Source organism: Paenibacillus sp. FSL L8-0436, from assembly GCF_038593025.1.
GTDB lineage: Bacteria > Bacillota > Bacilli > Paenibacillales > Paenibacillaceae > Paenibacillus_AQ.
Genome location: NZ_CP151955.1, coordinates 6,910,665 through 7,026,007 on the forward strand (window position 1 = coordinate 6,910,665; position 115,343 = coordinate 7,026,007).

The following is a 115,343-nucleotide window of genomic DNA, read 5'->3' on the forward strand; positions in this document are numbered from 1 at the left end:
GGGGCAGAACAGTGACCTTAGAAAGTTATCTTTATATTGTACTTGATCCTGGGGCGTTTGTGTGCAACTGGCGAAGAATAATTATTCTTCCCTGCAAGGCTAGAAGCGGCCCGATTTAAAAATCGAGAAGAGCAGCCACAGAATCATCAGCAGCGCAATCACTGAGCCAATCTCCACCGTTGGAAAATCCCACAGCAGCGAGGGCTCGCCACGCAGCGATGAACCGATAATCAGTCCGGCCATAATAATGCTGAAGGCCAGCAGTACAATGCTGAAGGAGAGGCGATTGCCGACACGGCTGAACTTATGCTCTAAATTTTTCAGTTCGGGCAGCCCGACCTCTACCTTAAGCTTACCTCTGCTGATTAGCGCCGACAGCTGCCGGGCCTGAGAGGGAAGCTCGACCAGACTTTCCGCCAGATCGGCGACGCCCCCGATAAGCTTACGCCGCATACGGCTGCCGCTGAAACGCTGCTTCACCAGCTGCCTGCCGAAAGGCTCGGCCATCTGCACAATGCTAAAGGAAGGGTCAAGGTTGGCAACAACCCCCTCCAGCGTCAGCATCGTTTTGCCCAGCATTGCCAGATCCGGCGGAATGACCAGCCGGTGCTTGCGGGCGATACCGAACAGATCGTTCAGCGCCTTGCCGATGCTGATCTGATGGAACGGGACATCATAATAGGACTCCCGGAGCCGGTCCATATCATCATGAAGTGCCGCACGGTCAGCTTCTTCGGGAATTACTCCCAACCGCAGAATTGCCCGCACCATAGAATCGGTATTTCTGCGCATTAGCGCGATGACGAGTGCAGACAGACTGTCCTTCATCTCCTCACTGAGCCGCCCGACCATGCCAAAATCAATCAGCGCCAGCTTGTTGTTATCCAGCAGCATCACATTGCCCGGATGGGGATCGGCATGAAAGAAGCCGTGGATAAAGATTTGATCCAGCATCATCTCCACAAGCTGCTGGGCTACAGTTTTTAGCTTGACGCCCCGCTCCAGAAGCTCATCCCGGTGGTTGAGTGTAATGCCCTCCACATATTCCATCGTCAGCACACGTGCCGAGCTGTAGTCCCAATAGATTGCCGGAATATATACTTTATCATGTGCCGTCTGCTGGCTGGCAATACGCTCGGCGTTGCGGCCTTCCTGGCCGTAGTCCAATTCAGCCAGCAGCGCCCGGGAGAACTCCTCCACCATCCGGATCAGCCCGTATTGCTTCGCCCAGTCCAATCTTCTTTCGGCAAGCGCGCTTAGGTCCTGAAGAATTTCCAAATCACGGGTCATGGTCCGCATGACACCGGGACGCTGTATCTTAACCGCAACCTGCTTGCCTCCATGCAGTACAGCACGGTGCACTTGGCCAATCGAAGCCGCAGCAAGCGGTGTATTCTCGAAATATTCGAAGGTTTCATCCAGATGCTGGTCAAGCTCCTGCTCAACAATATTGCGTGCAGTTTCCGCTGAGAATGGCGGCACGCTGTCCTGAAGCTTCACCAGTTCCTGAATGATTGAATCAGGCAGCAGATCGGAACGGGTACTGGCCAGCTGGCCCAATTTGACAAAGGTTGGCCCCAAATCCTCCAGTACCTGGCGAATCCGTTCCCCGAGTGTAAGGCTTGCGTGAGTCTCCTGTGTTAACATCCGGCGCGGAAGGGAAAGGATATGGTAGAGACCCAGTTCCTCCACCATATAACCGAAGCCATGGCGCATAAGCGCCATGGCAATGGTCCGGTACCGTCCGGCATGTCTGATGCGTACAGCCATTTATTCCGTACGCGTTTCCGGCAGAGCTTCCTTCTGGGCAGAGGCACCCTCCAGCTCAGCCACACGGCTCTCCAAAACGGCAATTCGAGTTTCCAGTGCGGCGATATCGCTTTGCACGGGAACTTTAAGATCCTTCAGCACACGCTGAACCTGCTCCTGTACGGCATTCTTGAAGACTCCGCGCTCCTCATCGCCCCGCTCCACGAGCCGGTCGACAAGCGCTTTGGATTCCGAGGGCGCAAGCTCTCCCCGTTTTACCAGCTCCTCAACTACCTTTTCCACCTTTTCCTTGCTGACAATGGTGAGGCCCACTCCTAAAGAGATTGCTTTTTTGAACAAATCACTCATAGTACTTTCCCCCCCAAAGATTCCAGTTATGGATAAAGTATACCCCTTGTCGGAGCATTTCACAAAGGAAGCAGCCGCAAGGGGTATCATTTTATTGCAAATTCAAATTATCTGGGAATACGTGCCGCCCAGGTTGCGGCCCGCAGAATCAATTCACGGACCGCCGGATGCCGGAACGAAGGCTCATGATGTCCGGGCATAATATAGACAACCCGTCCCAGTCCATAGCTGTGGCACCAGGCTGCCGGCAATCTTTCGCCCTCATATTCATACTCCAGCAGAATGGTCTTCTCGGTAAAGGGATCGAATTCAAACCGGTATGGCTCTTCATCGAGCTGGAAGTCTTCCATTCCCTCTGTAATATCATGCTCCATCACTTTGAAGTTCAGCGGAGCATAGGGCGGATGTCCGGTGAATCTGCCGCCGATCAGGTGGGCCAGTTCATAGCGCTTGGCCAGGGAAACCCCCGTATGCAGCACGATCAGGCCTCCCCCTCCGCTCACATAGCTGAGCAGACCCGCTGTCTGCTGGGGGGAAACCGTTTCGTTCCATAGTTCATTATAGGCGATGCATAAATCGTAACCAGCCAGATGCTCGCTGAGCAGCAGCTTTTTATTCTCCGAGCACTGAACGATCAGCAGATCATTCAGAATCTCGCTGATTTGTTTGTCTACACCCTGCAGCGGATGGAACCGGGGATGTGTGTAATCGCCCAACAGCAAACATTTTCTCTTGTCCATAGGTATCCTCCTCCTTGTCTCTATCTTGGATTATGGCACGTTGCTATTATTCTAAGTAAAAGTGCAGCGGATGTCCATTACCGGCAGGTTAAATGTCTGTGACCGGAGCCTTGCTTCAGGCTAGTTCAGGACTGCGGTTGCTACGCAATTTCTCACAAGTGGAGACGGCTTCGCCGTCCTCAAAAGGACGGTATCCGTTTCAGCGAGAAATAGAAGGACAATTTATAGCGTGAAGCCTATAAATTCTTATCTTTTAAAAAAACAAATCCCGCCCACGAGCGGAGCAGGATAACCGTCTTGCAGATCCCCCGCAGAAAATCGCAGCGGAACCCGGCTGAAAAATCAGCGGTTTGCCGCGACATACCGCCCAAGCTCAACGAACATGCTGCCCATCCGTTCATGCTCCGGCATCACAATCCGCTTGACGCCTTCCTCCTTCAGGGACTCAGAGGTAATCTTGCCCACGGAAACCGCCAGAACTTTAGTCTCAAAGGCTTGCACCAGTTCCCCAAGCTTGCCTTGTTCCCGGGCGTACCCTGCCAGGAAGCGGAATTGCGGTCCGCTCGTAAATGCTACGGCATCCACCAATCCCTCCGTGATTTCTGCCAGCAGCCTGGCAAGCGAACCCGGATCGGGCGGGGTGTGAAGGTATGGCTGCACTTCGCGGACAATAGCTCCGGCTTCCGTAAGCCAGGCAACGAGACGGGGGGAGCGATCGCCATGCAGCTGCAGCACGACCTCCTTGCCCCGCAAGTCCCAATCCGCAAGCCCGCGGATCAGTCCTGTAGTGCTGCCATCGTCATCGCGCACCTCCGGCACCAGTCCCCGCTTCTTCAGGGCGTTCACCGTTTTATAGCCCCGGGCAGCAATCGGAGAGGACGAGAGGACCTCCTGAAACCGTTCGGCAAGTCCTATTTCCCCGGCCATTTCGAACAGTGCATCAAGCCCCATGCCTGTAGTCAGAATCGCCAGATCCGGCGGATGCTGGGTCCAGGCTACGAGCGCTTCACGAAGAGCCTCTCCGTCAAGAAATACCGTGCCCTGGGCAGGCCGATGCAGCGCCGTCCCCCCCATATTCTGTACCAGTTTGGCCATTTCCTCCGATTTTCGCGGACCGGCAAGGGCTACGGTAATCCCCTTTAACTGCTCTGCCATAAATATTCCCCCTAGTTAGCCCTGCATTATTGCTTATCAGTATACTTGCAAAGCCCGGGAAAAGAAAAGTAGCGTAATCAAATCCGTAATCAGGAATTTTCCGCTCCCTTCTGAAGATCCGCTTCCTGCGGAACAGGAGTTTCAAAGGAAACCTGCTGCCCCGGGTGAAGCTTGAAGCGGCCTGCCAGCTTCTGCAGCTCTCCGGCAAGCTGGCTTAAGCCAGCCGTGGAAGAGGCGATTTCTTCAACGGAAGCAAGCTGCTCCTGTGCAGCAGCTGAAATCGTCTCCGTATTGCCTGCAGCCTCCTTGGAAATGCCCTGCAGCTCCCCGATTGCCTTTTCCATACTGGCTGCTTCTGCCGACAGCGTGTGTACGGCTCCGCCCATCGCTTCAATTTTCTCTGCTGCGCCTTTGACCGCCCTGCGGATCCGCGATAAGGAACGGCCTGTAGTATCTACTGCCAGGATGCCTGCCGACACCTTCTCTTTGGCATCCTCCATCGTCACTGTGGCCTGCTGCATTTCCCCGTTGATGGAGGAAATCTGCTCCGAGATCATCCGCGCCGATTTCTCTGATTCCTCGGCCAGCTTGCGGACCTCCGAAGCGACAACGGCAAAGCCGCGCCCCTGCTCGCCCGCTCTGGCTGCTTCAATGGAAGCATTCAGGGCCAGCAGATTGGTCTGTCTCGCAATACCTGTGATCACACCGACAATGCCCTGAATTTGTCCGGTGCGCTCATTCAGCTTGTCAATCATGTTGCCAAGCTCCTCCACCGTCTCATGAATTCCGTTAATTTTGTCAACCACACTGATGACTGAATCATTTCCCTCGGCTGCGGACAGCGAGGTCTTGTCCATCATGGCTGACACCTGCTCCATGAACCCGGAAATATGCTGGACTTCATGGGTTGTTGCCACGGCGCTCTCCAGCCCTTTTTGCACACTGCCTACCTGCCGTTCTGTGCCTGCCGCGACTTCCTGAATCGCTTCCGTCACATGCCTGATCGCTGTAGTCGACTGCTCAGCCCCGCTTGTCAGCTCTTTGGCCGAAGCGGACAGATTACCCGTCATCTGCTGAACACCGAGAATCATGCCGCGCAAATCAGCCACCATTGTGCGGAAGTTGTCAGCCAATAGGCCAATTTCGTCCCTGCGGAACACCCCGATATCTTCAGACAGGTCGCCTTTCGCTATAGCCGCTGTAGCTTTGCGCAGACGGATCAGCGGCCGCACGATGGAGGACACATTGAAATAGATCAATATGAGCGCGAGCAATACAGAAACAGCTATCACTAGAACTACTTTATCACGGATGTCAGCTGTAGCATCAGCAACCTCTTGCTTGCTGATGGTGCCCCCGATTTTCCAGCCGGTAAGCTCATTGTCTATGAACGTCAGCTTTCTGGCAGTATCCTTATAGACATAATCAAAGGAGCCGGCTTTTCCCTCAAACATCTGCTTCACAAAATCCAGCGAGGATTCCTCAGCTATCGTCTCAGTGGGATGAACCAGAAACTTCTTGCTGCTGTCCAGAATCATTATGTATCCTTCCTTGCCCAGCTTAATGTTCGTAAGATCAGCCAGGGCGGACAAGTTCAGGTCGAGCCCTATGACTCCGCTGCCATCCGCAAGCACTCCCGAAATGGCGATGGCCGTTTCATTATTTGCCGTTTTAAAAGCCGGGGAGATTACCGTCCCCTTCCCTTGCTTCAGCGCATTCACATAAAAGTTCTCCTTGCGCGGGTCATAGCCGTCCGGCTGCTGGTCATCGGAAGCATGAACAGACTTTGCCCCGCTGGTTCCGACGTAAATATCCAGAATATCGGGATGCAGCGCGGCATATTCCTGCAATCTGGCTTTTACATCAGCCGCACTTTCCCCTCCAGCCTCCCCATTCACTGACCCGGAGGAAATTTGCCCGGCAAAATAGCTAACCGCGTCGATTTTGGACTGAATGTTCGCATTAATGATCTCGTTGGCCGCCATCACACTTTCTGTGGCGTTATTCATCAGCTGGTCCTCCACCTTATGACTGGCCGATTGGTAGGTCTGCCAGCCGATGATAAGGCTGGGAGCGAGAAGTACAAGCAGATATGTAAGAATAAGCTTCATGCGGATGGTTAAGCGGGTGCTTTTATTCATGGGTGAAATCCATCTCTCCTTCTTATTATGTCTTAAGTATGATTATTTATGGCATATATAGATTGAACTTATAATTCTTCTATTTTGGGATTGGCCGTGACTACAGAGAATGTTTGGACTTCCGGCCGCTGTCGCTCCTCCAGTTCCAAACTTCCCCTCCGCCACTTTTCCCTATATGTAATTCTCAAGTTCAATCTATATAGGTATATAATTATATACCGGGTATGGAATCCCTCTTTTATTCTGAAATTTCCATGAATTTAAAGACTTCCTTAATAAATTTGCTGATAAACAGCAAAAAGACCGTTTATTTGAAAACGGTCTTTTATTATATATCTATTCATAGTCAGACCCCTCGCCAGGGGTTTAGGTCCTTCTTAAACTAATTCACAACTTTGTTCCTGCAAGCCGGGCATACTCCACCGAATACGACATGGGCATGTGAAATGGAGTATCCGGTATCCTTAGCCACCGTATCCATCCACTCCTGGGGCACATGGCTCATTACCTCATCCACCGCACCGCACACCTCGCAAATAATATGCTGGTGATCGTCCATACGCGCATCATATCTGCTGGCTGCTTCGCCAAGCTTCAACTCGCGGATCATTTCTTTATCGGTAAGATAACGCAGTGAATTGTACACGGTGCCATAGGCCAGGTTATGTCCCTGTTCTACCAGCCGGTTCATCACTTCTGCTGCGGTAGGATGATCATGTGACTGGCGGACGATATCATAAACGGCTTGACGCTGGGAGGTCAAATTCAGGTTCCTCATCTTCATCATCCTCTAACTTATTTTTAGATCAAGTATAAGTCTTGATTGTTCCAGCGTCAATCTAATCGTCTGCCTATGTATTCAACTTATTTTGGCACTAGGTCCCCAATTTCATGCACCTGGACCTTTGATGAGTTTCTTTTGGCGGGACTGTGGTAATAAATGAGATGAATATTGTCCGATGGAGGGATGTTAAGATGAGTTCAACGCACGATGTATCGCAGGGTCTTCCGCAATTTCCGCAATCGTTATGGAGAGACAGCACCGACCTGCCTTCGTTTCCGAAGCTAGCGGAAGATCTAGTTACAGATGTCGCAATTGTCGGGGCCGGTATTACCGGCATTACTGCAGGTTATTTGCTGGCAAACGCAGGGTATAAAGTCACTTTGCTGGAGGCGGGGGAAATTTTTGGCGGCACCACTGGATTCACAAGCGCCAAAATTTCCGCCCAGCACGGGATGATCTACGATGATTTGCTGAAGCATTTCGGGGAAGAACAGGCCAAGCTCTATTTCCAGTCGAACAGTGAGGCAATGGAATGGATTATCGCCACTGCAGAGGAACTGGACCTGTCCTGCGGAATAACACGTGAAGACGCCTTACTCTATGCCGATAACAGCGATGATAAGACGCTCAAACAACTGGAGGCGGAGTTTAAAGCTTACGAAAAGCTGGGACTCCCCGGGCAATGGCTGGACAACGTCTCCTTGCCGCTGATGGCCGGAGGTGCCATCAAGCTGCCGGGACAGGCCCGCTTCCACCCGCTTCAATACCTGCAAGGCTTGCTCCAGGTGATTCTGGACAAGGGCGGAACTGTCTATGAGCACACGATGATTGGAGAAAAGGTAGACAAGGACAACGGTCTCACGCTTTACACTGAAGGAGAGCAGCTAAAAATTAAGTGCCGTCATGCTATCTCGGCCTCCCACTTCCCTTTCTATGACGGCGGAGCCCTCTACTTCTCGCGCCTGCATGCAGAACGTTCCTACTGTCTGGCGATTCAGCCGGAAACCGATTATGAGGGCGGCATGTATTTGAGCGCCGGAGAACCTACACGCTCTCTGCGCGCCGTCGAATGGGGCGACCGGAGGCTGGTCATTGTCGGCGGAGAGAATCACAAGACAGGCCAGGGCATCTGCACCTTCGGCCATTATGAGAGTCTGGAGCTGTTCGCAGGTGAACTGTTGGGCATCAAGACCATTCCGTACCGCTGGTCAACGCAGGACCTCATTACCCTGGACAGAGTGCCTTATATCGGCAAGGTTTCCGGGGAGGAGGAAATCTATATTGCCACCGGCTATGGCAAATGGGGCATGACCAGCGGAACGCTGGCCGCACGTATGATCACGGATCAGATTCTGCGCAAGCCTAATCCCTACAGTGAACTCTATGATCCCTCGCGCTTTAAAGCCAACCCATCCATCAAAAATTTCATCGTGCAGAATACCAATGTCGCCAAGGAGCTGGTTGCCGGCAAGGTGGAGATTGTCCATAAGAAAACCCGTGATCTGGAGCCTGATGAAGGCGCTGTTGTCTTTCATGACGGCAAACGTGTCGGGGCCTACCGTGACACGGGAGGTAAGCTGCATCTGGTAGACAGAACCTGCACCCATATGGGCTGCGAGTGTGAATGGAATGATGGAGAACGCTCCTGGGACTGTCCTTGCCACGGCTCGCGTTTCTCCTATGAGGGAGCTGTACTGGAGGGTCCCGCTACGGTGCCGCTGACGAAGCTGGAAGCGGAAACGAATTAAAGCTATGACAGCTCCAAGTGGCTCCGGCGTGATTGTCCGCCCACGCTCAGGTATAATAGGAGCTGAATATTTTTATTATCAATAAATTCAGAGGGAGCGTGACGGCAGGTATGGATTTGAGAGGAAAAAGCATTGTGATTACGGGTGCCGGCAAAGGGATCGGCAAAGCCTTGGCCATGGCACTGGCGAAAGAAGGCGCTAATCTGGGCCTAATCTCCAGAACTTCAGGTGATCTGGAGGCACTGAAATCGGCTTTGACGGAGGTTTATGACGTGAAGGTCAGCATCGCTGTAGCCGATATCGCTGTCCGCGAAGAAGCGGAGCGGGCGGTTGTTGCGCTTCAGAATGATCTCGGCACCTTCGATGCCCTGATTAACAACGCCGGAATTGCCAAATTCGGCACCTTCCTGGAAATGGACCCGGCAGATTGGGAGCGCCACATGCAGATCAATCTGTTCGGCACCTATTATGTAACCCGGGCAGCACTGCCGGCAATGATTGAACGCAACGGCGGAAATATCATCAATATTTCCTCTACAGCAGGTGAGCGCGGCTTCGCTACCGGCTCGGCCTACTGCGCCTCCAAATTCGCCCTGATGGGCATGACGGAAGCGCTGGCCCAAGAAGTGCGCAAGCATAATATCCGCGTAGTGGCCCTGACACCAAGCACCGTCAATACCGGGCTTGCCGAGAATGCCGGTCTGAAGATCGGCGATGAGGACCGGATGATGCAGCCGGAGGATGTGGCTGAGCTGACCTTGGCAGCCCTGAAGCTGCCGGACCGCGTCTTCTTGAAGACTGCGGGAATCTGGACTACCAATCCACAATAAATTGCAGAGTCTTTCGAGGGAGGAATCAGCATGCTGGTAGTAACAAACACCATTAAGGTTAAGGAAGGGCATGGAGAAACCCTTGCCCAGCGTTTTGGCGGAGCGGGCGGCGTGCAGGATATGCCCGGCTTTGTACGTATGGAGGTATGGCACAGCGCAGCTAAAGAGGGCGTGGAAGAGCTGAAAATCTGTACCGTGTGGGAGAACGAAGAGGCCTTTAAAGGGTGGACTGCCAGTCCTTCCTTCCGCGAATCGCACCGTGGGGCAGGCGGAAATGAAGCCATCCTGGGCGCGTCGCTTGATAAGTACGAGCTGCTGATCAGCCGTACACCGGGAGAATAATACGGTAGAGGGGAGCAGGTCCCGTACTGCTCATTCGTCTGCGCTAGGACGTGTCAATTCCGTCCGGCTGCAGTAAATCACTGCAAATAAAACAGGGACGCCCACTAAGCCTCATGGCTTAACGGGGCGTCCCTGCTTATTATCTGCCTGTAGCAAGCTCTGGCTTAATGCTCATCAACTGCCGGCAATGCCTTTTCCAGCTCCTGATGTTTGCCGGGCCAGAACGACCAGCGGCCCAGCAGCACTGTGATTGCCGGCACCAGAAACGGCCGGACGATGAAGGTATCCAGCAGCACGCCGATCGCGGTAATGATCCCGAACTGCACCAGCACCTGTATCGGCAGGCTCGCGAGTACGGCAAAGGTTCCGGCCAGAATGAGTCCGGCGGACGTAATCACCGATCCAGTCTCGTTCACACCCTCGGCGACGGCCTGCTTCAGCGGCATCCGCTTGCGCTTTTTCCAAATGTTCGAAATCATAAAAATGTTATAGTCCTCTCCCAGTGCCACCAGGAAGACGAAGGAATACAGCGGAATCGCGCCCTGAATGGCATCTGCACCCAGCAGGTAATGAATAATAATCCACCCTAAACCAAGGGCCGAGAAAAAGGACAGAATGACTGTAGCCACCAAATAAACGGTTGCCACTACAGAACGCAAGTAGATCAGCAGCAGCAAAGTAATCAACCCGATGACTACCGGTATAATCAAATCAGTATCCCGTTCACCCAGCTCTTTCGTATCATGCTGGGTTGCCGTCTGCCCGCTAACCCATACCTTGTCGCCGGGTTCGGCCACTCCTACATCAATCAGTGCCTGCTCCGCAGTATCCTGAAGCGCCGGTATGTGGCTCATCGCCTCCAGGGAATACGGGTTATTCTTAAATTCAATATCATAACCGAGAATATTCTTATTGACCGCACCTTGCTGGGGGTCCGATACAACATCCACGTATGAAAGGCCGCCCAGGATCACCTTAAGATCTTCACCGTCCGCTTTGCCCTCGGTATCTATCATCAGCTTGGCGGGAGCCAGCTCCCCGGGGGAGAACTGATTGCCTATCAGGTCAAAACCTTCGCGCGACTCCATATCCTCCGGAAAGGACGATAGGATATCATAAGTGAACTTGATGCCCCCGGAGAAGGAAGCCAGCACACCCAGAAGCACTACGGTTACTCCTACAATCGCCCAAGGACGGGAAACGACAAAGCTGCCTATTCCTTTGTTACGGGCAGGTTTTGGCTGCGGAGCCGGCTTGCCTTTGGCTCTGGCCCGCTCCGCCTCCATCAGCGGAGTGCGTGGAACAAACGGGAAGAATGAAGTCCGCCCGAAGATGGCCAGCAGCGCCGGCACCAGGGTCAGACTGGCGATGCCCATAATAAGAATGGAGACGCTGAAAGGAACCGCAAAGCGGTGGTACGCTCCATATTTCGCCAGCAGCAGCGCGAACAGTGCCAGCACTACTGTAAATCCGCTCATTGCAATAGCACCCGAGGAATGGGTGATTGCGCTCAGCAGTGCACGGCCCTTGCTCTCCTCCACCTTCAGCATCTGACGGAACCGGGAGATCAGGAACAGGCAGTAATCTGTGCCTGCGCCGAACAGCAGCACGGTCATGATTGAGATAGCCTGTGAATCCACTGTAATCCAGCCCTCCTGGGCCATCTTCCCAATCACCGGACTGGTAACCCCATAAGCAAATCCTACCGCCACGAGCGGAATCAAAGCCAGAATCGGCGAACGGTAAATCAGCAGCAGGAACACCAGCACAAGAATTACGGTCGCGATGAGCAAGGAAACGTCCGCATCCTTGAACAGCCCTGTCGCATCAATGGAGATGCCCACAGGACCGGAAACCCGCAGGCTCAACTCCCTGCTGTCCACCTTGGCCGCAGCAGGATCACCGCCGGTTTCCGCAGAGATCAATTCCTTCATTTGCGTTACGGCCTCACCGAGCTGTTCACTGTCTGCGGACTTGTCGAAGAGCACCGGTGTGACCAGTGTGCTGCGGTCCTCAGACAGGGAAGCCTGCAGCGCCTGCGGCGGCAGCTGTCCCAGCGGAGGAACATAGTTCTGGTGCGGCAACGGCTGCTGCTCAAGCTTGCCGTATACAGCAATAATATGTATCAAATCCTCATCGGACAGCCCGCCCTCCTTATGCCATACAAGAAGTGCCGGTACGCCGCTCCCTGCTGGAAACTCCTGTTCCGCAACCGCCGCCGCCCGGACCGACTGCGAATCATCAGGCAGATTCTGCGCATTATTCACTACCTGTGAGTTTACAGAAGGCCAAAGAAGTGTAAGAGCACCCACAATTACGATCCAGACCGCAAGCGTTATCCACTTTGTTTTACGGCCAGCCACCCATTTTCCGTAGCCTGACATTCCCTTCATCCTCTCTTCAACCCCGGCTTTCCTAAAAAAATGAGCCGCGGGTCATTTCATTAACCTTATCATATATACCCTAAAATTTTTAATCAAATCTTTTTTTATATTTTATTCTTTGCCATAAGCTATTCCCTTCATGCAAAACACCCCTCTGCTCACAGCGATAGTAGTCTGCTGTAGACAGAGGGGTGATATTCGATGGATAAATTCAGATGATGTTTGCTGCTTCTGCTTGCGGTTTAGCCCACATCCGGCAAATCGTCACCGGAAAATTGGCTGTTATACAGGTCGGCATAGAATCCGCCTTGCTCCAGCAGCTCCACATGGGTGCCTTTTTCAATAACGCTGCCTTGGTTCATCACCAGGATCAGATCTGCGTCACGAATCGTTGACAGGCGATGCGCAATTACAAAGCTTGTTCTGCCGTTCATCAGCGTATTCATCGCCTTCTGAATCTGCACTTCCGTCCGTGTATCGACACTGCTGGTCGCTTCATCAAGAATCAGGATCGAAGGATCGGCCAGAATTGCCCGGGCAATAGTCAGCAGCTGCTTCTGCCCCTGCGAGATATTCGAGGCTTCTTCGTTCAGGATTGTGTCGTAGCCAAGCGGAAGCGTGCGGATAAAGTGATCAGCATGCGCCGCCTTGGCCGCACGCACCACATCCGCCTCTGTTGCACCTTCGCGGCCGTAAGCAATGTTGTCGCGGATCGTCCCGTTAAAGAGCCAGGTATCCTGCAGCACCATACCAAATTTGCTGCGCAGCTCGCTGCGCTTCATGTCGGTGATGTTGACGCCGTCAATGACAATCTCGCCGCCGCTGATCTCATAGAAGCGCATCAGCAGGTTGATCAACGTGGTTTTGCCGGCACCGGTTGGTCCTACAATCGCTATGGTCTGACCGGGGCTGACTTCAATGTTCATATCTTCAATCAGAATAGCATCCTCTTTGTAGCCGAATTTCACATGACGGAATTCAACTGAGCCTTCTTCGGCAACTGCAGCATGCTTAGCCTGAGCAGCAGTAACTTCCGGAATTTCCTCTTCTTCATCCAGCAGCTCGAACACGCGCTCTGCGGAAGCTATGGTGGATTGAATGATGTTGGCGATATTGGCCGTTTGTGTAATTGGCATGGTGAACTGGCGGGAATACTGGATAAACGCCTGAATATCCCCGACCTCAATCGTTTTCTTGGTCACGAAGATCCCGCCGACCACACAGACCAGCACATATCCCAAGTTGCCAATGAACATCATCAGCGGCATAATGATCCCGGAGATAAATTGGGAGCGCCAGCCGGAATTGTACAGATCGTCATTAATACTATTGAACTCTTTAAGCGATTGCTTCTCGCGGCCAAAGGCCTTAATAATACGGTGACCCGTGTACATTTCCTCTACATGGCCGTTCAGCTCACCCAGTGATTTCTGCTGGCCAATGAAGTATCTTTGCGAACGCTTGGAGATCGCAATAATCACGACAAAGCTTAGCGGCAGGGTGATAACTGTAATTAAGGTCAGCCATGGGCTGATGGTGAGCATCATGATAATGACACCAATGATAGTTACGATGGACGTGATCAGCTGAGTTAAGCTCTGCTGCAGCGTCGTACTGATATTGTCTACGTCATTGGTCGCACGGCTAAGAATTTCCCCATGCGTCCGGGAGTCGAAATATTTCAGCGGCAGACGCTCCAGCTTGTTGTTGATCTGCTCGCGCATATCGAAAACAACTTTCTGGGCCACGCCGGCCATTACATACTGCTGCACATAGCTGAACAAGGAGCTGAACAGGTACAGACCCGCCAGGATAAGCAGAATTTTATTCACATAATCAAAATCAATCGCAGCTCCCGGAACACCTTTCAGTATGCCGTATGCGCCCTCGAACAGCTTGGTTGTCGCCTTCCCCATCACCTTCGGGCTGAAAATACTGAATACGGTACTGGCGATAGCCATAATAAATACAATCAGCAATTGTATCTGCCGCGGACGCAGGTAGCGGATCAGCCGTTTGAGCGTACCTTTAAAATCCTTGGCCTTCTCCACCGGCAGGCTCATTCCGGGCGGTCCGCCGGGTCCACCGCCATGTCCCCGCGGAGGTTTGGGCATTTTGGTTCCTTTATTCGCTTCACTCATGCTATTTCCTCCTCTGACAACTGCGAGGATACGATCTCGCGGTACACTTCGCTGTTCTCCATCAGTTCACGATGGTTGCCGATGCCGGCAATCACGCCGTCATCCAGCACAATAATCCGGTCAGCATCCATAACCGTGCTGACCCGCTGGGCAACGATCAGAACCGTTGATTCCGTTGTTTCGTCTTTGAGCGCGGCGCGCAGCTTGGCATCGGTCTTGAAATCAAGCGCCGAGAAACTGTCGTCGAACAGGTACACTTCCGGTCTTCTTACCAGTGCACGGGCAATCGACAGCCGCTGCTTCTGGCCGCCGGACACGTTGTTCCCGCCCTGGGCAATTTCGGAGTTGAAGCCTTCCTTCATTGCAGAGACGAAATCATAGGCCTGTGCTACCTTGGCCGCATGAATGATCTCCTCATCCGTAGCATCTTCTTTACCGTAGCGGATATTCTCGTTGATCGTGCCGGAGAACAACACCGCCTTCTGCGGAATATATCCGATCTTGCTCCGCAGCTCTTCCTGCGTCATCTCGCGCACATCTACGCCATCCACACGCACGGCGCCTTCAATGGCGTCATAGAATCTCGGGATCAGGCTCAGCAGGGTCGATTTACCCGAGCCTGTACCGCCGATGATCGCTGTAATCTCACCGGGCCGCGCGCTGAAGCTGATTCCGGACAGCGCAGGCTGTTCCGCACCGGGATAGGAGAAGGAAACATTGTCAAATTCAACAAACCCATGCATAACATCCCGGCCATCCTTCTTCGTTACTGCAGCCGTGTTCTGAAGCTCGGACGCCGTAGGATCTGTAATCTCAGGCTGCATATCCAGTACTTCATTGATACGCAGTGCGGAGGCAGAGGCCCGGGGAATAAGCACGAACATCATCGACACCATGATTAAGGAGAACATTATCTGCATTGCATATTGAATAAATGCCATCAATGAACCTACCTGCAGATCGCCATCGCCAATCCGGATTCCGCCGTAATACAGAATGGCAATCATCGAAAAGTTCATCACGAGCATCATAATCGGCATCAGGCCGGCCATCACCTTGTTGACTTTGATTGCCGTTTCTGTAAGATCCTTATTCGCTTCAGTAAATCTTCTGTTCTCATGATCAATCCGGTTAAAGGAACGAATGACACGGATACCGGTCAAATGCTCACGCAGCACGCGGTTTAATTTGTCCAGCTTGACCTGAATCGCCTTGAACAGCGGCAGGCCCTTCATTCCGATGAAGAATATCGCTCCTACAAGCACAGGAATCACGACTACAAAAATAAGGGAAAGCTTGGCATCTTCCGATACCGCCATGATAATCCCGCCGATCATCATCATCGGAGCGCCGACCATCATGCGCAGCATCATAGTAAGTACGGTTTGTACTTGTGTAATATCATTAGTAGTACGCGTAATCAGCGAGGCAGTACCCAGCTTGTCGAATTCATGCAGCGTAAAGTTCTCCACATGATTGAACATCCGCGAGCGGACATTTTTACCGAATCCGGCAGCAACCTTTGCCGATAAATAACTGGCAACGATGGAGCATATGGCTCCTCCGCCCGCCACCAGCAGCATAAATCCGCCGATTTTCCAGATATAATTACGGTCGCCCTGCACGATCCCTTTATCCACGATATCGGACATCAGCGTAGGGAGGTACAAGTCGCCCAGAGACTGCAGAAAGATAAGGATTAACACAGCGGCGACAGCCAGCTTAAAAGGGCTCAGGTTTTTTAATAGTTTAATCAAGTTTCTCATCTCCGTTCATTTGTAGCAGGTCTAGATTAGGCGGCGGGTTATCTTCTACGAATGTGTGGACCTTCAGCAGAAGGTCTGCCAGATGGTTGCACTCTTCTTCGCCCAAATATTCCGCCAGTTTGTTCAGCGATGCATCCATATGATGTTTGGCTTTGCGTGTGATTACCTTCCCCTGCTCCGTCAGCTTAATACGGACAACTCTCCGGTCGGAGGGATCAGCCACCCTGAGAACCATGTCTTTGGCTTCAAGACTGTTGATCAGCTGGGTAACGGTTGGCGGCATCAGCCCCAGGAATCGGCTCAGTTCCGAAACCTTAAGTCCTTCATCCAGGGAATGGGACCGCTTGGCAAGACATATCAATAAAGTCATCTCACTTGGCTTGTGGCCTTCCACAGTGTGCTGCCAATGAACTTTTCGCAGCTGCCGCAATGCGGCAAACAGCCTGTGCGCGACTGGATTTTCTTCATGGTTTATCCCAATGTTATTCACTCCTGTCGGTAGTTAGGTTTACTAATAATTAAATACTATATTAATTAGGCTACCTAATTATATTTTCAGCGTAATTGTTTGTCAAACATTGAAGGCGTTATCAATTATTACGGAATGAAGAACATCAGCGCTGCAACTGCTGCGAAACCAAAACTCCCCCGCCTGAAGGCGGAGGAGGAATATTCATAGTATAGGATTTGTAAGATGAGGCAACTGTACAATACCGGATTGCTGATCAACGTTTACTGCGGTTTCATTATTTTTCCTTAACTCTTGTATGAGTTCTCTATACTTCTTCTGCTGGTCATCGGTAGCGTAATCTCTGCTTGTCTCGAATAAAGTTACACAATCAATCAAGTCCTTCGCACTGTTCAGCTCAACAGCGAGCGTGAGACACTGCAGAATGTTGTCCACTCCAGACATATACCGTTCCCGGTCTATATGGTAGATAGCCAGCTGATAGCTGAGCCTGTATACACGGTCAATATTCATCGGGTCCTGATACAGCACACAATGAGCCATCTCCACTGAAAACTGTTCCAGCACATCGTCTACAGCGAATCCGAACCGGTTAGCCGCCTCTATAATAATGACCAGGCCAGGCAGAATCTCCCCGGGATGTTCCACCAGAAAAGCTGTATATGCCGGCAGTACTGCGTAATTGCCCACCAGCATTTCCAGGGTAAAGCTGTTCGCTATGGCAAATAAACGAAAGGCTTCAACCTCAGACCGGCCCTCATCATCAAGAAATTGAAACCAGCTTAAATCAGCATAGCCGGCGGTATATTTCTTGGCTTCCTCATATCTGCCCTGTTTCGTAAGCGAGGTCGCCTTCAGCAAATAGCCATGGGCATAATAAAAAACAAGCGAGCGCTCCAGTTTCAATTCTTCACCCCGCCTGCCTGCCTTCTTCTGCAGCTGTTCCCGGTACATCGCACTGGCCAGTGCCCTCAGTTCATCGGCATACTTCTCCATTTCTTTGTACTTATGCAGGGTATAGGTGACCTGAGCCAGCTTCAGCAGACCATCTAGCTGCAGATTCTCGGGAAGGCGTCCGCGGAACGGTTCAAAGGTGATCATTGCCCGCAGCTTCTCCTCCCAATTCACAACGGATATCAGCGATTTGAAAATACGGTACTGACTGATCGCCAGCCGTTCGGAGTAACTCTCTTGTTCATTGTCCACTACAATTTTATAAAAAACAGTCGCCTCCTGCATCTTGCCGGCGGTGAACAGTTTCTCGGCTACTGAATAGACAATATCGAGCGGTTTGGGGTATTCCATCATTCTGCTTAACACTTCATCAATACAATGCTGCTTGCCGGTTTCGGCGCAGCGAATTAAAAAAGGCTCCACCCTGCGGCGCGAGACCTTCTCTTCACTAAAGCATTCATCCACATAAAGCGAATATAAACATCCTTCCGGAAGTCCGAAGGCTCGGTTGAACGCATCCAGCTGCCTCAAAGAAATCGGCTTAGGCGGATTGCCATGAAGAATGGCACTGAGACTGCCGCGGTTCAGGCCGGAAACTTTCGCGAACGAGGCTAGATTATGACCCGAGCGGGACAGATTGTCCTCAATTTCAGAGCGTAATGTTGTCAGTTTCGTCTCCACTCGGCACCTCCCCGGTCATGTTGAAATAGTGCTGCTATTAATTGACATTATAGGTGAAGCCTGTGGAAAGCACAACAAAATGGCCCCGCAACGCGGGACCTTTCCTTTCAGCGGGCAGCTGATTATTTATGAAATTACTGTTCCAACAACTTCAGAAAAAAAGCAGCAGGCTCTTCTGTCAGCACCTATCCGGTTGTTAGAAGCCGGGTGGAACTACTGCTGCAGTGCTGCCTTGCTTCTTACCCTTTGGCTCTTGGTAACTTTGCCGAAAGCGGAAGCTGCATTATTGCGGCTGCGCAGGCCTTCCATCATTTGCTTCTGAGCCATTACAATGTAGCCGTCCAGACGCTGGCTGAGCTCAACGACCGTATGGTCGCTCAGACTGCGCTCCTGCGCCACCTCCAGCAATTGACTTCTAAGGCTCTCTATAGTTAAAAACAACTCGTCTTCTCTGTAATCTCTTCTATGATCCTCGTGGGAAGCCTGGTATAAGTTCACGATCAGTCACCTGCTCTCTATCAACTTCTACCTTATCATAATTCATGATGCCAAAAAACATATTTTGAAAAAAAAGAAAAATATGTCGAACATATTACATTTGTAAATTTTCATTCATTCCTCTGAATCGACATTCCCGGAGGACTGTAACGCTGGCCAAGGACTCCCATGGCAAAAGTTATCCATTCCCGTGCGGCAAAGGACAAATACCGGTCTCTGCGCCAGATCATCCCCAGCTGCCAGGGAATAACAGGCTCTGTTAAAGGAATCACAGAAATTCTGGATCGGTCCATGTCACGGCAGATGGTCTCCGGCAGCAGTGCGATGCCCATCCCGGCAGCCACCATCCGGCTAATCAGGTCCCACTGTGAACTCTCATATACAACTCTGGGCTGAAATCCGGCTTTTACGCATTCTGTTATGATCCGGTCATGCAGGGCAAAATCCTCGCGAAACAGCACAAACTCCTCCTCCGCCAGTTCCTTCAGAGGAACACTGTCTGTACCGGTCAGCCGGTGCCCGATCGGCACCAGAAGCTCCAGTTTCTCCTCTACAAAAGTAAAGCAATGAAACTTTGCCGTATCCACGGGCAGCACAATCGCTCCGATATCAAGCAGCCCCGTTTCCACATCATCCTCCACTTTTTTGGCTCCGTCCTCATGCAGCCGGATGGTAACCTCGGGATACCGCCGGTGAAATTCTCCGATGACGGCCGGGAAGAAGCTGGCACCCACCATGGGCGGCAGGCCGATGCGGATATGCCCGCGCTTCAGGTTGCGCAGGCTGTCCAGCTCGGAGGAGAGGCTGGCGAATGACTCCACTATATTTTGCGCCTTGGAGAGCAGAATCTCCCCTGCATCTGTCAGCCTTATGCTCTTGCCTTCACGGTAAAAGAGGTCCGCACCCAGCTCATTCTCAAGGTTGCGGATCATTTTGCTGATCGTGGGCTGTGAGATATAGAGCGACTCCGCCGCTCTGGAAAAGCTGTTCAACCTGGCCGCCTGGACAAAGTACTGTAATTGGCGGATATCCATCGCTTATCGCCTCCCATGCATAGACAAAAGGAATGTCATTCATTCGATCTATTCATTTTACCTATGAAAATAATTGATGTAAACTTTCATTATCATGAAAGGAGCGAAGCCTTATGAAAAAGTTATCCCTAGGCTTGCTGCAGGTAGCCGGACTTACAATATTCTCAATGCTTATCAATACATTGACTCCACTACTTCATATACCTATTCCCGGAAGCATTATCGGGATGATCCTCTTGTTCCTGCTCTTGGAATCCGGCGTCATCCGCCTGAACTGGGTGGAAGTCGGTGCCTCTTGGCTGCTTGCCGAGCTGTTGCTGTTCTTTATCCCTTCCGCTATCGGAGTGATGAAATATTCGAGTCTGCTTGAAGCAGACGGCCTTCAAGTGCTGGCGGTTGTGATTGTCGGCACATTTGCGGTAATGGCCGGTTCGGGCCTGCTTACGGGAGCCATCTATAAAGTGAAGGAGCGTAAAAGCTGATGATTACAGGACTGCTGCTGCTAGGTCTCACCATTGCTGTGTATCTCATCTCCAAACGTATTTATGCCTCCAGCACCAAGATGTATGCTTCTCCGCTCATCATAACACCTTTGGCGATTATCCTCTTTCTGCTATTGATGGGCATCCCTTATGAATCTTACAATGCGGGAGGCAAATGGCTTACAGATCTGCTGCAGCCGGCGACCATCGCCTTTGCAATCCCACTCCATAAAAACTTCAAAGTACTCAAAAAACACGCCGCCGAAATTGCGGCGGGCGTGTTCTCGGGTACAGTAATTGCAGTGCTCTCCTCGATGCTGCTGGCAAAGTGGCTGCATTTAAGCGGGGAACTGGCGACCAGCCTGGTGCCCCGTTCGGTGACGACACCGATTGCCATGAGCATCTCGCAAAGCATTGGCGGCGTCCCGAGCATTACGGCTGTTTTCGTAATTCTCACCGGCGTGCTGGGAACATTGATGGGGCCAACCGTACTCCGCCTCTTCCGCATTGACAACGAAATTGCACGCGGTGTATCGCTGGGAACCGCCGCACACGGCACAGGGACATCCAAAGCCTTTGAGCTGAGCTCCCTGACCGGTACCATCTCCAGTATCTCGATGATTCTGACGGCGCTGTTCTCGATCGGACTTGCACCGGCACTTCTCGCGGTATTCCTCCACTAGGCCGACCCGGCTTGGGCCAAAGACCTGCCGATCATTCAACCGATCCGGCAGGTTTCTTTTTACTTAAAGCCAGAAGCGGCTATTCCTAAAGCTTCACCGGCAGGCCGCGCTGAGCCGACTCATATGCCGCGCAGGTTACTTTCAGCGTTTTGTAGCCATCCTCATAATCGCTGAGAATCCGCGAGCGGTCTCCGGTCCGCACCGCATGCAGGAAAGCTTCGGTCTCCACGGCGTAAGGATTGCCTGCATTAACGAATTCCTTGCTGTCGCCGCTGCGCACCTCCAGCAGACGTTCCGGATTCCAGTCCAGCAGCCCGTTGTCATTGTAGAAGCTGAGTCCGACACGGCCAACCTCGCCCGGCAGCACACAGGTATTGGAAATATTCGCAACCACGCCGTTTGCCAGCTTCAGCGACACTGTGCCCACATCGGCTACCGTTACATTCTCGTGCTGCTCATGCATGATCCGGTTGCCGAACATACCGTATACTTCTGTCACCTCACCGGCCAGATAACGCAGCAGATCGACGATATGGGTCGTCTGTTCCGTGAATTGTCCGCCGGATTGTTCCTGGTTGCGCCACCAGGCTACGCCGGGCATCCCTCCCATCCATTGTCCGACAATCATACCTACCTTATCTCCACTCAGGGATTGTTTCAGCCGCGTTATGTTCTCCTGATAACGGAAATGATAGCCAACCGAGGTCAGCAAATTATGTTCTTTAATATCCTGCAGCAGACTTGCCGGAATTTCCGTGCTTGACCCCAGCGGTTTCTCGATAAAGAAAGGAATCTCTCTCTTAATCAGCGCCCGCTCTATTGCTCCATGCGATTGTGGAGGCACACAAATGTACACGGCATCCAGCTTATGGGCTTCCAGCATCTCTGTCATTTCACCATAACCCTCCGCTCCATACGGACGGGCCATATCTTCACCCTTCTGCTTGCTGCTGCCGCAGATGGCTTTCAGCGACACATCCTCCATGCCTGTGAGCAAATCGGCATGCATCTTGGAGAACCAGCCTGTTCCTACGATTCCGATATTAAGTGTCATTTAATTCCCTCCTGTAGCGCTCTAGTCAAGAGCATCTTTTCATAGAAGTACAATTAGATTATAAGCGTTTAAGCCAGTACAAGGTAGTTTCTCCATTCCCCGGGGAGCAGCTGCTGGTATGGATATTGCAGGAACCGGTCATCTGCGAGCACAATGCTTCCGCTGTCATTCTCGCTGCGGATCAGCCTGCCCCCGGCCTGCAGCACCTTGCACATGCCGGGATAGACATAGGCGTAATCAAAACCGTTCTTGCCCCGGGACTGGAAATATTCACGCAGCAGATTACGTTCAAGCCCTACCTGCGGCAAGCCTACCCCTACAACCATCACACCGTTCAGGCGGTCACCGGGCAAATCCACACCTTCCGAGAATATCCCCCCCAGCACGGCGAAGCCAAGCAGCGTTTCCGGGTTATCCGGGCGAAAGGAGGAGAGGAATTGCTCCCGCTCGGGTTCACTCATGCCGCTGCTCTGCACCAGCGTGGGGACCTCCGGATATTTGTCCGCGAATATCTCATAAACATTCTGCAAATAGACATACGAAGGAAAGAACACCAGATAGTTGCCTTTCCGGGAGACCAATCCTTTCAGTGCATCACTCAGCGGAAGCAGAGAATCCGCCCGGTCGCGGTAACGGGTGGAGACTGGCAGCACAGACACCTGCCACTGCTCCTTATGAAAGGGAGAGGGCACACTCAGGCTGTAGTCTTCCTCGCCCGCGCCGATCATGTCTCTGTAAAAGGAAAGCGGCGACAGCGTAGCCGAAAAGAAGATCTGGCTGCGGTAGCTCTTGCCCATTTGCTGCAGCAAAAAGGAGGGGTCCAGATTGAACAGCTTCAGCACCACATCCCCGCGCTGGACTTCCGCATAGGTGACATACCGTTCATCATAGGTTTTGAAGGTGCGCAGCATCCCCTGCACTGCATAATACGTATCCAAAAGCCCGCCTTCACCGTCTTCTCCCCCCTCCTGTACAACCAGCGAGATAGGCGAAGGGCTGAGCAGCTCAAGCTCCGCTTCTGCGGCAAAACTCTCCAGCAGGGCAGGCAGCTCCTCAGGGTACATCGTCCATTCACCTGCCCCTTCTTCACTGCAGCGTTTGCGCAGGGCAATGAAAAAAGCATTCACCGCTTTGGCGGCAACGCCAAGTGAGCGGTTGACGGTCTTGTACTGCCGCTGCAGCGAAAGGAACGGAGCCTTCGCCAGACTTGCCGAGTACATCTCCCTCCCCCGGTCCACCAGATTATGTGCCTCATCCACCAGCAGCACCGTCTTCTTCTTCCGTTCCTCCGGCAGCCGCTTTAAGCTGATACGGGGATCATAAATATAATTGTAATCACATATAACAGCATCACAGGCATAGGCGGCATCCAGCGAAAATTCAAACGGGCATACCTGATGTCTCTTGGCATACCTGGCAATGACGTCCTGTGTCATTAGCGTCTCATGCTCCAGCATGTCCAGCAGCGCGTTATTGATCCGGTCATAATATCCGTCGGCAAAGGGACAGAAGTCCTTGGTGCACAGCCCCTCATCACGAAAACAGGCTTTCTCCTTTGCCGTAAGCGTAATAGCATGCACATGAAGCCCGCCTTTCAGCAGCATGGCTATTGCCTCCTGCGCGGCGAACCGGTTAACCGTCTTAGCGGTCAAATAGAACAGCCCGGCTGCCTTGCCTTCTCCCAATGCTTTGAGCGCAGGAAAGAGGGTAGACATCGTTTTGCCGATGCCGGTCGGGGCCTGAGCGAACAGATTGACGCCCTCCGTGACTGATTTATAGACCGCGGCTGCAAAATGCCGCTGTCCCTGCCGGTATTCGGCAAAGGGAAACGACAGCCCGCGGATGCTGGCTTCCTTCTGCGCCTCATGCCTAACCATCAGCTGGGCATAAGGGGCATACTTCGCTACCGTATCAACGGCAAAGGTAATCAGCTCTTCTTTGGACAACTGCCTGTAGAGGCTACGCTGCTCTTCACCGCCCCGCCGGACATAGGTAAGCTTGACCTCAATAGAAGTAAGCTCCTGTGCTAGACATATCATATAGGCGTACATGTATGCCTGCGCCCAGTGCACCTCCCGGCCTTCGAAAGCAGGGTCGAGCGGACCGGCAGTTGATTTGATCTCTTCGACCGTTACACTTCCGTCCTCCCCGGTGAGCAGGCCGTCGCAGCGTCCGTCGATCATAAATATAAGGCCTTCATGGGCAATTTCTGTCTTCAGGTAGACTTCTTTACGGTCTCCCTCCTTATACTGCTTCTGAATGTGCTGATGAATACGCGTACCCTCCACCATCGCTGCTCCACTGCGGAATCCCGGCTCCAGACTGCCGCTGCTAAAGACATATTCCACGAGGGATCTCACTGAAAGAACTATTTCCGCATATTCCATGTATGCCCACCCCCATTATTTCCTGAGCCCCTTTTTAGCATCGGTGGCCGTTTTCGTCCCTTTTCCATGATATAAACTGATCTGAGTGCTATAATCTCGGCTTCATTCCTGCGCATACCGCTTTACGCGGTCCATGGTGGTTATACGACGATTCTGATTTTTGACATTCCTCCACCAGCACTGCATAATAAGTTCTATTAATATGGAATTCTTTTGTCTATACGCTGCGTCCTCCTAGCCGGGAAACGGCGTTTCATCTTGCAGAAAGAAGGCGAAGCTGTGTCATCCCTTACTATTAAACGATGGTTGGTTAAGCCATTTGTATTCTTCACTATCATCTTCATTCTCAAAAGCTGTCTGGCTTGGGGTGTAATCTTTGGAGATTTATTGCCTTGGAAAACAATATTAACCGAAATTCCTTTTGTCTGGGCGCTTTTTTGCCTAATTGAGCGTTTTGCCTCCAAACGGAAGCTTGGTTATTATATGACCGTCAATCTGCTCGTTACCGCGATCTTTTTCGCCGCTATTATGTACTTTAAATATTACGGAGTTATTGTCACTTACCATGCGGCAGAGCAGGTGAACCAAGTCACTGCTGTCCGCAACAGCGTATTTTCACTGATGGACCCGTACTATCTGCTGATATTTGCTGACATCATCATCCTGGGCATCTATTTCTTCTTTAATAAGAAGGGCCGGACGTATAAAAAGGATAATATTAACCGCTGTGACCACCGCCGCAACGGCAAGCTTTCCTTCAGTGTGCTGTTCGCCGTTTCCTTCGCACTCTGCTTGTTCAATATACTGCCCAATAAGGCCAGTATGAATGAGATCAAGAAAGCGCAGGAGATGGGTATCCTCAATTATGAGGCTTATACTATTTTTGCTCAAGATAAAACCGAGCTTGTGAACGCCAGTGAGATTACGCAGGATGCTATCAACAAGCTGAAGGGAATTGATCCCGCAGCTGTCTCCCCGCTTCAGGGTGCTGCCAAAGGCAAGAACCTGATCATCATTCAGCTTGAGTCCTTCCAGAGCTTTCTGATGGGGCTAAAAGTGGACGGTCTGGAAATTACGCCGAACCTGAACCGTTTAATGGATGACAGCCTTTATTTCCCTAACTTCTACCAGATGGTGGGGCAGGGAAATACCTCGGATGCGGAGTTCGTTGTTAACTCTTCTTACTATATTCCGCCGCAAGGTGCGGCTACGATGGCATATGTCGACAAGGATCTGCCAAGTCTGCCGAAATTGCTGCAGGCCAACGGGTATCAGACAGCCACCTTCCATACGAATGATGTGGAATTCTGGAACCGCGGTGAGCTCTATAGTTCACTGGGCTGGGAGCAATATTACGACCATAAGTTCTTCGGCGATGAAGATACCTTCTTCTTCGGTTCTTCCGACGAAGTGCTCTACCGCCGGTCTGCCGAGAAGCTGAAAGAAATGGATGACAGCAGCAAGCCGTTTTATGCTCAGGTCATTTCCATGTCAGCGCACCATCCGTTCACCATTCCCGCAGAGAAATATCAAATGAAACTGCCTGAGCGTTATGAGGGTACCTTTGTCGGAGACTATATCCGTTCGCAGAATTATGCCGACTATGCTTTCGGACAATTTGTTGAAGAGCTCAAAGCAAGTGGCGTCTGGAACAACAGTCTGATCATGGTCTACGGAGACCATATGGGACTGCCGATTTATTCACTGGACCATGATGACAAAGAACTGATGACTGAAATATACGGACATGAATATGAATATTCCGATATGCTCAATATTCCGCTAATCATTCATGCCGGAGACAGCCTCAAGCCACAAACTCTGGAACAAGTTGGCGGAGAAATTGATATTATGCCAACGGCTGCCAGCCTGCTGGGTGTCTCCATGGCGAACAATATCCACTTTGGCCAGGACTTGCTCAGCCAGACATACAATCTGCTGCCGCAGCGTTATTATTTGCCAACCGGTTCTTTCATCGCCAGCTCCGGGCTGTTGATCCCCGGGAACAGCTTTGAAGACAATACGCAATATAAACTGGCTGCCGGAGGGAAAACTCCTGCCGGTACCGAAGATGAATATACCAATGCTTTACGGTTGCGCCAGCTGTCAGACAGCTATGTGACCCAATTGCCGGATAAAAAGACCGCCGTAGAATAACACAGGCGGATTAAGCAGCAGTGCAAAAAGAGCCGCGCTCCCATTTGGAGCGCGGCTCTTTCTGTATCCGTCAGGCCAATCACGTTATCGTTCCTGCTTCTCAAGGAACCGGTAATAGTCCGCGAAGTTCTGCAGTTCCTCCGGCTTGAGGATTGATAAATGTTCAGCAAGCAGCAGCAGCGAACGGTACTGCGCTTCCTCCAGCAGCTCCTGACCCTTGGCTGTCAGAGTCACAATAACTGCTCTGCGGTCATTCTCATCCGGCTCGCGTGCGATAAGTCCCAGCGCTTCTAACCGGTCCAGCATGACTGTAACCGCACTGGACTTCACCTCAAGCTTATCGGCCAGTTGGATCACCCGTGCTTTTTTCTCCTGTGCGATCATGCGCAAAAGTCCGAATTGCGGCACAGTTAGACCGATTTCTTTATGCAATGACATCTGTGAAGTGATTTTACGCTGCACCCTCCACATAGACAATCCTACGGCTTCAATCAACGGATCGATTTGTTGCGGCATCCCTTTCAGCTCCCAGTCCGTTAGTCCTGCCTTAAGCGTACCATTTCGGCAGGTGATGATTCAATGCTTTTGTCTTTTTGGACATGATCAGAGTCATTGCAAAAGTGATTTTTTTAGGAAAACTCTGCATTTTTCGACACAAAAATACTACATTCTAGCTACTGCTCTAAGAGCCGCGATACGCTATAATCGTAGCAGTGAACAGTGATTCACTGAATATATGTAGTCAGGGCTGGTGGTACGAAACATGAAATTGGCAACAAAATTAACTTGGATGATGCTCATTGTGTTACTTCTTGTCGGATCATCCATCGGGTTCTTCGGATACCGCGCGGCTTACAAACAAGTGGATGAAGCTGCAGGTATCGAACTGGTAGGCTGTGCGAACATTACTACCGGCCTAGTAGATCCCGCTGACATATCGGCACTGGTGTCAGGTGACAGCAGCAAGGTGGCCGCTGTAGAAGACCGGATCAGCTGGATTATTAACCATAAACCGATTTTCAAGGAAGCATTCATCCTATCCTTGGACGGTACTGTGCTTGCCGCAGACAAAAGCTTCAAAGAAAGAGGCTATAAGGCCGGCGACACTTTCTATTTTTCGGATAAAGATAAAGAAATGATTACTACCATGAAGCATTCCGCATACTCCAAAGTTTATACATATCAAGGCACCTCCCTCAAAACCGGGTACGGCCCCATTTATCAGGATCATGACCCCACGAAGCCCATTATCGCACTTATGGCCATCAATTTTGACGGCCCGCTGATTCAGACGCGTACGAGGGACATCATCGTTCAGCCTTTCATTATCGGCGCATCCATACTGGTAGTAGCTATTATTGCCGCGTATTTGGCCATCCGGCGCATGGTTAGACCGCTCACCAAACTATCCAGTTCAGTTAACAACGTGGCTAAGGGCGATTTAACCCGTGAACCGCTCCTGTTCAAGAGCAAGGATGAAATCGGCACCTTGGCCCGCGACTTTAACGAAATGACGTCGAGCCTGCGCTACCTCATCACCCAGGTCAATGATACCTCCATGCTGGTGGCCTCTTCCTCCCAGGAACTCTCATCAAGCGCGCAGGAAACGAACCGGGCCGGAGAGCACAGTGTCAATGTTACCCTTGAGCTTGCCGATGGTGCCCATACGCAGCTGGAAAATCTGGAAGGAAGCTATAAAGCTGTGCAGGACATGTCCCGTTTTATTACCGAGATTGCCGACAATGCGGACAGCGCCATGAATAATGCTGCCAGCAATGCACTGAAGGCCCGGACAGGCCGGGAAGCGATGGATTCCACCACCTCGCAGATGCAGGTAGTCAGCGGCAGCATTACCAATTTGTCTGCTATTATTGATACGCTGGCCAGTCATTCCAAGGAGATTGAGAGTATCGTCAGTACGATTGCCAGCATCGCTGAAGAAACCAACCTGCTGTCATTGAATGCAGCGATAGAGGCCGCCCGGGCCGGTGAAGAGGGCCGCGGCTTTGCCGTAGTTGCCGGATCCGTCCGCAAGCTTGCTGAACGTTCAGCTAAATCAGCCGGTCAAATTGGCGATTTGGTCAGTCTCATTGTAAATCAGATGGACAAGGCCGGAGAAACCATGAGACGTTCCACGGATGAAATGCAGCAGGGCAGAGAAATGATCATGTCTGCCGGGCAATCCTTCTCTGAGATAGAGGTTTCCGTCTCTGATATGTCTTCCCAAAGCCAGCAGATTTCGGAGACCGTCCGTGAACTGGCGCTGATCTCCGACGGGCTCGTGACCGCGATCCAGAATATTGTTGCAGTATCGAATCAGACTGCTGAAGGCGCCGAGACGTTATCCGCCTCCTCCCAGGAGCAGCTTGCAGCTATGCAAGAGGTTGAGTCCTCCGCTGCGTTCCTGTCTTCACTTGCTGAGAAGCTGCAGGTGCTGGTAGAGAACTTCAAAATCTAATTCTAAAAAAGCAGCAAGTCTCAACAATAGACTTCGCTGCTTTTTTAATGCAACAGACTAAACAAGTGGAAACGGATACCGTCCTCAAAGGACGGTATCCGTTTCAGCGAGAAATAGAAGGATAATTTATAGCGTGAAGCATATAAATTCTTATCTTTGAACAAGAGGCTGGCCATCCTGTTTCTCAGTGATGACCAGCCTCTTGTATAATACATTGAGCGATATAAATGTTATGTAGCGTCTAAGCTGTATTTTCTATAAACCATTGACCCAGTTCATGAACCGGCATCGGATGGCCGTAATAGAAACCCTGCATTACCCGGCAGCCGAGCGATTGCAGCAGTTCTATCTGTTCGGTGGTTTCTACGCCTTCGGCCACAACCTCCATATTGAGGTTGCTGGCAATCGCAATAATATTGCTGATAATCGCTTTTTTCGAATGCATTTTGCTTTTGCGGATAAAAACCTGATCAATCTTAAGCGTATTGACCGGAATCTCATCCAGATTACCAAGTGAAGAGAACCCTGTACCGAAATCATCGAGCGATACACGCACCCCGAGATTCCGCAGCTTGGAGAGCTGTGCTACCGTCTCCTCCATATTGTTCATTGCGATGGATTCCGTGATCTCCAGTTCGAGGAAATGCGGCTCCAGACCAGAGCGCGTAAGCGCCTCCTCCACCACATCATACAGGCCTCCGCCTTCAAACATCCGGGCCGACATATTGATGGATACAGGAACATTCGCTACCTCAGCCCTGTGCCACAGCATATTCTGGCCGCATACATCATGCAGCATCCAGTACGTAATCGGCACAATAAGGCCCGTCTCTTCGGCAATCGGTATAAACTCTGCCGGAGAGATGATCCCATGCTCCGGATGCCTCCAGCGCAGCAGCGCCTCCAGTCCAACAGTGACGTTCATAAATGAATCCCACTTCGGCTGATAAACAACCATAAATTCAGAGCGGGCCAGCGCCTTGCGCAGATCCTTCTCCAGTGACATCCGCCGCAGCTGGTGGCGGTTCATCTCCTGGTCGAACACACTGAATTTATTTTTGCCGGAATCCTTGGAGGTGTACAGCGCGGTATCTGCGGCTTTCATCAGCGCAGAGCGGTCCGTGCCATGCACGGGAGCCATGCTGATTCCCACACTCGCTGTAACATACAGCTCATTGCCCTTAATGCTGTAGGACTTCTTAACCTCCCGCAATACATGCTCAGCCATGTCCTGAGCATTCTCTAATGTACAATCCGGCAGCGCAATCAGAAATTCATCGCCACCCATCCGAAAAACCTTGCCTTGGCAGCCTACACAACACATCAACCTGTCTGCAACCTCCTGCAGCAGCTCATCACCGATGTCATGTCCCAGCGTGTCATTAATCGACTTGAACCGGTCCAGATCGACAAAAAACACCGCACCCGAGTTCACCCCAAAGAACTCATCCAGAAAGTAACGCTCCAGTCCATGCCGGTTCGGCAGCTCGGTCAAAGGGTCATGATAGGCCATCTTTTCCAGAACATGCCGGTCCAGAAACACGGCGCCTCCAGAAATTGCAAGTATAAACAGAGTTACCAGCGATACCCCTGTCAACAGAATGAAATCCGTCTCCATCAGAAAGGGCTTAGCCTCAAGCCAGCTGTTGAGCTCGAAGCGGCTTGTACTCAGGCTGATATAATGCATTCCGGTTACCGCAAACCCGATGAACAACGAGGAGCAGAGCTTCCAGGCACTGAAGCCGGTGTAATCCTTAAACTTGCGAAACAGAAATACAGCGATGTAAGAAGCCAGAAGAGCAATCATCATAGATATGCCCTGAGCCATTGGCTCATAGTGAAGTCTGCCGTCCATCTCCATAGAGGACATTCCGACATAATGCATGGCGGAAATTCCGCCGCCCAGAATGAAGCCGGAGGCCAGCAGCCTTAGCAGCCGCTGGCGGGGTGCTACCGCAATCCCCAGGGCCAGAAAACTGGAGAGGATGCTGATCAGCAGGGACAACACCGCTCTGCCCGGATGATAACTTACTTCAAACGGCAGGCGGCTGGCCATAATGCCGACAAAATGCATCGCCCAGATTCCGCTGCCCAGCACACATGCCCCCGACAGCAGCCACAAACGCCGGATCTTGCCCGTAGAATGGGAAACCTGTGAAATCAGATTAAGCGCTGAATAGGCCGCGGTTGCCGCCAGCGCGAAAGATAGCAAAACAATCCAAATGTTATAGTGGATTCCCATTTGATCCATAGTTGACCTCTTCGCCGGTTATATTATCATTATCGCTGTCATGTATTCTCAAGTATAAAATCAATATACGAGTATCAGATAAACGGAAGAGTGTGTAAAGATTATAGGTGATCCCTGAGAACTAACTTCAGGTGTATTCTACCTTTTATTTGGAAATCTGTCTAAGTAAATACTGGAACTTGAACCCCTTTTTTAAGGATGGCAAAAAATGTCCATATTTACCTGCTGTCTCAAGCGCCGAGAGTTGGGAGCTTCCCGTTCCGCGGAGCGGCTTTGGGAAAGGAAACATGCCAAACCCACCAATTGAGAGCTATCAAAATTACCAAATAGATATAAATCCCCGGAAAGAACAAGGTGAACACATAATGAACCCCGGCAAACCCCATTAATATAAACAGCAGAGCAATGGAAATCCCTTTGAAATCACTCTGCTTGGCAGCTTCATATTTCTCGGAGAAGGGCAGCGCCTGCGGCATCATGCGGTAGCAGATGACGGTATACAGCAGCGAGGCCAGCAGCACAGCGAACAAATCTACAATGATCTGGCCTCCGAACAGCCAGACGAATACCGCTCCTTCCAAGACAAACAATGGCAGCAGCAGCCGCAGCAGCACCGCCTTAAGCATCCCGCGGTACACCGCGGCCGTCCCGGGCAGCGGAATAGCTTTATAAATCCATGCGCCCTTATAGCTGGCCGAATAACGCAGCATTTGCACGGCAGTCAGCACCAGCATTGCGCTGAGATAAACAAACAGGTAGGTTTTGGAGCCTCTGACTGCCTCCATGTCTCCGCTCCACACCTGGTTGAATATAAAGATAAAGGGCAAGACCAGCGACAATCCTATGGACGGGTATACCTTCAGCTTGAAATCCCGTTCGTTTTTCATCATGGACCAGGTAAACCGGAAGAACATCCCCTCTTCTTTGTTCCGGCATACAATCGCAGACAACCGTCGGGACAAGCGTCCATTATCTTTGCCCGCAGCGCCCTGCTCCGCCAGCTTCTGCAAACTCCGTTCGAATGTCGGCATCAGCTTGATGTATGCCGCAAGCAGTACCAGCGGCACCACAAGGCCAAGCAGTGCCAGCTCCGCAAGATGGGCACTCTTTTTTCCGGCAATCAGCAGCTCAAACGGAGCAGAGAACCAGATCGGGGCGAACAGAAAATTCCACCAGGCCGCTTTAAAAGTAACGCCCAGCTCAGTGATGTTGAACAAGCGGGAAATCAGCTGGGCGCCCACGGTAACTCCAATGGATAAAATGATCTGGACATAGTTGATGATGTCCTTGAGCTTTTCCCCGTCAAAGACCCTTAGGATCAATAAATAGAGCAGCGCGGTAAACACAAGGATAAAACAGTCCATCAGAATGACCGCAGCAGCGTACAGCAGGAAGAAGGGCACTCCCTGGATAAATATCGAAACGATCAGTGACGGTCCCGTAAACGTCAGCGTGACTGTCAGCAAATAAATGAGAATATGCAGGCTCTTCGCCATGCTCAAGGTCCGGCGGTTCACCGGCTTGGAGAACAAAATATTCTTGTCGCGCAAATCCAGCATGACCGAGGAGAAGTCGGAGATCAGTGTTGTCATAATCATGAACATAACCACACTAAACAGCATACTCATCATCAGGATATAATTCCCCTTGGGAATAACGATGAAAATCATCATCAAACCGATCAGTAAATAAAACCACTGCACCCGGAACGGTGAACCCTCGGTCTCCTGCTTATTGTTCTGTGATCCCGCAAATACCGTCGGCGTCCGCCTTCCGTCCATGGTCAGCTTTACTTGAAGAATGTTGCGCAGCATACCATAATCGACACCGATTCTCTTGAAGCCTCCCTGCAGCCGGTCAAGCAGCTTCAATACAAAGAAATCATTCATGCGGAGCACCCTCAGCAATGACCGCTACAAATTCACCGGCGATATCCCGGTACTGGTCAAATCCGGTCAGCTGATTGAAGATCTCCTCCAGCGAGCCTTCCTTGTTCTGCTCCTTCAACTGCGAGAAGCTGCCGTCTGCTACGATATCTCCCCCGTCAATCAGGATGATCCGGCTGCTGATCTTCTCTACCACATCCATAATGTGCGAGGAATAGAAGATGGTCTTGCCCCGTGCCGCAAGTGAGGCGAAGATTTCCTTAACGATCATTACACTGTTGGCATCCAGCCCGCTGAGCGGTTCATCAAGAAATAAGATGTCGGGATCATGCAGCATGCTGGAAATCAGCAGCACCTTTTGCTTCATCCCTTTGGAGTAGGAGGCGATACGCATGTCGTAAGCCCTCTCCAGGTTTAAAAGACCCATCAGCCTTCCCGCTTTCTCATCGGCATCCTTTTGCTTCATGCCGTACAGTTCGCCGATGAATGTCAGGTACTCCCTGGCGGTCAGGCTGTCATACAGCTCTGCGACCTCCGGCACATAGCCGATCCGCCTTTTGTAGGCAGTATCTCCGTCAGCGATGTCTCTGCCAAAAATTTTCACCGTACCGTTGTAACCCTCTACCAGCCCGAGCATGATCTTGACCGTAGTGCTCTTGCCCGCCCCGTTGGGTCCGATATAGCCAATGATTTGCCCCCGGTGAACCTCCAGATCGATTCCCCGCAGCACCATTCTGTCACTGTAATTCATCCATAAGCCGGATATTGAGATGACCGGCTCTTCCAATAGCCCCATTGTTAATCTCCTTTCGAATCGGCTGTCCTCTAAATCATTAAGACAAACTTTCAATACTATTCCTATTCTATCAAATTTTACAACGTTCCTCATGTGAGCAATCGCAACAAACTAACCCTACAAAGTAGGGTTTTGGCTTTGAAAGCAACACAGCACCCTTGCGGAGGCCCTGAAAACTTATACATTCACGCAAGTGGAAACGGATACCGTCCTCAAAAGGACGGTATCCGTTTCAGCGAGAAATAGAAGGATAATTTATAGCGTGAAGCATATAAATTCTTATATTTAAAAAAAGGAGCGGCTACAGGGCCGCCCCTTATAATGACTCGTATTTATGCTAGCAGAATAGGACATTAACCGATTCCGGTTTTCTATTGCAGCGCAGTCTTTCTACTTGGATAGCAGATTATAAATAACCTGCGCCGCTTGCGCCCGGGTCGAAGGGTCGAGCGGATGGATTCTTCCGTTATCCCCCTCGACAATACCGCGTTCCACTAGTGCATTCAGTGCTTCCTGAGCGTAGCCTGCAACATCAGCTGCATCGCTGAAGCCGGTCAGCTCCTTGCCGGAGTTCTTCCCGGGAAGCTCTCCCAGAGCATCAAGGGCGCGGTAAACTAGCGTGAACAGCTCCTGACGTGTGATATAGCTATCCGGCTTGAACTCGTTGTTGCCGGAACCGGAGGCAATGCCCAGCCGTTTGGCAGCGGCCAGATAGTCGCTGTAGTACGTCTTGCCTGCATCGCTGAAATTGCCTTCAGCTCCCGCTTCCGGCGCAATGCCGTAAGCCTTAAGCAGCAGAACGATAAACTGGCCTCTGGTGATGTTGTCATTCGGGCTGTAGCTGTTGCCGGCAGTACCTGAAGTGATCTCTCTTGCTGCCAGGAAGCTTACAGCATTGTTATACCAGGCGGTGGCAGCTATATCGGCAAAGCTGACCTTGTTATAGGCAATAATAAATTGCGAGAAATGGGGGGTTACAAATTCCACCGCTCCCGCAGTCGTATTGTATTTGCCCCGGACAATATCCAGACCACCGTCACTGTTGATGTTGTAAACAATAATGGAGTTTGCTTCTTCGCTTGCCTGCAGCTTGTAAGGAAGGCTGAGCTGCACTTTGCCTCCGCCGAAGACAGCCACCTTGCTGTCTCCTGCTTGAACTGTCAGATCATACACCGGTCTGTCGCCGAGCACAGCCTTACCTTCTTCGGTTAAGGATACTTTGGCAATTCTGATGACAATGGTCCCGGCATCGGCGGCTGCGCTGATGCTTGCCACCGCAGTGGAATCAAAGGTGATCTGCCCAACGTTCTCGACATTAATCGTAAGTCTGGCATTCGTGCCGGAAGCTACTTCATTAAATGCGCTTCTTGGAATGCTGAGTTCAGTGGTCTTGGTACCCGTACCTGCATCAATCTTGATTTCCAGAACAGCCTTCTTTCCTTGCGCTTCCGCAGCCTTGGCGCTGCTGACAAGGCCTGCCACCGCTTCGGCGGTAACAGCAGCTGTGGTCACACCAGTAGCCTCGTCAGTTTTAACCGATGCAGTTGCAACTGTAGTCACTGTATCTCCGGATGTTGTCGCAGACGGGGCTGGACTCGCGCTTGGTACCGGCACAACCGGTGTTCCACCGCCGCTCCCGCCGCCCGAACCTGTTGCCGGCACATAGGCTGGTACGACAACATTGGTATCCGGGCTTGGCTTATAGCCCAGCTTACCAGCAGTTCTGACGTTATAGGTTCCAGCGGCCAGACCCGTGATTTCTTTATCCGTTGCCGGAATGTAGACGGATGCCGCCGACAGCTTATATTCCAGGGCTGTCGTTGTGCCTGTAATCACTCCGTTCTTGTTCTCGGAGGAGGTAGGCGCTATTCCGGTCAGGCCGGTTGGCGCAGCCTGTTCCTGAAGGTTGCCGGGGACAACTACATCGGCCGCCGGGCTTGCTGCATAACCCTCTTTGGCCGGATATCTTACGTTGTACACGCCCGGTATCAACCCGGTGGTTTCTCCGTCTCCCGCATAGACATATTCCGTAACGGTGGACAGCTTGATCTGCAATTGCTTGGTGGTCCCTGTGATCTTCCCGTCTTTATTCTCCCAGGTAGTCGGCTTCACTCCTGCCAGGCCGGTAGGTGCCGCCTGTCTGTCTGTGAAGGCCGGAACGGCAACGCTAGCCTCAGGGCTTGCCGCAATTCCTTCCTTAGCCGCATATCTTACCTGATAGACACCCGGTATAAGATGTACAGGCAATACATCCTTGGCATACGTATACTCCGTAACCGTTGCCAGTCTGTATTCCAGCGATTGCAGCTCTTCCGCGCTCAGCGCACCCTTGGCACCGCTGATCTGTCCATCGGCGTTCGCCGCAGTTGTCGGCGGCAATCCCTTTAATCCTGCAGGGGCGGCCTGCTCTCCGGGCAAGGGCACAACCACTTCTACCGCTTCTCCCGCAGCGTATGGAATGGCCGTGGTTCCTTCCGGCTTAATAATAGGACCTTGGAAACCCGCAGTGGCCTTATATCTTACCAGATAAGTTCCTGGCTCCAGTCCCGAAATCGTATCGCCTGCGGCAGATTGATATTCATAGACGGAGTCCTGCACACTTTTGTATTTGTATTCCAGCTGGCTGTTGGCTCCTCTGATGGTGCCGTCTGCGGTGCCGTACAGCCCGGCAGGCACAGCCTCCAATCGGGAATACAAAGTATTCAAAGCTTGAATGGCATTCTTGTATCTGGCACCGTCGGAATAACCGCTGCTTACATAACCCGGCTGGATGTTCGTCCAGGAGTACATCAGCTCCACGTGTCCCAGAATAGGAGCCTTTGCTCCAGCCGCATCTTTGTTGTCTTTATTGTACGTGAAGAGATACGGCACTTGAAGTCTATCGCCTGTGACTGTCTCGTTCAGATCATTAACATAACTGATCACAGAGGGTTTAGCCGCCTGATTATTCTCTGTCTTGATATTGGTGAGATAGGTATCCACCAGATCCACGTAGAGATTGGCATACGGATGATTGCTTGTTCTAATCTGCAGCTCATTGTTATTATGCGGATTGGCCCGTCCGTTGGTTCCCGTATTATTACCGGGCTCAGCTACCGTCAGCCCCGAATCGAGCTTCGTGTCAAAGAAATAGATCTTGTCTATATGGTGCGCGATCGCTTGTTCATTGACATATTTGATGATTGCCTGGGTATTCGGGCACTAGGAACCCCCAAACAGCAGGGCATAATTGCCGTCACTGGCCAGAATCTGCTTCAGCTGATGATAGGTCACATGCTCAAGCACCAGATTTTTGTCCTCCGGAGTAAAAATAATATTCCCATTGTTCTCTCCGGCGTAATTCCGGTTAAATGCCGATTTAATATACTCGGATTCATTGATCACACTGTAAGTGGAAGCAGCCTTAAACACCTGTCTGACAGAGTTTTTATAAGCATCGGCCTTGGCTGGATCAAGCTGGCCGCTTGTCTGAAATTGTTCCCAAGACCCACCGTCTTTCTGATAGGAAACAATAGGCGCGCTGTTGCCTTGTCCATCCTTATGATCCTTGTTGTACAGGAACAAGAAAGGAGCATCAATCTTGTTGGCAGAAACAGTCTCGCCAGCTGCATTCACATAACTCACGTTGTGTTCCCGGTCGGTTTTGTCATACAGCGAAAGATTCTTCAAATATTTGTTGACCAGATCAACGTATTTATAGGCATACGGATTATTGCTGTCTGCGATATCAAGAGTGGCCCCGTCCAGCTTGGTGTCAAAATTATAGATCGCGGGAACGTTGATCCCGGTTTCCTTAGCCACCTCATTAATGAACCCGATATTGGCCTGGGTCTCCTCGCTCCAGGTGCCGCCAACCAGCACAGCATAAGTACCCTCGCTCTCAAACAGATTGACGATATCTTCATATGTAGCGGTCTTGTACACATGATTACGGTCATTCAGATGGGGATAATTTTCATAAAAATAATTATATGTGCTGACCGTTCCGGAACCGCTGAGTGGAAGAACCGCCTCAGCCCCTGCCTTGCCGGGGTTAACCGGCAAGACGAGCAGCGCAGCCGCCAAAAGCGGCGCAAGGATTTTTTTCAGTGTTTGCTGTCTTTTCATTAGCGCACCTCAACTTTATCTTTTTCTGTACTTGCCATACTAAGCTTCAGGAGCTTAAGGGCAAACTTCCTCTTCAGCAGCCGGAGCAGGCGCCGGATTGCTCGCAGCCGGTGCTGCTGCCGGTGCGCTGGCCGCTTGGGATGAGGATGTGCCGGCAGCCGCTTCTGACGCCGGAGCAGTTGTGTTCGCCTTGACTACCTCAGTTGTCGAGAACGTCACCTTCTTCGCGGCAGGCTGTTCAGCAGCCGGAGCGGCTGTAGCTGCAGCCTGTACTTCAGCAGCCGGTTTCACCGTTTCGGCTTTGGGCGCTGCAGTTGCTTGCGGAGCCGCAGTTGCCTTTGGAGCTGCGGCCGTTTTAGGTGCCACGGCCGCTTTACGAGCAGCAGCTACGGTGTTGGCTTCAGCCTTGGCAGTTGCCTGGAGCTGCGGCTCTTTAGCCGCAGGAGCGGCAGTCGCCTTAGCTTGAACAACCTCCGCCTTGGCCTGAACTACCTCTTGTGCCTTGGCCGGAGTGGACGGCTTGCTCGCCTCAGTTGCCGGCTCAGTCGCAGGTTCTGCTGCCGGTACTGCTGCCGGTGCTGCTGTCGCTTGAACCGGTGCTGCAGTGGCAGTAGCCGTCTCTACAGACTGAGCAGGCCCGGTCGCTGCCGGTGCAGCGGCCTGAGCCACACTACTGTCAGCCGCTGTTTTCACAACAGCCGGTGCTGCTGCCGCCTCAGCACTATTGTCTTGCTTCGCTGTCACAGCCGCATAAGTCAGAGCTGAGAAAATCAAAGTTGCTGCTACTACGGATACAGTGAGCTTTTTCATAAATGGTAACCATCCTTTTCTCTGGCCCGGTGCAGTGTAATTAGGTTCATACGCCCGCTCCTTGGCCTGTTCTAATGTTGGACTATTGAATTGGGTACACCTATCGCTTATTACCTTTCTTTAGATTTTTGGCAAAAAAAATAGAGCTTCAATACAGTGCAATAGCAAGCACTGATTGAACCTCTGGTCGTCCAGTCGATTCCCGTCTGCAAATCCTCAACAGCAAAAAGTTATCCTGTGATGTGATTGATATCATGTTAATAAGGGATCACTTTCTTGTCAATCCCCAAATTATATTTTTCTCATCGCTTTTGTTGGAATTAAACATTACCACCTCGAATATAATAGCTTAACTAAAGAAAACTGGGGGGATATTAAGACTACGACACAACGTAAATTTACACTTCTTATCTTTTAGAAAAGGATTGACAGTGCAGCGGAACGTCCAGTATATTTATCCCACATTAATTCTTACATAACTAATTGGATTAGGGGGTATTATTAAAAATGTCTATCGACAACAACTTGATTACCGCCATTGAAAGCAACTGGTATGGCTTTGTTGTATCGATTTTTGTATTCGGGGTACTCTTCCTATTGGCCCGCAAGCGCGTCGGGTTTGGTACGCGGGTCATTGTAGCCCTGGCAATTGGTCTGGTCGTCGGCATTCTTTTTCAGAATCTGGAGTTCGACACCAAGGCTATCACCACCTTCGGCAGCATCTATGTCAGTCTGATCCGCATGCTGGTCGTCCCGTTGGTCTTCGTTCTGGTGCTTAACAGTATTGCATCGCTGACCAATCTGGAGTATTTGCGTAAAATCGGGCTCAAGACCTTTGCCTGGTTCCTTGGAACAACGGGTATTGCTTCAATAATAGGTCTACTGGTTGCACTGCTGTTCAACCCGGGAAGCGGCATTCAGCAGGATGTGCCCGCCGACTTCACCGCCCGTGAAATCCCGACCTTCTCCCAGGTCATTCTTGACCTTGTACCTTCCAACCCGATCAATGAAGCGGCTGAAGGCAAGGTTGTGCCGGTGCTAATCTTTGCAATCTTCCTTGCAGTGGCCATCATCAAGATCGGCTCGAAAAATGCAGAATCCGTGAAGCCTGTGCGTGATCTCATTCAATCATTGACACTGGTGCTGCATCAGGTCGTTAAATTCATCATCCGGCTGACACCTTACGGTGTATTTGCACTCATCGCCGGTATCACTGCCCGCTACGGCTGGGAAACGCTGCAGGAGCTGGGAAGTGTAATTATAACCTCCTATGTCGCACTGATTATCCACTTTGTGCTGGTGTTTGGCGGGCTCGTATTTTTTGTGGCCAAAGTCAATCCGCTGCGCTTCTTCCGCAAAATTTATCCGACCGTTGCCGTAGCCTTTTCGACCAGAAGCAGCTACGCTGTACTTCCGGTTAATCTGGAAGTTATTACAAAACGGCTGCATGTTTCTCCCCGGATCGCCAGCTTTGTCGCTCCCCTTGGGGCGTCAGTCAACTTCAACGGCTGCGGCGGGATCTGGCCGGCCATTGTTGCTGTCTTCACTGCACAGGTATTCGGAATAGATCTTGGCTTGACCGACTATATCCTGCTAGTCTTTGTCAGCATCATTTCCTCCATCGGAGTTGCCGGTGTACCCGGACCCGCAGTGATCTCGACAACCGTCGTACTTACCGCACTAGGCCTGCCGCTTGAGGGCATCGCAATCGTCGCCGGTGTGGAAGCACTGATCGATATGGGCCGCACAGCTGTAAATGCGACCGGAACAACCGTCACCGCCCTGTTGGTGGCCAACTCCGAAGGAGAATTCGACCGGGATGCGTTCAATAACGACAACGACGAAGATGAGCTTATTGCATCCGCCGTATAATTTATTGCCTGACCTATATTCACTAAAAAAAACGGCTGCGCCGTCCTCGAACCAGGACAGCACAGCCGTTTGTGTGTGCAACAAAACTTACAGCAGAATCCGTTCCCGCTGGCGGGCAGAATCGAGACAGGTCTCAATCAGCCGCATATTCAGCACCGGATCATCTGCTGCTACTTTGGGTTTAGCCCCGGAAACGGCTGCCGCAAAATTATCGGCCTGCCAGACATAAGGATTTGCGCCGGTGGCTTCGATCACCTTCGCTTCGCCGCCCGTATGCAGGATGAATTCCGCATCCTCAAATCTCGCATTGAACGGCATCGGAATTTCAATCCGGCCTTCCGTGCCGAGTACCTCCAGCAGCTGGCGGTTGTAGGCCCACATCCCGCAGTCGAAGATCAGGCTTACTCCGCCTGGAAACTCAACCAGACCCGAAGCCATCATATCCACATTGTCATGCTCCGGGGAGAAAATCGCTTGTACCGTTACCGCTTCCGGCTCCGCAGCGAACAGCATACGCGCCGCGCTGAGCGGGTAACAGCCGACATCGTACAAAGAGCCCCCGCCCCAAGCCGATTTAAACCGGATATTTGTCGTATCCCCGGCATCATTATATGTAAATGTTCCGCGGATCGAACGCAGCTCACCGATTTCTCCCCGGGCGATAATATCCTGCAGTTCGGCAATCCGCGGATGATGCCGGTACATGTAAGCCTCAGCCAGATGAACACCGGCCTTCCGGCATGCTTCCACCATCTCTGCCGCCTCGGCACTGTTAAGCGCAATAGGCTTCTCACAGAGCACATGCTTGCCAGCTTCCGCAGCGCGGATGACCCATTCCCGGTGAAGATGATTCGGAAGCGGAATATAGACCGCATCAATATCCTGATCCGCAAGCAGCTCCTCATAACTACCGTAGGCCTTCTCTATCCCAAACTCCGCAGCCACGGCACTGCTTTTCTCCAGTCCACGGCTCGCTACTGCTGCGATGATGCCGGATTCCGATTCCTGAATGGCCGGCATGACCGAATTTGTGGCAATCTGGGCACATCCCATAATTCCCCAACGAAGTTTTTGCGCCATAGATGTACACCTTCCTTGTATTAGATTGTCTATTTATACCTATAGACACCATATCATAGAATAAGGTTTATCTCTATTTAGAGAGGTAGGATGATATTACGAGGCGATCCAAATATCCAGCACAACGGCCAGTCCAAGCACAATAACGCGGGCCATGCTCATCAGCACGAAATTTTTGACTGCCAGGATAAAGGTCGTCGCCTTTTCCTGCTTCTCATAAAACAGGGCAATATTGCGGCGCAGCGGGATCAGTGTCAGCAGCAGCAGCACAACCAGAACAGGATGGATGCCAAGCAGCAGCAGCACGATCAAATCCAGAAAGGAGACATAGTAGAGAAGCTTAAACAGCAACAGCGCATTGCTGCGGCCGATGTAGACGGGCAGTGTATACCTGCGGTTCTCCATATCATCCTCAATGTCGCAGATGTTGTTCGCCAGCATGATTCCGGCAATTCCCAGAATCGCCGGCACCGAAAACCAGAATAGATACAGGACCTCCACAAAGTTGATATGCAGATCAATCCAGCCTTCCCGGAACAGCAGGGTAACAACACTCTGCTCGGAATGGATGTAAGCCGAAATGAAGATGATGACAAAGCCCATAAACAGGCCGGAGAACAGCTCACCCAGCGGCATCCGCGAGATCGGTATCGGCCCGAATGAATACAAGATCCCGATCAGGAAGGATAATCCGCCGAGCAGAAATATGATCAGACCGGTCTGGGAGACAAGCGCAATCCCGCCCCCGACCGCCAGCACCAGCAGGATGATAATCGTCGCCACCACAGTGCTTTCTTTGAGCTTGTAATGAACAATGGCATTATGGGTCTCATAGCCGTAGCCGTGGGTTTTGGCTGCTTTTTTGAAATCGTAATAGTTGTTAATTGCCGTTGTCGCCATATCGAAGCTCAGCAGGGACACGAACATGAGCGCAAAACGCAGAAGATAAAAATCCTCAAACCGGTACAGGGCATACAATGACCCGAGCAGAAACGGGATAACACTAGCCACCTTGGTCGGCAGCTCTACAAATCTCAGAAAACTTTTTACATTCAAGGCGATCCACCCTCATCTGTCAAATAAGCACGGTTATTGTGCGGATGTTGTTATGGTCAGCGGAGACCACTCGGCGATGACTGTCTGGCCATGGGCGGACACACTGCCTTCGGGCGTGAGGTCTTTCTCGGTCATAATGCCCAGCGCTACAGTGAAGCTGTTGAATTTGATTGGCACATGCTGCTCGCGCCGCACCTCTTTGCCGTTGACATAGAACACAGCCTCATCGTTCCCGCGGTTATAGGTAATCTTATACGTGTTGAATTCACGCGGTTTGAAGTCCGTATCTTCCTTAAAAATGCAGAAGTATTTTGTGCCGCCGGTTTCAGGAACCTGCACGCCCGGGAAAGGCAGAACTCCGTAGACGCTGGCATATTTGTCGTTTCCGGCAAAGAAATCAAGCGCTGCCCCCGTCGTGAAATCAAGCAGATTCAGCGAAACATAACCGTCATACAGATCTCCGGGTGCCGTACCCTGCGTGCGGGCGCGAATTTGCAGCTCGAAGCTGATCTCTCCGCTCTCCGGCACCTCGACCGGCTGAGCCGAATAATACATATGCTTGGCATTGTCGAGAATCTGCACCTGGTTGTTCTGGCGGGACAGCTGGGCCCGCACATACAGGTAGCCATTGCGTACAATCACAACAGCCTCCGGCTCACGGTACGCCCAGAAAGAGCCGTCCGGCAAGGTGAACCCTCCGGTCTTCCAGACCTTGCCCTCCGACAATATAGTATGAAAGTCTCCGAGTACGACCGGGTTATTCTGTGCAGCCTGTGTATCTTCACTGCTTGTTTTATTCTTGTCCATGGGGTTCACTCTCTTTCTATCATCTAATCTTCAGCAATTTATTACATTAAGCCTTGAATCAGCAGTGCTACCGCCATAATTGCACCGCAGCGCACGGAGGCCTGCTGCGAGGCGCCCATCAGCGGCAGATAGGCTGGTGAGGCATTTTGCGGCTGCAGGCCGCGGTATACATGCACCGGCGCAATCGCAGTGAGCAGTGCAAGCAGCGCATATACCGGAAGCACGCCAAAGCCCACGCAGACGATCAGAGAAGCATAGGAAGTATAAAGCAGCACACGCGAGAAGATCAGCGACTTACGCTCTCCCCAGACGACAACAAGCGTACGCTTGCCTGCCTGCTCGTCCGCTTTCCAGTGCAGAAAATGATGGTTGAACAGCAGCAGCGTCGTCAGAAGTCCAACCGGAACCGAAAGCAGTACCGGCTTCAGGCTGAATTCGCCGGTCTGCACAAAATAAGAGCCGAGTACAGGCATAATGCCAAACGCAACGAAAATGGCAAATTCACTGTAGCCCTTGCCCCGGTACCCAAAACGCAGCGGTGGAGCGACATAGAAATAGGCGATAAGTGCCCCTACCGCTACAAACCAGAGAATCTCCCAGCCGCTATAAATACTGAGCACCGCGCCGCAAAACACGGCGACTGCAAGCAAGCTCCAGGTCAATACTGCGAAAACGGTCTCCGAGAGCAGACCTCCGGACAAAAAACCGGAGTTTGTGGAAATCATCCCCGGTGTATTTTTTGCCTCCATATCGGTCCCGTTGCGAAAGTCCCATAAATCATTCACCATGTTGGAGAACAGATGCGCAGATATTGCTCCGATGATCGTTATAACAAACAAAAACGGATGGAACTCTCCCCCCCATACATATGCCCCGACAGTTCCCAAGACAACCGGTATGAGCATAACTGGGATGGTTCCAAACCGTGTAGCTTTCTTAAAAAATATCCATTTATTCATACCCAAGCTGGTCCCCTTCTATTATAATGTGATAATTATTATTGCATATATATTATACATCAAATTTCGACAGTTAGGTTAGAAAAGCGCTGCAAAATATTCCCTAATCATGGTACACTGGTTTTAATGGTACTTATTTCCTGCGAAATTTATAGATACTAAGGGGAGCAACATGAAGCTGCGTAAAAAATTAGTGATCTTCATCTGTGTTGTTGCACTATTCGGCTTAGGGCTGACTTATCTGCTCCTGCACCTGATTCTGCTGGGCCGCTTCGAGAAGCTGGATGAAGCCGCACTGCGGTACAAGCTGGAGAATGCCGTCTCTTCTTATCAGAATGAGCTGGAGAGTATGAAGACCCAGTTGCTCAAATATTCGGTTTGGGATGAAACCTACCAGTTTGCGGAATCCACGGACCCCGCAGCTTCTATTAGTGATGCCTACCTAAGCAGTAACTATAGCCGGACAACTTATGAGATTAACCATTTTGATATGATGGCCCTGCTGAACCCTTCGGGCACACCCTTGTACGGTGGCACTTACAACACGGACTCCCGCAGCATAAATCCGCTAACAACGGAGATTCTCGCCTTATTCAAGGATATTCATCAACGGCTGCCGGAATTTTCGGGCGCAGTGGACAGCACCAGCGGCATTGTATTACTGGATAAAGGGCCTATGCTGATCACCCTCACCCCTATTGTAAACAGCGACAAAACGAAACCGGTTGTTGGAACTGCTGTAGCCGGCAGAATGCTGCTGCAGGAGCAGATCGCACAAATCTGGAACGAGACACCGTCCACCATCCAGATCACTCCAGTGAACCCCGGCAGACTCGCGGAGAGCAAAACCAGCAATATCTGGATGAGCCCTGCCTCGAACAACGTGATGTCCATTCACACAACTATATACGACCTGTTCGGCAACCCCGGTGTCGTTCTCACCCTCAAGTATCCGCGGCAGATTTACTTAAGCGGCCTGCAGTCGATCACCAGCTTCCAGCGGTGTTTCTTTGCCGTCACTATGCTGATGTGTGTGGCCAGTCTCCTCTTCGTCAATCGCTCTATCCTTGGAAGAATGTACTTGCTGACCCGGAATATCCGGGCTATCGGCAACAGCAAGGATTTATCCATCCGGATCGGCCCTTCCGGCAAAGACGAATTCAGCGATGTGGAGCAGGAGTTCAACCGGATGATTGATTCCTTGGAACAGGCGCAGGAAGAGCTGCAGCTGCAAGCGATGCTTGACCCTCTGACTCAGCTGCCCAACCGTTCGCTGTTCTTCGCGAAGCTTAATGAAGCGATTGCTTCAATTAAGGGAACCGGCAGACAGCTCGGGCTGGTATTTATTGATCTGGATCACTTCAAGACCGTAAACGATACACTCGGCCACGACTTCGGTGATGCCATGCTGAAAGAGATCGCTTTGCGGATTTCCCAAGTTATCGGACGTTATGATGTGGTGTCCCGTCTGGGCGGCGACGAGTTCACCATCCTGCTCGCCGACATTCCTGATTCGGACAGCATTTCCGAGCAGCTGCTGCGTATACGGGAGACGCTGTCGCTGCCCCACCGTATACAGGGACATCTCCTCTACAATACGGCCAGCATCGGCGTCAGCATCTATCCGCAGAACGGTGAAGACGCTGACTTTCTGGTCAAACAGGCCGATCTCGCCATGTTCCATGTCAAAGAAACAGGCCGCAACAACATTTTTCAATACTCTGAGGATCTCGAAGAAAGTATCCGCCGCAAAAATGTACTCTCCCAGCTGCTGCTCTCCGCAGCCGTGAATCATGAGTTTGAAGTCCATTATCAGCCGATCCTCAGCTCCGGCAACCTGAAGGTGTCCAAGTTGGAGGCGCTGCTGCGCTGGACAAGCCCTGCATACGGCCCTATCTCGCCCGGCGAGTTTATCCCGCTCGCCGAAACCAGCGGCTCTATTGTAAACATCGGGAGCTGGGTGCTGCGGCAAGTCTGCTCCGATCTGCGTACTTTCCGGCAGAATGGGCTGGAGCTGACCGTGGCGGTCAACATTTCCGCCATGCAGCTGATGCAGCCGGGACTGTCTGAGCTGCTGCTGGAGCTGCTCCATGAATACGGGCTGCCCAGCTCAAGCCTGGAGCTGGAGATTACGGAGAGCGTACTGGTGTCGGGCGACAGCATCTTCCATTCGCTGCAACAGCTCAGGGGACACGGGTTCCGCATTTCCCTGGACGACTTTGGCACAGGCTTCTCTTCCCTCAGTTACCTGCGGCGCTTTCCTGTTGATGTAATCAAAATCGACCGTTCTTTTGTTTCCGAGATGACACTGGGCCCGCAGGGTGACGTGCTGATCAAGGCCATTATCGAGCTTAGCCATACCCTCGGGCTGCAGGTAGTCTCCGAAGGGATCGAGCTGGAAGAGCAGTTCGACATGCTGCGCAGTCTGGGCAGTGATGAGCTGCAGGGCTACTATATAAGCAGGCCGGTAAAATTCCAGGAGATCCCTGACTTTTTAACGCAAAATAATCTCCTTTACCACAATAAATGAGCACTCATTTTTTGTAGGCAAGCTCAAAACGATATGATATGATAGGCAAGCTGATCACAGCACCCATTTCCGGGTGCTGTGATCCTATGCGAACACTTATGAAAATTGGAGGCTTTAATTGCTATGTCAGCGCAACCGCAAACACAATCCGTCAAAATCGTCACTGCCGACCCCAGCGCCATCGGCTTGTTCGGATTGGCTATCGTCACCTTGGTCGCTTCTTCACAAAAGCTCGAAATTACAACAGGTCTCAGCTACTGTATTCCATGGGCTATATTCCTCGGAGCCTTCGCCCAGCTGTTCGCTTCTATCCAGGATGCCAAACACAACAACACCTTCGGGATGACCGCTTTTGGCGCTTATGCGTTCTTCTGGTTCGGTATGGCCGGAAGCTGGCTGATCAAGCTGGGTGTATTCGGTACCGTTCTGGCGGAAGGCGTTGATCCCAAGCAGCTCGGCTTTGTTTTTGCGGGTTATTTGGTCTTCACGCTGTTCATGACCCTCGGCGCTGTGGAAGCCAATAGAGTGCTGCTTGTTATTTTTATACTGATCGATTTCCTGTTCCTCGGCTTGACCTTTGATGCGTTCGGAGTGGCTGCGGAATTCTTCCACAAGCTGGCTGCCGTATCGGAACTGGCCATCGGTATCGTATCACTGTACGGCTGCGGCGCATCTGTGCTCAACGCTCATTTCGGCCGCACGTTCCTGCCAATCGGTGCACCGCTGGGTATTTTCAAGAAATAATCTCCTCTCTTCACTTGCACAAAGTCCATAATGTACTCATTTCTAGAGCAACGGATAAATACAGGCTGCCTTTAGGCGGAATGTATTTATCCGTTTTGGATTTTATAGGGTTCTTGTTAGGTTTTCCCTTGCACAAAGGCGATAAAAATGACATGCTAAAGAAACACCCACGACATATATCGACATTTTTCTACGGTGCTGGAACAGCTTCTAATGAATTATATATATAATGTTGAATTTCGGGTATCGGAGGCATTCCATGGCTTTCTTTAATAAAAAGCCTTTAACGATCATCCTCGGCTTCTTAGTCGTGCTGCAGCTCTCTCTGTTCTATTATTACTCCTTATCAGTGAACCGGGAATACCGGGCTGAAAAAGCCGACTTGTCCTCAAAGGCAGTCATGTTATCATCGAACATTGAAGAGAAGATTTCGATTGTCAAAGGTGTTAGCTCTTTTATTCAAACGGTCGGCTTTGATGCTGAGCCAGCTCTTATTAATCAGTATTTAATGAAGGCTTATAACAATTCAAGCAATATTATGAATATTATGATCGCTCCGGACGGCCTCATCCGTTATCTCTATCCTCTCTCAGGCAATACAGCGATTCTTAATAAAAGTCTCCTGCTCGATCCCGATTTGTCCTCGCCCGGTTTGATTCAAGAAACGATCACTTCCCGGGGCATTACGGTGGACGGTCCCCGGACACTTGCCCAGGGCACCCCCGGCATGGTGATCAGGCAAGCTATATATAACGGCAACTCATTCTCCGGCATCGTTTCCGTCACACTGAAGATCGATGATATTGAGAACCAGCTGCTGCTTAAAGACTCCCCCATGTACGTAACAGATGAAGATCATTCCTTTTTGTTTGGCAATCAAGCCCACGGGAACGAAGAGCAGGTCACGGTCCCCATTGAAATTAAAAATCAGCATTGGCTGATGGGAATCCCTTTTTCTTCGCACAAGAAATGGGAGATCTTCCGCAGCATCCTGTGGATCGACATTTCCTTTCTGCTCGTTATGGCCTTTATTCTCTATATCTTCTGGCATCAGGGCCGGTTCAACCGTGAACTGGAACGCGTGGTCAGTATCCGCACCCGGGATCTCCGAATATCCAAACGGCGGTATGAAAAACTTGCCCATTACGACAGTTTGACGGAAATTCCGAACCGGCGTTACTTCATGGATGAATTCGGACGGCTGCTGCAATGTGCCGAGCCTACGCAGACCTATACGCTGTTCTTTTTTGACCTGAACCGGTTTAAGGAGATCAACGATACCCTCGGCCACTCCACGGGCGATCAGGTCATCAAGACACTGGCCAGCCGGCTGAAGGACAGCGGTCTGCCCTTTAAGCTGTTCGCGCGTACCGGCGGCGATGAATTCGTGATGATCTTCTCTGATTTGCCGCGGGAGCAGATCCCGGAAATTGCCGGGCATATCAGCCTGCTGATCTCGGAAACACTGCTGATTGCCGGGGCATATTTAAGTCTATCGACCAGTATAGGAATCTCTCTTTATCCGGAGCATTCCCTCCACAAGGAGGATTTGCTGAAATTCGCCGACATGTCTATGTATCAGGCAAAGTCGCAGGAAGACAGCAATTATTTTGTGTTCGACTGGGAGCTGCGCGAAAAGCTGGAGCAGAAGACGATGATCTCCAAGTACCTGCATTCCGCGCTGGAGCGTGAAGAATTTGTGCTCCATTATCAGCCGCAGATCAATGCCGTGACCGGCCAAATGGTTGGCATGGAGGCCTTGGTCCGCTGGAATCATCCGGAGAAGGGGCTGATCGGGCCCGGGGCTTTCATCACTGCCGTGGAAGACGCCGGGCTAATGATTCAGCTCACCGACTGGGTACTGCAGGAAGTATGCCGCCAGCTCTGCGAATGGAGGACGATGGGCATGCCGCTGCTGCGGACATCCATCAACATCTCCAACAGCTGGTTCTATAACCGGAATCTGATAGAGAACCTGCTTGGCGCGCTTGAGCAATATGGGCTGGAGACAAATATGCTGGAATTCGAGATCACGGAAAGCACCGCCCTGCTGGAGGAGCATTATCCGCTGCTGCAGCAGATGCGCGACCATGGGATTGTCGTTTCGATTGACGACTTTGGCACCAAATATTCTTCACTGAACTATTTGAAGCATTTTCCTGTCAACAAGATCAAGATTGACCGCACCTTCATCACCGGCATTGGTGTCAGCTCCATTGATGAGACGATTATTAAGTCAATTGTTTATGTCGCCTCCCAGCTTGGTTATGACCTGATTGCGGAAGGCGTAGAGACGCCTGAACAGGCCCAGTTCCTGATTAAGCATAACTGCCCTTATATCCAGGGATTTCTTTATTTCCCTCCGCTTCCTGCGGATGAGATCTTCAAGCTTGCTTCCTGACGTTGCCCGGGAAGATACAGCACCGCATATCTTAGGCTCCCTTCGGGGAGCTTTTTCTGTACTATATATAATAAGTAAGCACTACCGGAGGTGGGATTCTGTGAAAAACGAAAAAGCCTTAGGGGTGTATGGCTTCCGCTTTAGCGAGCCGGAGCAGCTGCCGCTCTGCAACCTCTTTGCAGTCGGGCATGAGATTGTGAGTGATGCTTCTTACCACTGGAATGGAATGGAGCGCCGTGACGGACCCCTGTTACTTTTCCAATATACAATGGATGGCGCAGGGGTATTCAGCACGGAACACGAGAGCTTCAAAATCAGCTCCGGGCGGGCATTTCTAGCGGAAATCCCCAGCAGCCACAGCTATTATTATCCCGGCGGTTCCCAGCCGTGGGAGTTTTATTTCCTGCTCTTCAGACCGCAGCTGGTACAGCCCCTCTGGGAGGAGATCAAGGCCAAGCTCGGTCCGGCTCCGGTCATCGACGCGGGAAGCCTGCCCATCCGCATGCTGCGGGATATTACCCGGGAAGCCCATAGCGGAAAAATCACCGATCCTTACATTGCCTCCTCGCTGCTGTATCAATTCATGATGGAGCTCGGCAGACTGTCCTCCAGCGGTCCGCGCCATGAAACGGAATGGCCGGTGGCGATTAGGGATGCCGTTAATTTTATCGAAGGCCATTACAACTCCATGATTGGCCAGGAAGAGCTTGCGGAGAAGCTCGGACTTTCCAAATTCCATCTGCTGCGGACATTCAGCAAATATGTCGGTGTAACACCCAATGAATACCTGAACCGCATCCGCATCGAGCGGGCGGTGGACCTGCTGCGGACGACAGACCACAGCATTGAGGCCATCGCGGTTCAGGTCGGATATTCCACCGGAAGCTATTTCATCAAAGTGTTTCACAAGCTGACGGGACAAACGCCTGGCAATTTCCGCACCGGAAACGGCAGTCTCCAGTATAACCGTTTGTTCTTCAGCTAAATTCCCGACATGCGCAATTTTGTGCTATCGAGACAACTATTTTACTGTAGAAATGGGTTTTGAAAGTGTTTTATGATGTCTCTATTAGAGCAAGTTTATTCTACAACCCCTTCCGGGGGGTTAAGGAGCGAGATCATCATAATGAGTCACTTACAGTATGCGAAAACACCGCCTATGGGCTGGAACAGCTGGGATTGCTATGGAGCTGCAGTTACGGAACAGGAAATCCGCGGAAATGCTGAATATATGGCGGCGAACCTGAAGTCTTTCGGCTGGGAATATGTTGTTGTGGATATTCAGTGGTATGAGCCGGGGGCAATTTCTTCACAGTACCGTCCTTTTGTTCCGCTGGAAATGGACGAATATTCCCGGCTGATGCCGGCAGTGAACCGTTTCCCCTCGGCAGAAGGCGGCAAGGGGTTTCTCCCTTTGTCTGATTATGTACACAGTCTGGGCCTTAAATTCGGCATTCATCTGATGCGCGGAATTCCAAGACAGGCGGCGCATGCCGCCACCCCGGTCAAAGGTTCAACAGCGACCGCCCGTGACATCGCCCACCCCAACTCCATCTGTCCCTGGAACACCGATATGTATGGGGTTGATGCTGCCAAGGAAGGCGCGCAGGCGTACTACAATTCCCTCTTTGAGCTGTATGCCGAATGGGGCGTAGACTTTGTGAAGGTGGATGATATTGCTGCGTCCAGACTGTACGATACACACCAGCCCGAGATTGAGCTGATCCAGAATGCGATCCGGCACTGCGGACGCCCGATGGTCCTAAGCCTCTCCCCGGGACCGGCACCGGTTTCTTATGGAGATTTCCTCGGCCAACACGCCAATATGTGGCGGATCACCGATGACTTCTGGGATCATTGGGACCTGCTCCTGGATATGTTTGACCGCTGTGAGGCGTGGGCAGGCAAAGCCGAAGCCGGCAGCTGGCCGGATTGCGACATGCTGCCGCTGGGCCATATCGGCATCCGCTCCGTAGACGGCGGCGGCGCTGACCGCTGGACTCGCTTCACGCCGGATGAGCAGGTCACCATGATGACCTTGTGGAGCATCTTCCGCTCGCCCCTGTTCTTCGGCGGCGAACTTCGCGATAACGACGTTTGGACCCTTTCCTTGCTGACCAACCCAGATGTACTGGAGATGCACCGCAGCAGCAACGGCGCACGCCTCATCAGCCGGGCAGGAGACCGCGTGGTCTGGACGGCGGAAGGAGACTCCGGGTGCCGCTATGCCGCGATGTTTAATACCGGTGAAAATACCCAGAAGGTCAGCGTAACTCTCGCGGAGCTGGGCCTTGAGAGACCAGTCACTGCCAAGGAGCTTTGGAGCGGGGCGGAGGTTAGCCCCGTGCAAGACGAGCTCGCTTGCGAGATTGCTCCGCATGGCGCAGTACTGTATCGTCTGGCGTAGCTCCCGCTACAGCGATCACGGGCAGGATGGAATAACAGTTGAATGAACCAAGTGATTCATCTTACGGCAGACCCGGATTAACGGGCCTGCCGTTTTCCTGCGGATATATGCCGGGAAATCCAACCAGCCATAGCACATCCCCTCGCAGGACAGTCACAGGATAGATCCAATCGAGTCAATCCCCTACACGCCTAGCGGCATTTGGAACATCCTGTGACAGCAGGCATACTTCTCCTCGCGGTAACCATACTAAGGTCATTCTATGAAGTGACGGAGGAATGCAGCGATGGACAAAAAGATGAATCTGCTGATGTTCAGCGGGGAATATGACAAAGCGATGGCCGGGTTGATCCTGGCCAATGCCGCAAGGGATATTGAGGTTGAGGTCACAATGTTTTTCGCCTTTTGGGGCCTTTTCCTGGTCCGCGACCCGGAGAAGATGACACTCGAGGATAAGACAATTTATGAAAAGCTGATGGATGTCATTACACCGAAGGGACCACAGCACCTCCCGCTTTCGCGGATGAACTTCAGCGGCCTTGGACGGATGATGCTGGAGGAAATGATGGAGGATCAGGGCGCGCCGAAGCTGATTCATTTTCTCAAGGGCGCCCGCAAAAAAAACATTAAGTTCTACGCCTGCAAGCTGTCCGTAGAGATCATGGGCTTTAAGCCGGAGGAGTTTCTGCCCGAGGTGGAGATCATTGATGCGGCCACCTATCTGAAGGATGCGCTGGAAAGCGACATGCAGCTATTTATTTAGAGGAGTTCCTCAATGAATGCAGACAATAGGCTTTAACCCATTGCCTCCACCGGGCATATACTGAGCCTGGGAATATAACCCCACTCTTAATTAGCAAGAAGAAACGGCCGTGCCGTCCTTTGTAAGAGGGCGTGATCCGTATCTTGCGAGAAATAACCGGGCTGGAGGGATTGTCTGTGCTGAGCATCAACCACGCTTCTTCTGCGGAGGAGCCCGCTTCACTGCAAGAGCATTTCGCAACGTTTCGCGAGCATACCATCGGCAACCGGCATTCTATCTCCACGCCTTATGGACGGCAGCCGCTGCTGTATGCCGACTGGACCGCCAGCGGGCGCTTGTATGAGCCGATTGAGCGCAAAATGCAGGAGACGTTCGGCCCCTATGTCAGCAATCCGCATACCGAGTCCAATACGACCGGTTTAACTATAACACTGGCCTATGCCGAGGCGCAGAACATCATTAAGCGGCATGTTCATGCCGGGCCGGGAGACGCCCTGCTCTTCTGCGGCAACGGCACAACCGGAGCAGTGAACAAGCTGCTCCGGCTAATGGGCCTAAAGCTGCCAGAATGGATGCGGGATCATTACCTTTGTCTTCCAGAGGAACGCCCGGTTATCTTCATCAGCCACATGGAGCATCATTCCAACCTGCTGCCTTGGCAGGAGGGCATCGGCGACGTGGTCACCGTACCGGCCGGGGCGGATGGAAGCATGGACCTCCGGGAACTAGAGGAGCTACTGATCCGCTACCGGAACCGCCGCTTCAAGATCGGCTCCTTTACCGCCTGCTCCAACGTAACCGGCATACAGACCCCGTACCACAAGCTCGCTGCGGTGATGCACCGGCACGGAGGCCTCTGTTTTGTCGATTTTGCCGCCAGCGCGGCTTATGAAGAGATCGACATGCATCCCGCCTCCCCGCTGGAGAGGCTCGATGCCATCTTCTTCTCTCCCCATAAATTCCTTGGAGGCCCCGGTTCAAGCGGGGTGCTGGTATTCGATACCGCGCTTTGCAGGGGCCAGCTCCCGGATGAGCCCGGCGGCGGCACGGTGGTCTGGGTTAATCCCTGGGGCGGACGCCGCTACATAGATGAAGTGGAGGTCCGCGAGGATGGTGGAACACCGGGGTTCCTGCAGGCCTTCCGCACAGCGCTCTGCCTGAAACTGAAGGAGAAGATGAATGGCGACAGGCAGTTCATGATGCGGAGGGAACAGGAACTGTGCAGCCAGCTTCTGACCGGGCTTGCCGGAATCCCCGGATGTTACATCCTGGCGGGTGAGCATACCAAACGCCACGGCATCGTATCCTTTATCTTGAAGGACATCCATTACAACCTGGCCGTTAAGCTGCTGAATGACCGTTTTGGCATTCAGGCCCGCGGAGGCTGCTCCTGCGCCGGCCCCTATGGACATTATCTGCTTGGACTTGACGCCAAGCATTCCCAGCATTTCATTCAGGCGATTCAGGCCGGAGACCAGTCTTTGAAGCCGGGTTGGATCCGCCTTTCACTGCACCCCATCATGACAGACCGCGAAGTCCAAACGATCATCTCTGCAGTGCGGAGCATTGTCCGCCATATAGAGGAATGGAGACAGGATTACTGCTATAACGCCTCTACAAACAGCTGGGTTCATCTCAGCGGAAACCATGAGACCGATGCCGACATCAGCGGACTATTCGTGGTGTGAAGAATTCCCCGCGGCAAGCGGCTTCTCCTGTTCCCGCGCCGCCCGGGCAAACCGGGCCTCTATGGCCTTGACGCACCATAAGGAAACACCGATGAACAGCAGCACATAGATAATCTCCCACGGATTGCGGATAAACCGATCCAAGTCATTTCCGATATAGGAAACTGCAAACACCATGATGGCTTTGCCTGCACACAAAGCGAGCAGATAAGACCGCAGGCGCATGCCGGCAAGCCCGGCTGCCATATTGATGACCACAAAAGGCCCTACCGGAAATATACTGAGCAGAAAGACATAACTGAAACCGCTCTGGCGGACCCACGTCATGCTTCTCGCTACTTTTGGCCGCTGCGCCCACTTCCGCAGATAGCGGTGGGACGCAATTTTGCGGATAATCATAAACGTGGTCACACAACCGGCAACCAGCCCGATCCAGGAATACAGAAATCCGAGCCATAAGCCATAAACCGCACCGTTTAATCCCACAATCGCAATCGTAGGCAGCGGCGGTACAAAAGATTTCATAAAAGTCAGCCCGATCCCGGGCAGCGGCCCGAGCGAGCGGTACTGCTCCAGCAACAGCCGCAGACGTTCCTCTGTCAGCCATGATACCGTATCCAGAAAGTACATACCCTCCCGCACTCCTCATCCTTGCTAAATTTGAATCTGATTAATTTATGGCGCCGAGCCTCAATTATACAATACATTGGCGCAGGATGGCCTTTTCTGTTGGCAGCATCCTGTTCTTCTTGTACTATGTTGCTATGATTATCCATGTAAAGGGGAGAGATTCATGTTAATACCATCCGGACTGCTGGATATACGGAAAACTGTGCTTCAAGATTTGGATTTTGTCCTGGCTGCCGAGCAGGCCGAATCTAATCGCCGCTTTATCGGACAATGGAGCAGGGAACAGCATGATGCAGCACTACAGGACGGGGACATTCTGCATCTCATCACCCAGGATAAGTCCGGGGAACAAGCAGGCTATGTGATTATAACGGGGCTGCAGGACCCTAATCTTAGTGTCTGTATTAAGCGGCTTGTCATACAGGCCAAGGAACGAGGCTACGGAAAAACAACCCTCTCCCTGCTGACGGATTGGATCTTCGCCCAAACCGAAACCCACCGGCTGTGGCTGGACGTTAAAGAACATAACTCCAGAGCCCGTCATGTCTATGAAGGTGCAGGGTTCACACTGGAAGGCACCCTTAGGGAATGTGTAAAGACTGGGGATTCTTTTGAGTCGCTGCACATCATGTCGATTCTGCGGTCCGAGTATTTGGACAAGCTATCGCTGCAGGCATAGTCTTCTTGGCGCCACTTCCCTCTGCAGCGCCCTTTAGCAGGGCAAGTTCTCTACATAAATTTGCCGGACTGCACAAAAAAGACTGCCAGATAGGAGCCAATTGTTTCTTGGCCTACCGGCAGTTTTTTTGACACGCGGACCCTGTATCTTAGAATTGTCGCGCCTTACGTATGCGTTTCTATGGGGGTGGCCGGTCTCCGACCCGATAAAACCGCCGTCGTCACATGCTTGCGCGCATCCGCCGTCAACAGCTCCAGCTCCACCGGCACCCGGCCCTGCCCGCTGTGAATAAATTTTACCCTGGCACCGTCCAAATCCTCTTCAATACTGACGATGGAGTAGCCTTGCAGCAGCAAAGCGTCAATCTCCTGCCGCTCTTGGTCAAACTCATCAAATGCAGACATCTCAGACCACTCCTCCGCTGATTTCCGCTTTGGCCGGACGCGGCGCTTCTGCTGCAAACCGTTTGCGGTGCAGGTATTTGCCGGAACCCGCCCGCCCGACAAACTGCTTGTCGCGGATCACGAATTCACCCCGGCTGAGTACAGATACCGGTTCGCCTTTAATCTCAAAGCCTTCAAACGCGTTGTAATCGACGTTCATATGATGGGTTTCAGCAGACAATGTTCTTTCCACCGACGGGTCGAAAATCACGATGTCTGCATCGCTGCCCACAGCTATGGTGCCCTTTTGCGGAAATAGGCCGAACAGCTTGGCGCTGGAGGTCGAGATGATATCCACAAATTTATTAAGCGAAATCCGCCCCTTCTGCACCCCTTCGGAGTAGAGCAGGCTGAACCGGTCTTCAATTGTCGGCCCGCCGTTCGGGATCTTGGAGAAGTCGCCCAGACCCAGATCCTTCTGCCCCTTGAAGTCAAAGGAGCACTGATCGGAACCGATCGTTTGCAGCGTGCCGCTCCACAGCGCATCCCACAGCACCTCCTGGTTCCACTGCTCACGCAGCGGCGGGGACCAGACATATTTGGCGCCTTCAAAATCAGGCTTCGCAAGCGCGGTCTGATCCAGCACCAGATATTGCGGGCAGGTTTCACCGTAGACACGCAGCCCCTTCTTGCGGGCTTCGGCAATCTTCCAGGCCGCTTCAGCGCAGGTGACATGTACGACATACAGCTGCGAATCGGCCAGCTCCGTCAGGTAAGCGGCCCGGCCCGTGGCTTCGCCCTCCAGCTCCGGGGGGCGGGTCAGCGCATGGTAGATCGGATCGGTGTTGCCTGCAGCCAGAGCCTGCTCCACCAGATATTCGATCACATCGCCGTTCTCGGCATGGACCATAACGAGTGCGCCTTCCCGCTTGGCCGCCTGCAAAGTCTTGTACAGCACGCCGTCATCGGCCTGAAAAGTGTTCTTGTAGGCCATGAACACCTTCAGCGAAGTGATGCCTTCGTCTTCAATAATTTGCGGCAGCTCGCCCAGCACCTTGTCATTCAGCTCCGAAACCATCAGATGAAAGCTGTAATCAATCACCGCTTTATCCTGTGATTTGTTATGCCAGGTATCGACAGCCTGCTGAAGCGACTGGCCTTTGGTCGTCAAGCAGAAGTCGATGACTGTTGTCGTTCCGCCATAGGCGGCGGCAATCGTGCCGGTCTCGAAGTCATCAGCCGTCACGGTTCCCCCGAAAGGCATATCCAGATGTGTATGGGGATCTATCCCTCCCGGAAAGACATAACAGCCGGAAGCGTCAATAATCTCCGCACCCGGCGCTTCCAGATTCAGCCCTATTCCGGTAATAATGCCGTCCTCAAACAGCACATCTCCCGTATAAGTATCCGCTGCGGTAACGATAATGCCATTTTTGATTATCTTCTTCATGCTAGACCACCTCCGCTTCTGAATACGAGCCGTTCAAGCCGCTGATGACCTTCTGACGCTGATTCCAGGTTAGAGGCGCCGCGCCGCTGTCCAGGGCAACCATATCAATGGCTCCGTCTGCCGGGCAGACAATGGAGCACAGATTGCAGCCCACACAGTCTTCTTCACGCACTTGCAGAATCGCCTTTCCTGCGGCATCCGTTAACATGTCGATACATTGATGCGAAGCATCCTCACAGGCAATATGGCATTTGTTGCAGTTGATGCAGTTCTCCTCGTTAATCCGTGCAACGACTTTATAGTTGAGGTCCAGATCACCCCAATTGGAGTACTTAGACACCGATTTACCGATCAGCTCAGTGACCGAAGCCAGCCCTTTATCATCCAGATAATTGTTCAGGCCGTCGATCATTTCCTCAACGATCCGGAAGCCGTGATGCATGACTGCCGTGCAGACCTGAATGCCAGTGGAGCCCATCAGCATGAACTCGACCACATCCTGCCAGGTGGAGATGCCGCCAATTCCGGAGATCGGCACGCCAACCCCGCGGTCGCGGGCGCATTCGGCCACCATGCTGAGCGCAATCGGCTTCACTGCCGGGCCGCAATAACCGCCATGCGCGCCTTGCCCGCCCACATTCGGAATCGTGTTCCAGCTGTGAATGTCCACGCCGGCCAGGCTGTTGATCGTATTAATCAGGCTGATCGCATCGGCGCCGCCTTTGACGGCATGGCGGGCAACGACTGTAATATCCGTTATATTCGGGGTCAGTTTCACAATGACCGGCGTGGTTGCGACTTCTTTGACCCAGGTCGTCTGCGCCTGTACGAGGTCAGGCTGCTGGCCGGAGGCTGCGCCCATGCCGCGTTCCGCCATCCCGTGCGGGCAGCCAAAGTTAAGCTCCAGGCCGTCTACGCCGACAGCCTCTACCCGTTTGACGATTTCATGCCATTTGTCCTGCCTCGGTTCGACCATCAGGGAGGCAATAATCGCATGACCCGGAAACTTTTTCTTCGTTTCATAGATCTCCTTCAGGTTCACCTCAAGCGGGCGGTCCGTAATCAGCTCGATATTGTTGAAGCCCGCCACACGCTGACCGTTGAAATGCACGGCCGCAAACCGGGAGGAGGTGTTAATAATCGGATCACCGAGTGTCTTCCACACCGCCCCTCCCCAGCCGGCCTCGAACGCCCGCTGCACTTGATAACCTGTATTGGTGGGCGGCGCAGACGCCAGCCAGAATGGATTAGGTGACTTGATGCCTGCAAGATCAATACTCAAATCTGCCATTGTATTCCCTCCCTGTCATATAAAGTCCGGTTGAAGCCGCCGGTCTTGTATTGCTTGGCACTCCCCGTTTAGACAGCAGAACCTGCCACGCTTTCCTGCAGGCCCAACAATTGCTTCACAATGGCATAAGCAGCATCTTTGCCCTGCTGGGCGGCGGATACGACCATCGCTTCGCCTTTGCCGGAACCAAACACAATATCACCGGCGGCATAAATCTGCGGATCGGACGTCCGTCCGGTCTTCTCATCAATTTTGACAACCCCATAGTTGTGCTCAAGACCGAGCGCTTCAATCAGGTCCAGCCGCCGCTTCTGTCCGATCGCCACCACAACCGCATCCACCGGTATCAGGAATTCAGAGCCCTCAACAGGCATCGGCGCAAGGCGGCCGTCTTTGCCGGTCTCCCCGGTCAGCTTCATCTGCACGCACTCCAGTGCCGTAACATTGCCGAGCTCGTCCCCGACAATACGCTTCGGCAAAGTCAGCCAGTTAAATTCCACACCTTCCTGCTTGGCAAATTCATATTCGAAATCGTAGGCCGTCATCTCCGAGCGTGTACGGCGGTAGACCATCTTCACATTCGATGCCCCCAGCCGCACCGAGCAGGTTGCCGCATCAATGGCCGTATTGCCTGCGCCGATGACAGCGACGCGCTGGCCCATCAGCTCCAGTGTCGGAATGCCTGTCTTGGTGGTTTCCACCAGCTCTATTGCATCGTATACCCCGGACAGCTTCTCACCTTCAATGCCAAGCGGAGGAACATACCCCATCCCTGCAGCCAGCACAATGGCATCATACTCCGCCTTCAGCTCTTCCACGGATACGTCAACGCCAACCTTCGTTCCGGTGCGGATCTCCACGCCCAGCTGCTCCACCTGCTCCACTTCCCACAGCGATATGGACTGCGGCAGCCGGAAAGAGACAATCCCATGTGTATCCAACCCGCCGGCGAGCGGCTTCGCCTCATAGATCACCACCTGGAAGCCTTCACGCGCCAGCTCTCTAGCCGCAGACAGCCCGGCAGGACCGCTCCCGATGACAGCGACCTTTTTGTCATTAGGAGCACCGGCTTTGAATAACTGAACACCGCTGTTTATAGCCCAGTCCGTGGCATAACGCTGCAGCAGTCCGATCTGGATTGGTGCCGAAGCATCATTCAGAACGCATGCGCCTTCGCACAACTCCTCAGTTGGACAGACACGGGCGCAACTCGCGCCTACAGGATTGGAGTCCATGATCGTCTGCGCTGAACCTTTTAAATTATCGGTGGCGATCCGCTTAATAAAGGAAGGAATATTAATGCTGGTCGGGCAGGCTTTAATACAGGGGGCGTCATAACAATACAGACAACGGTTGGATTCTTCGATTGCACCTTTGCGGGTTAAACCCGGCTCAGCCTCGGCGAAGTTGCGCATGAACATATCAGGCGTAAACGTGGTTAACGGAGAAGAATGCTCCATCAGATCTCCCTCCTTCTGGACGAGTGGTGTTCCCAGGCATTGCCGAATAAAAAATCACATTTTCATCATCGAAATCATCTTTGTGTTATATAATATAACACTATTCCAATGATCTCCTTAATATTTTACTTACTTATCAGGCTTAATGTAGTAAAATGGACAATAAACCAAAGAATCCATTCTATTTTCTTTCTGAACGAGTTATATTTCCTCACATATTATATTCAAACTATAGTCATTTTGATTTTTCGTTACATTAGACACATTGTCTAATTTCAAAAGTGTATTTTTTACCTGCCTGACGACATAGCGAGGGGGAAGCTTATGGATTGGGAACTTGTATTTACGGTCCGCGATGCGCTGAAAAGACCGCTGTTTGCGGAAGCGGAGCTTATCGGCGGAAAAAACGGCCTGAACCGGGCGATTCGCTGGGTGCATGTACTGGAAAGCGCCAGTTTTGAAAGGCTGATCCACGGGGAAGAGATGATATTGACTACGGGGATGGGTGTAAGTGTTGATTTGCCTTCCTCCTTATCGTTTATGCACAATTTGATCGATAAGAATGCCGCCTGTTTGTGCATCGAGCTGGGAGAGTATTTCTGCAAAATCCCCCAGGAGATGATCGACCTGGCGAACAGCCACGATTTCCCTCTGATTATCTTCACCCGTACGGTACGTTTCGTGGATATCACGCTTGATCTGCATTCCCTCATCATCAACCGCCATCACCGCATGCTGCAGGAGCTGGAGAGCATCTCCCGTGAATTCCACCGTCTGACGCTGACTTCCCAAGGGACCCTTAAGGTTCTGCAGCTATTATGTAAAAGCACCCGCACGCAAATTGTATATATGCAGCTGCAGGGCAAACCCCTGTTCTTCCCGGCGCTGCCGCCCGAGGATCAGGCCCCATTGCTTCAGTTCTTCGAAGCCTTCAGCGAGGAGATGGAGGGCGTACAGCCCGATGCCGCACCTTACATCCGCGAATTCGGCCACAAGCTGATCGCGCTGAAGCCGGTGGGCGCGCTCGACCAAACCTGGGCTTATATCCTGATGGTCAGCAGCCATAAACCCCAGGAGTTCGACTGCCTGCTGCTGGATTCCGCCTCCCTGTCGATCGCCCAGGAGCTGCTGCGCACACGGTATATGGAGGAACGTAAGCTGTTCTCCGAGAACCTGTGGGTGGATGAGCTGATCAGCGGCCGCACCCAGGATGACAACCGGCTCAAGGGACTGGCGGGCCCCGACTTCAATGTCGTGAATGAGCTGCCGTACCGCGTATGCCTGATTGAAATCGAGAATCCCCGTGATGTTAAATGGAACAGCTCGGAGAATGATTGGGAATCCATCACCTTCCATCTGTCGCTCATTCTCCGCTCCATCTTCGAGAAATACTCGCTGCGCCCGCTGATCACACTCAAGAACAACCGGCTCACTGTCATCGCGCTCGATATCCAGTCCAAGCTGCCGGGCAAGCTGCGGCTGCAGCAGGCGCTTGATTCCCTGCTGCATATCCGCTCCGACGAGAAATTGAAGGACCTGCAGCTCGTTATTGGAGTCAGCAAGTCCCACAGGGGCCTGAAACATGCCTATGCCGGTTATCAGGAAGCCGTACAAGCGCTGTCTCTCTATACTTGTTACCAGAAGCCTGTGTTGTTCTACGAAGAGCTCGGCGTATTCCAGCTGCTGCTGAACCTGAATGACGGCAAGACGCTGGAGAATTTCATCCGCAGCTATCTCGGCCCGCTGATCGATCACGACCAGTCTAAAGGGAGCGAACTCCTGCTGACGCTGCGCGTCTATCTCGACCACGACGGCTCCAAGCAAATCGCCGCCCGCAATTTATTCATCGTCAGACAGTCGCTCTATTACCGGCTGGACAAAATCACCGAACTGCTGGGCGAAGACTTCATGCTGCCGGAGAACCGCATCTCCATCCAGGTCGCCCTGCGTGCCTACCAGTTCCTGTATCCGGAGAAATTCACTCTGCCCAGCTCCCGTTCAGCACAGCTTTGAACGTGTCGATTATAAACTGCACATCCTCATCGGTGGAGGATAACGGTGGAGCAAAGGTAAGCACATTATTGAATCCTGCCACCGTATCTCCGTTTTTGCCGATGATCAGCCCTTTGGATTTGCATTCGGCAATAATGCCTTTGACGACAGCCAGATCGGCAGGCTGCTTGGTGGCTTTATCTGCCACCAGCTCAATGCCGATGACCAGTCCAAAGCTGCGGACATCTCCTACCAGCTTGTGATCCCGCAGCCCGGAGAATGCACCTGCCAGCCTTTGCCCGAGGATTTCAGCACGCTCCACCAAATGCTCCTGCTCCAGAATCTCCAGGTTACGCAGCGCAAGCGCACAGGCCGCAGGATTGCCGCCGAACGTATTCACATGGCGGAAATATCCGTAATCATCACTGTTGTCCTTAAAGACCTCATAAATATCCTTGCGCACCGCCGTTGCCGACAGCGGAAGATAGGCGCTGGTCAGCCCTTTGGCCATCGTCACTATATCAGGTTTGATGCCGAAATTGTGATGGCCGAAGTTGCGGCCGGAACGCCCGAAGCCGCAGATGACCTCATCAATAATCAGCAGCACCCCATGCTTGCGGCAGATTTCCTGCACCCGGTTCATATACATCTGATGCGGCACAATGACTCCGCCTCCGGTAATTACCGGCTCCATAATTACCGCCGCAACCGTCTCTGCTCCCTCCCAGACAATCGTATCCTCAATGGCCTGCGCACACTGGAGATTGAATGCCTCCACAGTCATGCCGTCAGGACGGCGGTAGCTGTCGGGCGGTGCCACATGGAGGAATCCGCCGGTCAGCGGCTCATATTTATATTTGCGTTGCGCCTGGCCGGTCGCTGACAGGGCGCCGAGCGAGCTGCCATGATAACCGCGGTAGCGGGCAATGAATTTATGCCGGTAATGCTGGCCGATTTGCTGCTGGTATTGGCGGGCCATTTTGAAGGCCGCTTCGTTCGCTTCCGATCCGCTGTTGGAGAAGAAAATGACATAGTCGCCGCCCAGCCATTCATTCAACTTCTCGGCAAGCGCGATAGCCGGCCTATGGCTCTGCGTGAGCGGAAAATAAGGCAGGGTGAGCAGCTGCTGATAGGCCGCATCGGCCAGCTCCTTGCGCCCATATCCGACATTGACGCACCACAGCCCGGACATCCCGTCCAGAAATTTATTCCCGTCAATATCGGTAACCCATGATCCGCTTGCCGTCGCCGCGATCATCGGCGGATGGCTCTCGCTGTAAGGGGTAATGTTATGCCATAGATACTGCTGATCTTTCTTGACGGCCAGCTCGCTTTCGTTCTCCAGGCTCTGCACCGCAATCTCTCCTCTCAACATTCCATTGTGGTCAATAACGCGCAGTGATCATTTTCTTGCGGGTGTAGAATTCCACACCGTCACGGCCGTTGGCGTGCAGGTCTCCATAGAACGATTTCTTATAACCCGAGAAAGGGAAAAAGGCCATCGGTGCAGGCACACCGAGATTCACACCAAGCATTCCGGCATCAATCTCTTCCCGGAATTCCCGGACCGCCTTGGCGCTGTCCGTATAAATGCAGGCTCCATTGGCAAACGGGGACTGATTCGTTACGTTTATCGCCTCCGCCAGATCCTTGACACGCACCACAGACAGCAGCGGAGCGAAAATCTCATCGCGCCAGATCGTCATTCCCGGCTCTACACGGTCGAAGATGGTCGGCCCGAGAAAGTAGCCCTTACCTCCCGCCGCTGCATCTTTCCGGCCGTCCCGCACCAGCTCCGCCTTCTCCTGTACACCTGCCTCAATATAAGCCAGCGTGCGGTCCTTGTTCGACTGGCGGATAACCGGCCCGAGAAATACTCCGGCTTCCCTGCCGTCGCCGATCTCCAGCCCGTCGGCCGCCTCAAGGAGACGGCGCACCAGTTCGTCGGCAATCGTCTCCTGCACGACGACCACCGAACAGGCCATGCAACGTTCGCCCGCCGACCCGAAGGCCGCAGCGATAATATTCTTCACCGCATTGCCCAGATCGGCATCTTGAAGCACAATCGAATGATTTTTGGCTCCGGCCAGTGCCTGCACCCGTTTGCCGTGTGCAGTCCCTTGCTTATACACATATTCCGCTACCGGCTGTGAGCCGACAAAGGAAATCGCCTTCACCTCGTCGTGTTCAAGTAATCCACCCACCACATCATGTGATCCGTGCACAACATTCAGCACACCCGGCGGAAATCCCGCTTCCGCAAACAGCTCCGCCAGCCGGTTCATCAGCAGCGGTGTCCGTTCGGAAGGCTTCAGCACAAAGGTATTGCCGCAGGCCACTGCCAGCGGAAACATCCAGCAGGGCACCATCATCGGGAAGTTAAAGGGCGCGATCCCGCCGATCACCCCCAGGGGGTAACGGTACATGCCCGATTCAATTCCGGTGGCAATATCCGGCAGTTGGCTGCCCATCATCAGTGTGGGGATGCCGGAGGCAAACTCCACACATTCAATACCGCGCAGCACTTCGCCCAGCGCTTCCTCCAGGCTTTTGCCGTTCTCCAGCGTAATCAGCTCAGCCAGCTCATTCCAGTGCTGCATCAGCAGCTGCTGGTACTGGAAGAAATAGCGGGCCCTCCGCGGAACGGCAACCCTTTTCCATGAATGAAATGCCTCTGCCGCAGCTTGCACCGCAGTATCCAGCTCTTCGCGGCTGGAAATCGGCACATAAGCAATCACTTCTCCGGTTGCCGGGTTGAACACTTCCTCCTCCCGCCCGGATGATGATGCTACCCAAACCCCGTTTATATAATTTCTGACCTTTTCAGTCTGCTTCGCCAGCAGAGACATAGCCCGCACCTCTTTCACTGTTTCTGGATGCCGATGATAACAGATGACCGCCAGAACGGGCGGCCATCTATCATCAATATGAGGGAAACCGCTTATTTTGCTGCCATTTCAACAATCTCGTTCGTATAGGCTTCTTCCACGTTGGCCGCCTCTTTGATAACACCGAATTTGAGTGCGATGTCTGCCGTCTGCTGGAATGCATCTGCATCGGTATACCCCAGCTTGGAAACGTCAAAGCCCTCCGGCTGGATCAGCTTGGCAACCTCCGTCATCATCGTGAGCTGATGCTCTCTTGAAGTGCTGCCTTCTTCAGCGAGCTTCATAACACTATCCACAGCCGCCTCAGGATCGGCGATGGCATCCTTCCAGCCCTTCAAGGAAGCGCGGACGAATTTGGCCGCTGTCTCCTTATTGTCTGCAAGCCACTCTTTATTGGCGAACAGATTGTCTTCGAGCATCGCTACGCCTTCATCATTCATATCAATCACATTCAGCTCTCCGGCCTTGATGCCCGATTCCAGCACAACCTGATATTCGTTATACGTCATCGCCGAAGCCGCGTCGATTTCGCCGCCAAGGAATTGGTCCATCGTGAAGCCCTGCTTCGTGAAGTTCAGGTCCTTATTGGAATCCAGCTTGTATTTATCAAAAAGCGCAAGGATTTCAAACTCGTTGCCACCCATCCAGTTGCCGACTTTTTTGCCCTTCAGATCCGCTGCACTGCTGATTCCCGCCTCCTTCTTGGACACCAGCACGAGTCCGCTCTTCTGATAGATTTGCGCAATCTGCACCAGCGGCATTTCCTGTTCCTGGCTGGTCAGCAGACTCGCCACCCAATCCACGCCGATATCGGCTGAGCCGCCCGCGACCTGTTGTTCAGGTACTATATCCGGGCCGCCGGGCAGGATCTCCACATTAAGACCTTCTTCAGCATAGTACCCCTTGTCCTGGGCCAGAAAGTATCCGGCAAATTGTGCCTGCGGCACCCATTTCAGCTGGAGCTTGACCGTCACCGGCTCCGCAGCCGGTTCTGTGGCCGCCGCCGTTTCCGGTGAAGCCGAAGCTCCCGTGCCTGCCGTCGCTTCAGCCGCCGGAGCATTATTATTGTTGTTACCTCCACAACCTGCCAGCAAAGAGATTGCCATGATCATTACCGCCATCAACAGCCCACCGTGAAATTTGCCTTTGTTCCCTTTCATCACGCAGCTCCCCCTACCCATTTGGATTTGTAGTTTGGTGTAACAGATTTAAGATGACGCACGCTGGGAGGAATGCCACTTGATGAATAGCTTCTCCAGCCGCTCCACTACCAGATAGAAGATGACTCCGGCTATAGCCGCAAGTACGATGCAGGACCAGCCCAGCGGCATCTTGGCCACCTTGATCGAGTTGGATAGCAGGTAGCCAAGCCCTCTGGAGGAGAAGAAAAACTCTCCGACAATCGCTCCGATCATACTTGCGGTAGCATTGATCTTCAGCGCCGTGAACACATACGGCAGACTGTTCTGAATCCGCAGATAGCGGAATACCGCCGGCTTGCCGGCTGCGTAGGAATGCATTAAATCCAGCGCCAGCGGGTCGACTGATGCCATCCCTTTATAGGCATTGATAGCCATCGCTGCCATGGTCGTTGCTGTAACGATTGCCGCACGCGAGCCGATCCCGTCGCCGAACCACAGATTCATAATCGGTGCCAGCGCAACAATCGGCACAGCATTCAGTGCAGCGACCAGTGTCAGGCTGCCACCGCCCCAGCGGGGCCAGGCCGTTGCGACCAGGGCGATTAAGAAACCGAAGGCCGAACCAATCAGCATTCCCGCCACGGCCTCAGTCAGCGTATAGCCGGTATAGGACAAGAGCAGGCTGAAATTATCCCTAATCGCCTCCGCTATGGCCGAAGGCAGCGGCAGCTGGTATTTTTTCAGATCGAACAGCTTGTGGAATATTTGTGCTTCCCAGAGAACCAGAAAAAGCACACCGGCCAGCAGAGGCAGAATGACGCCAGCGTTCAGCCATTTCACAGAGCGGCGTCCAAGCTTCCGCTTGCTACGTCCAGTAAATGCACTATCTTTCGTTGTTATACGAGATGGTGTAGCTCCCTCATTTCCTGCCGAAGCTATCAACGTTGCTTCACGCACCGTATTTCCCTCCATTAACGGCGGCCCCCCTTCGGGCGGAATTCAGGCTGCCATGGCGCAACCAGGCGTTCGGCGAGGCTCATCAGCCCGTAGCTCGCCACTCCCAGCAAAGCGCCGACAATTACCGTGGACCAGAACATATACGTATGGGAAGGACCATAATAGAGATTGCGCAGCATGATCACACCGATGCCGTGCTGCGCCCCCATAAGCTCTACCAGAATCGCACCGGTCACGGCAAGCGGGGCTGCGACCTTGAGGCCGCTGAACAGTGCCGGCAGTGCAGCCGGAAAGCGCAGCTTCCAGTACACCGCCCAAGGTTTGGCGGCATAAGAATGCATCAGCTCCAGCGCCGGCAGATCGACGCTGCGCAGACCGCGCAGCATGTTGAGCGCAACCGGGAAAAAGGTAATGTATCCGGAAATAATGATCCGGGACACCTGCTCATCACGTACAATACCGTAAATAATAGGTGCAAGCCCCAGAATCGGGATCATCTGCGAGGCAATGGCATACGGAAAGGCAAGCTGCTCGATCGTCTTCGACAGACTCATCAGCACAGCGAGAACCACACCCGCAGTGGCCCCGATCAGAAACCCGACTCCTGCATTGCCAAAGGTAGCTCCCCCCTCCTTAACCAGTGTGCCGCTGTACTTCCATAAGGTAGCCGCCACTTCATGAACATAAGGCAGCTTTGACTGGGCCAGCGGCGTTTGTGCCACATGGAGCAGCATCCAGGAGCCAGCCTCCCACACCATCAGCAGCCCAAGGAGCCAGACGGACAGCGGCAGCACGCGGCTGCGCATAAACGCACTGTTCCCCTTCATCGTTACACCCCTTCAAAGCTGTCGCGGATCGTGGCGATCAGTTCAAAAAACTGCGGGCTGTTTCTCATTTCCGCCGTACGCGGACGCGGCAGCGGAATATCAACAATAGCCGACAGCCTTCCCGGATGTGGAGAAAGCACGAATACGCGGTCAGACAGAAAAATGGATTCAGGAATGCTGTGGGTGACAAAAACGATGGTGCTCTGCACCTTGCTCCAGACAGCCAGCAGCTCTTCATTCAGGCGCTCGCGGGTAAACTCATCCAGCGCGGAGAACGGTTCATCCATGAGCAGAATCTCCGGCTCCATCGACAGCGCTCTGGCAATCGCAACCCGCTGCTGCATGCCGCCGCTGAGCTGCCAGGGATATTTGTCCGCGAAGCCTTGCAGCCCGACGAGATCCAGCAGCTCCAGCGCCTTGTCCTCACGGATCGACTTCTTGACGCCCATCAGCTCCAGCGGCAGGGTAATGTTGTGTTTCACCTTGCGCCAGTCATAAAGTACCGGACTTTGGAAAACTATACCGTACTTTTGGGCCAGTCTGGCTTCCTTGGCGCTCTTGCCAGCCACCGTAATGTTTCCGCCAGTTGGTGTAATAAGATCTGCCATCAATCTCAGCAGTGTAGTTTTGCCGCACCCCGATGGACCCAGCAGGGAGACGAATTCTCCTTTGGCAATATCAAGGCTCACCTGATGCAGTGCAAGTACGTCGGCAGTCTCCGCCACATAACGCATTTCAACGTTTTCCAGCTGTATTTCAGGAATTCTTGCCGCTACTAATGACATTTCCAGCTCCCCCTTCATCCCTGAATCTGATCGATTAATGTTAATTAACATAACGCAATTTCTCATGAAATGCTGTCTTTCTTTTAGAAATGTAGTATTAACTAACATGGTACACTTTGCTCCCGGTACACTCACTAGACAAATAGTAAAATTGCATCTGTGAAATTCCGTCACTTTGTCTAGGAGGGGCGCTTTCATTGTTAATAATGAAGAAATATGCCGATAAAAGAAGGTAGCGGTGTTCACACTTCACTGCGTTCAATCCCGAATGTGATCCATGAAGATATGTGGTACTATTTAACTATATTCTTGCTGAAACAGGAGACAATACGTGATGTTTAATGCTTATAATAACGCCTCATGGCTATATGCCCCGTTGTCCCTGCTCCCATGGCCAACCTCGGCAGCCCGCACTACCTGGAGGCCCGGCCGATGGAAGCTATGATCTCGAATTATATTATCATTGTCTCCATCTCCGGTGTGCTGAGCGCACTTCTCGCGCTGTTCGCCTATTACAGAAGAACGGATTTCTCCGGAATCAATGCCTTCATCCTCAGCTCCATCACTACCGCGATCTATACCTTTGGCTTCGCGCTGGAATTGTCGGGCAGTACCATGCAGGAGATTGGCTTTTGGGTCAAGGTGGAGTATCTGGGAATGCCCTATATCGCTCCTTCCAGCCTGATTATGATCATGCATTTCGTCGGCCTGGACCGGCTGGTTAAGAAAGGGCTGGTGACCGCGCTGTACTCCATCCCCTTAACCTCTACCGTGCTCGTATGGACCAACGATTATCACCATCTGTTCTATCAGTCGATGCATTTCCGGGAGGGTGCCCCCACCCCGCTGATCGACATCGTGATGGGACCTTGGTATATTGTGCAAGGCAGTTTGACCTTCGGCTGCATGCTTGCGGGAATGTGTCTCATTCTCTGGCAATGGAACCGGATGAAGCGGGTCTACCGCCGGCAGATGATGACGATCTTCATCGGACAGTTCCTCCCGGCTTTGGGAGCCTTCCTCTATTTAATGAACATGACCCCTTATGGAATGGACCCTGTGCCGGTGATTATGAGTGTGACTTCGACCCTCTATATTTGGGCGATTCTTTCCAGGGGCATGCTCACCGCGGCGCCCATTGCCCGGGAGAATTTGTTCGAGAGCATGCGTGACGGAGTGCTGGTCACGGACCGCAAAGATACGCTCGTCGACTATAACCGTGCTGCCACAGAAATGCTGGAAGGCCTGGATTCATCAGCCATCGGCAGACCGCTCGCCCAGCTGTTCCTGACTGCGGGCAAAGACGCTGTAGATTATGTAATGAACTCCGACCCTCTGCTCAGCGAGGAACGCGAGCTGGCCTGGAATATCAACGGGGAGACCAGCTATTACCAGGTCAGATCCTCTCCGGTGCAGAAGCATGACGGTCATCTGGCCGGGCGGATGATTATGCTGATCGATGTGACAGAGCGGACGCTGCTTCAGGCCAAGCTGCTGCAGCTCGCCACTGTCGACAGCCTGACCGGCATCTATAACCGTACGCACTTCATGGAGCGGAGCCGGTCTCTGCTGGAGGAAGCAGTTGGCAGCAAGCGCCCCTTGTGCATCATTCTGCTCGATATCGACTTTTTCAAGAGCATCAACGACCGCTACGGGCATCAATATGGCGATATGGCGCTCCAGCATATTGTCGGCGTATGCAGCAAGCATGTGCGCGAAGGGGATATTTTCGGACGTTACGGAGGCGAAGAATTCGTCATTTGTCTGCCTGACACTTCCTTGAAGCAGGCGGCTCTGCTCTCCGAAGCTATCCGTGACAGCATTGAGCACAGCGAAGTCTACACCTCGTCCGGTCCGATCCATGTAACGGCAAGCTTCGGGGTGGCGGAGGCGTTCAGGGAACCTATTTCGCTTGAAGAGCTGCTCTCGGAAGCGGATCATGCGCTCTACAGCTCCAAACGCAACGGACGCAATACCGTACATTTATCTAGCGGAGGATCGATCACCCCCTTAACACCTGTTTAAACGGACAGCCCTGTTCTCCGGCACGAAGCCGATTAGAGAACAGGGCTGTTATCTCATCATTCTGCAACACAATGACCCCGCCAGTGCATGGCAGGGTCTGAATATAATCAGTAGAAAGTATGAATATTGCAAGTTAACGCCGCTTCGCGCCTGCCATGAAATATTCCACACCCTGCAGCAAATCGCCAGGCAGCTCTTCAAGCTGCAGATAGGTCTTCAGCTCCAGCACCACCCGTTCCCGGTTGTGTCCGAACACATCGACGATCCGGGCCAGCCGTTCCCAGGGAGCCAGATCCTCCCGGAACTCCTGCCTGGTCATCGGCAGCCCATGCGACTCCACATACCAGTCTGCGTCATAGCGGTAGGCAATGTCCAGCAATCTTAAGAACCCGGTGCTGCTGTATTGGCGTGGTCCGCCATACACAGCAGGGCCTAGAGCATCGCCCAGAAAAAGCACCTTGTCTTCCTTAACGTAAAGCACGCAGGAGTCCGGCGAATGGTCGCCGCCCACATGGACCACTTCACAGACAACTCCGCCCAAATCGAGCGTGAGGCTGCCGGTAAACACAATATCCGGCTTGACGACCGTTACCTCTCTTGCCTCGCCGTACTCCAGGCGGATATGTTCTGCGCTTTCTTCACTGATCGTGCCACTCTTTACAAGCTTCTCCAAACCTTCTTCTCCCCAGTTCAACCCGGTCAGGCTCTCCAGCACTTTCGCCGTCTCTTCATGGGCAATAGCTGGGGACTTCCAGGATGAGAGCCCGAAGGTGTGATCCCAGTGCCAATGGGTCAGAACCAGCAGGTCTGGCTGCCTGCAGCCGCGTCTGGCCAGTTCTTCCCGGAACAGCGCTGCATGGGCCGGCGAATTGCCGGCATCCATCAGAAGTGTACGCCGTTCCCCTGTAATTGCTGCCAATACCGGACGATCCGTGTCATGCTCCGGATGCATAATCAGAATATGACGGCTAAGCTGCTCGAACTTGTGCTCCATCTCGTGCTCCCCCTTGCAATATACATCTGACTGAAAATAGGCCGGACAACAAAGTATATCCGGACGTTCTTTTGGTGATAACAGCACCCATAGCGGTATTTCCGGCCTCGTTCGTTTCAGGCCATCTTAATCTTCATGTTGCCTCAATTACGGACATTAATCAACAGCCCTTGTTTGCTAAAGAGGGTTTTAAGTTTAATAAGAGTTAGCTGATCTGTTCGGGTCAGGTACGGATATACTGACAAGGAGGAGATTCCATGATTAAGATCGGGCTAACCGGCTTCGGTGACCATGAAGAGCTTTACGGCAAAATCAAGCCCGCTGACCGGCTCCCTACCTATAGCGCGCATTTTCCGATTGTGGAGATTGACAGCTCCTTTTATGCCGTGCAGCCAGTCAGAAATTACGCCAAATGGGTAAGCCAGACGCCGGATGCCTTCCGGTTTATCGTTAAAGCCTATCAGGGAATGACCGGACATTTACGCGAGAAAAAGAATTATTACGACACTCCGGAGGAAATGTATCAGGCCTTCCATACCTCTATTGAGCCAGTCCGGGCAGCCGGGAAGCTTGCGATGGCCCTCTTCCAGTTTCCGCCGTGGTTCGACTGCACTAAAGAGAACGTGCAGTTTCTGCGTGAGGCCAAGCAGCGGATGCTGGATGTGCCTTCCGCCATCGAATTCCGCAATGACTCCTGGTACAGTCCGGAAATGCAGGCCAAAACCCTGCAGTTTCTGGAGCAGGAGGGCTGGATTCATACGGTGGCTGATGAACCCCAGGCCGGATCAGGCTCGGTTCCGATTGTGCCGGTGGCCACATCGCCGGATATCACCTACGTGCGGCTGCATGGCCGCAACGCCCAGGGCTGGAGCCAGAGCAGCCATCCGAATTGGCGGAGCCTGCGCTACTTGTACCGCTACAGCACAGAGGAGCTGACCGAGTGGCGGGACCGGCTGCTTGCGCTAGAGCAGTCCTGCCGGGAGCTGTACGTGGTCTTCAACAATAACTCCGGTGGTGACGCCACCGATAACGCCAAAGAGCTGCAAGCGCTGCTCGGAATCGACGGCGGACTGGCCCCGCGCCAGCTGGACTTATTTTCATGAGCACCAGATGTGTACATATCCTCTCTTCTGCTCTTTACTGAAGCACGACACCAATCGCATAAATCCATTCATATCATAATTTTAAAGGAGGCCAAACGGAAATGAAGAGAAACCATACGATGATGCAGTTTTTCGAATGGCATGTCGCCGCGGACGGGAACCACTGGAAACGGCTGGCTGATGCTGCCACCGAGCTGAAGGCCGCCTATATTGATTCTGTCTGGGTACCGCCGGTAACCAAGGCTGTCTCTGGCGAGGATACAGGCTATGGTGTCTATGATCTATACGATCTGGGCGAATTCGACCAGAAGGGGACCATCCGGACCAAATACGGCACCAAGCTGGAACTGGTGGAGGCGATTGCCGAATGCCAAAAGAACGGCATCGCTGTTTATGTGGATCTGGTGATGAATCATAAAGCGGGCGCCGACGAGACCGAAGTGTTCCAGGTGATCGAGGTTGATCCGAACGACCGCAACAAGGAAATTTCGAAACCGTTCGAGATTGAAGGCTGGACCAAATTCACCTTTCCCGGACGTGGAGACCAGTACTCCGCTTTTAAATGGAACCACACTCATTTTAACGGCACCGATTTCGATGCCAAGGAAAGCCGGACCGGCGTATTCAAGCTTGCCTCCGACAACAAGAGCTGGAACCCGAATGTGGATGACGAGTTCGGCAACTATGATTATCTGATGTTCGCCAACATCGACTACAGCCATGAGGAAGTTAGGCATGAGATGCTGGAATGGGGCAAATGGCTGGTCGACACGCTGCAGTGCAGCGGATACCGGCTGGACGCCATCAAGCATATCAATCATGAATTCATCAAAGAATTCGCTGCCGAAATGGGTAAAAAACGCGGTGAGGACTTCTACATTGTCGGCGAATTCTGGAACTCGAATCTCGAGGCCTGCCGGGAATTCCTCAACACGGTGGATTATCAAATCGACCTGTTCGATGTATCGCTTCACTACAAGCTGTATTCGGCTGCACTGGCGGGCAGGGACTTTGATCTGACCCAAATCTTTAACGATACGCTCGTCCAGACCCACCCCGGCAATGCCGTAACTTTCGTTGATAATCATGATTCGCAGCCCCATGAAGCGCTGGAATCCTGGGTCGGCGACTGGTTCAAGCAAAGTGCCTATGCCCTGATCCTGCTGCGGCGTGACGGATACCCGGTTGTCTTCTACGGTGATTATTATGGCATCGGCGGACCGACTCCGGTGGAAGGCAAGAAAGCCGCCATTGATCCGCTGCTCTACACCCGGTACCATAAGGCATACGGAGAGCAGGATGATTATTTCGACCACCCCAATACGATTGGCTGGGTGCGGCGCGGTGTGGAAGAAATCGAAGGCTCCGGCTGTGCCGTAGTCATCTCCAATGGAGATCAGGGGGAGAAGCGGATGTTCCTCGGCGAGGAACGGGCAGGCGAAGTTTGGAAGGATTTCACCCATAACCGTGAGGACAATATAACCATCGGTGAGGATGGCTGGGCGGTTTTCCCGGTAAACGGCGGAAGTGTCTCTGTCTGGGCTCTGCCCGATAACGGCGACAAGGAACCCGATCCGGCATAAAGCATCTATTTAATAAAAGAGGTGAACTACGCGCCGTACCGGCAGCCGTTAGTTCACCTCTTTGTTATATACGTTGACGTTCCGGTTCAACTGAGTTTATAGCTCAGCATATATTCTGTAAGCGGTCCGTCAAGATCAAGCTGCGGATCATTAACAGTCCATTCCCCCGCAATGTCCAGTTCACGGCAGGCAAGCCCGAAATTGCAGGCGGCAATCCCGATATCAATCCGCTGCATCTCAAAGCCCAGCTTGTTGCCGCTGTAATTCGGCGTATGCTGCAGGTAGAAATGGGCCTGCTTCCGGTCCGGAGAGACTACCACTCTCCAAGGCTGTTTATTTGAAGCAGAAGGGCCGAGCCGGACCATTTCCAGCGGGGGCGCAAGCTTCCCGGCTGACTCTGGAGCGAGCATATTGCCAAATTCGGTGTCGTAGAACAGATCCCGCCAAGGCTTCTTCTGATCAGCTTTGACGACATAGCGCATCGTGGCATCCAGCAACCGCTGCTTCTCCCGTGCATACCCCAGCGGCGTGATGCAAGGAATAATCTCATCTGGGGCAAGCTCGATTTCGCGGGCAAAGGTCTTGCGGTTGAACGTTCCGCCAAGCCAGCAGGTGCCAAGTCCCAGGCTGGTGGCATAGAGAATCAGCCTATGAAATACATACCCGAATTCCAGCAGCGCCAATTTGTCGTTCCTGACCTTGCCGACGAGATACGCCTGCGGATTCTGGATAATACCGTAAGCCCCCAGCTTCACGATCTTTCCGTCCTCTGTCCCGCTTTTGGCCCAGACCCACTCAATTCCCGGCTTTCCGCCAAACGGCCCATGCAGATTATCCTCCTGGCTCAGATAATCCATTATGGAAGCATGGACGGCCTCCCCGATCGGTGTGGCTTCATAAGTCCGTACAGATTTACGCTTCTCGATAATATCCATAACCGGAATTCCCATCTGATGTCCCTCCCCTTCATTATTTTAAAAAAGATGGCGCCTGTGGAAACAGGAGCCATCCAAGTGATGATGGATCTTAGGATTGCTTATTCTGCAATCTTAATAAGATCTAAATAAGAGCAAAGGTTTAGTTAGTTATTTTTTTCACATACTAATATTAACATCTATAGATTATGCTGTATAGACGCAGAGCCCGCCTTAGGGGGAATTTCAATACGCCATGTGACGGCTATTTCTGCACCCAAAAAGAGGACTCCCTCACGGCAAAGGATGTCCTCTTTTTGGGTATGCTGTTTACTTGGCTTCGGGTGCGTACTTATACGCGGATGTCAAATCTTCCTTCGCTGTCCGTAGTGGCAGCAGCGATCTCCGGCACGCTTGCCGCGGCAAGCGTATTGCTGTTTGCAGGTTTCTCAGGCGGTGTGCTGCTGCTGTTTGCGGAAGCGGAGCTGTTCTGCGATTTCTGGGCAATTTGCGCATCGATCTGCTTGATCTGCTGCTCAATTTGCTTGGTCTTGGTTTCCTTTGTCTTCTCGTCGTCCTTGCTGGCCCCGATCTTCTCCAGGTCGGCTTGCAGCTTCGCTTTTTGCTTCTCCAGCGCACTTGTATCGGTAGCACTGGAAGCAGTATAGGAAGCGGAAGATGTAGATGATGCGGATGAAATATTCATTCACATTCCTCCTTTCACCACTACACTATAATCCTTCCACCCCAAAGGAACGTTAAAATGCGCTGAAAGTTTGCTGAAAGTATTCGAAGCTATGAATTGGATTAGACCTTGCTCTGACCACTCTCATCCACTGCCTGAGCCGTTTTTGGCCGGGTTTTGCGGTTGACCAGCGTTACGCTAAGCAGAATAATCGCCAGACCGGCAAGCGTATTGGCATAGACCGGTTCATTCAGGAAGATTCCCCCCCATATCAGCCCGAACACGGGGACCAGAAAGGTAACGCTGACGGTCTTGACCGCACCGACACTTTGGATCAGGTGAAAATACAAGAGATACGCCACGGAAGTGCAAATGAATGACAAACCGAGTACGGAAAAAACCGCCGCCGAAGACGGCAGCTCCCGGGGGGCAAAAATCACCGCCAGCGGCAGCAGCACTACAGCCGCCCCGAGCTGCTGGCCTGCAGCAAGCGCCAATGGTGCAAGGCCACGGCCCACGCGCGCAGCGTATAATCCCCCGAAGCCGTAGGCAAGTGCAGCTCCGAGAGAGAAGAACACAGACAACAGAACCTTGCCGGAGAACGGCACCGGACTCCATCCGACCAGCACAGCTACGCCGAGCAAGCCGATCATGAGTCCTATAGACTTGGACAGTCCCGGCTTCTCCTGTTGCGTTCCCCAAGCTGCAAGTGCCGCGAACATTGGTGTGGTGGCATTGAGGATGGCTGCCAGCGAAGCGCTAAGGTGCAGCTCGGCCATGCAGATCAGTGTGAAGGGCAGCGCGGCATTAATGGAGCCCAGCACAAGGAACTGCTTCCAATGCTGCCAGATCCCCAGCTTCCGCTTGGTGACCGCTGCAAAGAGCAGCAAGGTTGCTGCTGCCAGCGTAACGCGCAGCTCTGTCGTAACAACAGGCCCCAATTCGGGAGAGGCAATTCTCATAAACAGAAAGGAAGCGCCCCAGGAAAAGGCCAACAGTAATAGAATGGAGAAATCCTTACGGCTCATCTCTTCTCCCCTCTCTTGCAGAGCAGCAGATAGGACAGGATAGAACAAACCCCGGCACCCGCGATCACGATTGCCATCGGCAGCGCCGTTTCGTCACCCCCAAGGCCGACCAGCGGAGCGACACAGCCGCCAAGCAGCAGCGGCAGCAGACCCAGCAGCGCTGAAGCGCTGCCTGCGGTTTCTCCCTGATCCTGCATCGCCAGCGAGAAGCTGGTTGTGCCCACCATTCCCACACTGGAAACCACAGCGAACAGGCAGATCAGGATAGGAAGGAGACCGCCTCCCGCCAGAATAGTGATCAGCAGCACAGCACCTCCCAGTGTGCAGAGCAGGAGGCCGCTGGCCAGCAGCTTCGCTTCACCCAGCTGTCCGGACAATCTTCCGGCAATCTGGCCGGACATAATAATCCCCAGCCCGTTAACGGCAAAGATCAGACTGTACATTTGCGGAGACACTCCAAAAATATTTTGCAGCACAAACGAAGAGCCGGAAATATAAGCAAACATCGCCGCTGTAACAAACCCTTGAGAGAGCGCATAACCTATAAACTTCCTGTTGCGGAGCAGATCACGGAAGGTGCGCAGCGTGCCTAGCAGCCCGCTTTTTACGCGCCGCTCCTTCGGCAGCGTCTCCGGCAGCCGCAGCAGAATGGTGGCGCAAAAGAGCAGCCCGGCTGCAAATAATACAATGAATACGCCCTGCCAGGTCGTTACTCTTAGCAGTTGCCCGCCGATAACGGGAGCGAATATGGGCCCTAGACCATTGACAATCATAAGCAGCGAGAAAAACTTCGTGAGTTCGAAGCCGCTGTACAGATCGCGGACCGCCGCCCGGGAGATGACCACCCCTACCGAGCCGGCCAGGCCCTGGATAAAGCGCAGCCCGACCAACAGCCCGATCGAGGGGCTGAAGGCGCAGAGCAGCGAGGATACCGCATAAATCAGCATGCCGATGAGCAGCGGACGGCGGCGCCCGTGGACATCACTCAAAGGCCCTGCCACAAGCTGCCCCAAGGCCAGCCCCAGCAAAAAGAAGGTCAGACTGAGCTGCACCAGCGCTGCGCTGGTGCCGAAATGTTCGCCAAGCGCGGGAAGCGCAGGCAAATACATATCGATGGACAGCGGACCAATGGTGGCAATAGCTCCCAGAATGACAGCAAGCTGAATTCGCTGTTTCCGCGATGGGCCTTCTGCGGCCAGCGAATTCTTATCGTTTTGTATTTTGATCATGGTAAAATATCGTCAACCTTTCCGCAGCAGGCCTCAGGCCAGTTTTTTGTATTCTTCATACTACCTGATGCGGGACATGATGTTCAATGTTTTTCCTATTTAACCCATAGGACTTTCAGTGCATGTACAGATCGTCCGCCAATAATAATAGGCAGTCCTGCATTATCTATGTACCTGAAGAAGCAACGGCTTTCCGGTGCGGGTTGTATTCGGCATAGGCTCCGGTTATGTGTCTGTAATCCAGCGGGGCATCCTCGATGATCGCTTTTCGTTTGGCTTTCAATACAATTTGCTCGATATCGGCAAGGCTGCAGCCCGCCAGCAGTTCAGCCATCCGGCGGGACAGCTCCTGCGCCTCCGGTTCAGAACCGACAAACAGCCCAATATACTGAAGCCGGTCTTCCTCCGTCGGCAGCGAATACGTCATTTTCGTATCAAACCGCCGCCACACCGCGGGGTCCAGCTCTTCCTCCAGGTTGGTAGCGGCGACAAAAATACTTTCGCCATGAAACTCATCCAGGCATTGCAGCAGCGTGTTAACCACCCGTGCCATCTCCTTCACCTCATCGCCGGAATCACGCATTCGGCCCAGTACATCGAATTCGTCCAGAAACAGCACACAAGGTGCAGCATTGGCATAGTCAAAGACCTTCCGCACATTGCTCCCGGTCTCACCAAGATGGCTGTGAATAATCGTATCCAGGCGGACCAGAACAAGCGGAAGCTCCAGGCGGTGCGCGATATAAAATGCGGTCAGCGTTTTGCCGGTGCCGGGAGGACCGAACATCACCAGTTTGCTCGGCATAGGCACATCCTCCGCCTCAAATCTTTCTTTCATGCCCTGGATCGTAATAAATTCATCTACAATGGTCCGGTTGACCCCATTCAGAATGATGCGCCGCACCTTGCGCCCGCATTCCTTTGGTGTATATACGGTTGCCATATCCAATCCCTTGGCCCGGGGCAGCCGGGCGGGGTTGCTATTCTTTTTGCTGCTGTTCACGTTGGGTAGACTCCTTACATTAATATTAAATAGTAACAATTACGATTAAAGTCCATCGTACCAAAAACCGGAGGAATTTGCTACACCCCATGGCTATCTGCAAACAAAAGGCTGGCTTGCACAATATCCTGACAGCAAAAACCGCCCGCAGGAGCTTCTAAGCGACATTACTTCACTTATCAGCGGCCCCGCAGGCGGTTGTAGTTGTAGCTTTCCTGAAATTATTTGCTGTTCCGGTTCAGCCAATCACGGGCTGCTTCAGCCTCGGCCGCGCTCAGGCGGTGTCCCTGATTACCCCAGTGGGAGGTAACTTCAGCCCCCGCCCCCTGCAGCAGCTGCTCCAGCTCCCGCGTTTCTTCTGCCCGGATCAGCGGGTCATTGGTGCCCGCACCGATGAAGACCGAAACGCCGTTAAGCGAAGGGATCGCAAGCCCCCGGAGCGGCACCATCGGATGCAGCAGCACTGCCGAACGGAACAGGTTTCCGTAATGAAATAGCAGGCTGCCGGCGATATTCGCTCCATTGGAGTAGCCGACGGCTACGAGATTGTCTGCATCGAAACCGTACTGCGCCGCCGCTACATCCAGGAACTGCTTCAGCTCATGGGTGCGGAAGATCAGGTCCTCTTCATCAAAGACACCTTCAGCCAGACGGCGGAAGTAACGCGGCATGCCGTTCTCCAGCACATTTCCCCGGATACCCAGTACAGAAGCGCCGGGAGCCAGCAGCTCCGCCAGCGGCAGCAAATCCTGCTCGTTTCCACCTGTGCCATGGAATAATACTAGTGTTGGTTGGTTGGCGTCTGTTCCTTTGCGATAGACATGAATCATCCCTGCTTCACCTCAATTTCCCGGATTTCAAAAGGGCTCAAATTCTCTTCGATCAGGGCACGGTGCGGTTCAAACCATGCCGGAAGCATCAGCTTCTGGCCCAGCGCATCCGGAGCCTCGTCATTGGCGAACCCTGGAGGATCGGTAGCAATCTCGAACAGGATTCCGCCTTCTTCACGGAAGTAGATGGCATTGAAGTATTGGCGGTCCTGTACCGGAGTGGGCTGGTAGCCGTGGCTTTGCACATGGCGTCCCCATTCCAGCTGCTCGGCATCATCTTTAGCGCGCCAGGCGATATGATGAACGGTTCCCGAGCCTCCGGCTCCTTGCGGCACCGGCGAGTCTTTAAGATCTATAATATTGCCGAGATCGGCAGTAGAGCCGTAACGGATATAACCGTCCCCCTTGGCGATCAGCTCCATTCCGAGTGTGCGGGTAAGCGTATCGGCCGTTTTTTCGGGATTTGTACTGTAGAGCACAGCCCCGCCAAAACCTTTAATGGCATGCTCTGCAGTCACTCCGGCAAAGGACCAGGTACTCCGCGGACCCGCTTCGCGTTCCACCAGCTCAATCCGCAGTCCATCGTAATCGCTGAAAGACAGGTAAGACTCAGAGATCCGGGTTACATGGGTAACCGGAATCTGATATGCGGCAAGCCGCTGCTCCCAGAAAGCCATCGAACCAACCGGAATCGCGTAAGTGGTTACGCCAACCTGCCCGCCGCCAATCCGGCCTTTGCGCCCTGTCGACCAAGGAAAGAAGGTAATAATGGTGCCCGGTGCACCCTGCTCATTCCCGAAATAGAGGTGGTAAACCTCGGGGGCGTCAAAGTTAATTGTCTTTTTTACAAGCCGCAGGCCGAGAATTCCGGCATAGAAATCGGCATTGCGCTGAGCATCTCCGACAAAAGCTGTAATATGGTGAATCCCTGCAGTTTGAAGTGTCATTATAAGTCATCTCCCTAAGGTTTTTTTAGATGATAAGTTTGAATAGATAAACATCTGGCGTATAATCCGATTTAGTTAAAAAACAGGGCATCCAGCGAAATCGAACCTGCTCCGGTCAAAGCCACACCTACTGCGACTACGAGCACCGTTAATGGAAACTCGATTCCGTTGGCCGTCGACCAAAATCCGTTCGGAGCATGAACCTTGATAATCGCGCCGAGCATCGTTGCGGCAATCAATACTGCGGCCACAGGAGTCAGGAGTCCGGCTGCGAACAGCAAGCCTCCGACAAGCTCCAGCATTCCTGCCAGCACCGCCATCGCGACCCCCGGCTTAATGCCGATGGATTCCATCCAGCCGCCCGTACCCTTTGGACCGTATCCTCCGAACCAGCCAAACAGCTTCTGTGCCCCATGTCCAATAAAAGCAATCCCGATCACCAATCTTATCAATAACAACCCTACACTAACCATTTTATACCCTCTCCATTCTCTTTAATTTAATTATCTTAACCTTAAGATATTAGCTAAAAAAATATAGTTGAACCTTGTACTTGCTGCTGGCCTGGTAAACGCTGATAAGCAAGCTTCCCGCCCCGTTCTTAGGAGAACGCCGCTAACCTAAATGCCTTTACCAAGCTTCTTTAGCAATTCTATTGCCTGTTCCTTCTCTTCCTGATTCAGACCGCCCATCATCCCGTGAATAGAAGAAACATGGCGGGGGAAAATATCGTCAAACAGCTCGCGGCCCGCTTCGGTAATCTCCGCATAAGTCACTCGCCGGTCATCGCTGCAGGGAACGCGCTTCAGCAGTCCTCTCTTCTCCAGCTTGTCGATATTGTAAGTGATGCTCCCGCTGGTAACGAGAATCTTCTCTCCGATCTGCTGCAGCGGAATCCGCGTTCTATGATAGAGCACCTCGAGGATCATAAACTCGGCAGAAGCTAAACCATGGCTCTTCATATCCTTTACTGCCAAATCCATCAGGCTCTTATAAGCTTTGGACAAGACCACGAACAATTTCAGTGATGAAGCCTGCTCCTGATCCGATGCGCCAGCCGTCTTGCTGATCAACTCATTGTAGTCGCTCATATTGTACACCTCCAATGCTTTCGGCATTTATCTTTAAGTTAATTATCTTTAAGTTAAGATAAATATAATCCTGCGCGGGAAATTTGTCAACAGTTTTTGCATAATTCAAGCAAAATCTGCTCACCGCCTTTATACCATCAGATCCCAGGATGAATCATCTCTGCTTGTTTCTCGATAGATTTAATTATGACTGTCTAAAAAAGGCAAAGCTCCCGAAATTTCGCAGGAGCTTTGCCTTTTATGCTTTTGCTTCTTAGTTAGATAGCAGAACACCGTACTGATCAACCAAACCCAGTTCGTAGGCTTTCTGGATAGTAGCAAACCGCTGAGACACAAAGGCACTTAAACCATTCTGGGTCTCATAAACCTGGTTGTCAGCAAGCTCTTCTTTGGATACTGCCCGCGAATTGCTTTGGTGCACAACCTCTTCCTTGCGAACTGCATCCATAAATTGCTGGAATGTCATTGAAGTATTCTTCTCTGCCTCGTTACCCCTAAGCGTTTGTTTCAAGCGATTCACCACTACCAAATTTGTATAGGCGGCAAACTCAGCTGTGAATTTCCCATCGGCTCCCACTGCTTGAATCGTCAAGATACCTCTCCCCTTTACGCATTAATAATTTATTTATCGGCTTAGGAATTGGTAAATGTTAGGAATTTCATTATCACTGAACAGTGATATATAAAGTATCTGTGAACGTCCGGTTTGGAGGTAAAAAATTATTAGCTGTAACTGAAATGTTACCTGTATGCACATCGTTTAAATCAAAAGAACGATAATAGACGGTACCCACAACAATATTGCCCGGACCTGTAATAAACTGATTGGGTGCCGATTGGGTTGTAGGTATCATTGAACCGTTTTGGCGGAGAACCGGATAATTAGGTGCTTGCATAGTCCCTTGAGCATATACGGAAATATATCCCTTCGTACCTGTCAGTGTTACATTGGCAACTGTCTGGTTAGGACTAATGTTCTCCCAAATGAAGTTGTTGCCGTCAGATGTAATTCCTGTATATTGGAGATTGGTTAAAGCAGGCGCAGGTGCAGCTGAAGCAGCAACCGGAATCATAAATAAAGCCAAGACCATAAGAGAAACTATCCATTTTTTAATCATCAAAAACATCCTCTCCCGATTTTGTTTGACGTGACTAAAATGGTTCGTTGCTCACGGTATATTAAGCCTACTTATGAACGCCTCCCTTCAAGGCATTTTTACAATGAATAGATGTAGAAGCTAAACTCTAAATGAGATGTAACCCTACCGCAAGCTTCATAATACAGGAATATAATGTAATATTATTCCTTATTTTAGAATATTCTCATTGATAGAATTCGTCAATCTGCATTGTTAACATCCACAGAAATTCCCCAGTTTGACCTTAACTGCAAAACGGCGTATCCTTTTCCTAGCGAATATTGGCCTGTATTACCCAGCTGCATTACGAGCTATATTAATAGGAGGAGGCTGAGAAATGAAATCAGATTCTACTCCAATTTCTACCGGCGAAGCCGTGGAGGAAGCTCTGCCGCGCGTGCTGATCGTAACCGCTGTCGAAGCCGAGCGGGAGGCGGTCCTGCGCGGCCTGAGGGGCAGCAGCAGGTTCCACGTCATCGCTGCGGGCGCAGGCACCGCAGCAGCGGCGGCGGGCACCGCCGCCGCTCTGGCAGCCGGAAGCTACGGCTGCGTTATTAGCGCCGGGATCGGCGGCGGGTTCCCCGGGCGGGCGCCCGTAGGCTCGCTGGCCCTCGCCAGCGAGATGATTGCCGCCGACCTCGGGGCGGAGACGCCGGAGGGCTTCCGGAGCGCGGCCGAGCTCGGCTTCGGCCGCGTGTCCGTGCCGGGCCACTCCGGCACGGTGCAGGCAGTTGCGGCCGCGCTCGCAGCGGCCGGGCTTACGGTAAGCACAGGCCCTGTGCTTACCGTGTCAACGGCGACCGGCACCGCGGAGACGGCCGCCGCTCTGGCCGCGCGGCATCCCGGTGCCGTCGCGGAGGCGATGGAAGGCCACGGGGTTGCCGTGGCCGCCCGGCACTTCGGGATCGCAGCGCTGGAGCTGCGCGCGATCTCCAACCCGGTCGGCCCGCGCGACCGGGCGGCGTGGAAAATCAATGAAGCCATGGATGCTCTCGCGGCCGCGGCTGCGATACTACTGGAGGTGCTGTAATGACAACCGAACTGAATATTGCCTTTTCCCCTTGCCCCAATGACACCTTTGTGTTCCATGCCTGGGCGCACGGGCTAGTAGAGGATGCACCCAAGCTGAATGTTACCTTTGCAGATATTGATATTACAAACGGTCTGGCTGCTGATGGCGCCGGGCCTGAGGTGCTCAAAATTTCCTATGCTGCCCTTCCCTGGGTGCTGGAGCGGTACAAGCTGCTGCCTTGCGGCGGCGCACTTGGCCGGGGCTGCGGCCCGCTGGTGCTGACCCGCAAAGGGCCGGGCGCGATCAAACATCCCAAGGAGCTGTCGGGCCGCAGAATCGCCGTACCCAGTGAGCGCTCCACCGCCTATCTGCTGTTCCGGCTATGGGCCGCGCAGCAGGTACCGGGCGGTCCATCCGAAATCGTCGTCATGCCTTTCGATGAGATTATGCCTGCTGTGCGTGACGGGCAGATTGATGCCGGACTGGTGATTCACGAAGCACGGTTCACTTATCCTTCCTATGGCCTCCACATGCTGACCGATCTTGGCAACTGGTGGGAAAGCGATACCGGACTGCCTATACCGCTTGGGGCAATTATCGCCCGCCGCGATCTGGACAGCGAAGCCCTCTCCGGCTGGATACGCAGTTCGCTGCAGTACGCCTGGGATCATCCTACAGCAAGCAGAGATTATGTCCTGGACCACGCCCAGGAGCTGTCTCCGGAAGTCGCCAAATCACATATTGATCTTTATGTGAACGAGTTCTCGATGAATCTCGGGGAGGACGGCTACGCAGCAATCTCTGCTCTGCTGAACCGCGCCGCGGCCGAGGGTCTCGTGCCCGCCGTTGCTCCTGAGCTGCTTCGTTAGAGCTTGAAACAGATGACTTCGGAAGCTTTTAAATTTACAATGAAGCTAAAGATCAGTGATGGGAGAGGATTCAATGATTCCTGCAGGCAACAGCAAGCAAAACATCGACCGCTTCTTGGGATTTCAGGACGAATACGACCGTTACCGCCCGGAAGCCCCGCAATTGGTTACTGAATTGTTGACGAATTACTTGGGCAGCCGCCCTGCCCTCGTGGCCGACATAGGCTGCGGAACAGGACTGTCCACCTTTCTGTGGAGAGAGGGTGCCGACTCCGTAGTCGGCATAGAACCTAACCCCGACATGCTGGCCAAAGCGCTTGACAAGCTTGCCCGGCAAGGACAGCAACAATCCCTGTCCTTTATCCAAGGATACTCCAACCAGCTGCCCTTTGACTCTGGCAGTGTTGATATCATCACCTGCTCCCAGTCGTTCCACTGGATGGAGCCGGTAAGCACGCTGCAGGAAATCTCCCGCTGCCTGCGCCAAGGCGGGGTGTTCGCCGCATATGACTGCGATTGGCCGCTCGTACTACAGGCGGATATTGAAACCCGCTACAAACAGCTGATATCCGCCGCTGATAAACTGCTTGGTGTACTCCAGCCATCTGCCGAACAGGCGCATAAATGGGATAAAGAAGGACATCTGGGCCGGATAGAGGCCAGCGGCTGCTTCTCCTTTGCGCGGGAAATTGTTTTTCATAATACAGAAGAATGTAATACCGAACATTATGTCGGGCTGGCACTCAGTCAAGGCGGCATTCAAACCGTTCTGAAGCTCGGCTCTTCCGCACTGGAGCAGCTTATTTCCGATTTCTCCGTAGCGGTGGAGCAGTATTTTCAGGGCCGCACCCTGCCAGTACACATCAGCTACCGGATGAGAGTCGGGATCAAATAATGCTGGAAACGGCTATCTGTTATATAGAACCCAAAAAACTGATTTCTGAGTTTATCAGAGTGCATTTTCTCTTCAATTTAAGTCTCCCATCTTTACACGTCCCAACAAAAAAGCGCCCAAATACGGAATCTCCGCATTTGGGCGCTTTCTACTGGCTATGACTAACTGGCATGTTATGGTTATGCCACCAGCTTATTTCTTGTTCATCTTGAACTTCAGGAACAGCTCATTGTAATGGGCGAGCATCCGCTTGCCGAGGTTGTCGTAAACCTCCAGCCGGTCGGTAATTTCAGCCGGCGGATAGAAGCGGGTATCTCCGGAAATATCCTCCGGCAGCAGCGCAAGCCCTGGAACGTTAGGTGTAGAATAACCGACATACTCTGCATTCTTCGCCGCCACATCGGGACGGAGCATGAAGTCGATGAACTTATGCGCCCCTTCCACATTGGCTGCCGTGCGCGGAATGACCATGTTGTCGAACCATTTGTTCGAACCTTCCTCCGGCACCACATAATCGAGCTTGTCGTTCTCATCCATAATTTCCGAGGCATCGCCGGACCATACGATCCCGACGGCTGCTTCTTCGTTCGCCAGCAGCATTTTGACCTCGTCGCCGACAATGGCCTTCACATTGGGAGACAGCTTATTCAGCTTGGCCAGCGCTTCCTGCAGGTGATCCTCATTCCGGTCATTGACGGAATAATGCAGGCTGTTCAGCGCCATCCCCATGACCTCACGGGCCCCGTCAACCAGGAAGATATTATTGTTCAGCCTGCTGTCCCACAGGGAATCCCAGCTGCTGAAATCAATCCCCTTCGTCATTTCCGGGTTGTAGATAATGCCTACTGTTCCCCAGAAATACGGCACCGAATACAGATTTCCCGGATCGAAGGAAAGATCCATGAACTGCGGATCAATATTGGCCAGATTCGGAATCTTGCTGTGATCCAGCGGAAGCAGCAGCTTCTCTTCCCGCATCTTGGCGATAGCATAGTCTGAAGGCACAACAACATCAAAGGTTGTCCCGCCCTGCTCGACCTTGGTCAGCATCGCCTCATTGGAATCAAAGGTCTGGTAAATGACCGTAATCCCGGTCTCTTGCTCGAACTGCTTCAACAGTTCAGGTTCGATATAATCGCCCCAGTTATAGATGGTCAGCGTATTGCCGCCTGTATAACCCTCAGCCGAATTCAGCCTAGAAGCCAGGAACATCAGCCCAAATGCGACGATGAGAATCGCCAGAAAAGCATTCACCAGCTGTTTCATCTAGGCACCCCCACTTCAGCGGCCGGCTCTGCGATATGAACCGCCGGGCGTTGCTTCCGGCGGTTCAGGAAATAATAACCGACGACAAGCAAGATGGTGAAGAGGAAGATCAGCGTGGACAACGCGTTAATCGACAGCGATACACCTTGCCGCGCCCGGGAATAGATTTCCACCGAGAGTGTCGAATACCCGTTGCCTGTCACAAAGAATGTCACCGCGAAGTCATCCAGTGAATAGGTAAGGGCCATAAAGAAGCCGCTGAAGATCCCGGGTTTAATGATCGGCAGAATCACCTTGGTCAGCACATCGCGGCGGCTGGCCCCGAGATCACGCGCAGCATCGGTCAGCGTCGGGCTCATGTCCTGCAGATGCGGCAGGATCATCAGCACGGCAATCGGCACGCTGAATGCGACATGCGAGAGCAGGACCGACACGAAGCCGAGCTTGATCCCGGCAATCGTGAACAGGATCAGGAAAGACGCGCCGATAATGACATCGGGACTGACAATCAGCACGTTGTTCAGTGAGAGCAGTGTATTCTTAGCCCTCCGGCTGCGGATGCGCTGAATGGCCAGCGCGCCGATGATCGCAATCAGCGTAGCAATCGCCGAAGACAGCAGGGCAATCACCAACGTGTTGATCATAATAATCATCAGCCGCGTATCCTGCACAACCTCACGGTAATAATCCAGCGTGAAGCCCTCGAAGCCATGCATCGTCCCGCCGCTGTTGAAGGAATAGTACATCAGGTAGAAGATTGGTGCGTACAGCACAGCAAAGACCAGCACCAGGTACAGATTTGAAATTCCGTTCTTATTACTTCTCATGCCGCACCCCTTTCCGCGAGCTGCCCGACAGAATCATGAACAGCGCCATGATAACAATCAGGAAGACGGCAACTGTAGAGCCCATGCCCCAGTCCTGAGTGACCAGAAAATGCTGCTCAATGGCGGTGCCCAGCGTAATGACCCGGTTGCCGGCGATAAGGCGGGTAATCATAAACAGCGACAGCGCCGGAATGAATACCGCCATGCAGCCGGAGCGCACCCCGGAGATGGTCAGCGGGAATATGACCCGCCGGAACGTCGTCCACCCGGAGGCACCCAGATCGCGGGCCGCATCTACAAGGGACAGGTTCAGCTCGTCCAGAGCGCTGAAGATCGGCAGGATCATGAACGGGATAAAGATATATACCGAGACAAAGACAAAGCTGAAACCTGTAAAGAGGATTTGCTGCTCTCCGATGCCCAGCAGGTCAAAGACATTGTTGACCGGCCCGAAGGTCCCAAAGATACCGATAAAGGCATACGTCTTCAGCAGTAAATTAATCCATGTCGGCAGGATGATCAGCAGCAGCCACAGCTGCTTATGCTTCGTCCGGGTCAGCAGATACGCCGCCGGATAAGCCACCAGCAGCGAGAACAGCGTAATCAGGATCGCGTACCAGAAGGAGTTGAGCATCATTTTCATATATACCGGTGTAAAGAAGTTCACGTAGTTGTCCAGTGTAAGATGCCCGTCCAGATCAAACAGGGAGTAGTAGACAATCAGCAGCACCGGCGCTATGACGAACAGGGCGATCCATAAGTAATAAGGGATGAGGAAATACGACCGGCCCTTACTCTTCATGGCTCTCCACCTCGCCGTAAGCTTCCAGACGTCTGTCGAATTCTTCCTCCGTTTCCCCGAAACGCATAACATGAATCGCTTCCGGATCGAAATACAGCCCGATCTCGCTGCCGACCTCCGCCTTGCGCGTGGAATGGACCAGCCATTCGTGGCCGGACCCGTCGTAGCAGCTGATCTCGTAATGCACGCCGCGGAACAGCTGGGAATCCACGCGGACGCGCAGTTTGCCTTGTTCAACGGCAGCAATCTCCAGGTCCTCCGGACGGATCACGATCTCCACCGCTTCATTCGGCTTCAGCCCCGCATCCACACATTCAAAGCGGTGGCCGTTAAATTCAACGATATAATCCTCAATCATCACACCGGGCACAATGTTCGACTCGCCGATGAAATCAGCCACGAAGCGGTTGATCGGCTCATCATAAATATCGTTAGGCGTTCCGCTCTGCTCAATGCGTCCGCCGTTCATGACAAAAATCCAGTCGGACATAGCCAGCGCTTCCTCCTGGTCATGGGTAACGAAGATAAAGGTGATGCCCAGCCGCTGCTGCATTTCCCGCAGAATGTACTGCATTTCCGTGCGCAGCTTCAGATCAAGTGCCGAAAGAGGCTCATCGAGCAGCAGCACCTGCGGTTCATTGACGATGGCCCGGGCAATCGCTACACGCTGCCTCTGTCCGCCGGACATTTCATTAATGGCCCGCTGATCGTAGCCTACAAGGTTGACGAAACGCAGCGCTTCCTGCACTTTTTGCGTGATGACCTCTTTCTTAAGCTTCTTGATCCGCAGTCCAAAGGCCACATTCTCAAATACGTTCAGGTGCGGAAACAAGGCATAGTCCTGAAATACCGTATTGACCTGCCGTTCGTTGGCGGGAATGTGGTTGATGATTTTGCCGTTCAAATAAATGGAACCTTCCGTTGGTTCAGCGAACCCGGCGATCAGACGCAGGATTGTCGTCTTTCCGCAGCCCGAGGGTCCCAGCAGTGTATAGAATTTGCCGCGTTCGATCTCGAAGCTGACTCCTTTTAACACGGCTTCTTCATCGTCGTATTGTTTGGTAACCTGGTCAAAAGAAATAATAGTGCCTTCCAGGGTAGTTATGGCTAACGACCTCCCTTACCTTATGTAGTACAACCTATTTTACCCGCTTCTCGCAGGGAACAATCTAAAGTGGCATGCTCAGCGCTGATAAGCGACAATTCCCCCCTTCCTTCGACACACTTCAATATATATAGCATATAGGATTAATGCAATATATGCGATAGCTTACAATGTTAAAATGCAGCGCAGAAACTTAACAAGTTCGTAAAAACTGTACCCGTTATTGTTGTTTTTGAGTGCTATAATGAAAATTGCTGAAAACCTAAAAATGTTCTCTTATTGATGTGAAAGAAGATGACTAACATGAACGAGGGGTTACAGGACCGCCTTGAAAAATTCGGATTATCTCTATATATGATACGCGTTACGATTGCTGCTTCACTCTCCTGGCTTGCGGTTCACAGCCTGCACGGCGACAGTTATTTATACTTTGCACCGCTTGCCGCAATTCTTATCACCCAAGGAAGCGTCAAGGCTTCACTGGAAAAAGGGATTTACCGTCTGATGGGTGTTGTGCTCGGTGGAATTGTCAGCCTGCTCGTGGGCCATTTCTTCGACGTGGGGGCACTGTCTATTCTGCTGATGCTGCTGATCGGCATTGGTGTGGCCACCGCCTGCCGGATTAACATTCAAGCCGTTTCCCAGGTTGGTGTGACCTCTGTACTGGCATTGACCTTTTATCAGGACCCTTATATCGTGTGGAGAGTCGCGGAGACCTTAATCGGCGTGCTGATTGCCTTAATAATAAATATGATTATCGTCCCCCCCGGGGGATTCGTCAAGGTTAAACGCTTGGCACTGGAAGGGACCCTGCTGCTGGCCGATGCCTTGACCGGACTCGCCGCAGAGAGCAGCAGCTCCAAGCAGGCTCCGGAGAGGCTGGTGCGTTCCGGACAACTGCTGGCGAAGAGCGACAAGCAGCAGAAAGAGCTGCACTATACGTTATCCCATTATCAATGCCGCAGCGGATTGCGGTCATTGACACAGGCAACCTCGCATCTGCAAAAGGTTCACCGCTACGTCAAGGAGATCGCCGAGGAGATTTCCTTCCTTCCTGCACATTATGCCGCAGCTGACTGGATGACAGAGGTCGTAACGGCAACCGCAGACTGCATCGCCTTGTATGGAACCAAGACTTTGTCCGATGCCGAATGCACCCGTTCGCTCCCCGAAGCGCTGCGCCGTGCCCGGGATCTGCAGTTCGCCTGGTTCTCCGAGCTGCAGGGTCAATGCTCGCTGACAGCAGTCCGCGATCTCGGAGCCGTCTTCTCCCACCTTAACCGGGTGCTGGAGGAAATTGAACGGGCCGATTATGCAGCCACAGTTATACCGGCACCAGCCTCCGTCCGGTCCGGAAGCGCGCGCGCCGTACATCTTGTTAAAAGAGGGCTCTCCCACAAGCTATAAGCTTGGGAGCGTCCTTTTTTTTGCAGAAACGACCCTGTCCTTTGAGAAAAAGGCGGGGTCGTTTTTGCTTGTAATATCGCTTGGACTCAAAGCTGTCCCTTTTAAAGGGATACCAGAGAGATTTATTATTAATAAGTTGAAAAATTAATACTAAAGTACTAGAATTAAGCTTGTTTGTAGATTTATTTTGGCAACCAATCCAGTATTGAACATTCCCTGTCGATTTGAGTCGATTAAATGACCTCATGCTGAATGTATATCATTGATCTATTTTTTAAAGGCAAACTTCCCGAAAGGGCAGGACGCAAAGCGATGGGCCTAAGAATGTGAGACTATCCATTCATGGTCGCCAGGCTGCCAATTGAGATGTGACTTGGGTACCGGTAGGTGAAGACAATCTATCATAGTCCATGATGCTCTTTTCTGTACAGATGCCATTGATTATACGAAGAAGCGAGGTTAGAGTAATGCCACAGCATATCATCGAGAAATTCAGGCATGTATTTCATACCACAACGCCAATCGGGAACCCCGATCTTCCGGCTCTGCCCTCTGTGCAGGCTAAGCCGCTCCGTGGGGGAGATGAGGATAAGAACGGACGTATTATCGTACAGAACAACCAAATATTCATCACTCCTCCTCTGCCCGGCGGCAAACCCGCTGTCATTTCCTCCGTTCACCCTGTGGTGTTGAATATTAACCGGAAGACGGTGACAGATCCTACGGAAGTAACTCCCACAGACCGTATCACCTGGGAGATTTGCGAGAAGCCTCAGTATCAGATTACCGTATCCGAAGATAAACTGAAGGTTTACTTCACGCTCTACCGTGCAGAAAAGTACGCCTGGAAGCTCGCCAGCTCCCCGGCTGCAGCAGATGTCACGGTCCGGGCGGAACCAAATTGCGGCCTGCTGCTGTCCACCCTTACGGTGGACCAGATTATCGCCGGCTTCAAGAAAAGCTCCATTATGCGCGATCTCAATATCCCGGCTCTTTATGCAGAGCTGAACAACCCTACCTATCTCCCGGTCTGCATCGCAGAGGGTAAGGCCCCTATTTCCGGCAAGAATGCCCGGCTGGAGCTGTTATTTGCTGAGGACAGGGAATATGAATTCATTCGGACTGCCGATCCTGCAGATTTCCTGAACCATCCAAGGGTTCCTTTTGTCCAGGAGGGAGAGGTCATTGCCCGTAAGCTGCCTGCGGAAGAGGGAGTGCCCGGCATCGACGTGTATGGCGGAATTATTCCCTCCCCGCCGCCGCAAGACATTCAGCTGGTCACTAAAGAATGTATAACCCTGCTGGCGGACGGCGGAATCGCCTCCCTATGCCAGGGAAGGCCCCGCTTAACGGGATGCGGTCTGAACCGCAAGGTTTTTGATTTTCCCCAGACATATCTTGTTCCCGGGGACACGGACCCCGAAGCCGCCAAAATGATGTTCCCGGGTGATGTGGTCGCCACCAATGATATCGGAAACCAGACCATCCTTGAGGCGTTGGGAAATGTATACATATACGGCGACGTTACACATGCGACAATCACTGCTACAGGCAGCATTTTTGTCCAGGGCAAGGTTGTCGGCAGCCAATTGTACTCCGGTCATTATGGAGCGAGACATAACCGCCTCTGCATGTACTCCGCTCTCTTGATGGAGGAAATGACCAGTCTGAGAAAAGCGTCACAGCAGTTGGCGAATAACGTCCAATCACGCCAGCAAACCGTAAAATACGGTCTGGTGGTTATGCTGCTGCTGGAAAGCAAATTTGACCATCTCCCCGGCCTGATCAGTGATCTTCAGGATGTTATTGCCGGGATGAATCCCGATTATCCTATCGACACCGGGCAATTAAGACATATGCTGGAGGTATTCCTGCACCCGGGGCAGTTCACCGATTTCTTCACGGATGCTGTTCTTAGCACCTTTCTGAGGCTGTTGCAGGATTTGCATGACGCCATATCCGGGATGCAGGAGGAGAATACACGGATCGACATTGCCTCGTCACAGCATAGCATTATTAAATCCGGCGGAGATCTCCATGTTCATAAGGAGGGGATTCTGCACAGCCAGCTGTTCTCTTCCGGCAATGTCCGTTTCGTAATGAACGAAGCGGAGTGCACGGACTCCACAGTCGAGGCGGCAGGCTCCATCAGCGCACAGACTGTAGGGAAGCAGTCCTCCGAGAAATCGGTGCTTACCGCCGGCAATAATATTACAGTCCGCAAAATCTGCAACAGCGAAGTGACGATTGGAGAATATACCGCCAAGATTGACGGGACAGATGAAGATCTTGTCTTCACTGCCCAAAGCCTGCGGTTAAGAAATCAGGCGCATTAGCCTTCCTCTGCCCCAAAATATCTGATCTATATAGATTGAACTTATAATTCTTCTATTTTGGGATTGGCCGTCAAGATTCATACTGAGGTCTGTCCAGCTCGAACGTCCGGCCAATTGCTGCATAAGACGCGCCGGCCAGACGGCTGACCGGCTTCAGCTTGCCGATATCAATTCGGCCGTTATGAATCAGCTCATCCTCTACATGAAAACCTAGCACTTCGCCGATAACCATATCGCAATGCCCGAGCTCCACAAGCTGCACCAGCCGGCATTCCATCGCAATTTTGCATTCCTGTACGCGCGGGACCTTGACGGCTTGTCCGGGTACCGCCGTCAGCCCGGCCAGCTCAAGTTCGCTGATTCCGCCGGGTGCATTGATTGAGGTATGGTTGACTGCAGCAATATTATCCTCATCGACGATATGGACCACAAATTCCTTATTCGCGGCTATATTGCGCGGCGTATGCTTCATTTCTCCGCCTGCTTTGCGGACACAGGAGAACATGACCATAGGCGGATCATCATTTACAATATTGAAAAAGCTGAACGGGGCGGCATTCACGATCCCCGCCTCATCCACCGAGGTTACAAAGGCAATCGGTCTGGGCACAATGCTGCCGATCAGCAGCTTATAATTATCATGCGCTGTTTGTCTATCCGTCTGAATATACATGATTATCCCCCTGTCTTAACTTGTCAGCCGCCGTGCGGCCCGGCCTATCTTAACATTCACCAGAATAATACTGCATACGATCAGCAGCATACCCACTACCAGATTCAGCGTAATCTGCTCATTTAATAATACTACACTTGACCCGATCGAGATCAGCGGAATCAGGAAGGTGAATGAACCGACCTTGCTGGCCTCTCCTTCATTGATCAGCTTGAAATAAACCATCCACCCCAGCGCAATGACGAACACCGAAATGAACAATGTGTTCACGATAAAGGCGCTGTTCCATGTAATATCGGACCAGTTCTCCACAGCCGAACCGGCAGCCAGCAAAATGACGCCCCCGATCATGATCTGCATTGCTGTCATCCACAGCATATCTACCCGTACCGCATTTCGTTTCGTATACACCGTCGCCAAGGCCCAGCTTAGCGCGCTGGCCAAGGCAAGCCCTACACCCAGGGCGGAGATACTTCCGGTAAATCCGCCAATGCTGAGCGCAGCTACCCCGAGAAAACCAAGCAGCAAGCCGAACATCTTCATTCCGTACATACGCTCACCCAGCCAGATCCAGGCAAAGATACCGAGCAGCACAGGCTGTAGAAAGACGATGGCCGAGAATAGCCCTGAGGGCATATACTGCAGGCCGATCGTCTGGAACCCGTAATAGAAAACGATGCTGAGAAAGGCCGAAGTCAGATAGACCGGCCATAGCTTGCTGAAATGAAGGGCCTTCCTTTTAGGAAGCGCAGCAACAATGAGGATCACCCCGGCAATAACCGTACGGATTCCGGCAAACAACAAGGGCGGAGCGTAGGCTAGAGCAATCTTGGACAGCGGCCAATTGATTCCCCAGACAATAACCAGAAATATAAGCAAAGCAATGTTTTTCTTCCGCTGCTGCATCTCATCACCCCTTGTTCTATTTTCATTCCAAATGATACAATAAGCACAGTCATAATTGAAATGAATTATATTCATGAGGGGCATACCAAATCCGATATGAACAACAATCAAATTCGCCTATTCGTCAAAATTGCTGAGAGCGGCAGCTTCACCAAAGCCGGGCTGGCACTGAACATGACCCAGCCTGCAGTCAGCCGGGCCATCTCCGCGCTAGAGTCTGAGCTTGCAGTGAAGCTGCTGCTGCGCGACCGGCGCAGCGGGCTGATGCTCACTGATATCGGTAAGCGTGTTCTGATTATTTTTCGGGAAATTCTAAATGGGTTTGACAAGGTTGAGCAGGAAATCTCCGCTGAAAAGGGTCTGGAGAAGGGGCTCATCCGCATTGGGGCCTTTCCGGTGGCGTCTGCTTATTTTGTCCCCAAAATCATCCGTTCCATTACCGAGAAATATCCCGACATCGAGATTGTTCTCTATGAAGGTTCGGTTGCCGAGGTTAAGGAATGGCTGGAGACCAGGTTTATTGATGTCGGCTTCATTATTCCGCCGCAAGAAGAGTTTGCCACAATTCCGCTCTACCGGGAGAAACTGTACGCAGTGCTTCCTGGCGGCCATCCGCTCCGTGAGAAGCATGTCATCTGTGTCAAGGATCTGGAAGACGAGCCGATGCTGATCTGCCGGGCAGGTTATGAGCCTCCTGTCGTTGATTTGTTCCTTCGGGGAGGCAGCAAGCTGAATGTGAAATACGAAGTGAACAGCTACATGACCGCACTCAATATGGTTAAGGAGGGGCTGGCTGTTGGTGTCATGTCCCAGCTGTCCCTGCTGTCTCCGCCGCCGAATGTGATCATAAAGGAGCTGGCCCCCGATGCTTACCGGGATATCCATCTCGCCGTCCATACACTGGAGGAGACCTCGATTGCCGTCCGCTTATTTATGGACACTGCACTGCAGCTGTTCTCCGGGGCAGAACTGTCTGTGCTTTGACGAAATACACCACTATGCTGAACAAAAGGAGTGAACCACTTGAAATCTCACCGTTTGGGTAACAGCGGGCTGCAGGTCTCCGCACTGGGTCTGGGGACCAATTCCTTTGGCAAAAGAGCCGATCAGGAGACCTCCATAGATATCGTCCATGCCGCGCTCGATCAAGGCATTAACTTTATCGATACCGCCAATATTTATGCCGGCACCGAATCGGAGCGGATCATCGGACTGGCGCTGGAGGGCAGACGTCAAAGTGCAGTTCTCGCTACGAAAGCAGGTCTTCCGAAACACGAAGGTCCTAACGGCAGCGGCTCTTCCCGCCATCACCTGATGCTGGAGCTGGAAGGCAGCCTGCGCCGCCTGAAGACCGATTATGTAGACTTATATCAGATCCATACCTTTGATCCCTATACACCGCTGGAGGAAACGCTGCGGACCCTTGATGATATGGTATCCACGGGCAAAGTCCGCTATATCGGGGCTTCCAATTATGCGGCCTGGGAGTTAATGAAGGCGCTGGGCATCAGCGAAGCGCGGAAGCTGGTCAAGTATAGCTCGATTCAGTGCAGCTACTCCCTGGCTGACCGGACACCGGAGGCCGAGCTGGTTCCGCTCTGCCTGGATCAAGGACTTGGGATTATCCCCTACTTCCCGCTTGCCGGAGGTATTCTTACCGGCAAATATGCTAGTGAAGGCGCACCGCCGGAAGGCTCCAGAGCCGAAACCGATCCGAACTTCGGCCGCTTCCTTACCCCCGGCCGGATTGAGCTGGGGAACCGGGTCGGCCGGATTGCCGAAGAAACCGGCGCCTCTATGGCTGCGCTGTCCCTGGCCTGGCTGATGAACAAACCGGCTGTATCCACGGTGATTGTCGGAGCCACCCGCGTGGAGCAGGTGCAGCAGAATCTGCAAAGCGTTGCCCTCCAGCCGGATGCTGAGCTCATGGACAAGCTGGATCAGGCCAGCGGCACCTTCCGCAGCGGCGAGCCGTTCGCGGTGTACCGGCTGCCATAGCAGTTATCCGTAAATAAACAGAATAGGGGTACTTCTCATAGCAATGAGAAGTACCCCTATTTTCATATGGCACAAATGGCCATTCAGTTACACAGCTGCAATAAATTTCTCCATATCTTCTTGTACGGTTGTAATGCCGCTGATACCGAAGGTATCGACCAGCACCTTGGCTACATTCGGCGACAGGAAGGCCGGAAGTGTAGGTCCGAGGTGAATATCCTTCACACCCAGATACAGCAGTGCCAAGAGTACAATTACTGCCTTCTGCTCATACCAGGCAATATTGTAGGAGATAGGCAGATCGTTAATATCCTCAAGTCCGAATACTTCCTTGAGCTTCAGGGCAATCACGACAAGCGAGTAGGAATCATTGCATTGGCCGGCATCCAGTACACGCGGAATCCCGCCGATGTCGCCAAGCGCAAGCTTATTATATTTGTACTTCGCACAGCCTGCCGTAAGAATCACGGTATCTCCCGGCAGTTCGGCAGCGAAATCGGTATAATAATTGCGGCTCTTCATCCGGCCGTCACAGCCGGCCATTACGAAGAACTGCTTGATGGCGCCGGTCTGAACAGCCTCAACCACCTGATCGGCTACGTTCATTACAGCCGCGTGGGCAAATCCGCCGACAATCTCGCCGGTTTCGATCTCTTCCGGAACCGCACAGCCTTTGGCCTGTTCAATGATAGCGGAGAAGTCCTTCGCTCCATTGGCATCCGCCGAAATATGCTGCACTCCCGGGAAACCGGTATTACCCGTAGTATACAAACGGCCGATATAACTCTCCTTCGGCGGCACAATGCAGTTCGTCGTCATGAGAATCGGTCCGTTGAAGCTTTCAAACTCCTCCGCCTGTTTCCACCAGGCATTGCCGTAGTTGCCCACGAAATGGCTGTATTTCTTAAAAGCAGGATAATAATGTGCCGGCAGCATCTCGCTGTGTGTATACACATCCACTCCGGTACCATCGGTCTGCTTCAGCAGCGCTTCCATATCCTTCAAGTCATGCCCGCTGATCAGAATCCCCGGATTCCGGCCTACACCGATATTCACCTTGGTGATTTCCGGGTTGCCATAAGTCGTGGTATTGGCCCGGTCAAGCAATGCCATCACATCGACACCCAGCTTGCCGCACTCCATCACAAGTCCAGTCAGTTCATCCGCCGTGAGTGTATCATCCAGAGTCGCCACCAGACCTTTTTCCATAAAAGCATGTGCGCCTTCTTCGTAATAGCCCAGCACTGCGGCATGCTCCATATACGCCGCCATTCCCTTCAGCCCGTAGGTCAGCAGTTCACGCAGGGAACGGATATCCTCATTCTCTGTGGACAGAACTCCTACCGTCTCCGCCTTCGCCTGCAGGGCCTCATCGGTGTCTGCCGTCCAAAGAGCCGCGTCATGCCCGGCATAAGGAACCTCTACTCCGGCTGCCTGCAATTTACTGCTCCACTGGGAGCGAAGGATCAACCCTTCTTTGATTCTGGCAATGAAAGCTTCAGGCATGAAATTAGCATTGGTAATTGTAGCGAACATACCCTCTATAATAAATTTCTCCGTGGTAGAGTCGGTCATTCCAAGCTCCCGGCCCCGGCGTGCAAAGATGGAAATACCCTTTAGCGTGTAGATCAGCAGATCCTGAAGATTTGCCACATCGCTAGTTTTCCCGCAGACTCCCTGAATCGTACAGCCCGATCCCTTAGCCGCTTCCTGACATTGAAAACAAAACATATTGCTCATTGCACGTTCACTCCTTTAATAGGTATAGGCTACCAATACAGGACTCCGTTCGCCCCGCCTTTACAGTTAAGGCTAATTGTAGTAGACTTTCGCCATACAATCGGTAACGGATGTTACCAGATGCTATAAATTTGGAGGAAATGCTATGAAACCGGAGCCCGCTGTACTGCAATCCTGCCTGCTGTTCCGCGGGAAATCCGTGAAGGAAATCGAAGCGGTGCTGCAAAAAATAACATATACCGTAAACAGCTTTCATAAGAATTCACTGATCTTGGCGGAAGGCGATACTGCGGACAAACTCGGCATTGTGCTGGAAGGACGGATTGAGGTTCAGAAAACCCATCCTACCGGCAGCAGTGTAACCATTGCCCATCTAAATCAGGGACAGACCATTGGCGAAGCGGTGTTGTTCCGCAGAGAAAATATAGTTCCGGCTACTGTTACAGCCACAGGCCCCTGCTCCGTCATGTTTATCGGCAAGCAGGAGCTGCTCCGGTTGTTCACCACAGACACGGACATGCTCACACGTTTCATTGAGAATCTGTCGGAGCGCCTGGTGCTGGTCAACCGGAAGATCGAAATATTATCAGCCGGCCCTCTGCGGCGGCGGGTGATCAGCTTTTTGCTGGAGCAAGCCGCTCAGCAAACCTCCGAGGTCATCCGGCTGCCCTTCAGCAGAAAAGAATGGGCGGAGCATTTGAACACGGCCCGCCCGTCACTATCCCGTGAAATGGGCTATCTGCGCGATATCGGCTGGATTCATTTCAAAGGCAGCAGCATTACGCTGCTGAATATGATGGCTATGAACGACTACATCCGCACCGTCCCTTCGGCTCCCGGCCAGGATAAGTAATTCCTGCCGGAAGCTATTCTCGGGGATACACGAACACATCTATATCTACACATCATATATTGGAGGCTTTACTTATGTCAGAGTTAACAGCCCAAAGCGTTGAACAGATGCTGGCCGGGCACAGTGAGTGGTTTCACAGCGGGGCTACGAAGGAGCACGCCTTCCGGCTTCGCCAGCTGCAGAAGCTGAAAGATGCCATCCGCCGCAATGAGGCGAAAATTATCGCGGCCCTGCATCAGGATCTGCGCAAGAGCGAATTTGAAGCCTATGCGACGGAAATCGGCTTCACGCTGGACAGCATTGGATATATGATGAAGCATCTGAAGCGTTGGATGAAGCCGGTCAAGGTCAAATCCCCGCTGCATATATTTCCGGCCAAAAGCCGGATCCTCAGCGAGCCCTACGGAACCGTGCTCATTATCGGCCCCTTCAATTATCCGTTTCAGCTGCTGATCGAGCCGCTCATCGGGGCCATTGCCGCCGGTAACTGTGCTGTACTGAAGCCCTCGGAGAGCACCCCGGCCATTACCGCCGTGATAGAGGATATGATCAGGGAAACCTTCGAACCGTCCTATATCCGAGTAATTCAAGGCGAGAAAGAAGCCACCAATCTGCTGATCCATGCCAAATTTGATTATATTTTCTTCACCGGAAGTGTCCCTGTCGGCAAAATAGTCATGGAAGCCGCGGCCAAAAATCTGGTGCCGGTAACACTGGAACTGGGCGGTAAAAGTCCGGTCATTGTCGATAAGAGCGCCAATCTGGAGATAGCAGCCAAACGGATTGTCTGGGGTAAGCTCATCAATGTGGGCCAGACCTGTATTGCCCCGGATTATCTGCTCGTCCACAGCGATGTGGCATCCCAGCTGATCTCCTTAATGAAACGTTATATTCAGGAGTTCTACGGCCAGGATGCGCAGCAGAACCCGGATTACGGGCGGATTGTGAATGACCGCCAGCTGCGCAGAATTTCCGGAATGATTCAGCGGGACCAATCAAAGGTCATTATGGGCGGCACCGTTGTGCCGGAGGATCTGTACATAGAACCTACACTGCTCTATCCTGCGGATTGGAAGGATGCGGCTATGGAGGACGAGATTTTTGGGCCTGTACTTCCCATTATGGAATATACCCGGCTGGACGAAGCCATCCGCAGCATTAATGAGCGTCCTAAGCCGCTCGCGCTCTATCTGTTCACCGAAGACAAACAGGCTGAACAGGAGGTGCTGGCCAGAGTTTCATTCGGCGGAGGCTGCATCAATGATACGATTACCCATGTAGCCAGCACACATCTGCCATTTGGAGGAGTGGGAGGCTCCGGCATCGGCGGATATCACGGCAAGCATAGCTTTGATCTCTTTTCCCACAGCAAGAGCATTGTAAAAAGAGGGACAAAGCTTGACCTCGGCGTTGTCTATCCGCCATACGGCAATAAGGTCAAGCTGGCGCGGAGATTGCTGAAATAGAGTGCAGCGATTAGCAAAAGACAGCATAAAAGGATACCGCCCTGTTCGGGGACCGGTATCCTTCGCTCCATTACCCCGCTCTTCTGCCCTCCACCCAACTCGCTACCTCTTTTTCCGGTATGGGTCTGCTGATGAAGTAGCCCTGGATCTTGTCACAGCTTGTACGCTCCAGAAAAGCCAGCTGCTCCCGGGTTTCCACCCCTTCTGCGGTCACCTTCAGCCCCATATCATGACCGATGGTTACGATGGATCGGGCCAGTGACATATTGTTCGGTGTATCAATACTGTCAATAAACGACTTATCAATCTTCAGCGTAGTGATCGGCAGCTGCTTCAAATAGCTAAGCGAGGAATATCCTGTTCCGAAGTCATCCAGGGCAATGCCGATTCCCCGTTCTTTCAGTGATTCCAGCTTGGAACTGATCGACTCGAAGGATTCCATGAAGATCGACTCGGTAATCTCCAGCTCCAAATATTCCGGCGGCAATCCGGTCTCCTTCAGAATGCCCAGCACCATATCGGTGAAATCATCCAGCATCAGCTGGATCACCGAAATATTCACCGAGATATGGTAACCCTCATAACCTTCTGTATGCAGCTCTTTAATGAACCGGCAGGCCGCCCGCAGCACCCATTCACCGATCGGGACAATCAACCGGCAGTCTTCAGCGATTTTGATAAACGAAAGCGGTGATACAAAACCAAGCACCGGACTGTTCCAGCGGATCAGAGCCTCGAAGCCCCAGATTCCGCCTGAGGCGGTGTCCACCAGCGGCTGATAATGAAGCGAAAGCTCATTATTGGAAATGGCATTTCTTAAATGCTTCTCAATGATCATCCGTTCGTCAAAATGCTGCTGCATCGCCTGTCCGTATAATACATACGTCCCTTTGCCGGCTTCCTTCGCTTTATACATGGCAATATCGGCATTTTTCAAAAGCTCTTCAGCATTGATCCCATTCTCCGGATACTGGGCAATACCAATACTGGTCGAGATGTGAACAACGCTGGCATTCAGCTGGAAGGGCTCCTTGAAACCCTGCACAAGCGCTTCCGCATAGGAGATGACCTCATCCGATCCCTTGATATTCTCGAACAGAATCACAAACTCGTCGCCCCCGAAACGGAAATGCTTGCTGCGTCCGTCGTCCGACAAGCCCAGCAGCCGTTCACCGACCTTGACCAGCAGCTCGTCGCCAAAGGTGTGGCCCATTGTATCATTAATATATTTGAAATTATCAATATCCAAAAAGAACAAGGCTGCATGCCCTCCAGCGTGTTCCTTGATAAACTTCTGCAGCTCCTCGGAAAGGGACAGCCGGTTCGGCAGACCGCTTAAGACATCGTTATAGGCCAGCAGCCGGTATTTCTCTTCGCTGGTCTGCAGCAGTGCCTGATTATCGACCAATTTGTTATATTGCTCCAGCAGCTCATCCTGCAGTGCCGTAAGCTCTTCGTAGGTCGACTCCAGTTCCTGATAGCTCATTTGGAGCTTGCTCTCATAGTCTTTGCGGTCTGTAACATCAACCATAGAGCCGGAAAAACGGACAAAACCGCCGTCCGCATTGCGCAGCACCTTGCCCCGGGCCTGAAACCATTTATATTCACCTGATTTGCTCCGCATCCGGTATTCGCAGTAATAGTAGGAACTTTTGCCTTGCAGGTGCTCAGTGCGCAGGCGGTTCTCATGTTCTGCGTCCTCTGGATGGATAAGAGTTCTCCAACCTCCATGGCTCTCGTCCACTTCATCCCGCTCATAGCCGAGCAGCTCATACCAGCTGTCCGAGAAGTAGTAGATCATCGTGGTCATGTCCACATCCCAGATTACCGCATCCGCACCATAGGCAGCCAAACTGAAGCGTTCATTGCTTTTTTCCAGGTTGCTTCGGATTCGCTTGACCAATTGCACGTAGAATAGGAGGATGAGAATAAAGGCCAGCAGAACGGCGAATGCCGCGACAATGCTCAGTACAAGCTTTTTATAGGATTGATAGAAGGAGAAGGGCTTGTTGATGACCTCGCTGCCTTCCGGCAGCTGCTTCAGGGAAACGTTGAAACGCTGCAATTCCTTATAGTCAAAAACCTTTCGCACGGCGCTGTCCGAGACAATAGGGATTTCTCCCGCATTTTCTCCTTCCAGAATCCGCAGAGCCAGGCTGGCTGCAGTTTGCCCCTGAATTTTGCCGCTAATCAGATTTCCGCCGAAAGCCCCGTGATTCAGGCTAAAATCATAAATATGATATATCGGCACACTGCTGCTCTCGCTAAGCTCGCTTGAGAACCGGTCAAATTCAGTAATTCTTCCCGTTGTATCACTATAGTATGTAGTCATAAGAACCATGCTGTCTGATGAAGAAAGGGTGGATACTTGATTGATGATTTGTTCATTGGAGAGGCTGTTCATCGGGATGACCTGGAGTCCCCGCTCCAGAGACAGAATCTGGTCACTGACCATTTTACCCGTGGAGAGCCCGCTTTCGGAATTGTCGAATACGATGTACACCTTACGGATCGATGGATTGATCTTCAGCGCCATTCGTATCGTTTCTGTAGAATCGATCTCTTCGATGACTCCGGTGATGTTGCGCTTGTCCGCTATACTGTCTACACCCAGCTGATTAATGCCGCTGAATACGATGGGTGCATCGTTCAGGATTTCCTTGCGGTACTGAATAGCGAAGTTCAAGGCAGCATCATCCGTAACGATAATCGCATCGATATGAAGAGCTTGATATTTGAACTTGATCATCTGGTAGAAGTGCTCGAGGTTGTCATTGCTGGGGAATCGTTTCCAGTCCATATACTCCGTGTAGATAACCGGCGGATCGGCTGCTCCTTTAAGCTGCTCTTCAATGCCTGCACCCTGTTCATCTGTCCAGGCAAAGCCCTTCTGATAGGAATGCAGGACAAGCACCTTCTGAGGGCGCCGTTCTTCGCTACTGGCGGACACCGGCTGATACAGTGCCGTGCTGAGCATAATAAATAAAAGCAAAAACAAGCCATACCGTAACCTGCGCTGAATTTTCCCCTTGCCCATTAGCACACTCCCATTCATCTATCCCAAACATCCCAAAATCAGAAACGGGGAAATTCGACAATTTCTATTAAAAGCGTATGGATCCATTATGATTGGGCTTTGCTATTTATCTATAAGACTAATAGAGTAATATCAGTTGAACTAAAGAACTACCCAGAGGCAAAAGCAGCGGAGGGGAAGTTTGGAACTGTAGGAGCGATAGCGACCGCCTTTGTCTACGGATTTCAACCGCAAATAGCGGTATAAATCAAGAAATCTGTAGACAACAGCGGCCGGAAGTCCAAACATTCACCGCAGTTGCGTTCTATGCCGGATCGGTAAGTCTAAAGTTCAACTCATATAGTAAATAAAATTAATTACAATTTATGACGTTTTTCTTCTTATTATATGGGGAAAGTCTAATTTTTGAAACATAAATAGAAGGTTCATCCCTTCATGGACAGTCCCTTGCATCCAAGTTAGAATGAGTGTGCAAAGACCCGCCAAGACAGGAGGTTCCACATGCCTACAATTAAAGACGTTGCGCTGAAGGCAGGCGTTTCGGTGACAACCGTCTCCCGGGTGCTGAACAACAGGGGGTACTTAAGCGAGGATCTGAAGAAAAAGGTCTACAGCGCGATGGATGACCTCAATTACCGGCCAAACGAACTCGCCCGCTCGCTCAGCCGCTCCAAATCAAATATTATCGGGCTGATTATCCCCCATGTCTCTCATCCGTTCTTCGGGGAATTGACCAGCCATATCGAGGAGCATGCCTACCGGAACGGCTATAAGCTGCTGCTCTGCAACTCGCAACAGGACAAACATAAAGAACTCGAATATATCGATATGCTTCGCGCAAGCCGGGTCGACGGCATTATTATGGGCAGTCACACCCTGGAAGTTGAGGCCTACCGGCAAATGAATCTGCCGCTCGTCACCTTTGACCGCAGAATATCGCCGGAAATTCCTTATGTCTGCTCCGATAACTATCGGGGCGGGGTGCTGGCTACTACCTTATTGATTAATAAAGGCTGCCGCAGGCTCGCCCATATCGGTGGGCATCCCGAGCTGAACATCCTGTCTGTGCTAAGATCCGAAGCCTTTGCGGATACCGCCCGGCAGCATAACCTCCCGCATACCTTGCTGCATACGGATAATAACAGCTTTGATGTCGGAGCTTATGAGCGGCTGCTTGCGCAGCTGTTCAACGAACAGCCCGATGTGGACGGCATCTTTGCAGGCAGCGATTTGATTGCAGCTTATGCGCTTAAGGCTTGCCGGGAGCGGGGATTGCAGGTGCCTGAGGATGTGCGGATTGTAGGATATGACGGCATTGCCCTGCGCAGCCTGCTGGCTCTGCCGCTCAGCACCATCCGCCAGCCCATTGAAGATATGGGCAAACTTGCTGTTGATTTGATCATTCAGCAGGTCCACGGCGGTGCCGTCCACGCAGAATACATATTGCCGGTTGAGCTGGAGGAAGGCGCTACAACTTGAGTATGCGTAAAATCCAAAGCATGAATTTTTAGTTGTACAAATTGCAACTACCCCGAGGAAAATCTTCCCCGATCAGGATGCAATGTCATTTACTGCACCTGCCAAACGCTAACCCCCGCTCTGCTGTAAGCAAGCAGAACGGGGGTTTTCTGCGTTTGACAATTTAGATCTACAAGTGTAATATCAACCAAGAGATTAAAACTACACTTGTAGATTGAATGTTCATGAAACTGCGAGGAGTCGATTATATGAAGAGCATCCCCAAAATTTCAGAGGCTGAATGGGAGATCATGAAAGTCATCTGGGGCAACCATCCGATTACAGCTGAACAAATTGTCCAGCACCTGCCGGGGTCTATTGAATGGAGCGATCAGACGGTACGCACCTTTATCACACGGCTGCTTAAGAAGAAAGCCATTGGCTTCGAGAAATCCGGGCGAAGTTATCTTTATTATCCGCTGCTCTCCGAGCGGGAATGTGTACAAGCAGAAAGCCAGTCTTTTTTGAAGCGGGTCTTCGGGGGAGCCGCCAACCTGATGGTCACCAACTTTTTGGAAGAGGTTACGTTATCCGCCCAGGAAATTGAGCAGTTGGAACGGTTGCTCCAGGAGAAGAAAGCACAAGGAGCACACAAAGATCCAGGTACACAGGAATGAATGTGATCTACAGCCTGTTTATCGATTTCCTGGATGATACACTAGCCGCGAGCCTGGTGATTCTGGTTGTAATCGCAATTCATGCCATCCTGCAAAAGGTCATCAGCGCCAGAGTCCGTTACCTGCTGTGGCTGCTGGTCATTATCCGAATGCTGCTTCCGGTGATCCCGGACAGTCCGCTCAGCATGTTCCATGTGCTTCAGTTTGGAGAAGGAATAAAGAGCGCGCTCACGGGACAGGCCGCTGATACAGCCCCATTGCCGAATCTGCAAGCTGCTGCTCCAAGCAATCAGGGGCTGGGCTCTGATTCTGATCCGCAATCAGGCACTCCCGGAACCGGAGACAGCATTAATGCGGGACACCTACAACAGGCGGACGGGCAGGCGCCGGGTGGCCGACATTCCAGTGCGGCTGGTATCTACTCTCCCTGGCTGAAGGCCGCTGCTACAATCTGGTTCGGCGGCGCAGTCTTTCTTTTCCTGAACGGACTTGGCATCATGAGCAGGCAGCTCCGCGGGCGGAAGCGGCTGAGACGGGTTACTGATCCCCGGACAATTACGGTTCTTGAGGACGCTCTGAACCGGTTCGGAGTGAAAAGAAAGATCCCGCTCTACACCGGCTCCCGGGTCAAAAGCCCTTTCCTGAGCGGCGTGTTCCGTCCTTGGATATACGTCCCGGAACTGGCGCTTCAGGAGTTAACATCACCGCAGCTGCTGCACATTCTGGCCCATGAGCTTGCTCACTATAAACGCCGGGATACCCTGTGGAATCTGCTGGGCAGTGCGGCCGCGGCTATTCACTGGCCCAATCCTTTATCTTGGCTCGGACTGCACAAAATGAAAACCGACCGGGAGCTGGCCTGTGACGCATACGTATTGGATGTGCTGGGAGAAGAAGAAGCTGCGGCGTACGGATTAACGCTCGTTGAATTTCTCAAGCAGTTTTCAAAAGGACGGACCGACCGCGAAGTGCTTTATTTCTTCGGATCGCAGCACCGTCAGCAGATTACAAGGAGGGTCTCTATGATTCGCTCATTTAAAAAAGGCTCGTACCGGATATCAGCGGCAGCCGTGCTGCTCCTGATTCTGCTGAGCGTGGTGACACTAACGAATGCCTCCGGCGATTCAAAAACTGACAACACAGCTGTTAACGATGATTTAATCAATCTGCACAAGAATAGAAATTATAATCGTCTGGACAGAGCCGTGGAGGAAGCGGGTTTTGCCTTCCAGGCCCCGTCCGTGCTGCCCCCGGATTTCATTCTGGAGAGGGCTTACCTTGCAGTCACTCTGCCCGAAGCTGCAGCTGCTACTGCGTCGTCAGAGGATAACGAGATTGATCAAGTTACTCTCTATTATGAACGGTACGACGGGGATACCCACACCGGGCAATTTTCATTGGAGGCTTACAAGGACAGCAGCGTTGAGCAGATTTATACGGCTGTTGAACTTGAAGAATCCTCGAGTGGCGACGGCGGGCCCCCTCTTCCGGTTGACCGGAAACCCACTACCATTGGCGGTATAAACACAATCCATGTCAATGTGCATGTCAATCAGTATGTACAGAAATTATTCTATATTTGGGAGCGGGATAGGATTGTATATAAACTATATATAGGCAGTGGTACCCTATCACAACAAGAAATCGCTTCACTCATAGCCTCTATCAAATATCCGGATGAACAAATGAAACGCAGCTTCGTGAATAAAAAGTTATTTAATGTAGATGTCATCGATGTGAAGGATTTGCGGATGGCTGCCGATATTATGGACTTTGTGCCTAAGTTCCCTATGGAAGTGTCCGGCCTTGCCATGCATACGGCCACGCTCACCACAAGTAGTGAATTCAGTTATCCTCTAGACGGACAGGGAATGTCCGAAACAGTGTTTCGGACTGGATACTTCAATCCGGATGCTGAAGAAACAGAAGGTCTCAAGCGGTTCAACTTTTTGCAAATGCAGAATCAAGGCTTATATGAAACCTTCAAAGAGGAAGGACAAGTCTTTTTTTACCGGATTGACGGAGAAAAGTTTGCCGTTCCCCTTACCGTTGCTCATGTAAATGGACAAGAGGTGCTGGTTACGGAACCTTACAAAATCGACGGAGAGCTAAGCAAGCCTACCGAGCCGGATTTCCTCAGTTATTTCTGGCAGGATGAAGGCATAATCTACAAAGTGGGATTCACTGGCGTACCGGCGCTTGAGGATCAGCGGACCATTGTCTCTTCATTCATGGAAGTCCCCGCTGCAGACATTGATAAACTGGCCGCAGCAGCGGCGCAGACTCATTAAGCTCAACCCCGAATCAGTACAACACTGCAGAAACGGCTGTGCCCATAGGCTACAGCCGTTTTTGCAGTTCCATCAGAGCCCAGAACATCCATTATCGCTGCGGTTTGCTTGCGTCAACACTTACTTAAAGTGTGTAAATAATATTATTTCATGTTATAATTATGGGGTAGTTCATTTCATAGCTGTAAATACTGATATAAGATGCTTAAAGCATCATAACTGGAGGGATTAAAGTGAAGCAACTTCGGGACATTCCCATTTCCGTGCTGGATCTCGCTCCGATTAAAGAGGGCAGTACAGCAGCGGATTCATTTCATAACACACTGGATTTGGCCCGTCATGCCGAAGAGTGGGGCTATAAACGCTACTGGCTGGCGGAACATCATAATATGACTGGCATCGCCAGCTCCGCCACTTCGCTTGTCATCAGTCATGTGGCCGCTGGTACACGCAGTATCCGCGTAGGCTCCGGAGGCATCATGCTCTCCAACCATGCGCCGCTCATGATTGCGGAGCAATTCGGCACACTGGAGTCCCTGTATCCTGGACGCATAGATCTGGGGCTGGGAAGAGCTCCGGGCTCTGACCAGGCAGCCTCCAGAGCGCTGCGGCGCGGCCTGGGCAGCGACGGCAGTGAATTCCCCGAGCAGCTGAGCGAGCTCCGGGCTTACTTTGATCCAAACGGCGCAGGCTCGCGGCCGCTCGGAGTGCGCGCTGTTCCCGGCGAAGGCCTGAACATTCCGATCTGGCTGCTGGGTTCGAGCGGCTTCAGCGCCCAACTGGCGGGGCAGCTAGGCCTGCCGTTTGCCTTTGCCAGCCATTTTGCACCGGATTATCTGCTGCCTGCCCTGCAACTGTACCGCAGCAGCTTCAAGCCATCGGCTGCCCTATCCAAGCCTCATGTCATGGTCGGGCTTGGAGCTACTGCCGCTGACACCGTAGAGGAAGCCCGAAGACTTGCTACCTCTCAGCAGCAGCAATTTCTGAACATTATCCGTGGACGCACCGGCATGCTCCAGCCTCCGGTAGACAGCATGGATGGCCTATGGTCCATCCAGGAAAAAGCCATTCTGCAGAACAAGCAGAATTACTCTATAGCGGGTGATCCCTCCGCTCTGCAAGAACGGCTTCTGCAGATTGTTGAAGAGACCGATGCCGATGAGTTCATCATCGCATCGCAAATTTTCGACCATTCGGCCCAGTTGCATTCCTATGAGCTCATAGCCCAGCTTTTTAAGGAGAACTAGATCCCGACATCCGGCACATAACTAAGCAAGGCGATTATTAGGTTGGAAAGCAGCGGCTTCCCTTCCTTGTAACCGCCTTGTTTTTTTGTATACTTATCCCGGATCGTTCTTTATAAAACGCCATCATCAACAATGATATGGATAAATAATGAGTAAATCGAAGTAATTAAACGATAACTGGTTATTCCATCTTCAAATTGATTGATTTCAGCCAATGAATATGTTTTATTCCGTTTTTCTTTATTTACAATTTTGATTATACTGTATATATTCGTTATAACGAACATACATATGGCTGTAAAACTCTGACCACTGTTTTCAGGACACCATCGCCTTATTATGTAGTAGTTCTCCATAAAACTACTCTTTATGACAAAAGTTGAAGAAACATCAGGGTTAAAGTAAGGATTTGTCGAGAGTACGCTGAGGGCAGGATTACTTTCCGGTAGAAAGGAGCGTGGAAAGTGAAGAAGAGAGTTCAGGCCGGCTTTATAGGCGCCTACATTCTGATCATTCTGGCAGGTGTCATCTGGCATGCCGGGGGTGTAAGCGCAGAAGAGACGATTAAGCTCCGGGTCAATTCCCATACGACGAGCACCGAGATTATGAGCAATATGCAGCCGGGCGACGCAACGACCTCAGATTATACGGTGATCAATGAGGGTCATGAACGGTTTAATTATTTTGTTGATTTCAAATTCACCTCCGGAGACGAGGAATTGTACAATATACTGCAAATGACCCTGCAAAAAGAGGGAGTAATCCTCTATTCAGGAGTGATGAGCGAGGCAGAAGGCAGGGTAGCCATAGGTACACTTACCGGAGGTTCACAGGAAGTGCTCCAGATGGATGTGTCCTTTCCGCTGGAAGCGGGAAATGAATATCAGGGGAAGACAACAAGCGTCGACTTCATCTTCTCCGCTTCAGCCTCACCAGAACCAACAGCTGAACCTAGCGCAACACCGGCCGCTACCGCGACACCAGGTCCAACCAATGAACCTAGTCCGACAGCAAGTGCTACCGTGACACCGGGTCCAACCACTGATCCTGGCGCGACACCGGCCGCCTCCGCTTCAACGGAGCCGTCAGGTAATCCAACAAGCACACCTAGCAGCGGGCCGACAGCGTCCCCAGGCATTACTGCCACACCGGGAACATCGGCGGCTCCAACCGGATCACCAGCCGTGACAGCTTCACCGGCAACCGCTGTAGTGACTGTAACGGATGAACCTGTGCCAATGGGCGGCACAAACCATGGAACACCGGAAGGTTCGGCCACGCCGACACCGACACCGTCTCCGGCACCAAGCGACGACGTCATTATAGATGATGATGAGATTCCGCTCTCCGGACCGGAAGAGGGCGACAAATTGCCGGATACAGCAGAACCTTGGTATAACCTGATTCTGATCAGTTTGGCTGTTGCCATACTCAGTATTATCGTCCTTCGCAGATTGAATTCGAAAAAATAAGCTGAATTAGCCAAAGGTTGGAGGTGAGAGTATGAAGAAGCGTTCCGGGCTATCCATTGCCGTGAAGCTGATCTTCATACTCTCTTTGTGTGTACTGATCTATTCTGTAGTGCAAATCTTAAAAGCACCCGCTGAAGCCCGCCATGCCCTAAACGATTGGGACAAAAAGAGGGAGGAAGCTGTCAGTCTCCAGGTGCCGGAAGAAGAAACTCCGCTGCCCGCAGGGATGGTCAACCTCTCTGGAGAGAAAAACATTTCCAGAACCGATTATACCGGGGGCGAAGTTATTGGAGAGATTTATTTTCCGAGGCTGGATAAACGGGTGGCGATTCTGGAAGGAACGGAGCGCCCCCAATTGAAAAAAGGCGCAGGGCATTATGAAGGGAGCGCAGCGATTGGCGCCATCGGCAACAGCGTGCTGGCCGGCCATCGCGATACAGTGTTTCGCGGCCTTGGCAATCTGGAAGTCCATGATCTGATCGAGCTGGAGACCGCCGAAGGAAAATTCATTTATGAAGTTACCGGCAGTCTCATTGTAGACGGCGATGAACGGGGGGCGATTAAGCAGAGTGATACACCGGTGCTTACCTTGATCACCTGCTATCCTTTCTCCTACGTCGGCTCTGCGCCTGACCGTTACCTGCTCTCGGCGTCATTGCTCCGGCAGGAGCCGCTGTCCCGCGAAGCGGAATAACATATGCACGCCACAACGCTAAGGATGAGACCTTCTATAGAAAGTGATAATATAGACATACGACCGGAAGAAAAAGAGGAGCTGAACCATTTTGAAAGAAGAGCTGATCAAACGTTTTGTGTCTTATGCTGAGATGGATACCCAATCGGATGAAGACAGTGACACCTGTCCTTCCACTCCGGGGCAGATGGTGCTGGCCCGTAAGCTCGTTGACGAACTTAGCGAACTAGGACTTGCGGAGGTTACGGTGGACGAGCATGGTTATGTCATGGCTACCCTTCCCGCCAACAGCGACAAGGAAGTTCCGACGATCGGCTTCCTGGCGCATTTGGATACCGCGACAGATTTCACCGGCACTGGTGTGAAACCGCAAATTGTCGAGAATTATGACGGGAACGACATTGTGCTGAACAAGGCGCTGAATGTGGTCCTCTCCACGGAGAGTTTCCCTGAGCTGCCCGGGTATAAGGGACATACCCTGATTACGACAGACGGCACAACGCTGCTGGGAGCAGACAACAAGGCCGGAATCGCCGAGATTATGACCGCGATGGCGTATCTTCTGGAGCACCCGGAAATTAAGCATGGCAAGATTAGAGTCGCCTTCACCCCCGATGAGGAAATCGGACGCGGGCCGCATAAATTCGATGTCGCCGCCTTCGGCGCTTCCTACGCCTACACCGTTGATGGAGGGCCTCTGGGAGAACTGGAATATGAGAGCTTTAATGCTGCTGCCGCCAAAATCAGCTTCAAAGGCGTCAACGTGCATCCCGGCACCGCCAAAGGAAAAATGATCCATTCGCCCAAAATCGCCATGGCCTTCCACCTCCGGCTGCCATCCGGCGAGGCTCCTGAATTTACGGACGGCTATGAAGGGTTCTACCATTTGATCTCCATGCAGGGATCGGCGGAGCACAGCAAGCTGCATTACATTATCCGCGACTTTGACCGCACCCAGTTCGAGAACCGCAAAGCGAATATTTCTGCGATTGTAGATGAATTCAAATCCACTTATGGCGATGAGAACATTGTGCTGGAATTGAATGACCAATATTATAATATGCGTGAAAAAATCGAGCCGGTCCGCCATATCGTCGATATTGCCCATGAAGCGATGGAGAACCTCGGCATAACACCGGTCATTCGCCCGATCCGCGGCGGGACAGACGGTTCACAGCTCTCCTACATGGGACTCCCGACTCCGAATATTTTTACCGGGGGCGAAAATTTCCACGGCAAATTTGAGTACGCTTCTGTAGATGTTATGCTGAAATCCGTCCAGGTTATCGTTGAGATTGCCAGGCTGTTTGAGCAAAAGGCATAGCCGAAGGTTTCCCCTTGCGGCTGCACAACCCGCTGCAACAAAGAGGCCTGCCCGGTCAAGAGCAATTGCTCTGACCGGGCAGGCCTCTTTGCGCAGGTAGTGAAGCTCCTGCGGCTTATCCGCTTTTATTATCTGCGCAAACTGCGCAAAAATAAAACCCTCTGACCAAGCCGCAATGCGGGAGTCAGAGGGTTTTTGCTTGGTGAGAGCATCCGGCGGTAGCCGGACAGCAATCAGTATGGGACGCGGATTTTCTGGAAATCGTTCCTCCGCTGCCAGAATAGACCCCGGGCTCGCAACGGACCCAGCAGCTCTTATTTTCGACTGGAGCATCATTCCGGCAAGCTATCGGACCCCAATGCACTTATGCACGGGTATTGACCTGAAATCCGGCTGCCGCAACGGTAATAAGTGCGCTACGGTCCGTTAGTCCGTAAAATGCACTCTACAGAGAAAATAAGGTCTCCCCGGTCCGCGGCCGTGGCAACACCTCAAACTTAGCTGTAACGGCTCCTTCTGAGACGAACCAAACGGAGCGGCTGCTGCCCCAATTAATCCGCAGGCGGCAGTTTTACCTCCAACGCTCCGCTGGATCGGGTTTAGGCTTTGATCGGCATCCAGCCCGGCGTATGAATTAATGCGCCCCATAGCGGGTCCGGTATTACAAGCTCCGCCTGAGCTGAAGGATCAAGCTCTGTCTTAATGTCAGCAGCCCGCCCTTCGGCAACCTTCTGTACCCAGTCCGGATCAATCAGCAGCGGGCGGCCTAG

At 52.3% G+C, this 115,343-nt stretch carries 94 protein-coding genes and 1 riboswitch (1 of these 95 only partly in view); of the genes, 36 read left to right on the forward strand and 58 right to left on the reverse strand.

The annotated features are described in order from the left end of the window. Nucleotides 1–99 precede the first annotated feature (99 nt). The 6 genes from NSS79_RS31910 to NSS79_RS31935 form a co-directional block, all read right to left on the reverse strand. Nucleotides 100–1,770 carry an AarF/ABC1/UbiB kinase family protein gene (locus NSS79_RS31910; RefSeq protein ID WP_342437490.1) on the reverse strand — a complete coding sequence of 557 codons (1,671 nt, stop codon included), beginning with the start codon at nucleotides 1,768–1,770 and terminating at the stop codon, nucleotides 100–102. Then, entirely contained in the window at nucleotides 1,771–2,118 is a 348-nt protein-coding gene (locus NSS79_RS31915) for a phasin family protein (RefSeq protein ID WP_038597562.1), read from the reverse strand. Nucleotides 2,119–2,225: 107 nt separating this feature from the next. Next, on the reverse strand, nucleotides 2,226–2,858 hold the full coding sequence (locus NSS79_RS31920; protein ID WP_038597565.1) for a ThuA domain-containing protein: 633 nt from the start codon (nucleotides 2,856–2,858) through the stop codon (nucleotides 2,226–2,228). Between the two features lie 342 nt (nucleotides 2,859–3,200). Then, entirely contained in the window at nucleotides 3,201–4,013 is an 813-nt protein-coding gene (locus tag NSS79_RS31925) for a uroporphyrinogen-III synthase (protein ID WP_342437491.1), read from the reverse strand. Between the two features lie 89 nt (nucleotides 4,014–4,102). Beyond that, the gene (locus tag NSS79_RS31930; protein ID WP_342437492.1) at nucleotides 4,103–6,154 is read right to left on the reverse strand and encodes a methyl-accepting chemotaxis protein; all 2,052 of its coding nucleotides are present in this window, start codon (nucleotides 6,152–6,154) and stop codon (nucleotides 4,103–4,105) included. A gap of 382 nt (nucleotides 6,155–6,536) precedes the next feature. After that, nucleotides 6,537–6,932: a transcriptional repressor gene (locus NSS79_RS31935; protein ID WP_342437493.1), complete on the reverse strand. Its 396-nt coding sequence runs from the start codon at nucleotides 6,930–6,932 to the stop codon at nucleotides 6,537–6,539. Nucleotides 6,933–7,129: 197 nt separating this feature from the next. Between NSS79_RS31935 and NSS79_RS31940 the strand changes: the two genes are divergently transcribed. The 3 genes from NSS79_RS31940 (at nucleotide 7,130) to NSS79_RS31950 (ending at nucleotide 9,858) form a co-directional block, all read left to right on the forward strand. Beyond that, nucleotides 7,130–8,686, forward strand: a complete 1,557-nt coding sequence (locus NSS79_RS31940) for an FAD-dependent oxidoreductase (protein ID WP_342437494.1) — start codon at nucleotides 7,130–7,132, stop codon at nucleotides 8,684–8,686. A 110-nt stretch (nucleotides 8,687–8,796) separates the two neighbouring features. Then, complete coding sequence (locus tag NSS79_RS31945; protein ID WP_038597576.1) at nucleotides 8,797–9,516, forward strand: 3-ketoacyl-ACP reductase; 720 nt, start codon at nucleotides 8,797–8,799, stop codon at nucleotides 9,514–9,516. A 30-nt stretch (nucleotides 9,517–9,546) separates the two neighbouring features. Continuing rightward, nucleotides 9,547–9,858 (forward strand): antibiotic biosynthesis monooxygenase, encoded by a 312-nt coding sequence (locus tag NSS79_RS31950; RefSeq protein ID WP_038597579.1) that lies wholly within the window; start codon nucleotides 9,547–9,549, stop codon nucleotides 9,856–9,858. Nucleotides 9,859–10,022: 164 nt separating this feature from the next. Here the strand turns inward: NSS79_RS31950 and NSS79_RS31955 are convergent, their stop codons facing one another. The 7 genes from NSS79_RS31955 to NSS79_RS31985 all read right to left on the reverse strand — a co-directional run bounded on the left by NSS79_RS31955 (nucleotide 10,023) and on the right by NSS79_RS31985 (nucleotide 19,785). Then, entirely contained in the window at nucleotides 10,023–12,251 is a 2,229-nt protein-coding gene (locus tag NSS79_RS31955) for an MMPL family transporter (protein ID WP_342437495.1), read from the reverse strand. A 233-nt stretch (nucleotides 12,252–12,484) separates the two neighbouring features. Continuing rightward, complete coding sequence (locus NSS79_RS31960) at nucleotides 12,485–14,383, reverse strand: ABC transporter ATP-binding protein (protein WP_342437496.1); 1,899 nt, start codon at nucleotides 14,381–14,383, stop codon at nucleotides 12,485–12,487. Then, nucleotides 14,380–16,140: an ABC transporter ATP-binding protein gene (locus NSS79_RS31965; protein WP_342437497.1), complete on the reverse strand. Its 1,761-nt coding sequence runs from the start codon at nucleotides 16,138–16,140 to the stop codon at nucleotides 14,380–14,382. The genes NSS79_RS31960 and NSS79_RS31965 overlap by 4 nt, the downstream gene beginning before the upstream one ends. Next, on the reverse strand, nucleotides 16,133–16,519 hold the full coding sequence (locus NSS79_RS31970; protein ID WP_342437498.1) for a MarR family transcriptional regulator: 387 nt from the start codon (nucleotides 16,517–16,519) through the stop codon (nucleotides 16,133–16,135). Before NSS79_RS31970 ends, NSS79_RS31965 begins: the two co-directional genes overlap by 8 nt. 303 nt (nucleotides 16,520–16,822) lie before the next feature. Then, on the reverse strand, nucleotides 16,823–18,253 hold the full coding sequence (locus tag NSS79_RS31975) for a DNA-binding protein (protein ID WP_342437499.1): 1,431 nt from the start codon (nucleotides 18,251–18,253) through the stop codon (nucleotides 16,823–16,825). A gap of 213 nt (nucleotides 18,254–18,466) precedes the next feature. Then, nucleotides 18,467–18,751, reverse strand: coding sequence for an aspartyl-phosphate phosphatase Spo0E family protein (locus NSS79_RS31980; protein WP_076109704.1), 285 nt, complete (start codon nucleotides 18,749–18,751; stop codon nucleotides 18,467–18,469). A 110-nt stretch (nucleotides 18,752–18,861) separates the two neighbouring features. Then, on the reverse strand, nucleotides 18,862–19,785 hold the full coding sequence (locus NSS79_RS31985; RefSeq protein ID WP_038597594.1) for a LysR family transcriptional regulator: 924 nt from the start codon (nucleotides 19,783–19,785) through the stop codon (nucleotides 18,862–18,864). Nucleotides 19,786–19,898: 113 nt separating this feature from the next. Here NSS79_RS31985 and NSS79_RS31990 point away from each other — a divergent pair, with 113 nt between their 5' ends. Together NSS79_RS31990 and NSS79_RS31995 are read left to right on the forward strand one after the other, a co-directional pair. Further along, the gene (locus NSS79_RS31990) at nucleotides 19,899–20,267 is read left to right on the forward strand and encodes a CidA/LrgA family holin-like protein (RefSeq protein WP_342437500.1); all 369 of its coding nucleotides are present in this window, start codon (nucleotides 19,899–19,901) and stop codon (nucleotides 20,265–20,267) included. A 2-nt stretch (nucleotides 20,268–20,269) separates the two neighbouring features. Beyond that, the gene (locus NSS79_RS31995) at nucleotides 20,270–20,950 is read left to right on the forward strand and encodes a CidB/LrgB family autolysis modulator (protein ID WP_342440481.1); all 681 of its coding nucleotides are present in this window, start codon (nucleotides 20,270–20,272) and stop codon (nucleotides 20,948–20,950) included. An 85-nt stretch (nucleotides 20,951–21,035) separates the two neighbouring features. Here NSS79_RS31995 and NSS79_RS32000 read toward each other — a convergent pair whose 3' ends face one another. Together NSS79_RS32000 and NSS79_RS32005 are read right to left on the reverse strand one after the other, a co-directional pair. Next, nucleotides 21,036–22,004, reverse strand: coding sequence for a Gfo/Idh/MocA family oxidoreductase (locus tag NSS79_RS32000; RefSeq protein ID WP_342437501.1), 969 nt, complete (start codon nucleotides 22,002–22,004; stop codon nucleotides 21,036–21,038). Nucleotides 22,005–22,072: 68 nt separating this feature from the next. Then, entirely contained in the window at nucleotides 22,073–24,391 is a 2,319-nt protein-coding gene (locus NSS79_RS32005; RefSeq protein WP_342437502.1) for an ATP-dependent DNA helicase, read from the reverse strand. Between the two features lie 279 nt (nucleotides 24,392–24,670). Here NSS79_RS32005 and NSS79_RS32010 point away from each other — a divergent pair, with 279 nt between their 5' ends. Beyond that, on the forward strand, nucleotides 24,671–26,548 hold the full coding sequence (locus tag NSS79_RS32010; protein ID WP_342437503.1) for an LTA synthase family protein: 1,878 nt from the start codon (nucleotides 24,671–24,673) through the stop codon (nucleotides 26,546–26,548). Nucleotides 26,549–26,632: 84 nt separating this feature from the next. Here the strand turns inward: NSS79_RS32010 and NSS79_RS32015 are convergent, their stop codons facing one another. Then, a complete protein-coding gene (locus tag NSS79_RS32015; protein WP_342437504.1) occupies nucleotides 26,633–27,064 on the reverse strand; it encodes a MarR family transcriptional regulator in 432 nt (143 codons plus the stop codon). Between the two features lie 247 nt (nucleotides 27,065–27,311). Here NSS79_RS32015 and NSS79_RS32020 point away from each other — a divergent pair, with 247 nt between their 5' ends. Next, the gene (locus NSS79_RS32020; RefSeq protein ID WP_342437505.1) at nucleotides 27,312–29,006 is read left to right on the forward strand and encodes a methyl-accepting chemotaxis protein; all 1,695 of its coding nucleotides are present in this window, start codon (nucleotides 27,312–27,314) and stop codon (nucleotides 29,004–29,006) included. Nucleotides 29,007–29,247: 241 nt separating this feature from the next. Here NSS79_RS32020 and NSS79_RS32025 read toward each other — a convergent pair whose 3' ends face one another. The 6 genes from NSS79_RS32025 to NSS79_RS32050 all read right to left on the reverse strand — a co-directional run bounded on the left by NSS79_RS32025 (nucleotide 29,248) and on the right by NSS79_RS32050 (nucleotide 38,856). After that, a complete protein-coding gene (locus NSS79_RS32025; RefSeq protein ID WP_342437506.1) occupies nucleotides 29,248–31,257 on the reverse strand; it encodes an EAL domain-containing protein in 2,010 nt (669 codons plus the stop codon). A gap of 230 nt (nucleotides 31,258–31,487) precedes the next feature. Then, nucleotides 31,488–33,146: a hypothetical protein gene (locus NSS79_RS32030; protein WP_342437507.1), complete on the reverse strand. Its 1,659-nt coding sequence runs from the start codon at nucleotides 33,144–33,146 to the stop codon at nucleotides 31,488–31,490. Further along, nucleotides 33,139–33,939 (reverse strand): ABC transporter ATP-binding protein, encoded by an 801-nt coding sequence (locus NSS79_RS32035; RefSeq protein WP_342437508.1) that lies wholly within the window; start codon nucleotides 33,937–33,939, stop codon nucleotides 33,139–33,141. The genes NSS79_RS32030 and NSS79_RS32035 overlap by 8 nt, the downstream gene beginning before the upstream one ends. A 390-nt stretch (nucleotides 33,940–34,329) precedes the next feature. Further along, nucleotides 34,330–36,921: an S-layer homology domain-containing protein gene (locus NSS79_RS32040; protein WP_342437509.1), complete on the reverse strand. Its 2,592-nt coding sequence runs from the start codon at nucleotides 36,919–36,921 to the stop codon at nucleotides 34,330–34,332. A 219-nt stretch (nucleotides 36,922–37,140) separates the two neighbouring features. Next, nucleotides 37,141–38,046: a hypothetical protein gene (locus NSS79_RS32045; protein WP_342437510.1), complete on the reverse strand. Its 906-nt coding sequence runs from the start codon at nucleotides 38,044–38,046 to the stop codon at nucleotides 37,141–37,143. Between the two features lie 54 nt (nucleotides 38,047–38,100). Further along, nucleotides 38,101–38,856 carry a hypothetical protein gene (locus tag NSS79_RS32050; RefSeq protein ID WP_342437511.1) on the reverse strand — a complete coding sequence of 252 codons (756 nt, stop codon included), beginning with the start codon at nucleotides 38,854–38,856 and terminating at the stop codon, nucleotides 38,101–38,103. A 507-nt stretch (nucleotides 38,857–39,363) separates the two neighbouring features. Here NSS79_RS32050 and NSS79_RS32055 point away from each other — a divergent pair. Continuing rightward, nucleotides 39,364–40,728, forward strand: a complete 1,365-nt coding sequence (locus NSS79_RS32055) for a dicarboxylate/amino acid:cation symporter (protein WP_342437512.1) — start codon at nucleotides 39,364–39,366, stop codon at nucleotides 40,726–40,728. Nucleotides 40,729–40,815: 87 nt separating this feature from the next. On the opposite strand, the gene NSS79_RS32060 is transcribed toward NSS79_RS32055, so the two are convergent. The 4 genes from NSS79_RS32060 to NSS79_RS32075 all read right to left on the reverse strand — a co-directional run bounded on the left by NSS79_RS32060 (nucleotide 40,816) and on the right by NSS79_RS32075 (nucleotide 44,630). Beyond that, nucleotides 40,816–41,808 carry a Gfo/Idh/MocA family oxidoreductase gene (locus tag NSS79_RS32060; RefSeq protein ID WP_342437513.1) on the reverse strand — a complete coding sequence of 331 codons (993 nt, stop codon included), beginning with the start codon at nucleotides 41,806–41,808 and terminating at the stop codon, nucleotides 40,816–40,818. 96 nt (nucleotides 41,809–41,904) lie between these two features. Continuing rightward, nucleotides 41,905–42,864 (reverse strand): 1,4-dihydroxy-2-naphthoate polyprenyltransferase, encoded by a 960-nt coding sequence (locus tag NSS79_RS32065; protein ID WP_342437514.1) that lies wholly within the window; start codon nucleotides 42,862–42,864, stop codon nucleotides 41,905–41,907. 33 nt (nucleotides 42,865–42,897) lie between these two features. Continuing rightward, nucleotides 42,898–43,671 carry a DUF6081 family protein gene (locus NSS79_RS32070; protein ID WP_076109713.1) on the reverse strand — a complete coding sequence of 258 codons (774 nt, stop codon included), beginning with the start codon at nucleotides 43,669–43,671 and terminating at the stop codon, nucleotides 42,898–42,900. Between the two features lie 41 nt (nucleotides 43,672–43,712). Further along, complete coding sequence (locus tag NSS79_RS32075; RefSeq protein ID WP_342437515.1) at nucleotides 43,713–44,630, reverse strand: prenyltransferase; 918 nt, start codon at nucleotides 44,628–44,630, stop codon at nucleotides 43,713–43,715. Nucleotides 44,631–44,802: 172 nt separating this feature from the next. Here NSS79_RS32075 and NSS79_RS32080 point away from each other — a divergent pair, with 172 nt between their 5' ends. The 7 genes from NSS79_RS32080 (at nucleotide 44,803) to NSS79_RS32110 (ending at nucleotide 55,163) form a co-directional block, all read left to right on the forward strand. Continuing rightward, nucleotides 44,803–47,160 carry an EAL domain-containing protein gene (locus NSS79_RS32080; protein ID WP_342437516.1) on the forward strand — a complete coding sequence of 786 codons (2,358 nt, stop codon included), beginning with the start codon at nucleotides 44,803–44,805 and terminating at the stop codon, nucleotides 47,158–47,160. Between the two features lie 123 nt (nucleotides 47,161–47,283). After that, a complete protein-coding gene (locus tag NSS79_RS32085; protein ID WP_341096967.1) occupies nucleotides 47,284–47,904 on the forward strand; it encodes an acetate uptake transporter in 621 nt (206 codons plus the stop codon). A gap of 259 nt (nucleotides 47,905–48,163) precedes the next feature. After that, a complete protein-coding gene (locus tag NSS79_RS32090) occupies nucleotides 48,164–50,305 on the forward strand; it encodes an EAL domain-containing protein (RefSeq protein WP_342437517.1) in 2,142 nt (713 codons plus the stop codon). A 100-nt stretch (nucleotides 50,306–50,405) separates the two neighbouring features. Then, a complete protein-coding gene (locus tag NSS79_RS32095; RefSeq protein WP_342437518.1) occupies nucleotides 50,406–51,290 on the forward strand; it encodes an AraC family transcriptional regulator in 885 nt (294 codons plus the stop codon). A 141-nt stretch (nucleotides 51,291–51,431) separates the two neighbouring features. Further along, entirely contained in the window at nucleotides 51,432–52,712 is a 1,281-nt protein-coding gene (locus NSS79_RS32100; protein WP_340896142.1) for a glycoside hydrolase family 27 protein, read from the forward strand. A 286-nt stretch (nucleotides 52,713–52,998) separates the two neighbouring features. Further along, nucleotides 52,999–53,475 (forward strand): DsrE/DsrF/DrsH-like family protein, encoded by a 477-nt coding sequence (locus NSS79_RS32105; RefSeq protein ID WP_340896139.1) that lies wholly within the window; start codon nucleotides 52,999–53,001, stop codon nucleotides 53,473–53,475. Between the two features lie 176 nt (nucleotides 53,476–53,651). Continuing rightward, nucleotides 53,652–55,163, forward strand: a complete 1,512-nt coding sequence (locus NSS79_RS32110) for an aminotransferase class V-fold PLP-dependent enzyme (protein ID WP_342437519.1) — start codon at nucleotides 53,652–53,654, stop codon at nucleotides 55,161–55,163. On the opposite strand, the gene NSS79_RS32115 is transcribed toward NSS79_RS32110, so the two are convergent. Beyond that, a complete protein-coding gene (locus NSS79_RS32115; protein ID WP_038597638.1) occupies nucleotides 55,149–55,793 on the reverse strand; it encodes a TVP38/TMEM64 family protein in 645 nt (214 codons plus the stop codon). The genes NSS79_RS32110 and NSS79_RS32115 overlap by 15 nt on opposite strands. Before the next feature lie 163 nt (nucleotides 55,794–55,956). Between NSS79_RS32115 and NSS79_RS32120 the strand changes: the two genes are divergently transcribed. Then, entirely contained in the window at nucleotides 55,957–56,472 is a 516-nt protein-coding gene (locus tag NSS79_RS32120; RefSeq protein WP_342437520.1) for a GNAT family N-acetyltransferase, read from the forward strand. A 164-nt stretch (nucleotides 56,473–56,636) separates the two neighbouring features. On the opposite strand, the gene NSS79_RS32125 is transcribed toward NSS79_RS32120, so the two are convergent. The 4 genes from NSS79_RS32125 to NSS79_RS32140 form a co-directional block, all read right to left on the reverse strand. Continuing rightward, nucleotides 56,637–56,876: a hypothetical protein gene (locus tag NSS79_RS32125; RefSeq protein ID WP_342437521.1), complete on the reverse strand. Its 240-nt coding sequence runs from the start codon at nucleotides 56,874–56,876 to the stop codon at nucleotides 56,637–56,639. Between the two features lies 1 nt (nucleotide 56,877). Beyond that, nucleotides 56,878–58,305 (reverse strand): dihydropyrimidinase, encoded by a 1,428-nt coding sequence (gene hydA, locus NSS79_RS32130; protein ID WP_342437522.1) that lies wholly within the window; start codon nucleotides 58,303–58,305, stop codon nucleotides 56,878–56,880. A 1-nt stretch (nucleotide 58,306) separates the two neighbouring features. Next, nucleotides 58,307–59,596 (reverse strand): NAD-dependent dihydropyrimidine dehydrogenase subunit PreA, encoded by a 1,290-nt coding sequence (preA, locus tag NSS79_RS32135; protein ID WP_038597650.1) that lies wholly within the window; start codon nucleotides 59,594–59,596, stop codon nucleotides 58,307–58,309. A gap of 68 nt (nucleotides 59,597–59,664) precedes the next feature. Then, complete coding sequence (locus NSS79_RS32140; RefSeq protein ID WP_342437523.1) at nucleotides 59,665–61,056, reverse strand: NAD(P)-dependent oxidoreductase; 1,392 nt, start codon at nucleotides 61,054–61,056, stop codon at nucleotides 59,665–59,667. A gap of 324 nt (nucleotides 61,057–61,380) precedes the next feature. Between NSS79_RS32140 and NSS79_RS32145 the strand changes: the two genes are divergently transcribed. Next, the gene (locus tag NSS79_RS32145; RefSeq protein ID WP_342437524.1) at nucleotides 61,381–63,069 is read left to right on the forward strand and encodes a PucR family transcriptional regulator ligand-binding domain-containing protein; all 1,689 of its coding nucleotides are present in this window, start codon (nucleotides 61,381–61,383) and stop codon (nucleotides 63,067–63,069) included. Here NSS79_RS32145 and NSS79_RS32150 read toward each other — a convergent pair. The 6 genes from NSS79_RS32150 to NSS79_RS32175 form a co-directional block, all read right to left on the reverse strand. Beyond that, nucleotides 63,035–64,402, reverse strand: a complete 1,368-nt coding sequence (locus tag NSS79_RS32150; RefSeq protein WP_342437525.1) for an aspartate aminotransferase family protein — start codon at nucleotides 64,400–64,402, stop codon at nucleotides 63,035–63,037. The genes NSS79_RS32145 and NSS79_RS32150 overlap by 35 nt on opposite strands. A 31-nt stretch (nucleotides 64,403–64,433) precedes the next feature. After that, complete coding sequence (locus NSS79_RS32155; protein WP_342437526.1) at nucleotides 64,434–65,897, reverse strand: CoA-acylating methylmalonate-semialdehyde dehydrogenase; 1,464 nt, start codon at nucleotides 65,895–65,897, stop codon at nucleotides 64,434–64,436. Between the two features lie 92 nt (nucleotides 65,898–65,989). After that, complete coding sequence (locus NSS79_RS32160) at nucleotides 65,990–67,096, reverse strand: ABC transporter substrate-binding protein (protein WP_342437527.1); 1,107 nt, start codon at nucleotides 67,094–67,096, stop codon at nucleotides 65,990–65,992. 48 nt (nucleotides 67,097–67,144) lie between these two features. Beyond that, complete coding sequence (locus NSS79_RS32165) at nucleotides 67,145–68,050, reverse strand: ABC transporter permease (protein ID WP_342437528.1); 906 nt, start codon at nucleotides 68,048–68,050, stop codon at nucleotides 67,145–67,147. Next, on the reverse strand, nucleotides 68,050–68,862 hold the full coding sequence (locus tag NSS79_RS32170; protein WP_342437529.1) for an ABC transporter permease: 813 nt from the start codon (nucleotides 68,860–68,862) through the stop codon (nucleotides 68,050–68,052). The genes NSS79_RS32165 and NSS79_RS32170 overlap by 1 nt, the downstream gene beginning before the upstream one ends. A gap of 2 nt (nucleotides 68,863–68,864) precedes the next feature. Further along, the gene (locus NSS79_RS32175; RefSeq protein WP_341096985.1) at nucleotides 68,865–69,647 is read right to left on the reverse strand and encodes an ABC transporter ATP-binding protein; all 783 of its coding nucleotides are present in this window, start codon (nucleotides 69,645–69,647) and stop codon (nucleotides 68,865–68,867) included. A gap of 432 nt (nucleotides 69,648–70,079) precedes the next feature. Here NSS79_RS32175 and NSS79_RS32180 point away from each other — a divergent pair, with 432 nt between their 5' ends. After that, nucleotides 70,080–71,672, forward strand: coding sequence for a histidine kinase N-terminal 7TM domain-containing protein (locus tag NSS79_RS32180; RefSeq protein WP_342437530.1), 1,593 nt, complete (start codon nucleotides 70,080–70,082; stop codon nucleotides 71,670–71,672). 133 nt (nucleotides 71,673–71,805) lie between these two features. On the opposite strand, the gene NSS79_RS32185 is transcribed toward NSS79_RS32180, so the two are convergent. Next, on the reverse strand, nucleotides 71,806–72,666 hold the full coding sequence (locus NSS79_RS32185; RefSeq protein WP_342437531.1) for an MBL fold metallo-hydrolase: 861 nt from the start codon (nucleotides 72,664–72,666) through the stop codon (nucleotides 71,806–71,808). Between the two features lie 257 nt (nucleotides 72,667–72,923). Here NSS79_RS32185 and NSS79_RS32190 point away from each other — a divergent pair, with 257 nt between their 5' ends. Further along, on the forward strand, nucleotides 72,924–73,769 hold the full coding sequence (locus tag NSS79_RS32190; RefSeq protein WP_038597676.1) for a DUF72 domain-containing protein: 846 nt from the start codon (nucleotides 72,924–72,926) through the stop codon (nucleotides 73,767–73,769). A 101-nt stretch (nucleotides 73,770–73,870) separates the two neighbouring features. After that, on the forward strand, nucleotides 73,871–75,352 hold the full coding sequence (locus NSS79_RS32195) for an alpha-amylase (RefSeq protein ID WP_342437532.1): 1,482 nt from the start codon (nucleotides 73,871–73,873) through the stop codon (nucleotides 75,350–75,352). Nucleotides 75,353–75,438: 86 nt separating this feature from the next. Here the strand turns inward: NSS79_RS32195 and NSS79_RS32200 are convergent, their stop codons facing one another. The 11 genes from NSS79_RS32200 to NSS79_RS32250 all read right to left on the reverse strand — a co-directional run bounded on the left by NSS79_RS32200 (nucleotide 75,439) and on the right by NSS79_RS32250 (nucleotide 84,197). Next, nucleotides 75,439–76,302, reverse strand: coding sequence for a nitroreductase family protein (locus NSS79_RS32200; protein ID WP_342437533.1), 864 nt, complete (start codon nucleotides 76,300–76,302; stop codon nucleotides 75,439–75,441). A 316-nt stretch (nucleotides 76,303–76,618) separates the two neighbouring features. After that, complete coding sequence (locus NSS79_RS32205) at nucleotides 76,619–76,972, reverse strand: FlxA-like family protein (protein WP_342437534.1); 354 nt, start codon at nucleotides 76,970–76,972, stop codon at nucleotides 76,619–76,621. 101 nt (nucleotides 76,973–77,073) lie between these two features. Then, nucleotides 77,074–77,979: a DMT family transporter gene (locus NSS79_RS32210; protein WP_342437535.1), complete on the reverse strand. Its 906-nt coding sequence runs from the start codon at nucleotides 77,977–77,979 to the stop codon at nucleotides 77,074–77,076. Next, complete coding sequence (locus tag NSS79_RS32215) at nucleotides 77,976–79,208, reverse strand: multidrug effflux MFS transporter (protein WP_342437536.1); 1,233 nt, start codon at nucleotides 79,206–79,208, stop codon at nucleotides 77,976–77,978. The genes NSS79_RS32210 and NSS79_RS32215 overlap by 4 nt, the downstream gene beginning before the upstream one ends. A 166-nt stretch (nucleotides 79,209–79,374) precedes the next feature. Then, nucleotides 79,375–80,211, reverse strand: coding sequence for an ATP-binding protein (locus tag NSS79_RS32220; RefSeq protein WP_342437537.1), 837 nt, complete (start codon nucleotides 80,209–80,211; stop codon nucleotides 79,375–79,377). 221 nt (nucleotides 80,212–80,432) lie between these two features. Continuing rightward, complete coding sequence (locus NSS79_RS32225; RefSeq protein WP_038597696.1) at nucleotides 80,433–81,041, reverse strand: alpha/beta hydrolase; 609 nt, start codon at nucleotides 81,039–81,041, stop codon at nucleotides 80,433–80,435. After that, complete coding sequence (locus tag NSS79_RS32230) at nucleotides 81,038–81,988, reverse strand: ring-cleaving dioxygenase (RefSeq protein WP_038597699.1); 951 nt, start codon at nucleotides 81,986–81,988, stop codon at nucleotides 81,038–81,040. Before NSS79_RS32230 ends, NSS79_RS32225 begins: the two co-directional genes overlap by 4 nt. Before the next feature lie 71 nt (nucleotides 81,989–82,059). Next, the gene (locus NSS79_RS32235; RefSeq protein ID WP_038597702.1) at nucleotides 82,060–82,461 is read right to left on the reverse strand and encodes a DoxX family protein; all 402 of its coding nucleotides are present in this window, start codon (nucleotides 82,459–82,461) and stop codon (nucleotides 82,060–82,062) included. Nucleotides 82,462–82,608: 147 nt separating this feature from the next. Further along, nucleotides 82,609–83,079 (reverse strand): MarR family transcriptional regulator, encoded by a 471-nt coding sequence (locus tag NSS79_RS32240; protein WP_052092372.1) that lies wholly within the window; start codon nucleotides 83,077–83,079, stop codon nucleotides 82,609–82,611. 253 nt (nucleotides 83,080–83,332) lie between these two features. Next, nucleotides 83,333–83,671 carry a hypothetical protein gene (locus tag NSS79_RS32245; RefSeq protein ID WP_342437538.1) on the reverse strand — a complete coding sequence of 113 codons (339 nt, stop codon included), beginning with the start codon at nucleotides 83,669–83,671 and terminating at the stop codon, nucleotides 83,333–83,335. 73 nt (nucleotides 83,672–83,744) lie between these two features. Then, nucleotides 83,745–84,197 (reverse strand): DUF4879 domain-containing protein, encoded by a 453-nt coding sequence (locus NSS79_RS32250; RefSeq protein ID WP_342437539.1) that lies wholly within the window; start codon nucleotides 84,195–84,197, stop codon nucleotides 83,745–83,747. A gap of 358 nt (nucleotides 84,198–84,555) precedes the next feature. On the opposite strand from NSS79_RS32250, the gene NSS79_RS32255 reads away from it, so the two are divergent. From NSS79_RS32255 to NSS79_RS32265, 3 genes are all read left to right on the forward strand, one after another. Beyond that, a complete protein-coding gene (locus NSS79_RS32255; protein WP_342437540.1) occupies nucleotides 84,556–85,248 on the forward strand; it encodes a futalosine hydrolase in 693 nt (230 codons plus the stop codon). 11 nt (nucleotides 85,249–85,259) lie between these two features. After that, the gene (locus NSS79_RS32260; protein WP_342440482.1) at nucleotides 85,260–86,099 is read left to right on the forward strand and encodes a 1,4-dihydroxy-6-naphthoate synthase; all 840 of its coding nucleotides are present in this window, start codon (nucleotides 85,260–85,262) and stop codon (nucleotides 86,097–86,099) included. A 73-nt stretch (nucleotides 86,100–86,172) separates the two neighbouring features. Then, nucleotides 86,173–86,994 (forward strand): methyltransferase domain-containing protein, encoded by an 822-nt coding sequence (locus NSS79_RS32265; protein WP_342437541.1) that lies wholly within the window; start codon nucleotides 86,173–86,175, stop codon nucleotides 86,992–86,994. A 192-nt stretch (nucleotides 86,995–87,186) separates the two neighbouring features. Here NSS79_RS32265 and NSS79_RS32270 read toward each other — a convergent pair whose 3' ends face one another. The 4 genes from NSS79_RS32270 to NSS79_RS32285 are packed head-to-tail and all read right to left on the reverse strand — an operon-like array spanning nucleotide 87,187 to nucleotide 90,985. Then, the gene (locus NSS79_RS32270; RefSeq protein ID WP_342437542.1) at nucleotides 87,187–88,260 is read right to left on the reverse strand and encodes an ABC transporter substrate-binding protein; all 1,074 of its coding nucleotides are present in this window, start codon (nucleotides 88,258–88,260) and stop codon (nucleotides 87,187–87,189) included. After that, the gene (locus NSS79_RS32275) at nucleotides 88,257–89,087 is read right to left on the reverse strand and encodes an ABC transporter permease (protein WP_038597726.1); all 831 of its coding nucleotides are present in this window, start codon (nucleotides 89,085–89,087) and stop codon (nucleotides 88,257–88,259) included. The genes NSS79_RS32270 and NSS79_RS32275 overlap by 4 nt, the downstream gene beginning before the upstream one ends. After that, on the reverse strand, nucleotides 89,077–89,889 hold the full coding sequence (locus tag NSS79_RS32280) for an ABC transporter permease (RefSeq protein ID WP_342437543.1): 813 nt from the start codon (nucleotides 89,887–89,889) through the stop codon (nucleotides 89,077–89,079). Before NSS79_RS32280 ends, NSS79_RS32275 begins: the two co-directional genes overlap by 11 nt. Continuing rightward, nucleotides 89,879–90,985, reverse strand: a complete 1,107-nt coding sequence (locus tag NSS79_RS32285) for an ABC transporter ATP-binding protein (protein WP_038597732.1) — start codon at nucleotides 90,983–90,985, stop codon at nucleotides 89,879–89,881. The genes NSS79_RS32280 and NSS79_RS32285 overlap by 11 nt, the downstream gene beginning before the upstream one ends. 312 nt (nucleotides 90,986–91,297) lie before the next feature. Here NSS79_RS32285 and NSS79_RS32290 point away from each other — a divergent pair, with 312 nt between their 5' ends. Together NSS79_RS32290 and NSS79_RS32295 are read left to right on the forward strand one after the other, a co-directional pair. Beyond that, complete coding sequence (locus tag NSS79_RS32290) at nucleotides 91,298–92,401, forward strand: FUSC family protein (RefSeq protein WP_342437544.1); 1,104 nt, start codon at nucleotides 91,298–91,300, stop codon at nucleotides 92,399–92,401. A 269-nt stretch (nucleotides 92,402–92,670) separates the two neighbouring features. Continuing rightward, nucleotides 92,671–92,763: riboswitch (cyclic di-GMP riboswitch) on the forward strand. A gap of 105 nt (nucleotides 92,764–92,868) precedes the next feature. Then, nucleotides 92,869–94,737 (forward strand): flagellar assembly protein A, encoded by a 1,869-nt coding sequence (locus tag NSS79_RS32295; RefSeq protein ID WP_342437545.1) that lies wholly within the window; start codon nucleotides 92,869–92,871, stop codon nucleotides 94,735–94,737. A 70-nt stretch (nucleotides 94,738–94,807) separates the two neighbouring features. Here NSS79_RS32295 and NSS79_RS32300 read toward each other — a convergent pair whose 3' ends face one another. Together NSS79_RS32300 and NSS79_RS32305 are read right to left on the reverse strand one after the other, a co-directional pair. After that, the gene (locus NSS79_RS32300; protein WP_342437546.1) at nucleotides 94,808–95,410 is read right to left on the reverse strand and encodes a flavin reductase family protein; all 603 of its coding nucleotides are present in this window, start codon (nucleotides 95,408–95,410) and stop codon (nucleotides 94,808–94,810) included. A 15-nt stretch (nucleotides 95,411–95,425) separates the two neighbouring features. Further along, nucleotides 95,426–96,316, reverse strand: a complete 891-nt coding sequence (locus NSS79_RS32305; protein ID WP_342437547.1) for a DMT family transporter — start codon at nucleotides 96,314–96,316, stop codon at nucleotides 95,426–95,428. Between the two features lie 96 nt (nucleotides 96,317–96,412). On the opposite strand from NSS79_RS32305, the gene NSS79_RS32310 reads away from it, so the two are divergent. After that, a complete protein-coding gene (locus tag NSS79_RS32310) occupies nucleotides 96,413–97,300 on the forward strand; it encodes a LysR family transcriptional regulator (protein ID WP_342437548.1) in 888 nt (295 codons plus the stop codon). A gap of 39 nt (nucleotides 97,301–97,339) precedes the next feature. After that, entirely contained in the window at nucleotides 97,340–98,314 is a 975-nt protein-coding gene (locus NSS79_RS32315; protein WP_342437549.1) for an aldo/keto reductase, read from the forward strand. Between the two features lie 87 nt (nucleotides 98,315–98,401). Here NSS79_RS32315 and hcp read toward each other — a convergent pair whose 3' ends face one another. Next, nucleotides 98,402–100,054 carry a hydroxylamine reductase gene (gene hcp, locus NSS79_RS32320; RefSeq protein WP_342437550.1) on the reverse strand — a complete coding sequence of 551 codons (1,653 nt, stop codon included), beginning with the start codon at nucleotides 100,052–100,054 and terminating at the stop codon, nucleotides 98,402–98,404. 145 nt (nucleotides 100,055–100,199) lie between these two features. On the opposite strand from hcp, the gene NSS79_RS32325 reads away from it, so the two are divergent. Both NSS79_RS32325 and NSS79_RS32330 read left to right on the forward strand, forming a co-directional pair. After that, nucleotides 100,200–100,907, forward strand: coding sequence for a Crp/Fnr family transcriptional regulator (locus NSS79_RS32325; RefSeq protein WP_342437551.1), 708 nt, complete (start codon nucleotides 100,200–100,202; stop codon nucleotides 100,905–100,907). 74 nt (nucleotides 100,908–100,981) lie between these two features. Next, on the forward strand, nucleotides 100,982–102,373 hold the full coding sequence (locus NSS79_RS32330; RefSeq protein ID WP_342437552.1) for an aldehyde dehydrogenase: 1,392 nt from the start codon (nucleotides 100,982–100,984) through the stop codon (nucleotides 102,371–102,373). Between the two features lie 70 nt (nucleotides 102,374–102,443). On the opposite strand, the gene NSS79_RS32335 is transcribed toward NSS79_RS32330, so the two are convergent. After that, a complete protein-coding gene (locus NSS79_RS32335; RefSeq protein ID WP_342437553.1) occupies nucleotides 102,444–105,410 on the reverse strand; it encodes an ABC transporter substrate binding protein in 2,967 nt (988 codons plus the stop codon). 501 nt (nucleotides 105,411–105,911) lie between these two features. Between NSS79_RS32335 and NSS79_RS32340 the strand changes: the two genes are divergently transcribed. The 7 genes from NSS79_RS32340 (at nucleotide 105,912) to pepT (ending at nucleotide 114,573) form a co-directional block, all read left to right on the forward strand. Then, nucleotides 105,912–106,889: a LacI family DNA-binding transcriptional regulator gene (locus NSS79_RS32340; protein ID WP_340896094.1), complete on the forward strand. Its 978-nt coding sequence runs from the start codon at nucleotides 105,912–105,914 to the stop codon at nucleotides 106,887–106,889. Between the two features lie 248 nt (nucleotides 106,890–107,137). Then, nucleotides 107,138–107,545: a BlaI/MecI/CopY family transcriptional regulator gene (locus tag NSS79_RS32345; protein ID WP_038597762.1), complete on the forward strand. Its 408-nt coding sequence runs from the start codon at nucleotides 107,138–107,140 to the stop codon at nucleotides 107,543–107,545. Continuing rightward, nucleotides 107,542–109,836 (forward strand): M56 family metallopeptidase, encoded by a 2,295-nt coding sequence (locus tag NSS79_RS32350; protein WP_342437554.1) that lies wholly within the window; start codon nucleotides 107,542–107,544, stop codon nucleotides 109,834–109,836. Before NSS79_RS32345 ends, NSS79_RS32350 begins: the two co-directional genes overlap by 4 nt. Nucleotides 109,837–110,069: 233 nt before the next feature. Then, nucleotides 110,070–111,083, forward strand: coding sequence for an LLM class flavin-dependent oxidoreductase (locus NSS79_RS32355; RefSeq protein WP_340896092.1), 1,014 nt, complete (start codon nucleotides 110,070–110,072; stop codon nucleotides 111,081–111,083). A 464-nt stretch (nucleotides 111,084–111,547) separates the two neighbouring features. Continuing rightward, nucleotides 111,548–112,555, forward strand: coding sequence for a hypothetical protein (locus tag NSS79_RS32360; protein ID WP_342437555.1), 1,008 nt, complete (start codon nucleotides 111,548–111,550; stop codon nucleotides 112,553–112,555). 31 nt (nucleotides 112,556–112,586) lie between these two features. Continuing rightward, a complete protein-coding gene (locus NSS79_RS32365; RefSeq protein ID WP_342437556.1) occupies nucleotides 112,587–113,249 on the forward strand; it encodes a class D sortase in 663 nt (220 codons plus the stop codon). Between the two features lie 91 nt (nucleotides 113,250–113,340). Further along, a complete protein-coding gene (gene pepT, locus NSS79_RS32370; RefSeq protein ID WP_342437557.1) occupies nucleotides 113,341–114,573 on the forward strand; it encodes a peptidase T in 1,233 nt (410 codons plus the stop codon). 599 nt (nucleotides 114,574–115,172) lie between these two features. Here pepT and NSS79_RS32375 read toward each other — a convergent pair. Beyond that, nucleotides 115,173–115,343 carry the final stretch of an NADH-dependent flavin oxidoreductase gene (locus tag NSS79_RS32375; RefSeq protein ID WP_342437558.1) on the reverse strand. Its footprint extends 963 nt past the window's final position, so the window shows 171 of its 1,134 coding nt (coding positions 964–1,134); the start codon falls outside the window, past its right edge — the gene reads right to left on this strand; it ends in the stop codon at nucleotides 115,173–115,175.

What these genes read in the sequence shown, in the direction of transcription:
- NSS79_RS31910 (WP_342437490.1), bottom strand. Translation starts at nt 1,770, where the DNA reads ATGGCTGTACGCATCAGACATGCCGGACGGTACCGGACCATTGCCATG.
- NSS79_RS31915 (WP_038597562.1), bottom strand. Translation starts at nt 2,118, where the DNA reads ATGAGTGATTTGTTCAAAAAAGCAATCTCTTTAGGAGTGGGCCTCACC.
- NSS79_RS31920 (WP_038597565.1), bottom strand. Translation starts at nt 2,858, where the DNA reads ATGGACAAGAGAAAATGTTTGCTGTTGGGCGATTACACACATCCCCGG.
- NSS79_RS31925 (WP_342437491.1), bottom strand. Translation starts at nt 4,013, where the DNA reads ATGGCAGAGCAGTTAAAGGGGATTACCGTAGCCCTTGCCGGTCCGCGA.
- NSS79_RS31930 (WP_342437492.1), bottom strand. Translation starts at nt 6,154, where the DNA reads ATGAATAAAAGCACCCGCTTAACCATCCGCATGAAGCTTATTCTTACA.
- NSS79_RS31935 (WP_342437493.1), bottom strand. Translation starts at nt 6,932, where the DNA reads ATGAGGAACCTGAATTTGACCTCCCAGCGTCAAGCCGTTTATGATATC.
- NSS79_RS31940 (WP_342437494.1), top strand. Translation starts at nt 7,130, where the DNA reads ATGAGTTCAACGCACGATGTATCGCAGGGTCTTCCGCAATTTCCGCAA.
- NSS79_RS31945 (WP_038597576.1), top strand. Translation starts at nt 8,797, where the DNA reads ATGGATTTGAGAGGAAAAAGCATTGTGATTACGGGTGCCGGCAAAGGG.
- NSS79_RS31950 (WP_038597579.1), top strand. Translation starts at nt 9,547, where the DNA reads ATGCTGGTAGTAACAAACACCATTAAGGTTAAGGAAGGGCATGGAGAA.
- NSS79_RS31955 (WP_342437495.1), bottom strand. Translation starts at nt 12,251, where the DNA reads ATGAAGGGAATGTCAGGCTACGGAAAATGGGTGGCTGGCCGTAAAACA.
- NSS79_RS31960 (WP_342437496.1), bottom strand. Translation starts at nt 14,383, where the DNA reads ATGAGTGAAGCGAATAAAGGAACCAAAATGCCCAAACCTCCGCGGGGA.
- NSS79_RS31970 (WP_342437498.1), bottom strand. Translation starts at nt 16,519, where the DNA reads ATGACTTTATTGATATGTCTTGCCAAGCGGTCCCATTCCCTGGATGAA.
- NSS79_RS31985 (WP_038597594.1), bottom strand. Translation starts at nt 19,785, where the DNA reads ATGGATATCCGCCAATTACAGTACTTTGTCCAGGCGGCCAGGTTGAAC.
- NSS79_RS31990 (WP_342437500.1), top strand. Translation starts at nt 19,899, where the DNA reads ATGAAAAAGTTATCCCTAGGCTTGCTGCAGGTAGCCGGACTTACAATA.
- NSS79_RS32000 (WP_342437501.1), bottom strand. Translation starts at nt 22,004, where the DNA reads ATGACACTTAATATCGGAATCGTAGGAACAGGCTGGTTCTCCAAGATG.
- NSS79_RS32005 (WP_342437502.1), bottom strand. Translation starts at nt 24,391, where the DNA reads ATGGAATATGCGGAAATAGTTCTTTCAGTGAGATCCCTCGTGGAATAT.
- NSS79_RS32015 (WP_342437504.1), bottom strand. Translation starts at nt 27,064, where the DNA reads ATGCCGCAACAAATCGATCCGTTGATTGAAGCCGTAGGATTGTCTATG.
- NSS79_RS32020 (WP_342437505.1), top strand. Translation starts at nt 27,312, where the DNA reads ATGAAATTGGCAACAAAATTAACTTGGATGATGCTCATTGTGTTACTT.
- NSS79_RS32025 (WP_342437506.1), bottom strand. Translation starts at nt 31,257, where the DNA reads ATGGATCAAATGGGAATCCACTATAACATTTGGATTGTTTTGCTATCT.
- NSS79_RS32030 (WP_342437507.1), bottom strand. Translation starts at nt 33,146, where the DNA reads ATGAATGATTTCTTTGTATTGAAGCTGCTTGACCGGCTGCAGGGAGGC.
- NSS79_RS32035 (WP_342437508.1), bottom strand. Translation starts at nt 33,939, where the DNA reads ATGGGGCTATTGGAAGAGCCGGTCATCTCAATATCCGGCTTATGGATG.
- NSS79_RS32045 (WP_342437510.1), bottom strand. Translation starts at nt 38,046, where the DNA reads ATGAAAAGACAGCAAACACTGAAAAAAATCCTTGCGCCGCTTTTGGCG.
- NSS79_RS32050 (WP_342437511.1), bottom strand. Translation starts at nt 38,856, where the DNA reads ATGAAAAAGCTCACTGTATCCGTAGTAGCAGCAACTTTGATTTTCTCA.
- NSS79_RS32055 (WP_342437512.1), top strand. Translation starts at nt 39,364, where the DNA reads ATGTCTATCGACAACAACTTGATTACCGCCATTGAAAGCAACTGGTAT.
- NSS79_RS32060 (WP_342437513.1), bottom strand. Translation starts at nt 41,808, where the DNA reads ATGGCGCAAAAACTTCGTTGGGGAATTATGGGATGTGCCCAGATTGCC.
- NSS79_RS32070 (WP_076109713.1), bottom strand. Translation starts at nt 43,671, where the DNA reads ATGGACAAGAATAAAACAAGCAGTGAAGATACACAGGCTGCACAGAAT.
- NSS79_RS32075 (WP_342437515.1), bottom strand. Translation starts at nt 44,630, where the DNA reads ATGAATAAATGGATATTTTTTAAGAAAGCTACACGGTTTGGAACCATC.
- NSS79_RS32080 (WP_342437516.1), top strand. Translation starts at nt 44,803, where the DNA reads ATGAAGCTGCGTAAAAAATTAGTGATCTTCATCTGTGTTGTTGCACTA.
- NSS79_RS32085 (WP_341096967.1), top strand. Translation starts at nt 47,284, where the DNA reads ATGTCAGCGCAACCGCAAACACAATCCGTCAAAATCGTCACTGCCGAC.
- NSS79_RS32090 (WP_342437517.1), top strand. Translation starts at nt 48,164, where the DNA reads ATGGCTTTCTTTAATAAAAAGCCTTTAACGATCATCCTCGGCTTCTTA.
- NSS79_RS32100 (WP_340896142.1), top strand. Translation starts at nt 51,432, where the DNA reads ATGAGTCACTTACAGTATGCGAAAACACCGCCTATGGGCTGGAACAGC.
- NSS79_RS32105 (WP_340896139.1), top strand. Translation starts at nt 52,999, where the DNA reads ATGGACAAAAAGATGAATCTGCTGATGTTCAGCGGGGAATATGACAAA.
- NSS79_RS32115 (WP_038597638.1), bottom strand. Translation starts at nt 55,793, where the DNA reads ATGTACTTTCTGGATACGGTATCATGGCTGACAGAGGAACGTCTGCGG.
- NSS79_RS32120 (WP_342437520.1), top strand. Translation starts at nt 55,957, where the DNA reads ATGTTAATACCATCCGGACTGCTGGATATACGGAAAACTGTGCTTCAA.
- NSS79_RS32125 (WP_342437521.1), bottom strand. Translation starts at nt 56,876, where the DNA reads ATGTCTGCATTTGATGAGTTTGACCAAGAGCGGCAGGAGATTGACGCT.
- hydA (WP_342437522.1), bottom strand. Translation starts at nt 58,305, where the DNA reads ATGAAGAAGATAATCAAAAATGGCATTATCGTTACCGCAGCGGATACT.
- preA (WP_038597650.1), bottom strand. Translation starts at nt 59,596, where the DNA reads ATGGCAGATTTGAGTATTGATCTTGCAGGCATCAAGTCACCTAATCCA.
- NSS79_RS32140 (WP_342437523.1), bottom strand. Translation starts at nt 61,056, where the DNA reads ATGGAGCATTCTTCTCCGTTAACCACGTTTACGCCTGATATGTTCATG.
- NSS79_RS32145 (WP_342437524.1), top strand. Translation starts at nt 61,381, where the DNA reads ATGGATTGGGAACTTGTATTTACGGTCCGCGATGCGCTGAAAAGACCG.
- NSS79_RS32155 (WP_342437526.1), bottom strand. Translation starts at nt 65,897, where the DNA reads ATGTCTCTGCTGGCGAAGCAGACTGAAAAGGTCAGAAATTATATAAAC.
- NSS79_RS32160 (WP_342437527.1), bottom strand. Translation starts at nt 67,096, where the DNA reads ATGAAAGGGAACAAAGGCAAATTTCACGGTGGGCTGTTGATGGCGGTA.
- NSS79_RS32165 (WP_342437528.1), bottom strand. Translation starts at nt 68,050, where the DNA reads ATGGAGGGAAATACGGTGCGTGAAGCAACGTTGATAGCTTCGGCAGGA.
- NSS79_RS32170 (WP_342437529.1), bottom strand. Translation starts at nt 68,862, where the DNA reads ATGAAGGGGAACAGTGCGTTTATGCGCAGCCGCGTGCTGCCGCTGTCC.
- NSS79_RS32175 (WP_341096985.1), bottom strand. Translation starts at nt 69,647, where the DNA reads ATGTCATTAGTAGCGGCAAGAATTCCTGAAATACAGCTGGAAAACGTT.
- NSS79_RS32180 (WP_342437530.1), top strand. Translation starts at nt 70,080, where the DNA reads ATGGAAGCTATGATCTCGAATTATATTATCATTGTCTCCATCTCCGGT.
- NSS79_RS32185 (WP_342437531.1), bottom strand. Translation starts at nt 72,666, where the DNA reads ATGGAGCACAAGTTCGAGCAGCTTAGCCGTCATATTCTGATTATGCAT.
- NSS79_RS32190 (WP_038597676.1), top strand. Translation starts at nt 72,924, where the DNA reads ATGATTAAGATCGGGCTAACCGGCTTCGGTGACCATGAAGAGCTTTAC.
- NSS79_RS32195 (WP_342437532.1), top strand. Translation starts at nt 73,871, where the DNA reads ATGAAGAGAAACCATACGATGATGCAGTTTTTCGAATGGCATGTCGCC.
- NSS79_RS32200 (WP_342437533.1), bottom strand. Translation starts at nt 76,302, where the DNA reads ATGGGAATTCCGGTTATGGATATTATCGAGAAGCGTAAATCTGTACGG.
- NSS79_RS32205 (WP_342437534.1), bottom strand. Translation starts at nt 76,972, where the DNA reads ATGAATATTTCATCCGCATCATCTACATCTTCCGCTTCCTATACTGCT.
- NSS79_RS32210 (WP_342437535.1), bottom strand. Translation starts at nt 77,979, where the DNA reads ATGAGCCGTAAGGATTTCTCCATTCTATTACTGTTGGCCTTTTCCTGG.
- NSS79_RS32215 (WP_342437536.1), bottom strand. Translation starts at nt 79,208, where the DNA reads ATGATCAAAATACAAAACGATAAGAATTCGCTGGCCGCAGAAGGCCCA.
- NSS79_RS32225 (WP_038597696.1), bottom strand. Translation starts at nt 81,041, where the DNA reads ATGATTCATGTCTATCGCAAAGGAACAGACGCCAACCAACCAACACTA.
- NSS79_RS32230 (WP_038597699.1), bottom strand. Translation starts at nt 81,988, where the DNA reads ATGACACTTCAAACTGCAGGGATTCACCATATTACAGCTTTTGTCGGA.
- NSS79_RS32235 (WP_038597702.1), bottom strand. Translation starts at nt 82,461, where the DNA reads ATGGTTAGTGTAGGGTTGTTATTGATAAGATTGGTGATCGGGATTGCT.
- NSS79_RS32240 (WP_052092372.1), bottom strand. Translation starts at nt 83,079, where the DNA reads ATGAGCGACTACAATGAGTTGATCAGCAAGACGGCTGGCGCATCGGAT.
- NSS79_RS32250 (WP_342437539.1), bottom strand. Translation starts at nt 84,197, where the DNA reads ATGATTAAAAAATGGATAGTTTCTCTTATGGTCTTGGCTTTATTTATG.
- NSS79_RS32255 (WP_342437540.1), top strand. Translation starts at nt 84,556, where the DNA reads ATGAAATCAGATTCTACTCCAATTTCTACCGGCGAAGCCGTGGAGGAA.
- NSS79_RS32265 (WP_342437541.1), top strand. Translation starts at nt 86,173, where the DNA reads ATGATTCCTGCAGGCAACAGCAAGCAAAACATCGACCGCTTCTTGGGA.
- NSS79_RS32270 (WP_342437542.1), bottom strand. Translation starts at nt 88,260, where the DNA reads ATGAAACAGCTGGTGAATGCTTTTCTGGCGATTCTCATCGTCGCATTT.
- NSS79_RS32275 (WP_038597726.1), bottom strand. Translation starts at nt 89,087, where the DNA reads ATGAGAAGTAATAAGAACGGAATTTCAAATCTGTACCTGGTGCTGGTC.
- NSS79_RS32280 (WP_342437543.1), bottom strand. Translation starts at nt 89,889, where the DNA reads ATGAAGAGTAAGGGCCGGTCGTATTTCCTCATCCCTTATTACTTATGG.
- NSS79_RS32290 (WP_342437544.1), top strand. Translation starts at nt 91,298, where the DNA reads ATGAACGAGGGGTTACAGGACCGCCTTGAAAAATTCGGATTATCTCTA.
- NSS79_RS32295 (WP_342437545.1), top strand. Translation starts at nt 92,869, where the DNA reads ATGCCACAGCATATCATCGAGAAATTCAGGCATGTATTTCATACCACA.
- NSS79_RS32300 (WP_342437546.1), bottom strand. Translation starts at nt 95,410, where the DNA reads ATGTATATTCAGACGGATAGACAAACAGCGCATGATAATTATAAGCTG.
- NSS79_RS32305 (WP_342437547.1), bottom strand. Translation starts at nt 96,316, where the DNA reads ATGCAGCAGCGGAAGAAAAACATTGCTTTGCTTATATTTCTGGTTATT.
- NSS79_RS32310 (WP_342437548.1), top strand. Translation starts at nt 96,413, where the DNA reads ATGAACAACAATCAAATTCGCCTATTCGTCAAAATTGCTGAGAGCGGC.
- hcp (WP_342437550.1), bottom strand. Translation starts at nt 100,054, where the DNA reads ATGAGCAATATGTTTTGTTTTCAATGTCAGGAAGCGGCTAAGGGATCG.
- NSS79_RS32325 (WP_342437551.1), top strand. Translation starts at nt 100,200, where the DNA reads ATGAAACCGGAGCCCGCTGTACTGCAATCCTGCCTGCTGTTCCGCGGG.
- NSS79_RS32330 (WP_342437552.1), top strand. Translation starts at nt 100,982, where the DNA reads ATGTCAGAGTTAACAGCCCAAAGCGTTGAACAGATGCTGGCCGGGCAC.
- NSS79_RS32335 (WP_342437553.1), bottom strand. Translation starts at nt 105,410, where the DNA reads ATGGGCAAGGGGAAAATTCAGCGCAGGTTACGGTATGGCTTGTTTTTG.
- NSS79_RS32340 (WP_340896094.1), top strand. Translation starts at nt 105,912, where the DNA reads ATGCCTACAATTAAAGACGTTGCGCTGAAGGCAGGCGTTTCGGTGACA.
- NSS79_RS32345 (WP_038597762.1), top strand. Translation starts at nt 107,138, where the DNA reads ATGAAGAGCATCCCCAAAATTTCAGAGGCTGAATGGGAGATCATGAAA.
- NSS79_RS32350 (WP_342437554.1), top strand. Translation starts at nt 107,542, where the DNA reads ATGAATGTGATCTACAGCCTGTTTATCGATTTCCTGGATGATACACTA.
- NSS79_RS32365 (WP_342437556.1), top strand. Translation starts at nt 112,587, where the DNA reads ATGAAGAAGCGTTCCGGGCTATCCATTGCCGTGAAGCTGATCTTCATA.